Origin of the sequence: Duganella sp. Leaf61, from assembly GCF_001421905.1 — a bacterium.
Classification (GTDB): domain Bacteria; phylum Pseudomonadota; class Gammaproteobacteria; order Burkholderiales; family Burkholderiaceae_D; genus Rugamonas; species Rugamonas zoogloeoides.
This window is the reverse complement of the sequence record NZ_LMLM01000028.1, coordinates 574742-690084: the sequence shown is the minus strand read 5'-3', so window position 1 is coordinate 690084 and position 115343 is coordinate 574742. Positions and strand designations below refer to the sequence as shown.

General features: G+C 63.9%; 92 protein-coding genes and 1 tRNA gene (2 of these 93 running past the window's edge). 37 read left to right on the top strand and 56 right to left on the bottom strand.

Annotated elements, in window-relative coordinates:
- From ASF04_RS28295 to ASF04_RS18155, 4 genes are all read left to right on the top strand, one after another.
- On the top strand, nt 1–389 hold the 3' end of the coding sequence (locus tag ASF04_RS28295) for a hypothetical protein (protein WP_307140915.1). Its footprint begins 427 nt before the window's first position; only the last 389 of its 816 coding nucleotides appear in the window; its start codon lies off the left edge, out of view; it ends in the stop codon at nt 387–389.
- 940 nt (nt 390–1329) lie between these two features.
- On the top strand, nt 1330–2049 hold a 720-nt coding region (locus tag ASF04_RS28290), incomplete at its 5' end, for a DUF3274 domain-containing protein (RefSeq protein WP_229205100.1).
- Nucleotides 2050–2090: 41 nt separating this feature from the next.
- On the top strand, nt 2091–3425 hold the full coding sequence (locus tag ASF04_RS18160; RefSeq protein WP_229205099.1) for a hypothetical protein: 1335 nt from the start codon (nt 2091–2093) through the stop codon (nt 3423–3425).
- Between the two features lie 22 nt (nt 3426–3447).
- On the top strand, nt 3448–3711 hold the full coding sequence (locus tag ASF04_RS18155) for a PAAR domain-containing protein (protein ID WP_056144616.1): 264 nt from the start codon (nt 3448–3450) through the stop codon (nt 3709–3711).
- A gap of 28 nt (nt 3712–3739) precedes the next feature.
- On the opposite strand, the gene ASF04_RS18150 is transcribed toward ASF04_RS18155, so the two are convergent.
- The 11 genes from ASF04_RS18150 to ASF04_RS18100 form a co-directional block, all read right to left on the bottom strand.
- On the bottom strand, nt 3740–5341 hold the full coding sequence (locus ASF04_RS18150; RefSeq protein WP_056144614.1) for a methyl-accepting chemotaxis protein: 1602 nt from the start codon (nt 5339–5341) through the stop codon (nt 3740–3742).
- A 21-nt stretch (nt 5342–5362) separates the two neighbouring features.
- Nucleotides 5363–6736: a cytochrome c gene (locus tag ASF04_RS18145; protein ID WP_056144610.1), complete on the bottom strand. Its 1374-nt coding sequence runs from the start codon at nt 6734–6736 to the stop codon at nt 5363–5365.
- Nucleotides 6729–8333 (bottom strand): GMC family oxidoreductase, encoded by a 1605-nt coding sequence (locus ASF04_RS18140; protein WP_056144607.1) that lies wholly within the window; start codon nt 8331–8333, stop codon nt 6729–6731. Before ASF04_RS18140 ends, ASF04_RS18145 begins: the two co-directional genes overlap by 8 nt.
- A 22-nt stretch (nt 8334–8355) precedes the next feature.
- On the bottom strand, nt 8356–8862 hold the full coding sequence (locus ASF04_RS18135) for a sugar dehydrogenase complex small subunit (protein WP_056144604.1): 507 nt from the start codon (nt 8860–8862) through the stop codon (nt 8356–8358).
- 9 nt (nt 8863–8871) lie between these two features.
- Nucleotides 8872–10305, bottom strand: coding sequence for a cytochrome c (locus ASF04_RS18130; RefSeq protein WP_056144602.1), 1434 nt, complete (start codon nt 10303–10305; stop codon nt 8872–8874).
- On the bottom strand, nt 10305–11951 hold the full coding sequence (locus ASF04_RS18125) for a GMC family oxidoreductase (RefSeq protein WP_056144600.1): 1647 nt from the start codon (nt 11949–11951) through the stop codon (nt 10305–10307). The genes ASF04_RS18130 and ASF04_RS18125 overlap by 1 nt, the downstream gene beginning before the upstream one ends.
- A 15-nt stretch (nt 11952–11966) precedes the next feature.
- The gene (locus ASF04_RS18120; protein ID WP_056144598.1) at nt 11967–12470 is read right to left on the bottom strand and encodes a sugar dehydrogenase complex small subunit; all 504 of its coding nucleotides are present in this window, start codon (nt 12468–12470) and stop codon (nt 11967–11969) included.
- 63 nt (nt 12471–12533) lie between these two features.
- Entirely contained in the window at nt 12534–13712 is a 1179-nt protein-coding gene (locus ASF04_RS18115) for a porin (protein WP_056144596.1), read from the bottom strand.
- 97 nt (nt 13713–13809) lie between these two features.
- Entirely contained in the window at nt 13810–15195 is a 1386-nt protein-coding gene (locus ASF04_RS18110) for a sodium:solute symporter family protein (RefSeq protein WP_056144781.1), read from the bottom strand.
- 18 nt (nt 15196–15213) lie between these two features.
- Entirely contained in the window at nt 15214–16044 is an 831-nt protein-coding gene (locus ASF04_RS18105; protein WP_056144595.1) for an IclR family transcriptional regulator, read from the bottom strand.
- 233 nt (nt 16045–16277) lie between these two features.
- On the bottom strand, nt 16278–19148 hold the full coding sequence (locus ASF04_RS18100) for a PAS domain-containing protein (protein WP_056144589.1): 2871 nt from the start codon (nt 19146–19148) through the stop codon (nt 16278–16280).
- Nucleotides 19149–19293: 145 nt separating this feature from the next.
- Between ASF04_RS18100 and ASF04_RS18095 the strand changes: the two genes are divergently transcribed.
- Nucleotides 19294–19980: a YjjG family noncanonical pyrimidine nucleotidase gene (locus tag ASF04_RS18095; protein WP_056144587.1), complete on the top strand. Its 687-nt coding sequence runs from the start codon at nt 19294–19296 to the stop codon at nt 19978–19980.
- Nucleotides 19981–19982: 2 nt separating this feature from the next.
- Here the strand turns inward: ASF04_RS18095 and ASF04_RS18090 are convergent, their stop codons facing one another.
- Entirely contained in the window at nt 19983–21101 is a 1119-nt protein-coding gene (locus ASF04_RS18090; RefSeq protein ID WP_019922431.1) for a YbdK family carboxylate-amine ligase, read from the bottom strand.
- A 1-nt stretch (nt 21102) separates the two neighbouring features.
- The gene (locus ASF04_RS18085) at nt 21103–22287 is read right to left on the bottom strand and encodes a cation:proton antiporter (RefSeq protein WP_056144583.1); all 1185 of its coding nucleotides are present in this window, start codon (nt 22285–22287) and stop codon (nt 21103–21105) included.
- A gap of 99 nt (nt 22288–22386) precedes the next feature.
- Between ASF04_RS18085 and fghA the strand changes: the two genes are divergently transcribed.
- Nucleotides 22387–23226, top strand: a complete 840-nt coding sequence (fghA, locus tag ASF04_RS18080) for an S-formylglutathione hydrolase (protein ID WP_056144577.1) — start codon at nt 22387–22389, stop codon at nt 23224–23226.
- A gap of 76 nt (nt 23227–23302) precedes the next feature.
- On the opposite strand, the gene ASF04_RS18075 is transcribed toward fghA, so the two are convergent.
- Nucleotides 23303–23884: a DJ-1/PfpI family protein gene (locus tag ASF04_RS18075; RefSeq protein WP_056144574.1), complete on the bottom strand. Its 582-nt coding sequence runs from the start codon at nt 23882–23884 to the stop codon at nt 23303–23305.
- Between the two features lie 77 nt (nt 23885–23961).
- Entirely contained in the window at nt 23962–24924 is a 963-nt protein-coding gene (locus tag ASF04_RS18070; protein WP_056144570.1) for a chemotaxis protein, read from the bottom strand.
- 364 nt (nt 24925–25288) lie between these two features.
- Here ASF04_RS18070 and ASF04_RS28805 point away from each other — a divergent pair, with 364 nt between their 5' ends.
- Both ASF04_RS28805 and ASF04_RS18065 read left to right on the top strand, forming a co-directional pair.
- On the top strand, nt 25289–25537 hold the full coding sequence (locus tag ASF04_RS28805) for a type II toxin-antitoxin system HicA family toxin (RefSeq protein ID WP_082488834.1): 249 nt from the start codon (nt 25289–25291) through the stop codon (nt 25535–25537).
- Between the two features lie 10 nt (nt 25538–25547).
- Nucleotides 25548–25925 carry a type II toxin-antitoxin system HicB family antitoxin gene (locus tag ASF04_RS18065; RefSeq protein ID WP_056144778.1) on the top strand — a complete coding sequence of 126 codons (378 nt, stop codon included), beginning with the start codon at nt 25548–25550 and terminating at the stop codon, nt 25923–25925.
- 3 nt (nt 25926–25928) lie between these two features.
- Here ASF04_RS18065 and ASF04_RS18060 read toward each other — a convergent pair whose 3' ends face one another.
- Nucleotides 25929–27002, bottom strand: a complete 1074-nt coding sequence (locus ASF04_RS18060; RefSeq protein WP_200931107.1) for an alpha/beta fold hydrolase — start codon at nt 27000–27002, stop codon at nt 25929–25931.
- A 137-nt stretch (nt 27003–27139) separates the two neighbouring features.
- Nucleotides 27140–27215: transfer RNA gene (locus tag ASF04_RS18055), tRNA-Gly, on the bottom strand.
- 131 nt (nt 27216–27346) lie between these two features.
- On the opposite strand from ASF04_RS18055, the gene ASF04_RS18050 reads away from it, so the two are divergent.
- Nucleotides 27347–28981 (top strand): Na+/H+ antiporter, encoded by a 1635-nt coding sequence (locus tag ASF04_RS18050; protein ID WP_056144567.1) that lies wholly within the window; start codon nt 27347–27349, stop codon nt 28979–28981.
- Nucleotides 28982–28984: 3 nt separating this feature from the next.
- Here the strand turns inward: ASF04_RS18050 and ASF04_RS18045 are convergent, their stop codons facing one another.
- Together ASF04_RS18045 and ASF04_RS18040 are read right to left on the bottom strand one after the other, a co-directional pair.
- A complete protein-coding gene (locus ASF04_RS18045) occupies nt 28985–31084 on the bottom strand; it encodes a GGDEF and EAL domain-containing protein (RefSeq protein ID WP_056144564.1) in 2100 nt (699 codons plus the stop codon).
- A gap of 86 nt (nt 31085–31170) precedes the next feature.
- A complete protein-coding gene (locus ASF04_RS18040; RefSeq protein WP_229205098.1) occupies nt 31171–32940 on the bottom strand; it encodes a family 43 glycosylhydrolase in 1770 nt (589 codons plus the stop codon).
- A gap of 89 nt (nt 32941–33029) precedes the next feature.
- Between ASF04_RS18040 and ASF04_RS18035 the strand changes: the two genes are divergently transcribed.
- The 3 genes from ASF04_RS18035 to ASF04_RS18025 are packed head-to-tail and all read left to right on the top strand — an operon-like array spanning nt 33030 to nt 36398.
- Complete coding sequence (locus tag ASF04_RS18035; RefSeq protein WP_229205097.1) at nt 33030–34115, top strand: sensor histidine kinase; 1086 nt, start codon at nt 33030–33032, stop codon at nt 34113–34115.
- On the top strand, nt 34103–35044 hold the full coding sequence (locus tag ASF04_RS18030; RefSeq protein WP_056144561.1) for a LytTR family DNA-binding domain-containing protein: 942 nt from the start codon (nt 34103–34105) through the stop codon (nt 35042–35044). Before ASF04_RS18035 ends, ASF04_RS18030 begins: the two co-directional genes overlap by 13 nt.
- Before the next feature lie 55 nt (nt 35045–35099).
- Nucleotides 35100–36398, top strand: a complete 1299-nt coding sequence (locus ASF04_RS18025) for an acyltransferase family protein (protein ID WP_056144558.1) — start codon at nt 35100–35102, stop codon at nt 36396–36398.
- Here the strand turns inward: ASF04_RS18025 and ASF04_RS18020 are convergent.
- Nucleotides 36290–37702, bottom strand: coding sequence for a glycosyltransferase (locus tag ASF04_RS18020; RefSeq protein WP_056144555.1), 1413 nt, complete (start codon nt 37700–37702; stop codon nt 36290–36292). The genes ASF04_RS18025 and ASF04_RS18020 overlap by 109 nt on opposite strands.
- Nucleotides 37703–37781: 79 nt before the next feature.
- Entirely contained in the window at nt 37782–40307 is a 2526-nt protein-coding gene (locus tag ASF04_RS18015; RefSeq protein ID WP_056144552.1) for a penicillin acylase family protein, read from the bottom strand.
- 187 nt (nt 40308–40494) lie between these two features.
- On the opposite strand from ASF04_RS18015, the gene ASF04_RS18010 reads away from it, so the two are divergent.
- Both ASF04_RS18010 and ASF04_RS18005 read left to right on the top strand, forming a co-directional pair.
- Nucleotides 40495–40992, top strand: a complete 498-nt coding sequence (locus tag ASF04_RS18010; protein ID WP_082488846.1) for a GAF domain-containing protein — start codon at nt 40495–40497, stop codon at nt 40990–40992.
- A complete protein-coding gene (locus ASF04_RS18005; protein ID WP_056144767.1) occupies nt 40985–41386 on the top strand; it encodes a response regulator in 402 nt (133 codons plus the stop codon). Before ASF04_RS18010 ends, ASF04_RS18005 begins: the two co-directional genes overlap by 8 nt.
- A gap of 10 nt (nt 41387–41396) precedes the next feature.
- On the opposite strand, the gene ASF04_RS18000 is transcribed toward ASF04_RS18005, so the two are convergent.
- The 16 genes from ASF04_RS18000 to ASF04_RS17925 all read right to left on the bottom strand — a co-directional run bounded on the left by ASF04_RS18000 (nt 41397) and on the right by ASF04_RS17925 (nt 65536).
- Nucleotides 41397–42335 (bottom strand): LysR family transcriptional regulator, encoded by a 939-nt coding sequence (locus tag ASF04_RS18000; protein WP_019922415.1) that lies wholly within the window; start codon nt 42333–42335, stop codon nt 41397–41399.
- A 64-nt stretch (nt 42336–42399) separates the two neighbouring features.
- Nucleotides 42400–43383, bottom strand: coding sequence for a glycoside hydrolase family 43 protein (locus ASF04_RS17995; RefSeq protein WP_056144542.1), 984 nt, complete (start codon nt 43381–43383; stop codon nt 42400–42402).
- 109 nt (nt 43384–43492) lie between these two features.
- Nucleotides 43493–45868 carry a glycoside hydrolase family 127 protein gene (locus ASF04_RS17990; RefSeq protein ID WP_056144539.1) on the bottom strand — a complete coding sequence of 792 codons (2376 nt, stop codon included), beginning with the start codon at nt 45866–45868 and terminating at the stop codon, nt 43493–43495.
- Entirely contained in the window at nt 45865–46887 is a 1023-nt protein-coding gene (locus tag ASF04_RS17985) for an arabinan endo-1,5-alpha-L-arabinosidase (protein ID WP_056144536.1), read from the bottom strand. Before ASF04_RS17985 ends, ASF04_RS17990 begins: the two co-directional genes overlap by 4 nt.
- A gap of 60 nt (nt 46888–46947) precedes the next feature.
- Nucleotides 46948–48510, bottom strand: a complete 1563-nt coding sequence (locus ASF04_RS17980; protein ID WP_056144534.1) for a glycoside hydrolase family 43 protein — start codon at nt 48508–48510, stop codon at nt 46948–46950.
- Between the two features lie 3 nt (nt 48511–48513).
- Nucleotides 48514–50064 (bottom strand): alpha-N-arabinofuranosidase, encoded by a 1551-nt coding sequence (locus ASF04_RS17975; protein ID WP_056144531.1) that lies wholly within the window; start codon nt 50062–50064, stop codon nt 48514–48516.
- Nucleotides 50065–50077: 13 nt separating this feature from the next.
- Nucleotides 50078–52042, bottom strand: coding sequence for a glycoside hydrolase family 97 protein (locus ASF04_RS17970; RefSeq protein WP_056144528.1), 1965 nt, complete (start codon nt 52040–52042; stop codon nt 50078–50080).
- 123 nt (nt 52043–52165) lie between these two features.
- Nucleotides 52166–52933 (bottom strand): SDR family NAD(P)-dependent oxidoreductase, encoded by a 768-nt coding sequence (locus ASF04_RS17965; RefSeq protein ID WP_056144525.1) that lies wholly within the window; start codon nt 52931–52933, stop codon nt 52166–52168.
- A gap of 59 nt (nt 52934–52992) precedes the next feature.
- The gene (locus ASF04_RS17960) at nt 52993–54573 is read right to left on the bottom strand and encodes an aldehyde dehydrogenase (NADP(+)) (protein WP_056144522.1); all 1581 of its coding nucleotides are present in this window, start codon (nt 54571–54573) and stop codon (nt 52993–52995) included.
- A complete protein-coding gene (gene araD1, locus ASF04_RS17955; protein WP_056144519.1) occupies nt 54570–55562 on the bottom strand; it encodes an AraD1 family protein in 993 nt (330 codons plus the stop codon). The genes ASF04_RS17960 and araD1 overlap by 4 nt, the downstream gene beginning before the upstream one ends.
- Before the next feature lie 101 nt (nt 55563–55663).
- Nucleotides 55664–57409, bottom strand: a complete 1746-nt coding sequence (locus ASF04_RS17950) for an IlvD/Edd family dehydratase (RefSeq protein ID WP_056144515.1) — start codon at nt 57407–57409, stop codon at nt 55664–55666.
- A gap of 144 nt (nt 57410–57553) precedes the next feature.
- Complete coding sequence (locus ASF04_RS17945) at nt 57554–58612, bottom strand: aldose epimerase family protein (RefSeq protein WP_056144512.1); 1059 nt, start codon at nt 58610–58612, stop codon at nt 57554–57556.
- A 113-nt stretch (nt 58613–58725) separates the two neighbouring features.
- Entirely contained in the window at nt 58726–59679 is a 954-nt protein-coding gene (locus ASF04_RS17940; protein ID WP_056144510.1) for a family 43 glycosylhydrolase, read from the bottom strand.
- 52 nt (nt 59680–59731) lie between these two features.
- Complete coding sequence (locus tag ASF04_RS17935) at nt 59732–61081, bottom strand: MFS transporter (protein ID WP_019922402.1); 1350 nt, start codon at nt 61079–61081, stop codon at nt 59732–59734.
- 70 nt (nt 61082–61151) lie between these two features.
- On the bottom strand, nt 61152–63839 hold the full coding sequence (locus ASF04_RS17930) for a TonB-dependent receptor (RefSeq protein ID WP_056144507.1): 2688 nt from the start codon (nt 63837–63839) through the stop codon (nt 61152–61154).
- Nucleotides 63840–64030: 191 nt separating this feature from the next.
- The gene (locus ASF04_RS17925) at nt 64031–65536 is read right to left on the bottom strand and encodes an AMP nucleosidase (protein WP_056144505.1); all 1506 of its coding nucleotides are present in this window, start codon (nt 65534–65536) and stop codon (nt 64031–64033) included.
- Between the two features lie 144 nt (nt 65537–65680).
- On the opposite strand from ASF04_RS17925, the gene ASF04_RS17920 reads away from it, so the two are divergent.
- Together ASF04_RS17920 and ASF04_RS17915 are read left to right on the top strand one after the other, a co-directional pair.
- On the top strand, nt 65681–69718 hold the full coding sequence (locus tag ASF04_RS17920; RefSeq protein WP_056144764.1) for a Pls/PosA family non-ribosomal peptide synthetase: 4038 nt from the start codon (nt 65681–65683) through the stop codon (nt 69716–69718).
- 13 nt (nt 69719–69731) lie between these two features.
- A complete protein-coding gene (locus ASF04_RS17915; RefSeq protein ID WP_162241448.1) occupies nt 69732–70319 on the top strand; it encodes a 4'-phosphopantetheinyl transferase superfamily protein in 588 nt (195 codons plus the stop codon).
- Here the strand turns inward: ASF04_RS17915 and bla are convergent.
- Nucleotides 70306–71193 carry a class A beta-lactamase gene (gene bla / locus ASF04_RS17910; protein WP_056144501.1) on the bottom strand — a complete coding sequence of 296 codons (888 nt, stop codon included), beginning with the start codon at nt 71191–71193 and terminating at the stop codon, nt 70306–70308. The two genes, ASF04_RS17915 and bla, sit on opposite strands and share 14 nt — an antisense overlap.
- Nucleotides 71194–71313: 120 nt before the next feature.
- On the opposite strand from bla, the gene ASF04_RS17905 reads away from it, so the two are divergent.
- Nucleotides 71314–72891 (top strand): FAD-dependent monooxygenase, encoded by a 1578-nt coding sequence (locus ASF04_RS17905; protein WP_056144761.1) that lies wholly within the window; start codon nt 71314–71316, stop codon nt 72889–72891.
- A 6-nt stretch (nt 72892–72897) separates the two neighbouring features.
- Here ASF04_RS17905 and ASF04_RS17900 read toward each other — a convergent pair whose 3' ends face one another.
- Nucleotides 72898–73404, bottom strand: a complete 507-nt coding sequence (locus tag ASF04_RS17900) for a DUF6622 family protein (protein WP_056144498.1) — start codon at nt 73402–73404, stop codon at nt 72898–72900.
- Between the two features lie 297 nt (nt 73405–73701).
- Between ASF04_RS17900 and ASF04_RS17895 the strand changes: the two genes are divergently transcribed.
- Genes ASF04_RS17895 through ASF04_RS17885 form a run of 3 tightly spaced genes read left to right on the top strand, consistent with a single transcriptional unit; the run spans nt 73702 to nt 77874 of the window.
- Complete coding sequence (locus tag ASF04_RS17895; protein WP_056144497.1) at nt 73702–75585, top strand: DUF885 family protein; 1884 nt, start codon at nt 73702–73704, stop codon at nt 75583–75585.
- Nucleotides 75586–75602: 17 nt separating this feature from the next.
- Entirely contained in the window at nt 75603–76871 is a 1269-nt protein-coding gene (locus ASF04_RS17890) for a D-amino acid dehydrogenase (protein WP_056144495.1), read from the top strand.
- A gap of 40 nt (nt 76872–76911) precedes the next feature.
- A complete protein-coding gene (locus ASF04_RS17885) occupies nt 76912–77874 on the top strand; it encodes a M48 family metallopeptidase (protein ID WP_056144491.1) in 963 nt (320 codons plus the stop codon).
- Between the two features lie 108 nt (nt 77875–77982).
- Here ASF04_RS17885 and ASF04_RS17880 read toward each other — a convergent pair whose 3' ends face one another.
- Nucleotides 77983–78948: a LysR family transcriptional regulator gene (locus ASF04_RS17880; protein WP_056144759.1), complete on the bottom strand. Its 966-nt coding sequence runs from the start codon at nt 78946–78948 to the stop codon at nt 77983–77985.
- A gap of 145 nt (nt 78949–79093) precedes the next feature.
- Here ASF04_RS17880 and ASF04_RS17875 point away from each other — a divergent pair, with 145 nt between their 5' ends.
- From ASF04_RS17875 to ASF04_RS17860, 4 genes are all read left to right on the top strand, one after another.
- Nucleotides 79094–79723 carry a response regulator transcription factor gene (locus ASF04_RS17875; protein ID WP_056144488.1) on the top strand — a complete coding sequence of 210 codons (630 nt, stop codon included), beginning with the start codon at nt 79094–79096 and terminating at the stop codon, nt 79721–79723.
- Between the two features lie 38 nt (nt 79724–79761).
- On the top strand, nt 79762–80838 hold the full coding sequence (locus tag ASF04_RS17870) for a nitronate monooxygenase family protein (RefSeq protein ID WP_056144485.1): 1077 nt from the start codon (nt 79762–79764) through the stop codon (nt 80836–80838).
- Nucleotides 80839–80910: 72 nt separating this feature from the next.
- Nucleotides 80911–81198, top strand: coding sequence for a helix-turn-helix transcriptional regulator (locus tag ASF04_RS17865; protein WP_056144481.1), 288 nt, complete (start codon nt 80911–80913; stop codon nt 81196–81198).
- Nucleotides 81195–82505 (top strand): type II toxin-antitoxin system HipA family toxin, encoded by a 1311-nt coding sequence (locus tag ASF04_RS17860; protein ID WP_056144478.1) that lies wholly within the window; start codon nt 81195–81197, stop codon nt 82503–82505. Before ASF04_RS17865 ends, ASF04_RS17860 begins: the two co-directional genes overlap by 4 nt.
- A gap of 21 nt (nt 82506–82526) precedes the next feature.
- On the opposite strand, the gene ASF04_RS17855 is transcribed toward ASF04_RS17860, so the two are convergent.
- Nucleotides 82527–83033 carry a hypothetical protein gene (locus tag ASF04_RS17855; protein WP_156368684.1) on the bottom strand — a complete coding sequence of 169 codons (507 nt, stop codon included), beginning with the start codon at nt 83031–83033 and terminating at the stop codon, nt 82527–82529.
- Nucleotides 83034–83153: 120 nt separating this feature from the next.
- Between ASF04_RS17855 and ASF04_RS17850 the strand changes: the two genes are divergently transcribed.
- On the top strand, nt 83154–83564 hold the full coding sequence (locus tag ASF04_RS17850) for a hypothetical protein (protein WP_082488831.1): 411 nt from the start codon (nt 83154–83156) through the stop codon (nt 83562–83564).
- Nucleotides 83561–83959: a GFA family protein gene (locus ASF04_RS17845; RefSeq protein WP_056144472.1), complete on the top strand. Its 399-nt coding sequence runs from the start codon at nt 83561–83563 to the stop codon at nt 83957–83959. The genes ASF04_RS17850 and ASF04_RS17845 overlap by 4 nt, the downstream gene beginning before the upstream one ends.
- 42 nt (nt 83960–84001) lie before the next feature.
- Here ASF04_RS17845 and ASF04_RS17840 read toward each other — a convergent pair whose 3' ends face one another.
- The 5 genes from ASF04_RS17840 to ASF04_RS17820 all read right to left on the bottom strand — a co-directional run bounded on the left by ASF04_RS17840 (nt 84002) and on the right by ASF04_RS17820 (nt 89544).
- A complete protein-coding gene (locus tag ASF04_RS17840) occupies nt 84002–86038 on the bottom strand; it encodes a M13 family metallopeptidase (protein ID WP_056144469.1) in 2037 nt (678 codons plus the stop codon).
- A gap of 249 nt (nt 86039–86287) precedes the next feature.
- Nucleotides 86288–86944 carry a YoaK family protein gene (locus ASF04_RS17835; RefSeq protein ID WP_056144467.1) on the bottom strand — a complete coding sequence of 219 codons (657 nt, stop codon included), beginning with the start codon at nt 86942–86944 and terminating at the stop codon, nt 86288–86290.
- A gap of 1 nt (nt 86945) precedes the next feature.
- Nucleotides 86946–87347 (bottom strand): DoxX family protein, encoded by a 402-nt coding sequence (locus ASF04_RS17830; RefSeq protein ID WP_019922381.1) that lies wholly within the window; start codon nt 87345–87347, stop codon nt 86946–86948.
- A complete protein-coding gene (locus ASF04_RS17825) occupies nt 87347–89278 on the bottom strand; it encodes an amidohydrolase (RefSeq protein WP_056144464.1) in 1932 nt (643 codons plus the stop codon). The genes ASF04_RS17830 and ASF04_RS17825 overlap by 1 nt, the downstream gene beginning before the upstream one ends.
- Complete coding sequence (locus ASF04_RS17820; RefSeq protein ID WP_026637382.1) at nt 89278–89544, bottom strand: XapX domain-containing protein; 267 nt, start codon at nt 89542–89544, stop codon at nt 89278–89280. Before ASF04_RS17820 ends, ASF04_RS17825 begins: the two co-directional genes overlap by 1 nt.
- Nucleotides 89545–89847: 303 nt before the next feature.
- Here ASF04_RS17820 and ASF04_RS17815 point away from each other — a divergent pair, with 303 nt between their 5' ends.
- From ASF04_RS17815 to ASF04_RS17790, 6 genes are all read left to right on the top strand, one after another.
- Nucleotides 89848–90570, top strand: a complete 723-nt coding sequence (locus tag ASF04_RS17815; protein ID WP_056144462.1) for a response regulator transcription factor — start codon at nt 89848–89850, stop codon at nt 90568–90570.
- A gap of 59 nt (nt 90571–90629) precedes the next feature.
- The gene (locus tag ASF04_RS17810) at nt 90630–90962 is read left to right on the top strand and encodes a hypothetical protein (RefSeq protein ID WP_082488830.1); all 333 of its coding nucleotides are present in this window, start codon (nt 90630–90632) and stop codon (nt 90960–90962) included.
- Nucleotides 90963–91079: 117 nt separating this feature from the next.
- The gene (locus tag ASF04_RS17805; RefSeq protein ID WP_056144459.1) at nt 91080–93233 is read left to right on the top strand and encodes a TonB-dependent receptor; all 2154 of its coding nucleotides are present in this window, start codon (nt 91080–91082) and stop codon (nt 93231–93233) included.
- Between the two features lie 112 nt (nt 93234–93345).
- A complete protein-coding gene (gene rhlP / locus ASF04_RS17800) occupies nt 93346–94176 on the top strand; it encodes a rhombotarget lipoprotein (protein ID WP_056144456.1) in 831 nt (276 codons plus the stop codon).
- Nucleotides 94169–94714, top strand: coding sequence for a rhombosortase (rrtA, locus tag ASF04_RS17795; RefSeq protein ID WP_229205096.1), 546 nt, complete (start codon nt 94169–94171; stop codon nt 94712–94714). Before rhlP ends, rrtA begins: the two co-directional genes overlap by 8 nt.
- Nucleotides 94715–94776: 62 nt before the next feature.
- On the top strand, nt 94777–96237 hold the full coding sequence (locus ASF04_RS17790; RefSeq protein ID WP_229205095.1) for a serine hydrolase: 1461 nt from the start codon (nt 94777–94779) through the stop codon (nt 96235–96237).
- 459 nt (nt 96238–96696) lie between these two features.
- On the opposite strand, the gene ASF04_RS17780 is transcribed toward ASF04_RS17790, so the two are convergent.
- The 6 genes from ASF04_RS17780 to ASF04_RS17755 all read right to left on the bottom strand — a co-directional run bounded on the left by ASF04_RS17780 (nt 96697) and on the right by ASF04_RS17755 (nt 104886).
- Nucleotides 96697–97083, bottom strand: coding sequence for a hypothetical protein (locus ASF04_RS17780; protein ID WP_229205094.1), 387 nt, complete (start codon nt 97081–97083; stop codon nt 96697–96699).
- Between the two features lie 83 nt (nt 97084–97166).
- Nucleotides 97167–98204 (bottom strand): GGDEF domain-containing protein, encoded by a 1038-nt coding sequence (locus ASF04_RS17775; RefSeq protein ID WP_056144440.1) that lies wholly within the window; start codon nt 98202–98204, stop codon nt 97167–97169.
- 35 nt (nt 98205–98239) lie between these two features.
- Complete coding sequence (locus ASF04_RS17770; RefSeq protein ID WP_056144437.1) at nt 98240–101314, bottom strand: efflux RND transporter permease subunit; 3075 nt, start codon at nt 101312–101314, stop codon at nt 98240–98242.
- 13 nt (nt 101315–101327) lie between these two features.
- On the bottom strand, nt 101328–102467 hold the full coding sequence (locus ASF04_RS17765; RefSeq protein ID WP_056144434.1) for an efflux RND transporter periplasmic adaptor subunit: 1140 nt from the start codon (nt 102465–102467) through the stop codon (nt 101328–101330).
- A 27-nt stretch (nt 102468–102494) separates the two neighbouring features.
- Entirely contained in the window at nt 102495–104063 is a 1569-nt protein-coding gene (locus tag ASF04_RS17760) for an efflux transporter outer membrane subunit (RefSeq protein WP_156368683.1), read from the bottom strand.
- Between the two features lie 190 nt (nt 104064–104253).
- Nucleotides 104254–104886 (bottom strand): hypothetical protein, encoded by a 633-nt coding sequence (locus ASF04_RS17755; RefSeq protein ID WP_056144428.1) that lies wholly within the window; start codon nt 104884–104886, stop codon nt 104254–104256.
- A gap of 240 nt (nt 104887–105126) precedes the next feature.
- On the opposite strand from ASF04_RS17755, the gene ASF04_RS17750 reads away from it, so the two are divergent.
- The gene (locus ASF04_RS17750; protein ID WP_056144426.1) at nt 105127–106806 is read left to right on the top strand and encodes an alkaline phosphatase family protein; all 1680 of its coding nucleotides are present in this window, start codon (nt 105127–105129) and stop codon (nt 106804–106806) included.
- 58 nt (nt 106807–106864) lie between these two features.
- Here the strand turns inward: ASF04_RS17750 and ASF04_RS17745 are convergent, their stop codons facing one another.
- Nucleotides 106865–107233 (bottom strand): response regulator, encoded by a 369-nt coding sequence (locus ASF04_RS17745; protein ID WP_056144424.1) that lies wholly within the window; start codon nt 107231–107233, stop codon nt 106865–106867.
- Between the two features lie 137 nt (nt 107234–107370).
- On the opposite strand from ASF04_RS17745, the gene ASF04_RS17740 reads away from it, so the two are divergent.
- From ASF04_RS17740 to ASF04_RS17730, 3 genes are all read left to right on the top strand, one after another.
- Nucleotides 107371–108942, top strand: a complete 1572-nt coding sequence (locus ASF04_RS17740) for a carboxylesterase/lipase family protein (RefSeq protein WP_056144422.1) — start codon at nt 107371–107373, stop codon at nt 108940–108942.
- Nucleotides 108943–109213: 271 nt separating this feature from the next.
- A complete protein-coding gene (locus ASF04_RS17735) occupies nt 109214–111580 on the top strand; it encodes a M1 family metallopeptidase (protein ID WP_056144419.1) in 2367 nt (788 codons plus the stop codon).
- The gene (locus ASF04_RS17730; protein ID WP_056144417.1) at nt 111580–112074 is read left to right on the top strand and encodes a DUF6702 family protein; all 495 of its coding nucleotides are present in this window, start codon (nt 111580–111582) and stop codon (nt 112072–112074) included. The genes ASF04_RS17735 and ASF04_RS17730 overlap by 1 nt, the downstream gene beginning before the upstream one ends.
- A 20-nt stretch (nt 112075–112094) precedes the next feature.
- On the opposite strand, the gene ASF04_RS17725 is transcribed toward ASF04_RS17730, so the two are convergent.
- Nucleotides 112095–112589, bottom strand: a complete 495-nt coding sequence (locus ASF04_RS17725; protein ID WP_156368682.1) for a nucleotidyltransferase family protein — start codon at nt 112587–112589, stop codon at nt 112095–112097.
- Nucleotides 112590–112627: 38 nt separating this feature from the next.
- Between ASF04_RS17725 and ASF04_RS17720 the strand changes: the two genes are divergently transcribed.
- Nucleotides 112628–112942: an addiction module antidote protein gene (locus ASF04_RS17720; RefSeq protein WP_056144414.1), complete on the top strand. Its 315-nt coding sequence runs from the start codon at nt 112628–112630 to the stop codon at nt 112940–112942.
- A 26-nt stretch (nt 112943–112968) separates the two neighbouring features.
- Here ASF04_RS17720 and ASF04_RS17715 read toward each other — a convergent pair whose 3' ends face one another.
- Together ASF04_RS17715 and ASF04_RS17710 are read right to left on the bottom strand one after the other, a co-directional pair.
- Nucleotides 112969–114639 carry a methyl-accepting chemotaxis protein gene (locus tag ASF04_RS17715; protein WP_056144411.1) on the bottom strand — a complete coding sequence of 557 codons (1671 nt, stop codon included), beginning with the start codon at nt 114637–114639 and terminating at the stop codon, nt 112969–112971.
- A gap of 115 nt (nt 114640–114754) precedes the next feature.
- Nucleotides 114755–115343, bottom strand: partial view of a rhodanese homology domain-containing protein gene (locus tag ASF04_RS17710; RefSeq protein ID WP_056144409.1) — the end only. It continues 1004 nt past the right edge of the window; the window shows 589 of its 1593 coding nt (coding positions 1005–1593); its start codon lies off the right edge, out of view; it ends in the stop codon at nt 114755–114757.

Here is a 115343-nt window from a genome sequence, read left to right as displayed (position 1 = left end):
AAAACTACTGGGGCGGCGGCCCGTTCGCCAACGGCTGCACCTCGCTGCCCGACCTGTGGAACGAAGGGTTGTCGGAGAAGCTGTTCCTATGGATGCAGGTCCAGCACCTCAATCCGGTGAACGAACGCGAGGTGTACGCGTGCCCGCCACGCGGCTACTTCGTGCTGGCTGCGTATCGCCTGGCCAAGCTGGTCGAAGCGATCCGCAAGGCGCAAGCCGATGTGCCGATCACCATTGTCTGCCACAGCCAGGGGGTACTTCGTGCTGGCTGCGTATCGCCTGGCCAAGCTGGTCGAAGCGATCCGCAAGGCGCAAGCCGATGTGCCGATCACCATTGTCTGCCACAGCCAGGGCAATATGATCGGCATGGCGGCAGCGTTTCTCGGTGAACGGATGCCGCAKGTCACKGACGCCGATGGCAAAAGCGGCCCGTGCGTGGCCGACAAYTACGTCCTGGCCAATCCGCCTTACAGCCTGGTGAAAGACAACCTTTCCGAAGACTGGACCCAGCAAAACCTGGTGGACCCGCACGGYAAWACCSGGCGCCAGACCCATGCAGCGCGCATCGCTACGCTGGCAGCGTTCTTCGACATCATGCGGACCCGCAAAGCGCTCGATGCCTTGCAGACCACCGAGCGCATCGACCGCCGCATGGCCAACCGCGCCGGAGGTTTCGATGCCCAGGCCGACCGCAATAAATACGGTGACGATGGGGGCCTTGTTCTTGATGGCCTGGCGCTGNTCGACATCATGCGGACCCGCAAAGCGCTCGATGCCTTGCAGACCACCGAGCGCATCGACCGCCGCATGGCCAACCGCGCCGGAGGTTTCGATGCCCAGACCGACCGCAATAAATACGGCGTCCAGGGGTCGACTTATGGCCGCGTGACGCTGTATGCCAATCCGCATGACCAGGTCATCTCCGCAGTGACCGTGCGCGGCATCGGCTGGCTCGGGATCACCAATCGCGAAGAGTTCGACGAGATCGAGGCAACCCGGGCGCAGGGCGTGCTGGTGCAGCGCGTGTTCGCCCAGGGCTTTCCGGTGGGAGAACCCGGCAAGTACCACTACTGGCATCACCACTGGCGCAAGCCGAAAATCAAGAGCGACGACTTCTGGCTGCCCCACTCCAAGATCGCCCGTTACTCGATCAAGAAGGGATTGGAGGCCAGCGAATCGTTCATTGGCCGATTTTTCACCGTCGTCCTGGCGCCATTGTCCATGTTGGCGACCGCCCTTTCCAGACCACGGGTCAACGCCGTGCCGGAGGCGGACTGGGAGGTTCCCGTCAATGCGCCTGCGCTCCACCCGCCCTTCCTGCCAGAAAGNACCGCCCTTTCCAGACCACGGGTCAACGCCGTGCCGGAGGCGGACTGGGAGGTTCCCGTCAATGCGCCTGCGCTCCACCCGCCCTTCCTGCCAGAAAGCATGCGCTTCGGCCAGGCAAGCGCAGCGTTCGACCAAGGGTATGACCCGCCCGGCGCTTCGCGAAGCGTTAGCCGGGTGCGAGAGTCTGGAGATGGTTATGCCGGCGTCAATAAAGCACCAGACGGCACGACCGATACCGCACTGGGCAACAACCAGGACGAAGCGTCGCTACGTTACGAGCATCACGCGATGCTGCGACTGCGGGCCAAGCGCGAAAAGCGGTATGCAGCGGATGCCAAGGTGGTCGAGGAGGATGACCCATCAAAGGCAAGCGCAGAGTACACGGCCTGGAGAACGGAGCACATCAAGGTGAGTCTGGCGGAGACCGTGGATGCGGCGGCGACTGATCATTCGACGATTTTTACTAATCCGATGCATTCGGAGAGGGCACTGGCGTTTGATGTGAGTATCGGGGTCAGCAATATAACATCGGATCATCTTCGAAAATTATCGACACTCGCGGACTGGCGTTATTTAGATAAATTAAATTTTAGTCATAGCAAAAAAATGTCTGAGTATTTTGAGCGCAGCACAATTGATGACACAACCTTAAAAGAATGGATTCAAAGGCCCGACAACGAGGTGACAATTCCAGAAAATATTAAAGATTCGCGCGCGTAGACTGCACTGAGGTTTTATTAATTTCAATATATTGGACAAACATGAAATCGTTTATCTCCGTATCTGCGTTGATCACGTCACTGGCCACCCTGACGGGCTGCGTAACTTCCACCCAACATCCACGGTCCACAGAGGTAGAAGAGAAGCTATCCGATGAATTTACCGTGAGCGCCGCACCCGTAAAAGTAGCCGGAGTAATCTGGCTGAATCCATTACATCGCCGAGACTACCCAACAGAATGGCAGATCTTATGGACACTTGGCTTGGCTAAACCCAACGAGAACGACGATGTCAGGAAAAAATCGCCCGATGCTTTCTCCAAGGTTAAAGCTGTAGCATCGATCGCAAACGGGGACCGGGGTGAAACTCTGTTTTCTGAGTACCATGACCAATATCTTCATGAACTGATGAAAAGACTGCACGATAACTATTTTTCAGATCCCAACTATTTCTACAATGTCCATGGACTCGAAAGAAAAAATGAGTGGCGTGAACTGTCTGGAATACGAATAGAATATGCTGTCCCCGCTCAGAATTTTGATGCCATTATTGAAGGAAAGAAGGCCCGGGACTTTATTAGAAAGACGTTCGCGATTGGTAGCGTCCATCGTCCCACGCTATGGACCAAAAACGCCCCACCAGATCTCAGGGTGACAGCAGGCGGTGCCAACGCCGGTTTCAAATCGCTCGACGCAGCGATTCAATATCTCCAGGAAAACCCCGACAAAACCGCCTGGGCCATGAACTGGGATGCTCCCAGCCGTCCACTGGACGAACAAATCAACGAAAATCTGGTCGTGCTGGTGCTGGCAGGGGCCAAATATCAGACCGGCCGAAAAGCACTTGCCTGGGTTGGACGACCTGACATGGGCAACGTCAAGGACTTCGAAGCGAAGGATGGCGAATCGCGGTCGGCACAGTCCTGGAAAAAAACGCTGCACGCCGCCGCAAACAATGCCCAAATCGAGCCTGGGGAAATCGGTTACGTCATCCACGACGCCAACAACACTCACCCCGACTCCTCGACAAGAATCGCAGCCATGGCGCAAACCTTGACCACCGAGATTCCCGATCTGGAACTGCTCAAGCAATCGTTCAACACCCCGGCCCTGCTCGGAGAAATGCGCGCCGGTTCGGCGCTGACCAATGTTGCGCTTGCAATCGGCTACGCCAACCATTTTGGCAAGCACGTGCTGGTGGCGGGAACAACCGATCCTGAGCACCCCACTGCAGTGGTGGTCTCGCCGCCGGCGCAAGTGCGTCCCATCGATCCCGACAAACCCTGGTTCCGCGCCCGCAGCATGAACGACGCCTATTTGCCGTGGTGGGGATTGCGCGACGATGCACCCGCTTATCCACAAGGCTATTCAAAATAACCGAGCAAAAGGGGAACCTGCCATGAAAGGCGTCATCCGTCTCAACGACCCCACCAGCCACGGTGGCAAAGTCATTTCCGCTGCGCCCAACAGCAAGGTGCTGGGCGTCGCGGTCGCGCGGCAAGGAGATCAGTGCATCTGCCCGATCAAGGGACATGACAAATGCAAGATCGCCGAGGGCGATGCGAAAGTGCTGATCGACGGGGTGCCGGTGGCGTTCGAAGGGCACAAGACTACCTGCGGCGCCACGCTGATCTCCACAGTGTCCACGACAGGTCGCGGTTGAACATACCAGGACCTGTCAACTGCAGACGTTATCGAGCATCCAGACGCAGCGTAGGTCGTGCGAACGCAGGTGGCGACGACTGCGTCGCCAGCTTGAACACCCCCATCCGCTCACTGAGTGCCGCTGCCTGCTCCTGCATCGATTCGGCTGCCGCAGCGGCTTCCTCCACCAGTGCCGCGTTCTGCTGGGTGACCTGGTCCATCTGCGTGATGGCCTGGTTGACCTGCTCGATGCCGGCGCTTTGTTCCTGGCTGGCGGCGGTGATTTCGCTGACGATGTCCGCCACCCGCGTGATGCTGGCGACGATGTCGCCCATCGTGGCGCCGGCCTGGTCCACCAGCGCGGTGCCGGCGCCCACGGTCGCCACCGAGTCGTCAATCAGCACCTTGATGTCCTTGGCGGCGGCGGCCGAGCGTTGCGCCAGGTTGCGTACTTCGGAGGCGACTACGGCAAAGCCGCGTCCCTGCTCGCCGGCGCGCGCCGCTTCCACGGCTGCATTCAACGCCAGGATGTTGGTCTGGAAGGCGATACCGTCGATGACCGCGATGATATCGACGATCTTTTTCGACGACGCGTTGATCGACGCCATCGTGCCCACCACCTGCCCCACCACGTCGCCGCCCTTGACTGCGATCTGCGACGCGGACAGCGCCAGCCCCTTGGCCTGGCGCGCGTTGTCGGCGTTCTGCTTGACGGTGGCCGTCAGCTCTTCCATCGACGACGCGGTTTCCTCCAACGAGCTCGCTTGCTGCTCGGTGCGCGAAGACAGGTCCTGGTTGCCGGCCGCGATCTGGCTCGACGCGGTGGCGATAGTGTCGGTGCTGCCGCGCACCTGGCCCACCAGGCGTTGCAGACTGTCGTTCATGTGCTTGAGCGCTGCCATCAACTGGCCGCTCTCGTCGCGCGAGGTCACGCGCACGTCGGCGGTGAGGTCGCCGTCGGCCACCCGGCGCGCCACGTCCACCGCGTGCTGCAGCGGACGCGAAACGATGCGGGCGATCCAGGCCGCCAGCAGCATACCGATCACGATGCTCGCTGCCAGCAGGCCGATGGCCTGGTTGCGCGCGGACAGGTACTGCGCTTCCGCCGCATCGCTGGCAGCATCGCCCTGGTCCTGGGCGCGCTGGGCGATCTTGTCGATCACGTCGGCGGTCTGGTTAATCAATTTGAAGGAGCGGCCTTCGGCAATCGCCAGCACCTCGTCGCGGCGGTCCTGCTTGCGCAACTCGACCATTTTTGCGCGTTCCACCGCGTAGTCTGCACGCACGGCTACCAGTTGCGCCAGCAACTGGCGATCTTCCTCGGTGGTGACGGTGCCCTGGAACTGGCCTTGCAGCTTGTCCACCTTGGCCACCATGCGCGCGATCATGTCGTCGTATTTTTCCACGCGCGCCGGATCGCTCGACAGCAGCTGCTCCATCTCGTAGCGGCGCGTGGTGTTGAGCGCCGCCTTGAGGGCCAAGATGTAGCGCATGCTCGGCAGCGACTGCGACGACAGCAGGTTGGACGCGGTATTGAGCCGGCCCATGCTGGCGATCGTCACCACGCCCAGCACCAGCGTCAGGGCCAGCACCGCGCCGAACGACAGGAATAACTTTTTACTGATTTTAAGATCGTAAAACCATTGCATGATAATGTCCGTTCGATTCGGTTAAGGGGCGGCTTTGCCTTGACGCCGGCGGCGCGCCAGCAGTACCAGCGCGACGATCACCGCCAACACCGCCAGCGCCATGCCAGTACGGGCCAGCAGCAACAGCGACGAGGTTTCACCGCCGGCGCGCAGCGTGCGCACGCGCTGCTCGTCGATGGTCACGCGGCTTCCGCCGAAGGTGGCCATCACGTAGTTGGTCAGTTCGGCCACTTCGCGGTCGGTCAGCTCGTCCTCGAAGCCGGGCATGCCCTGCCGATGCTCGGGCCACACGCCTTCCAGGACCGCCATGCCGACGTTGTCGGCGTTCGGGTGGCGCAGCGACGGGTGGTTGCGCAGCGCCGGCAAACCGCGCACGCCGTCGCCGTTCACCTGGTGGCAGGCGGCGCAGTTGTTGCGGTACAGGCGTTCGCCGGCGCCGATCTTGCCAGCCATCTCGGCGATGTCGCTCGACGGCAGCGCCGGCACGTTGGCCGGCGTGGCGGCCTTGCGTGCAGTACCCGGCAAGTCGGTCAGGTACACCGAGATTGCCTTGATGTCCTGCGCATCCATCTTCGAAAAGCTCTTGTCGATCGCTTCGAGCATCGGGCCGCCGGCTGTGGCGCCGTTCGGCGCATGGCCGGTCGCCAGGTACGCTTGTAGCGCGGCCTGGTCCCAACCGCCATCGGACAAGGCGCCCGGGCTGATATCGGGCGCATACCAGGTGCCGAGCGAGCCGCCGCGCAGGTACTGCGCAGCGTCTTCCGCCATCAGGAAATTGCGCGGCGTATGGCACGTAGCACAATGGGCCAGTCCTTGCGCCAGGTAGGCGCCGCGGTTCCACTCCACCGATTTTGACTTGTCGGCCACGTAGGGCTTGTCGTCCAGATACAGCGCATTCCACACCGCCATCGACAGGCGGATATTGAACGGGAATGGCAGCTTGGTCACCTGCGCCGGCACATCGTTGGCGGCCACGCCGTGCATGAAGTACGCGTACAAGGCGGCGGTATCGTCATCGGTCAGCTTGGCGTACGCGGTGTATGGCATGGCCGGATACAAGTGGCTGCCATCGGCGCGCACGCCGGTGCGCACCGCGCGGCTGAACTGCTCGAGCGTGTATCCGCCGATGCCGGCTTTGACGGACGGCGTGATGTTGGTCGAATAGATGGTTCCAAGCGGGCTGGCGATTGCCAGTCCGCCCGTGTACTCGGGCCGGCCGGCGGCGCTGTGACAGGCGATGCAGTCGCCGGCCACGGCCAGGTTCTTGCCGCGTTCGATCAGCGCCGGAGTGGCGCCGTCGGCGGCATGCGCGTACGACGCACCGGTGGCAGCAAGCACCAGGCCGGCGGCAGCGGCCACGCCGGCACGAAGAACATCACGACAGAGCTTAAGCATGGCGCGCCTCCGACAAGATCTTGTCCGCAGTGCGCAGGGCCAGCGCCACGGCGGTGAGCGTGACGTTACACGTGCCCACCGTGGGCATCACGCCGGTACCAACCATGTACAGGTTGGGATGGTCGTGCGCGCGGCCGAACGGATCGGTCACGCTGTTCTTTTCGTCCTTGCCCATCGAAAGCGTACCGGTGATGTGCTGGCGGTTGCTGAACGCACCCTCTTTGCTATGCTTGATGTTGGTCGCCCCCAGTTGTTTGGCGATTTCGTCATATCGCTTGCGCGTCTCCGCCGTGCCCTTCTTGACGTAGTCGTCGATGTCCCAATAAATGCGTGGCGTAGGCAGGCCCAGCGCGTCCTTTTTGTCGCTCAGGGTCACGCGGTTGTCCGGGTCGGGCAGTTGCTCGAGCGCGTTCTTGATGCTCATGCGGCGCGAGGCGCGGTCGCGGATCGCGCCTTCGAGCTTGACGCCGTAGTAGCCGGCGCCAATCAGCTCCTTGGTCACCGATGCCACCTGCGACGAATTCGAGATATCGATGCGGAACGGCGCATGTTCGCGGCGGAAGTCGCCGTCGCGGAACTGGCCGATCGAGCACGGGCTCACCGGGCCACGGCCAGGCCAGATCGGTTCATCGACATCGAACGTGACGCCGATGGCCGGATGGTCGCACAGGTTGCGGCCCATCTGGTCGCTGCGGTTGGCCAGGCCGTTCGGGAATTTCGGGCTGGCGGACATCAGCAGCAGCTTCACCGATTCGATGGCGTTGGCGGCGATGACGAAGGTCTTGGCCGTGACGCGGTGGCTGGTCTTGTTCCAGTCGTAGTAGTTCACCGCCGTGATGGCGCCCTGGTCGTCGTGTTCGAGCTTGTACACCACCGCTTCGGTGATGGTGTGGACGCTGGCCTTTTCGGCGCTGGTGGCGGCGATGCCGCCGTGGTACTGGGCGTCGATCGGGCACACCGGCATGCAGTTGTTGTTACCGCAGCAGGCCGGGCGGCCGTCGAAGCTGCGGCTGTTGCGCGCGGTGCAGTCGTCGAGCACCTTGAACTCAGGCGCCAGGCGCTCGGTCACGCGCTGCTGGAAGTACGATGCCGGCACCGGCTCCATCGGGAACGGCTTGGAGCGCGGCGAACCGGTATCGAGCGAACCGCCCACGCCGGAAATCACTTCCGCCTCGTAGTAGTACGGTTCCAGTTCCTCGTAGCTGATCGGCCAGTCCTTGCCCACCCCATACAGCGACTGGGTCTTGAAGTCGGACGGCAGGTAGCGCCACATCTGCGCCGCCCAGTGCCAGCTGGTACCGCCCAGCATGCGGATGTACTGGGCCTGGAACGCGTGCGGTCCCACCTGCTCGATGTACTTGTTCGCTTCCGGCGTGAATACCGGGTGCGGCGACATTTCCGAAAATGGATACGGCGCCATGAAGTCGGATTTGAAGGCGGAATGGCGATAGCGCTCCACCAGTTCGCCGCGACCCACGCGCGGACCCGATTCGAGCATCAGCACCGAGCTGCCGGCCAGCGCCAGCTTGCGCGCCAGCAGCGCGCCGCATATACCGCCACCGATCACGCAAATGTCGGCAGAATTGATAGTGTTCATATAGATTATTTAAATGAGGTGATCACGGTTTCGCGGACCAGCTGCCGCAAGGCCCGTACGAATAGCTCGGCGGCACGAGGACGTCGGCCACGGCCCGGTTGGACAAGGTCTCGACGTACGCCACGCACACCGATTTCTTGCCCTTGCCGACCACGCCCAAGTACCAGCCCTGGAGGATGGCCTGCGCCAGTGCCTGTTCGGCCTTTTGCGCTTCCGCGAACGCCGTCTTGTCGTCCTGCGCCAGCGCCTCGCCGGCGCCCAGCGCGGCTTTCAGACTGGCCAGCTCGGTATCGATCTCTGGCGAGTTCCTGGCGAAGGCCTGGTACAAGGCCAGCGCCAGCGTGGGGTTGATCTCGGCCTCGCCGGTCAGCGTGCGCGAGACGGCGATAAAGTCCTTTAGTCCCTGTCCTGCCGGCGCCAGCGCGGCGCTGGCGCGGGTGGACAGCAGCAACTGGCTGGCTACGCCGGACAGCGCCAGCGCGCCCAGCGCCTTGAGCGCGCCGCGCCGCGAAGTGAGAATGCTATGCATATCGGTTCCTTAAACGGAGGCAGCGCGCTTGCGGCGGCGCAGGACAAAGACGATCACCAGTGCCAGGACCAGCACACCCAGCACCGCGCCGGCACGGGCCATCATCAACAGGTGCGATTGCGGCCCCCCCTGGCGGATTTCCGCCACGGCCTTTGGCGTGATGGTGGCGGCAGCCTGGCCGGGACCGAATTGCGCCAGCATGTAGTTGGCCAGCGCTGCCACCTCGGTATCCGACAGGTGGTTGACCGCATTGGCCTGCTCGCCGAACGGCGGCATGAACACGTGGCCCTCAAGCGTTTTGCGGTCCACGCCTAGCAGGATCGTCGCCAGCAGGTTGCTGGTGTTGACAGTGGCCGAGTTGTGGAACAGGCTAGGATAGTAGCGATCCTTGGTGCCCTGGCCGTTGAAGCCGTGGCACGATGCGCAGTTGGCCGAGAAGATCTGTGCGCCCAGGTTGGCGCCCTTGACGTTTTCGGCGTAGCTCACGCCACGGATCTTGTCCAGTGCATTACCCGATTTACCTTGCTCGAAGCGCGACAGGCCGACGGCCTGGTCGGCATCGCCCACAGCGGCCGGCAGCGACTTGATGTACACGGCAATCGCCCGCAGGTCGGCAGGTTCCAGGTGGCTGAAACTGAGGCTGATCGCCTCGGCCATGCTGCCCGCCGCCTGCGCCTTGCCGGCCACGCGGCCCGTTTGCAGGTACTGCACCACTTCGTCCTCGGTCCAGGCGCCGATGCCGGCCACCGGGTGCGAGGTGATGTTCGGTGCATACCACGGCCCCACTTGCGCGCCGGCGAGGTGGCGCGACTTATCCTCCTGCATCAGCATGCCGCGCGGCGTGTGGCAGGTGGTGCAGTGGGCGGCGCCTTCGGCCAGGTACTGGCCGCGCAGCCACTGCGCCGAACGCTCCGGCTCCGCCTTCAACGGCTGGTCGTCGAGGAACAGCGCGTTCCACACCTTCATCGACTGGCGGATATTCATCGGGAACGGCAGACTGGTCTCGGTCGTGGCCTTGTCCACCGCCGGCACGCCCTGCATGAAGTACGCGTACATGGCATTGACATCGGCGTCGGTCATTTTGGCGTATGCGGTGTACGGCATGGCCGGGTATAGCATCTGGCCGTCGGCGCGCACGCCCTTGCGCACCGCGTCGCTGAACTGCTGCGCGGTGTACTTGCCGATGCCGTGCTGTTTCGATGGCGTGATGTTGGTGGAGACGATGTCGCCCACCGGCGACGACATCACCAGGCCGCCGGCCATCGGCTGGCCATGGTGCGCCGTGTGGCATGCCATGCAGTCCGAGGCCGTGGCCAGGTATTTGCCGCGCGCGATGGTGGCCGCGTCGAATTGTGGCGCCGGCGCCTGGGCCAGCGCGGCGGCCGACCACATCGCCGACGTCAGAACCACGGCTGCGCTCAAGGATTTAAACAGTGCTTTCATTACGCCCCCTTCATCTGGCGCACCATCGCGTCGGCGGCCTTGAAGGCCAGCGACACCATGGTGATGGTGCTGTTGCCGCAGGCCGTGCTGGCCATGGCGCCGCCACCGGGCAGGAACAGGTTGTCATGGTCGTACGCGCGGCAATCGGCATCGACCACGGAATCCTTGTGGTCGAGGCCCATGATGGTGCCGCCCATGATGTGCTTGCTCTGGTTGAACTGGGGACTGAGCTTGATGTCGGTCGCGCCCATGGCCTGGGCGATGCGTTTGCCGATCGGAACCGAATACACCTCGGCCGACTTGCGCGTGTAGTCACCGACGTCGTAATGGATCGCCGGTTTCGCCAGACCGAGCCAGTCCTTCTTGTCGGACAGCGTCAGGCGGTTGTTCGGATCGGGCAGCACTTCGTGCGCCAGCACCACGTCGGCCGTGCACGCGGTCATGCGGCGGATTTCGGCGTCGAGCGCTTTACCGACCAGGCCTTTTTTCAGCGCACCGAACGTCACAAAACGGTTGCGCGCAAAGTTATTGAAACGGAAGTACGCGCCCGCGTGCGCGCTGCGGAACGCACCCTGCGAGGTTTCCATGATGCCGCTGTTGACCACCGGTCCCACGCCGGCCCAGTAAGGCTCGGCCAAGGTCAGGGTCATGGTCAGCTGCGGGTGGTCCATCATGTTGCGTCCCACCTGGTCGGAGCTGTTGGCCAGGCCCTTGGGGTTGCGCGCATTGGCCGACATCAGGAGCAGCTTCGGCGTCTCGATGCCGTTACAGGCCAGCACGAACAGCTTGCCCGTCACGCGGTGGCTGGCCTTGTTCTGGTCGAAGTAATTGACCGCGATGACGCGGTTGGCGCCATCGGTTTCCAGGCGATAGGCCACGGCATTCGCGGTGATTTTCGCGCCCTTGGCTTCGATGCGCGACAGCGCGGTGGCGGCGTCGTACTTGGCGCCTACCGGGCATACCGGCACGCAGTTGTTGTTGGCGCAGCAGGCCGGGCGATCGTCGTACGACGTGCCGCTGTTGCGGGCCTGCGCGGTCGGAATATTGCTGTAGCCGAGCGTTTTCACTACTTCGGTAAAGCGCTGCTCGCCGGGGCCGAACGGCAGTGGTGGCATCGGGTAAGGCTTCGAGCGCGCGGCGCCTTCCGACAGCGGCGGCCATTGTTCGGCCGGTTCGGACGGACCGCAGATGCCCAGCGCGTATTCGGTGCGGGTGTAGTACGGTTCCAGCGTCTTGTAGTCGATGGCCCAGTCGCGGCCCACGCCGTACAGGGTTTTCAGGCGCATGTCTTCGGGCGTCAGGCGCCAGCAGGTGCCGGCCCAGTGCCAGGTGGAGCCGCCCGCATAACGGATATAACTTTGCGCGTAACGGTCGGGGCCCGACAGTTGCAGGTACGAGTCTTCCTTGGTTTCGTTGGACGGCATCGGGTGCGGCGCCCAGGCGGCCGGCGGGTAGCACGACGACGGATCGCCTTTCAGGGCCAGTGGCAGGTTGCGGAAGTTTTCGACCACTTCGGCGCGCGAGACGCGCGGGCCGGCTTCGAGCATCAGCACGGTCAGGCCGGCGTCGAGCAGGGTTTCGGCAATCGATACACCGACGACGCCGGTGCCGACGATGACCACGTCGGCGCTAGTTGGGTTGGACATTGTGTGTTCCTTCGATCAGAAGATCGGCATGTTGGACAGCGGCACGATCGGACGGCTCCACAGGTTGGGACCGGAGAAACCGTACGACGGCATCGCCACGGTATCGGCCGTGGTCTTGTAGGTGAGCGCGTGTTCGAACGTGAACAGCTGCGCATCTTTTTTCGGCGACGAGCAGCCCGAGTACCAGGCGAAGATCACCCAGTAGGCGAATTCCTGCAGCGGTCCTTCCGGGATGTCGCCGAAGAAGTCTTCGACCTGCCTGGCCTGTTTCGCCTGCGCCAGCGCGGCGATGGACGTCATTATCTGCGCCGCTTGCGGATACTTGGTTGCGGCGGCGGCGGCAATGCGCGCGCCCACCGCTTCGTCGAGCTGGTGGTTGATCAGCAGCTTCGATATTTCCAGAAACTGGGCCGGAGATGCAGTGGTACCCACGCCCCACGCGGGCAGCGCGCCCCAGGTCACCCATGCGCCGGATACGGCAGTTGCGCCCAGCAGGAATTTGCGTCTAGATAGTGCCATTGTGTTACCTCTATGCGGTCGATGCCCGCGCCACACACAGGCGGCACGGGTCAGGCGGGAGACTTAGAACGAATGACGCAGGCCAATGGAGAACATGGTCTGGTGGGCGCCATCACCAACCAGGCCCGCCTGCGACGTGCCGATCACGGCGTCCGCATCGATCACGGTGCGGCCGTTGGCAGCCAGGGTCTGGCCGCTGGCGCGCTGTACCGCTTCCAGCAAGTACACCGAGGTGCGCTTGGTGAACCAGTACGCCTGTTGCAGCGCGAACTGGCGGTAGCGGGCGCCGTCGGTGATGCCGTTGGCGCGGTTGGCCTGGGTATAGGTGTAGCCCGCGCCCAGCAGCCACGGGGTGGACGTTTGCCATTGCGCCAGCAGCGCGCCGGTGTTGAAGATGGCCTTGTCGCGGAACACCGAAGTCGCATTCGGCGTGTACTGCACATTGCTCACCGAGCCGCCGAGGCTCACTGCGCCCATCTGGTAACGGGTGCCGGCGGCCAGGAACTGGATGTCGCGCGCCGACAGGTAGCCGGCGTTGACCGGCGACTTGCTGAAGCTGCCCGCCGTGGTGGCGTCCCAGTTCAACTGGTTGGGGCCGTTTTTCAGCAGCTGGTAGCCGATCGCGTGGTGCCACTGGCTGCCGTCGAACTTGACCGAGGCGGCCGCCGAACCGCCGCTGCCCGTGTGGCCGGCCTGCTCGCCCGAAGCGACCATCGCACTGCCGGTGAAGCCGTGCATGGTAGGCGACGTGTACTTGATCGAGTTGTTGTGGCGGATCGTGATGTCGAAGCCGTCGATATCGCCCGGGTGGTCGCCGGCCGAACCGGTCACAATCGGCACCGGACCCAGTGCGTTCAGGGCGTCGAAGTACGACGAGTACTGGCGGCCCATGGTCAGCGTACCGAGCTTGTTGTTGGTCAGGCCGATGAACGCGGCGCGGTTGAACAGGCTACCCGCCTGGCCGGCGGTGCCGTCGTCGGTATTGAAACCTGCTTCGAGCTTGAAGATCGCCTTGGTGCCACCACCCAGGTCTTCGCTGCCCTGGAAGCCGACGCGGTTGCCGTCCTTGGGACCGGAGCGCATATAGGTCTTGGCGCCGCCCGGCAGGTGGTCCACGCGGGTCACGGCCACGTCAACGATGCCGTAGATGCTGACGTTGGAGGCGTTCGATTGCGCGGCAGCGGTGCCACAGGCGGCGGACAGCAGCATGCCGCCCAGGATCAGGTTGTGAGTTTGCTTCATATGTCATGGCAACCGCGATTCCTGGCCCGGCTTCCAGGCGGAACAACGGTTGCATCATCTCCAAAAGGGTCGCAGAGCGACAAAAAATAGGCAGCGCCTATTGTTTGACGCCGCCCCCAGGACCGAGCACCCGCTCGACCAGAATCACGATCGCTGGTGTAACCAGCGCGATATACATATTGTCGATACCCCAGGGATCCCCCAGCAGGTACCAGACGGTGGTAGCCACGCTCGATGCCAGCAGCCCCCACATGGCGCCCCGCCTGCCGCCGAACCATGGCAGATACAGGCCGATCACGGCCACCACGGAAATCGACAGGCGCAAGGCGCGCGTAAAAAACGACAACTGCAACAGGCCGGGCGCAAAGAATACGAACACCAGCGGCACCAGCCCGATCGCCAGGGCCATCCACCGCGTGGCGCGGAATTCGCGCTCCGGCGAGGGCTGGCACAACGGCACATAAAAATCACGCACCACCAGCGAGGCGATCGCCAGCGACACGGTGCTCACGCCGGCGAAGATCGCCGCCACCAGCGACACGGCCACAAACCCGGCCAGGTACACATTCATGCCCTGCATGAAGACCGGCAGCGCATATAAACTGGGCAGGTCCGGGTACAGGTACCGCGCGGCAACGCCAATCAGCCCCAGCGCGATTCCGATCGGCAGCGCCAGCCAGCCCGCGATAAACGTCGCGCGGCGTGCCGCGTTGGCGCTCCGGGTCGAGGAAATCGCCTGGATGATGTATTGCGTCGAGAAAATCGCGCCGACATTCCCGATGAAAAACGCCACGATGGTCGGTGCGCCAATGGCACCGTCCCACGTGAAATACCAGGGCGGCAACGTCGCCACCATCGGCGCCACGCCGCCGCTCAATTTCAATGCCACCGCCAGCACCACCAGCACGCCGAGGTACTTGACGCCGCTGTGCAGGAGCGTCACGTACGCCACGCTCTTCATGCCGCCAAAGGCGAAATAGAACGTGCTGACCGCCGCGATCACGAACGCCGCCATCGGCAAACTCACCTGCAACACCGTGGCAATCGCCGCCGCGCCGCTGATGTAGTTGCCCACGTTGACCAGCAGCAGCGCGTAAATCATGATCAGCGAGACGATCATCTGGGTGGCGCGGCCGTAGCGCTGGAAGATCGCACCGGAGATCGTGTACTCGCCCGAGTTGTACAACCTGCGCGCCAGCAGCAGCCCGAATATCGGGAAGCCGATCGCCGCGCTCAGCACCGCCCACGACGCCGCCATTCCTGACTCGAACGCCGCCTGCGCGGTGCCCACGGTGGACTTGGCGCCCACGAACTCGGAGACCATCAACACGCCCACCACCACCGCCGGCATGGTGCGCGCGCCCACCATGAATTCGCTGGCAGTCTTGCTGCGCGTGCGCGCGGTCAGCCATCCCGTCAGGGCGATGTACGCCACCACCATCGCCACGATGATGGTGGTGCCCGTGAATCCGGCGGCGCCCATGATGGCCATCGGCGCAGCCTAGCGGCCCTGGCCGGCGTAACCGCCGGTCGCCTGCAAGGACTTCGATAACTGCCCCGCTGCCACCACCACGCCGGCAATCGTGTTCTCCTCGAACTGGCGCAAGGTGCTGCGGTGCGCCGGCGCGGCCACGCTCAGCGACGCCACCGGCAGGCCGTCGATGTCGAGCACCGGCGCCGCCATCACGTACAGGCCGGCCACGGTTTCCTGGTTCGACACCGCGTAGCCGGTCGCGCGGATCTGCGCCAGGCGCTCGAGCAGGGCGTCGATGTCGGTCAGCGTGGTTTCCGTCAGCTTGACCAGCGGCTGGCCGCGCAGCACCTTCACTTGCTGGTCCTGCGGCAGCCAGGCCAGGATCGCCTGCCCCACCGCGCTCGAATAGGCCGCCACCCGGCTGCCGATCCGTACATCCACGCCCAGTTGCGTGAGCCCCGCCTGCACCCGCTCCACGTACACCACGCTGCTGCCATCGAGCACGCCGATCGACGCCGCCTCGTTCACCTCGCCCACCAGCCCGCGCAGGACGGGCCGCGCCAGCGTGCGCAAGTCCGACCGCGCGATGGCGTGAAAGCCCAGGTCCAGCACATTCAGCGACAGCCGGAACAGCCGGCTGTTGTCCACCTTGTCCACGTAGCCGAGACCGACCAGCGTGTTGAGGAAGCGGAACGCGGTGGCGTTGTCGAGCCCCGCCTTGCGCGCCACCTCGGCCATGGTCAGTTCCGGCTCCTGCGCCGTGAAGGCCTGCAATACCTTGAAACCCTTGGCCAGGGACTGCACCGTGTTTTTCGGATCGGCAGGCGCCGCTTTGGTCGATTCTGTCGGTCGGGTCATGCTGCACTCCATCAAGTTCGGAGTGCGAATTATAGTTTGATTCAGCGGTCGAATGATGGCTCCCTGGCAAAAGACAGGGATAAATATTCGGAATGCGAACTTTTATTCGACAAATTCAGCGAACCAGAGCCGGTGAATGCCGGCCAAGACCATGCTGATATTATTCGGATAGCGAACTTTAATTCGTGAAATAAAATTATAGGCCGCTTTGTTGCAAACCTCAAGTTAAAACGTCAACCTGCCAGCACCCGGCCCAGCTCCGCGTGGTCAACCGGTTTGACAAAATGGTGGTCGAATCCGGCGACCTTCGACATTACCCGGTCATGCGCCTGGCCGTAGCCGGTCAGCGCGATCAGCAGCTTGTTGGCGGTGCCAGCCTGGGCGCGCAGCCGGCGCGCCAGTTCGTAGCCGTCCATGTCGGGCAGGCCGATGTCGAGGATGAACGCATCCACCTCGTGGCTGGCGCTGGCGCGCAGCGCGGTTTCGGCGTCCTCGAAAATCAGTACCTGGTGGCCCTGCGCTTCGAGCAGCGCGCCGAGCGTGCGGCCGGCGTCCTGGTTGTCGTCCACGACCATCAGGCGCAGGCTGCGGCCCTCGGGCACCATGGTTGGCAGCGGCGCCGCGGACGGCGCCTGCGGGGCGACCGCCGCCGGCGGCAACAGCGGCAGCAGGATGGTGAAGGTACTGCCCTTCCCCGCGCCGTCGCTGGCGGCTGCCGCGCTGCCGCCGTGCAGCACGGCGATGCTTTTCACCAGCGCCAGGCCCAGACCGAGGCCGCCCTGGGCCCGGTCCGGGGTACGCTCGGCCTGGGCGAACAGATCAAACACGCGCGGCAGCAGTTCGGCCGACATGCCGATGCCGTTGTCGGTCACGGACATGGCCACTTCGCCACTGTCAGCGCGGGCTTCCAGCGCCAACACCACTTCGCCGCCCTGCGGCGTGTACTTGGCGGCGTTGTTGAGCAGGTTGGCCAGCGCCTGCACCAGCCGCGTCCGGTCGCCGCGCACGTGCAGCTGGCCCGGCGGCAGGCGCAACACCAGCGCGTGGTGGCGCGCTTCGAGCAAGGGGCGCGACTGTTCGACAGCGCCGTTGACGATGGCCATCAGCTCCAGGTCCTGCTGTTCGAGCTGCACCAGCCCGCGCGTTACGCGCGACACATCGAGCAGATCGTCCACCAGGTCGGTCATGTGTTTGACCTGGCGGATGATGATGTCGCTGGCGTGCTGGATCGGTTTCTCGTGGCTGCCGCGCAGCTTGAGCAGCTGGGCGGCGGTGCTGATCGGTGCGAGCGGGTTGCGCAGCTCGTGGGCCAGCATGGCCAGGAATTCATCCTTGCGCTGGCTGGCCTGGCGCCACTCGGTTTCCGCCAGCTTCTGTTCGTGGATGTCGGTACAGGTGCCCATCCAGCGGATGATGTGGTCGGTGTCACCGCGTATCGGCAAGGCGCGCGCCAGCACCCAGTGATAGCGCCCCGAGAAATGGCGCAGCCGGTACTGGATTTCGTAGGTCTCGCCGGTGGCCAGGCACTGCTGCCACAGCGCCCAGGCGCGGGGCTGGTCGTCAGCGTGCAGCAAACCGTTCCAGGCCTCGCCGTGGGTGGAACCGGGCGGCACGCCGGTAAAATCGTACCAGCGCTGGTTGAAGTAGTCGTGCATGCCGTTGGGCAGCGTGGACCACACCATTTGCGGCATGGCGTTGGCGATGGTGCGAAACCGCGCCTCGCTGGCGCGCAGCGCACTCTCGCTGCGCAGCCGTTCGCTGGTGGAGCGGGTGCGTTCGGCCACTTCGCGGATCAGGGCCAAGTCGTCCTCGCTCCAGCAGCGCGGCTGGTCGCTGGTGACAAAGATCATCGCTACCAGCGTGCCGCGCTCGATCACCGGCACATCGACAAAAGCGCCGGCGTGGCGGGCCTTGAGTTTGACGGCCATGTCGCGCGTGCGCGGATCGAAATCGACATCGTCGATGGCAATCAGTTTGCCCTGGCTAAGTTCTTCGAGAAAATTACCGTAGTCGCTGAACCTGAGCGTGGTCGGCGGCGCCTGCAAGCCTGGCGCGGACCAGTCGCGCGCCACGGTAAAGGTCTCCGTGTCGAGATCGACGCTGCCGTACCCCACCCGGCTCGCGCCCAGGGTCTCGCCCAGGATCACACAGGCCCGCATCAGCAGATCGTCGGGCTGGCGTACGCTGCGCGCGGCGTCGCCCAGGCGCACCAATGCATGGCGCCGCAGTTCGCGCAGCACGCGGTCGGTGACGTCGATACCCTGGACCAGGATGCCGGTCACCAAGCCGTCGCCGTCGCGCACCGGCTGGTAGACGAAATCGATGTGGCGCTCGGTGGCGGGACTATTTGCCGTGGCGGGCATCAGGTAGCGGGTGCCATTGGCGGCATACTGTTTGCCGCTGCGGTACACCTCGTCGAGCAGCGTGATGAAGCCCTGGGCCACCGCTTCGGGCAGGCCTTGTGCCACGGTCTGGCCCAGCACCTGGCGCTGGCCGATCAGTTGCAGGAAGCCGGAATTGACGAAGGTGAAGCGGTGCTCCGGGCCTTCGAGCATGGCCATGAACACGGGCGCCTGCTGGAACAGCTCGGCCATCGAATGATGGTCGCGAATGGTCTGCGCCTGGGCCACCAGTTCCGAGCGCATCTGGGCAGCCTGATCGGCCTCGTGCACGCGCTGGGTGACTTCCTCGGCGTGCTGGATCACGTAGCGCACCTCGCCGTCGGCGCCCAGTACCGGCACGTGCACCGGTTTCCAGTAGCGCTCCACGAAGCCCACGCCATCTTCGGCCGGCACGTCGTAGCGCTGGATCGGCAAGGTGTCGGGCGCCTTGGTCTGTATTACGCGCGCAATCGCCGCGCCGATATTGGCCGAGCCATCCGGCTGGTCAAGATCGGGATTATCGGGAAACGCATCGAACAGGTGGCGACCCAGCAACTGCGCGCGCCGGGCACCGGTGGCGCGCAGGTGGGCGTCATTGACTGCCACGATCACCAGATCGGGCGTGACCGCCAGGCATGGCGTGGGCACGGCATCGAACAGCGCCGTGAAATCGGCATCGGGCGCAAACGCGGCGGGCGAAACGGACGGATCGATGTTGCTCACTGGACTGGCCTGGCGGAGGATGGACCGACAGTCTACCGCAAGCAATCGCTTGTCGTCACACCCGAGACCGCTTACAGGCGCCTAATGCGGATCACCGGCCGGGCGTGCTAACATCGCCAATTAGAAACTCTTGCCCTGACCAGACATGAAGCACCGGCTATTTCTGTTTGACCTCGACGACACCCTGCTCGATTTCCGCGCCTCCGAACACCTCTCGTTCCAGCACACCATGCAGGTGCTGGGCCTGGACACCCTCCCCGACGGCCTGTTCAGCCAGTACCAGGCGATCAACGTGGCGCTGTGGCGCAGCCTGGAACTCGGTGAAGTGACCGCCGAGTTTCTCAAGGTCGAGCGCTTCCGCATGACTTTCCTGGCACACCAGATGGACCTCGATCCCAAGGAAGCGAGCGACATCTACCTGGCGTCGCTGGCCAACTCGGTGGTGCTGATCGACGGCGCCAGACAGGTATGCGAAACGCTGGCTGCGATCGGAGAAGTGGGCATCATCACCAACGGCGCGGAACATATCCAGCGGCTGCGCATCGCCAGTTCCGGCCTGCAGGATTACATTTCCTTCGTGGCCACCTCGGAAGGCTCCGGCCACGCCAAGCCCGACGTGCGCTTCTTCGAGTATGCGGCAAAGATGGCCAAGCCGTTCAGCCAGGACCAGGCCATCATCATCGGCGACCGCCTCGACGCCGACATCCTCGGCGCCAACCGCTACGGCATCGACAGCTGCTGGTTCAACCGCGACCGGCTGGCCAATACGTCGCAGGCGGTGCCCACGTTCGAGGTGGCCGCGTTGGACCAGATCGTGCCCATCCTTGCATAAGATTAGCGGCCGCGGAAGCGCTGGATGGCCGCATCGACCATGCCTTCGGCGCTGCCGCTGCGATCGTATTGCTGGCGCAGGTAGTGGGCGTCGCTGCCTTCGTGGGTGGCGCGCACCAGGTGCTGCAACCCTTCGGTGCCGCCCAGTGTGACGCCATACGGTTCCATCTTGCGCAGCGTGGTCAGGATATCCTCGCGCAGCGACAGGCTTTCGTAGGTTTTCGGGTGCACCAGCGTGCCATCAAGGCCAAAGCGGCAGGCCTGGAAACGGTTGTAGTTGTAGACCAGGTAGTCGTCCTCGGCCGGCGCCTCTTCGCGCCGTTCCAGCAGGTAGGCGCACAGCGCCTGCAGGTACGCCGCCAGCGCGGCAGCGCGTTCCACCGTCAATGGCGTATCGCATACGCGCAGTTCGATGGTGCCGAACTCGGGCTTGGGGCGGATGTCCCAGTAAAAGTCCTTCATGCTCTTGATCACGCCCGTGTGTTCCATCTTGGCGAAATACTCGTGCTCGAAACTGTCCCAGCTGAGCGTGAACGGCGCCCGGCCGCTCATCGGGAACGCGAACACCGAGTTCAGCCGCGCCGAATTGAACAGCGTGTCGTTACCCTGCACGAACGGCGACGACGACGACAGCGCGATAAAGTGCGGCACGTAACGGCTCAGCGAGTGCAGCAGGAACAGCGCATCGTCACCGTTGGCGCAGCCGACATGCACGTGCTGGCCGAAAATGGTGAACTGCTTGGCCAGGTAACCGTACAGCTCCGACACTTCCTTGAAACGCGGCTTGGAGAAGATGCGCCGCTCCGACCATTTCTGGAACGGATGGGTGCCGCCGCCGCAAATGCCGATATTGAGTTGCTCGCCGGCCTGCACCAGCGTGTCGCGGATCACCTGCAACTGCGCAACCAGCTCATTGTGGCGGGTGTGGACGTCGCTGTTAATCTCGATCATGCTCTCGGTGATCTCGGGCGTGACGTTGCCGGGAAACGGTTTGCGGCCCAGCAGGTGCAGCAGGTCGGGACTCGAAGCGGTAAGGTCGTAGTCGGACAGGCTGACCAGTTGCAGTTCCAGCTCCACGCCCAGGGTCAGCGGCTCGGAGTTGTTAAATTTTTCCAATGACATCTCAAATCTCCTTCTTGGTCGTTTCGGCAGCCCAGATCAGGGCGCGCTGGGTGAAGATCGGTCCCAGCACTTCCAGCACCAGGGTCATGGCAGCCAGCGCGGCCAGCTCGTCGACCAGCACGATACCCATGTAGCGGGTTTGCTCGAGCAGCAGGGTGACGAACACCGACATCGGCGCCAGCGCCACGCCGGTCAACATGCCCTTGCGCCACGAAATACCACCCACCTTGGCAAACACGGTCACGCTGGCCGTTTTGACCAGGAAGCGCGCCAGCAGCAGCACCATGCCGAGGCCGGCGCCTTCCACCACGCGGCTCCACTCCAGGGTTGACACGGCAAATACGAACAGCAGCACAGTCAGCAGCTCGCCGATGCCGCCGAAGTTGCGCTCGGTACGGCTGAACGCGACGCGACTGTGGCGCGCGGCCAGGCCGAACGTGAGCGTAGCGAGCACCGGTGACACCTCGAACGCGGACGAACCGGCCACCAGCAGCACCACGCCCAAAGCAAACGCGATGGTGCCATCCTGCGCCAGCGCGCCCAGGCGGCGCAGCACGGCCGGCACCAGGAAGCCGAGGATGGCACCCATGGCGGCCGAAATCAGCAACTCGATCAGCGAGTGCGAAACCGCTTGCGTCAGGCTGCCCGAGGTTTCAAATACCCAGAAACCGACCACGACCTTGAAGACAAACACGGCCAGCACGCAGTTGATGGCCACCAGGTGCAGCAAGCGCTCGGTGACCTGCCCCGAACTGTTCTGCTCGTTAATCACGCGCAGCACGCCGGCCGGCGACGTGGACATGGCCAGCGAAGCGAGCAACAGCGACGTCAGCGACGGCATGCCGGACAGCGTGGCGATCAGGTACACCACCCCAAAGGTGGCGGCCGATTCGACCAGCCCGGTGACCAGGATCCAGGGATTGATGCCCAACCAGCGCAAATTGATGCGGTAACCGAATTCGAACAGGATCAGGCCAAAGGCAAAGTTGGCCAGGGTGGTGACGGTGCTGGACGCGCCGCTGGCAAGCGCTTCGGGAAACGCCTGCGATAACAGGAAACCGACGATGCCGTACACGCTGATGCGCGGCAGCTGGGTCCAGCGGTGTATGAATTCGCCCAACAGCCAGGCAAGAGCGATGGCAAGCGGCCAACCAAGGTCGGCCAGGATGACCTGGAATTCCGGCATGTAGTTCTCCTATTTTTGCAAAACACTTAACGTTACTAGTAGTATTATGGCCGATTACGCCACCGACTACTGTTCCATAAGAAACATAAGGAAACTTCTATGCTCGAATTACTGAGTGAACACGCCTGTTTCGGCGGCGTTCAACGCTTTTACCGCCACGACTCGCGCGAGATCGGCCTGCCGATGCGCTTCTCCGTGTTCATCCCCGCCAACCCGGACAATGCGCGCCTGCCGGCGCTGTTCTACCTGGCCGGCCTGACCTGCAACGAAGAAACCTTCATGATCAAGGCAGGCGCCCAGCGCTTTGCCGCCGAGGCCGGCCTGATCCTGATCGCGCCGGACACCAGCCCGCGCGGCGCCAACGTTGAAGGCGAATCGGACAGCTGGGACTTCGGCGTGGGCGCCGGCTTTTACCTGGACGCCACCAAGCCTGAATGGAGCAAGCACTACCGCATGCAAAGCTACATCCACGAACTGCGCGAGCTGGTCATTGCCGAGCTGCCGGTGGACGGCGCGCGGGTCGGCATTTTCGGCCATTCGATGGGCGGCCATGGCGCGCTGACGCTGGCGCTGAAAAATCCGCAGGCGTTCAAGTCGGTGTCGGCCTTCGCGCCGATTGCTGCGCCGATCAAGTCGCCGTGGGGCAAGAAGGCGTTCACCGGCTACCTCGGTGACGACCAGGAAACCTGGGAGCAGTACGACGCCTCGGTCTTGATGTCGCGCCTGCAGACGCCCTTCCCGGCCGGCATCCTGATCGACCAGGGCCTGGGCGACAAGTTTCTCGCCGAGCAGCTCTATCCGGACGTGTTCGAGGCGGCCTGTCGCAACGCATCGCAGCCACTGGAATTGCGGCAGCATGCGCTGTACGACCACGGCTATTACTTCATCGCGACCTTCATCGAAGACCATATCCGCTTCCACGCCAGGAACCTGGCGTAAGCGATGCGATGACAAGCAGCGCCGGCGCCGTTGCCGAGGCGCGCAAGTGGCGCCTCCCTCCCTGCCGGGACAGGTGCTACAGCTTGATCTCGGTACCGAGCGCCTTGAGGAACTGCGCCAGCCACGCCGGATGGGCCGGCCACGCGGGAGCGGTGATGAAGTTGCCGTCGGTAATAGCCTGGTCCACCGCGATGTCGGCATAGGTGGCGCCGGCCAGCTTGACCTCGGGCGCGCAGGCCGGGTAGCAGGCGATGGTCTTGCCGCGTATGACCTCGGCGGCGGCCAGCAACTGGGCGCCGTGGCACACCGCCGCGATCGGCTTTCCGGCTGCGGCAAACTCCTGGACGATGGCAATCACGCGCGGATTGAGGCGCAGGTACTCGGGCGCGCGGCCGCCGGCAATTGCCAGCGCATGGTAGTTGGCGGTATCGACCTCGTCGAAATTGGCGTTCAGCGCAAACAGGTGGCCGGGCTTTTCGGTATAGGTCTGGTCGCCTTCGAAATCGTGGATGGCGGTTTTGATGGTGTCGCCGGCGCGCTTGCCCGGGCAGACGGCGTGGACGACATGACCGACCATTTGCAGCGCCTGGAATGGCACCATGGTCTCGTAATCCTCGGCAAAGTCGCCGGTCAGAAACAGGATGTTTTTGGCTGTCACGATAGATCCTTTCGAGTGAAAGAAAAAAGGCCACGACGTTACCGCCGTGGCCCTCGATACTACCGTGTTTTGCTGCCTTAAGCGGCAACCTTGCCAATCACGTTACGAATGGTGGAAGCCAGATCTTCGGCCGAGAACTTGGCCACGTACGCATCCGCGCCCACGCCCTTGACGTGATCCTCGTTGGTCTTGCCTGACAGCGAAGAGTGGATCACCACCGGGATCTTGGCAAAACGGGCGTCCTGCTTGATCTTGCGCGTCAAGGTAAAACCGTCCATTTCCGGCATTTCCAGGTCGGTCAGCACCATCGCCACGCGGTCGCTGACCGGTACGCCTTCAGCCTTGGCGCCATCGGCAATCGAATTGAGGCGCTCCCAGGCTTCCTTGCCCGACTTGGTCATGATGAAATGCACGCCCATCGCTTCCAGGCCTTTTTCGATCAGGTTGCGCGCCACCACCGAATCGTCGGCAGCGAGCACCACGGAGCCTGGCTTCAACAGCACTTTCGGGCCGATGGTTTCCATGTCCACGTCTTTACCATCGGGCGGCACCAGCTCGCGCAAGATGGTTTCCACGTCCAGCACCTGCGCCAGGCGGGTGTTTTGCACATCGCCATCGACGCGCGCGATACTGGTGACCTTGCCGCCGGCGGTACCTTCGGCCGTCAGCACCTGGCTCCAGTCGAGGCGCACGATTTCTTCCACCGATTCCACAGCGAACGCTTGCGTGGTGCGCGCGAACTCGGTAACCAGCATGATATTGAGACCAGTTTTTGGGGTCACACCGACGATGCCCGGCAAATCGAGCACCGTGATAATTTGACCGCGCAAATTGACGACGCCCAGCATGTGTGGCGGGGATCCGGCCACAGCTGTCACTTCAGGCATCGCCACGATTTCGCGGATTTTGAAGACGTTAATACCGAACAATTCCGAGTGTTCGCCATTGGCGTCAGCGCCGAGGCGGAACAGCAACAGTTCGAATTTGTTGGAATTGGTCAAATTACTGCGTTCATCCACTTCCTGCTGAACTGATTTCATAGATCGTCTCCGTCGGGTGCGCAGAACAGCGAGTCCACCGCGGACCCCTGCTGCCATTGCCTGAGAAGTATAACGTTCGCAACACTGTTACGGAGCACTTTCAGTGGCGTAATCTTGTCCTACAGCACGATAAACAACGGTCTGTGAGGCAACATTGTCAATTCAAGCAGGGATTTGAGGTGAATGTGGATTGAATGATTTTCCCTGGGCCATAGTGGGGAGCTTTTGGCGAAGCTCGATGTCTAATGTGATCAAGGTCTGGAATTATTCAGCAGCTGATGTAGTCATCTTCTCTCTCGCCGTTGGCCACCAGATTCGCAACTAAATTTCAGTTGCACTTCACCGATACGGGTTACATAATCTCATGTCCAAGACCGCAAAGCTCGTTGCACGAATGATATGCATACCCGCTGATTTCACTTGGGATGAGTTGTGCACTGTGCTCGCCGGCTTCAGTTTTACGGAAGGGAAAGCTGGAGGTGGTTCGTATCGCACCTTCACGGATAAGCACGGTCGAAAGATCTTTCTACATGAGCCACATCCCGGAAAAATTATGAGGCGATACGCGGTACGGGAAGTTGTCAGTAAATTGAAGGAATTTGGTCTGCTATGAGGACGTTATCATGAGTGACATCACCTTGAACTACAAGGGCTACTGCGGCTCTATCGAAACCAGCGTCGAAGATGACTGTTTGTTTGGAAAAATACTCTTCATAACAGATCTCGTCACATATGAGGCGACAACACCGGCACAGTTAAAATCGGCGTTCGAAAACGCCGTGGACTTATACGTTGAACAGTGTAGTGCGCAAGGCCTGCAACCTGACAAGCCTTTTAGCGGCACGCTGAACGTTCGACTCACGCAGGAAATGCACCGCGCAGCGGCGATCAAGGCTGCTGGCATGGGGCAGACGCTCAATGAGTTTATCAAACAATGTATATCGCTCGGGATCGCGCTCGACACAAGCAATATTGGCCGAGGCGGCAAGCCCGCAGCCTGAACCTCAATCACAACGATCAAAGTTCTCCCGCAACAGCTTGTACTGCGCCGCCACCATCGGTGGATTCGGATCGTGGCCGGCGGCGGGCACCAGCACGAATTGCTTGCGCGGTGCTTCAATGAAGTCGAAGTAGCGCCGACTCTGGTCGGCCATCGTCAGCAGATCCTCCTGGCCCTGCACCATGTAGAACGGCACGGCAAACTTCGGCCCCAGATGGTAGAGGTCGATCGAATAGCCGATGCCGTCGCCCTTCATGCCGACGAACTGCAGCCAGGAATAATCCTCGCCGGCCATGTAGTCGGCCTTGGCCTTGGGCGTTTCGTACTCGGGCGGCGTTACCCACCACGAGGCGGGTGCTGGTGTGGTCACCAGCCGCTCGTACTTGACGATCACCCGCCGCAAGATGCCGGCGTTGCGCGGGTTGGTCCACGGCGGCGGGCCGATGGCGTCGAGCTTGGCGATCGAATCGGCATCGTTGGCAGCGCGGGCGCGCGCCAGCGTGGCGCTGTAGCTGCCGTTCTGGCCGAATTTGCCCACCAGTTGCGATGAGCTGATGTAGCCGCAGAACATGGCCGGATCGGCCTTGGCCATGTTTACGCCCAATACCGAGCTCCACGAACCACCCATCAGGATCACTTGCTTCCTGCCGAAACGCCTGGCCGCATAGCGCGACACTTCGATGCCGTCATCGCGCAGTTGTTCGATGCGCAGAGGGACGTCGTCGGACAACGGTGTGCGGCCGTACGTCATGCCGGAACCGCGTTGATCCCACTGGACGATGGTGTAATGCTGTTCCCACGGCTGGTACACAGCGTCGGCAAACGGCGTGGTCGGGTTGCCGGGGCCGCCATGAATCAGCACGATGATCGGGTTGGTACAACTACTGCCCTTGATGCGCACCCACTGGTCCATGCCACCGATGCGCACGAAGCCTTTTTCGTCGACGGCCTGATTGGCCTTGGTGCAGACGGTGTCAGCCAGCATGCCGAAATCCGGGGTATCGGCGGCTTCTGCTGCCGGTGACGAGAGCAAGACCAATGATGTTGCAACCAGGGGAGCGATAAAGCGGCGTGCCATGCAGTTTCTCCATTCACAAGAAAATTCATTATGAATAAAAAAACAAGCCTTGTCACTTGCAAATGACGGCTACAAAAAAAGGACCCGCAGGTCCTTTTGAGCGATACACAGATTCAACGACCTGCGCATCTGAATGCTGGAGCGGGAGAAGAGTCTCGAACTCTCGACCTCAACCTTGGCAAGGTTGCGCTCTACCAACTGAGCTACTCCCGCTTAGAGAGGCAAGATTATGACAGAACTTTTTCAAAAACACCAGTGCCCTCTGCTATCCCTTTGCCAAGTTCTTACCGTGCGCCCCATCGGTTAAACTTCATACCATTTAGCAATGGTAATGAAGGACTGGAATGGATTCGATTGAAATTGTGCTGGTCATGCTGTTGGCCGTGGTGGCCAGCGCGTACCTGATGCGGCTGCTGCCAAGTGCGATTCCGCTGCCGCTGGTGCAGATCGCGCTGGGGGCCCTGATCGCTGCCAAGTCCACGCACGGCGTGGAACTGGAGCCCGACCTGTTTTTCCTGATTTTCCTGCCGCCGCTGCTGTTCCTCGACGGCTGGCGCATCCCCAAGAGCGGCCTGCTGCGCGACAAGGGCACCATCCTCGAACTGGCATTCGGGCTGGTGTTCTTTACCGTGATCGGCGCCGGCTTCCTGATCCACTGGCTGATTCCCGCCATGCCGCTGGCCGTGGCTTTTGCGCTGGCGGCCATCGTCTCGCCCACCGATCCGATCGCGGTCAGTTCGATCGCGTCCAACACGCCGATCCCTAAGCGCCTGATGCACATCCTGGAAGGCGAATCGCTGCTCAACGACGCCAGCGGCCTGGTGTGCTTTCGCTTCGCGGTGGCCGCTGCCATGACCGGCGCGTTTTCGATCGGCAGCGCCAGCCTGACGTTTGTGTGGGTGGTGATCGCGGGCCTCGGCTCCGGCGTGGCCGTCACCATGGTCGTGACCTGGGTGCAGCGCTGGCTCACGCGTCACTTCGGCGAACCGGTCGGCTCGCCGATCCTGGTCAACCTGCTGCTGCCGTTCGGCGCCTACCTGGTGGCAGAGCGGCTCAACGCGTCCGGCATTCTGGCGGCGGTAGCGGCCGGCGTGACCATGAGCTACGTGGAGCTGAGCGGCCAGGCCATGGCCAATACCCGCATCCAGCGCTCGGCCGTGTGGGACACGGTGCAGTTTGCGCTCAACGGCATCATGTTCGTGCTGCTGGGCGAACAGCTGCCCGACATCTTCAAGGGCGCCCGCGCCACCATTGAGGAAAGCGGTCACCTCAACCCGTGGTGGCTGGCGGTGTACGCGGTGGCCATTACCGGCGGCCTGCTGGTGCTGCGCTTTGCCTGGGTGTGGGCGTCGCTGCGGCTGACCATTTTCAAGCAGCGCCTGCGCCATGCGCCGGGTCCGCAAATCAAGTGGCGCCTGGTGATGGCCACCACGCTGGCCGGCGCGCGCGGCACCATCACCCTGGCCGGCGTGCTGACGCTGCCGCTGCTGCTGCCCAATGGCGAACCATTCCCCGCCCGTGCGCTGACCATCTTCCTGGCCTGCTCGGTGATCCTGCTGTCCCTGCTGATCGCCAGTATCGGGTTGCCGCGCCTGCTCAAGGGCGTGACCTTCCCTGCCGAGCCGGAAGAGCAGCAGGAGGAAGACCTGGGGCGTCGCGCCGCCGCCACTGCCGCACTCGAAGCGGTCAAGGATGCACAGGTCAAGCTGATGGAGTCGGGCACCTGCGTCGATCCGAATGTGTATCCGGAAGCGGCGGGCCGCGTGATCGCGTTCTACGAGCACCGGCTCAAGGAAGTGGCGCCGGAAAAGGAAGGCGCCTGGCGCCGCACCGATTCGGCCGAACGCGAGCTGCGCCTGGCGGGACTGAAGGCAGAGCGGCGCGTGGTGTTCGACCTGGCGCGGCACGACAAGATCTCGGATTCGATTTCGCGCAAGCTGGTGCGCGAAATCGACCTGATGGAAGAGCGTTACAAGTAAGCGCTAAAAATTCATCGGGGCCGACGCATCTTGCAGCATGTTCTCCGCCGCCTCCGGGCGGCCGAACAGGAAGCCCTGGAAGTGCGAGCAGCCCTCGTTTTTCAGTTGCAGGAACTGCGCCTCGGTTTCCACGCCCTCGGCCGTGGTCTTGATCAGCAGGCTGCTCGACAGGCCGGTGATGGCGCGGATGATGGCCATCGCCTCCTTGCTGGTGCCCATGTCGCGCACGAACGATTTGTCGATCTTGATGCGGTCGAACGGGAACGAGCGCAGATAGCTGAGCGACGAGTAGCCGGTGCCGAAATCGTCGAGCGAAATCGCCACGCCCAAATGCTTGAGCGCGCGCAGCGTGCGGATATTGCCGTCGCTGTTGTCGAGCAGGACCGATTCGGTGATTTCCAGCTCCAGCCGCGCCGGGTCCAGGCCCGAGTCGGCCAACGCCAGCGCCACCACCTTGACAAGGTCGGTGCATTTGAATTGCACCGGCGACAGGTTGACCGCCACCACCGCATTATTTTCCCAGCCCACCGCCTCCTGGCACGCCAGGTTCAGCGCACGCACGCCGATCTCGTGGATCAAGCCGGTTTCCTCGGCAATCGGAATGAACTCCATCGGCGGGACCAGCCCGCGCGTGGGATGCTGCCAGCGCATTAGCGCCTCGTAACCGGAAATGCGGCCGTCCGATTCGATCACCGGCTGGTAATGCATTTCGAGCTGGCCCTGGTGCAGCGCGCGGCGCAGTTCGGTTTCCATCTGGCGCCGGTGGCGCGACGCTTCTTCCAGCTCCGGGCGGAAGACTTCGAAACGATTGCGGCCGTTGCGCTTGGCTTCGTACAGCGCCATGTCGCCGTAGCGCATCAGCTCCTCGCCGCTGGCAGGCTCGGTGGCAGTGGCCTGCGCGATGCCCACCGACAGCCCCACCGAAAAACTGTGACCGTCGATCAGGAACGCCGGCGCCACCGCGTCGATCAGGCGCTGGGCCGCGAGCCGCGCTTCATCGAGCCGTTTCACGCGCGGCAGCACCACGGCAAATTCGTCGCCCCCCAGGCGGGCCAGCGTGTCCTGCTCGCGCAGCGATTTTTTCAGGCGCTTGCCCAGCGCCAGCAGGATCTTGTCACCAAAAGCGTGACCCAGCGCGTCGTTGATGTTCTTGAAGTTGTCGAGGTCCAGGCACAGGATGGCGGTGCCGGTCTCGCTGCCCTCCCCGTCCAAGATGGCTTGCTCCAGGCGGGCATTGAAGAAGGCGCGGTTGGGCAGGTCGGTCAGGCCGTCGTGCTGGGCCATGTGGTGGATTTGCGCGTAGGCGGCCAGTTCCTCGGTGACGTCCTCGGTAATCACCAGCACATAATCGCCGCCCTCGTCGGGCCGGCTGCCGATCGCCACCCGGCTGCGCAGGTGGCGCGGACCGATCGACGTCTGCACCAGGCTTTCGCTGTCCACCCGCTCCGCTTCGGACAGGTCGCCCGAGGTCTGGCGCGCGATGTACGCGGCGATTTCAGATGTCAGGCACTGGCCGGGGGTGCGGCCCACCATGTCGTGGCGCGGCTGGGCGAACAGCAGTTGCGCCTGCTGGTTGGCCAGCAGGATTTCGCCGGTGGCGCGGTCCAGCACCAGCACGCTGGCCGGAATATTGGCGATCACCGAATCGAGGAAGCGCGACATGCCGGCCATCTGCACGCTGTACTGCTCGGCCATCTCTTTCGCTTCGATCAGGCTCAGTTGCTGCTGGCGGCGCTCGGTGACATCGCGCGTGATCTTGGCAAAGCCGAGCAACACGCCGCGCTGGTCGCGGATCGCCTCGATCACCACGCTGGTCCAGAAGCGGCTGCCGTTCTTGCGCAGGCGCCAGCCTTCCGCTTCGAAGCGGCTGTCCTGGCGCGCAATCGACAGCGCGCGCTGCGGCAGGCCCACAGCGCGATCCTCGTCGCTGTAGAACAGGGCGAAATTCTTGCCGATGATTTCGTCCGCCTGATAGCCCTTGGCGCGCTCGGCGCCGGCGTTCCAGTTGATCACATGGCCGTCGGGATCGAGCATGTAAATGGCATAGTCGGAAACGCCTTGCACCAGCAGGCGATACATCAGGTCGGAATTAACGGCAGTCATAGCATCGAGGTGTTACATGGGGAATATCCAACTATACAGCAATTAATTCCACGCAGAAATTTTGTAAATTATCACCTCAAAATTCGTTACTTTTGTGACGCATCAATGGCTTGGAATGTGAAGTCGTTCAGCCGCACCGTGCCGATGCCGGCGCAATACACGCCCAGCTTCAGACTGAGAAAGCCGCCGAACACGTTGTGGTGGATGCCCGATACTTCCATGCGCGTACCATGCAACGTCCAATGGCGTCCGCCATCGTGCGAGTAATGAAAGGTGATCACGTTTTCCACGTTGGTCAGGCGCACCCGCACCGTCGAGGTGGCGCGCTGCACGCGGGCCCATGTGTGCTCTTCGGCGTACTGGAAAGTCTTGATGGTGTCCGGCGCAAAGCTCAGTCCCACAAACGCCTTGCTGTTATAGAACAGCAGCAGGCCGGCCTCCGCCTGCCCGTCCAGGGTGAGTGTGATTTCCGCCTGGTACGAGCGCTCGCCCACCCCGCAGGTGAGCGGCCGGCTGTCGGCCGGCGTAAGGCCGCGCCCGGCAAGTTCCAGCCCATGCTGGGTATAGCGGGCGCGGCGCGACTCGTCGGACGCGGGATCGTGGAACGCCCATTGCACGCCCATGCGGTTGCTGCCGAAGTCGTCGGACAGCGCATGGCCCGAAGGTCCGGCCTTGCCTCCGCGCGGTTTCGGCAACGGCCGCGACAAATCGCCGCCCAGCGCCCGGAACCAGCCGTCGGCAGTCCACTCGATCGGTTCGAGCAGGGTCTGGCGGCCCAGCGTGCGGTAGCCGTTCTCGTAACCGTGATAAATCATCCACCAGTCGCCGGCTGGTCCTTCGACCAGCGTGGCGTGGCCGCGCGACCACCAGGGCTCGGCGGTACTGGTGGTGCGCACCAGCGGATTGTGCGGGCAATGCTCCCACGGTCCGTGGATCGACGCTGACCGCGCGGCAATCACCATGTGGCCGGTGACCGGCCCGGCAGTGCCGCCCACTGCCGTCACCAGGTAGAACCACTTGCCGCGACGTAGCAGCTTCGGGCCTTCCGGCGCGAAGTTTTCCACCACCCAATCGACCGGGTAGCGCCATGGCTCGTAGGCCTTTTCCAGCTGGCCGTCGGTGGCCAGGCCGTCGTCGGTGAGGCGGATCTTGCGGATGCCGTTGACGAACAGGTAGCGCTTGCCGTCCTCGCCCACCACGTGGCCGGGATCGATGCAACCGGCGATCTTGAGATCGACCGGCTCGCTCCACGGACCGGCGATGTCGTCGGCCCAGATCGCGTAGATCGACCAGGCATCGCCGTCGGGCGCGGCGGGAATATAGATGAAGTAGCGGCCGTTGTGCTTGCACAGGTCCACCGCCCACACGGCGCCCAGCGGCTTGGTCAGGGCGGCGGTTATCGGCCGCCAGTTGACCAGGTCGGTCGAATGCCAGATCACCAGGCCGGGGTACGAGTAGAACGAAGAGTACGTCAGGTAGTAGTCGCTGCCGTCCTTGAGCACGGTCGGGTCGGGATGGTCGCCAGCAATGATGGGGTTGCGGTACAAGCCGTTGCCGAGGTCGGCCTGGCGCTGCCCTTCTATGCCTTTGCCCCAGCTTGGTGAGGGTGGTAAGGTGCAGCCAGCCGCGCCTGGGTTGGCAGTGGCGTTGGCGTTGGCATTGGCGTCGGCGGCGCCTGCGCCTGCGCCCGTTCTGGTGACGGTGCTTGCGCCTGTGCCTGTACCTGTGGCGCTGCGGCTGTTGCTGGCGGCATTAACGGCGGCAGCGGTGGCAGCCAGCGCGGGCACGGCCGATAGCGAGGCGGCGCCAGCCAGCATAGTTTTAAAGGCCTTGCGGCGGGCGTCATTGGTCATCATGAATCTCCATCATTATTGTGACCACAGAGTATCTGAAAACGATTTCATCAGCAAGGTGACGTTTGACAATGCGGCAAGAATGACCAATCATGGCCGCCATGTCCGCCAAGTTCCAGAGTCGCACCAGGCTCAACCTCGCCATCGCCTGGCTCCTGTTCTGGAGCCTGATGACCGCCACTGCCATCCAGGAATTCATCCGCGACGGTGGCGGCGCGCTGTGGAAGCCGATCTCGTGGGAAGCGACCTCGTTCCTGGCAGTGACGCTGCTGCTCTACCTGCAACGCCGTTACACCGCCCGCTACGATGACCTGGTCGGTTCGCCGGTGCGGTGGTTTGCGCACCAGCTGGTGTGGCTCCCCGTGTACTGGGTGGCGTTCACGCCGCTTGCTTTCGGCATGCGTCACCTGCTGTACGGCATGGCCGGCGATGTTTATACCCACGAAGCCTGGCCCGAGGTGCTGCTGTACGAGAACGTCAAGATGACGGTGTTCTTTTTCATCTTTGCCACGATTACCTTCGGCATCCTGTCATACCACGCCATGCTCAGCGAAAAGCTCAGACTGGAACGGGTGAACGCCTCGCTGCGCGAAGTGCAATTGCTGCGGCTCACTCAGCAACTGCAGCCGCACTTCCTGTTCAATGCCCTCAACACCGTCTCGTCGCTGATGCACACCGACGTGGACCGCGCCGACGCCATGCTGATCCAGCTGGCCGACGTGCTGCGCGCCACGCTCGACGTGGGCGAGCAGCACCAGGTGCCACTGTCAACCGAACTGCGCCTGCTGCGCGGCTATGCGGCGTTGATGGCCGAACGCTTCTCCGACCGCGTCAGCATCGCCTGGCAAATCGACGAAGTGCTGCTGGACTGCCCGGTACCGGTGATGAGCCTGCAGCCACTGCTGGAAAACATCTTCAAGCACACGGTGGAGCGGCGACGCCAGCCAACCGCCATTGCCATCACCGCGCACCGCGAAGACGGGTTGCTGGTACTGCGGGTGGAGGATGATGGCGGGCGGTTGGCGACGGCGAGTGACGCTGGCGACAACACCGGCATCGGCGTGCGCAATTTGCGCGAGCGCCTGGCGACCGGGTACGGCGCCGGGGCGACGTTCAACCTGATCCAGCTTGCGCCTGCCGGCGTGCGGGCGGAAATGCGGCTGCCATGCGGATCCTGATCGTTGACGACGAGCGCCCGGCGCGTGACAAGCTGCGGCGCCTGCTGGAGCAGGAGCCGGACATTACTGCCATCGGCGAAGCGCGCGATGGCGTCGATGCGCTCGAACAATTGCCCGCTTTCGCGCCCGACCTGCTGCTGCTCGACATCCAGATGCCGGAAATAAACGGCCTGGACGTGGCGGCCTCGCTGCCGGTCCCGGCGCCGCTGGTGGTGTTCGTCACTGCCTACGACGACTACGCCATCCGCGCCTTCGACGCCAACGCCATCGACTACCTGCTCAAACCCTACGACCAGCAGCGGCTGCGGCGCGCCCTGGACCGGGCCCGCGCGCGCTTGCCGCACGGTGCGCTTGCGTCGCCGTCTGCTTCGCCAAGCCCTGCCTTGCCACGCGCTGCTTCGTCGCTCTCTGCCTCGCCACCCTGTACGCCGTCCACGCCTTCAGTACCGATTAATCCGGTCACGCCAGCCGCAACGCCGTCGTCAGCCACATCGCCAACCCTGCCCGCCCCGGTACAACTGCTGGTACCGGAACGCAGCGGGATACGCGTGGTGCGGGTGCAAGACATCCAGTGGATCGAAACGGCCGACAACTACGTGGTGCTGCATACGGCCGATGCCCAGCCGCTGATGCGCCAGACCCTGGCCGGCCTGCTCGACAAGCTCGGCCCGCGCTTCGTGCGCTGCCACCGCCGCGCCGCAGTGCAGTTGGACTGGGTGGCCGGCATTGAGGTACTCGACAAGGGCGACGGCGAACTGCTGTTGCGCGGCGGCGCCCGGGTGCCGTGCTCGCGCCAGTTCCGCAACGAGGTGGTGGCGCGGCTGCAAGCGGGCACGGTGTTAGGCGACGTCCCTGGCGCACCCGGCAGCTCCAATAATTCCAACTCGCCCCACCGGCATCCCGGTTCGCCCCACGACGCTGGACCCTGAGCGGACGGCCGCATAAGCTGGCTCCATCGAACCACGCATCCCCCACGGAGCCAGCATGCACAACCACCAACGCCTGTATTTTCTCGACTGGATCCGCATCATCGCCTTCCTGGTGCTGATCCTGTACCACACCGGCATGTACTATGTCAGCTGGGACTGGCACGTAAAAAGTCCGGATGCCGGCCATGCCATCGAACCGCTGATGATCCTGTCTGCGCCTTGGCGGCTGGGCTTGCTGTTCATGATCTCGGGCGTGGCCACCGCCTTCATGCTGGGCAAACTGCACGTCGGCAAACTGATGGCGCAGCGCAGCTGGCGCCTGCTGGTGCCGCTGGCCTTCGGCATGCTGGTGATCGTGCCGCCGCAAGCGTACTTCGAGGTGGTGGAAAAAGTAGCCTACCAGGGCGGTTACGGCGACTTCCTCAAGCTGTACATGACCAGCTACGACGGCTTTTGCCGGGGCGACGATTGCCTGGCCATGCCGACCTGGAATCACCTGTGGTTCGTGGCCTACCTGTGGGTGTACACGATGGTGTTCGGCGCGCTGGCCTGGTTGGCGGGCAAGCGCCTGGCGGCGCTGTCGAACCTGGCAGGCCGCGTGCTGGCCGGCTGGAAGCTGGTGCTGCTGCCGGTGATTGTACTGGTAGTGGCCCGCTTGACGCTTTCCGCAAGCTACCCCAGCACCCACGCCCTGGCTGGCGACTGTTACAACCATGCGCAGTACTTTTACCTGTTCGTGCTGGGCGCGCTGCTGGCCAGCCAGCGCCGCGTGTGGCAGGAAGCCGACCGCCTGCGCTGGACCTCGCTGGGCATGTGGCTGGGCAGCTGGGCCATCCTGGTGGTGTGCTACACCATGCCGCCCGAACTGATGCGCAGCCCGGCCGTGGCGCCGTGGCGCCCGGTGATGGGCGCAATCTATAGCCTGAACCAGTGGGTGGCAATCCTGACCGTGTGCGGTTACGCCCACCGCCACGTGACCGCCGACAGCGCCCCGCGCCGCTACCTGACCGAAGCCGTCTTCCCCGTGTACATCCTGCACCAGACCCTGATCGTGACCATGGCGCACTGGTTCAAGCCGGTCGGGCTGGCGCCGGCCGTGGAAGGCGCGGTGTTGGTGATCCTGACCGTGACCATCAGCTTTGCCGTGTTCGAGCTGGTGCGGCGGGTGGCGGTGCTGCGGCCCTTGTTCGGGCTGGGCAAGATGCGCCGGGCAGTGCGGGATGCGAGCCATGTCCAAGCCCCCGCTCAGGCCAGCGAGGCGCTGGCGCCCACCTTGCTGGCTACCTTGCCGGCAAGCTCGCTGGCACCGTCAGCGGCCACGTCGGCGGCCACGCCGGCCAGCACCTGCGCATAGACTGCCGTGAGGCGCTGCGCCACGCTGCGCCAGGTGTAGTGGCGATGGGCGCGGCGCCAGCCCTGCACGCCGAGGCTGCGCGCCTGCACCGGGTTGGCGTGCAGGCTAGCCAGCCGGTCGGCCAGCGCTGCCGGATCGTGCGGCGCGACCAGGTAGCCGGTTTCGCCATCGAGCACCATGTCGTCGATGCAGCCGGCCGCCACCCCGACTACCGGCGTGGCGCACGCCATGGCCCCCAGCACCGCCGCACCAAAAGCGTTGTAGCACGACGTGGCGACGCAAACGTCCGCCGCGCTATACCAGTGGCGTAGCGCGGAAGCCGGCTGCGGCCCCAGGAAAGCAACCTCGACATCAAGCCGGCCTGCCAGGTCGCGCAGGCGCTGAAACTCGCCCAGATGCGATAACTGGTGCGACTGGACCGATGGGTGCGACTGATTGGGCGACTGCGACTGGAATGACTGCTGCGACCGGGTTGACCGCGGCGTCTCGCATGGCTGGTGCGACAGCAATGCATCGAGCGGGCGCGCCAAATGGCCACCCTCGTCCGGCATAGCCGCGCCGAGCACCAGCAGCCGCGCCGCCACCGCGTGCCGGTTGGCCAGTTGCGCCATGCCCTCGATGGCGGTATCAATGTCATGCCCGGACCCCAGCCGCCCCACGTACAGCGCCAGAAAGGCATCCGACGGCAATCCCAGCAAGCCCCGCGCGCGCAGCCGCACCGGCCAGAACAGCGCAGGGTCGAAGCCGCAGGGCACAATGTCGATACGGGTGTGAGCCCGGCCCGGCAAGCCTTGCAATGCATCGCGGTGCTGGCGGCACAGCACCAGCACGCTGTCGGCATCTTTCAGTAGTTGCTGTTGCAAGGCGACCGCCGCCGCGCTGCCCTGCTGCGCCGGCGGCGCGTGCAGCGTGACCACATACGGCACGCCCAGCGTGCGCCGCAACTGCTGCGCCGCGCAACCGGACCGCAGGTCGCAGGCGTGGGCGATGTCGTAACCGCCGCGCTGGCGCCGCGCAAAGCCCACCATGAAACGCCCGAACTGCTCGATATAAGGTTGCAGGGGTTCGCGTCCGAACACGCCGGGCGGACCGGCCGGCACGTGGATGATGCGCACATTGGGCCGCCAAAAATGGACCTGGGGCTGTTCGATACGGTAGCGGCGGGTGAAGATATCGACCTGGCAGCCGAGCGCGCCCAGCTCCGAACCGAGTTGGCCGACGTAGAAGCCGAGGCTGTCGCAATCGACGCTGCCACTAACGGCCAGCGGCGATGCGTACGAACTGATGAGTGCAATTTTCAGCATGGGGGAACTCCTGGTTATCATGCTTGGAGTTCCTCCGGGGCGGCGCGGTTCCGCCTGCGTGAGCCTGATTAGATCTGGATCAAGGTCTGCTGAAATGCAGCGTGTGGACAGGCGGCCCCGGCAAAAGCGGCGTGGCCCGTCCCGCCACCCAGTCGTCGCGGCCATCGAGAAAGTATGGCGACAGCGGATGGCCGCTCTGGCCGCCCGGCATGTTGAACAGGCCCTCATCCTCGCGTCCCGGCGCCACCGTCAGCCGCTCGGACGCGCCAAAAGTCGGGCCCGCCACGCGCGGCATGTGCTGGTCGCCGGCCATCATGTCGGGCGCCACTTTCAGATAGCGCCCCAGCACCGGTATCGATGCGGCCATCGGATGCGCGCTGGCGGCGGTGTTGCGCTGGCCCCAGGTGGCGTCGGCCAGGCGCCGGCCGTCCTGCGTCAGATCGGCGATCACGCGGTCCAGCGCCGCCAGTTGCACCGCTTGCCAGCTGGCGTGACCCGGCGGCAGCCAGGCCGGCGGTTGCGCATCGAGCAGGCGCGCCACCACCACCGGCCAGCGCGCGCTGACTGCCGCCATGCCGGCCTTGGGATCGAGGGCGGGCAACTGCTGGTCGGCGCCCCCATACAGGATGTCGTACAGCGCATACATATAGCCGCGCGTGAGACGGTAAGCCACCGAATCGACGCTGGCACGGCCGGTCCAGGTGGACCGCAGCAGCGCCAGCGCCTCGGCGCGCAGCGGCTGGCCGGCCACCGCTCGCGCATCCAGCGCGGCGATAGCCCGGTCGCGCCACGGCGCCAGGAACAGCGCGCGGTCGTCGAGCGCCACCGCGTACACTTGCCTGACGCCGGTGCGCGGTCCCAGCGCGGTCAAGCCGTCGCGCACCTGGCGCGAACGCGCACCGAGGTCGTAACCGCCGTCGCCCAGCAGCGCTGCGCCGGCGCCATTCAACTGGCGGCTGTTGGCGGTAAACAGCTGGCCGCCGGCCGGATCGATCAACTTGGGATAGGCGTCCGCCGCCAGCCAGCCCTGCCAGGCGGCGGCAGGGTCGTCGCCGTGCAGCGGGTAGCTGGCGTCCATTGCATTGATCGCGCGGCGTGGAATGCGGCCGGCGATGGTCCAGCCGATATGGCCGCCGCTGTCGCCGGCCACCATGTTCTGCGCCGGGATGCCGAGCGTGGGCGCCAGCGCCAACGCCTGTTCCACCGTCGCTACGCTTTCGAGCAAATGCGCACGGACATTGACAGCGCCCGGCTGGTGCGCGGTCCAGCGCACCGCGTAAGTTTTGCCGTCGGCCTCGCGCAGCGGCCCGAGCGAGGTATCGCGCACTGTCAGTGTTTGACTTGCCTGCCCCTTGACGATAATGGTCTCGTGGTGAACCACCGGGGTCTCCAGGCCGGCCGGGGTGCGCACCTGCCCCGGATGGGCCGGGTCGGCATCGACTTCGACCAGGTCCAGGTAGTCGCCATAACTGTTGGTAAAGCCCCATGCTACCTGGCCATTGCTGCCGACGACCACCACCGGCGCGCCGGGCAATGTCACGCCCACCACGCGCCGCTGTCCACCCTTGCCATCGGCGAACTGCAAGGCGGCGCGGTACCAGATCACCGGCAGTTGCAGGCCGAGGTGCATATCGTTGGCGACAATGGCCGCGCCGCTGTCGCTGCGACTGCCAGCTACCGCCCAGTTGTTGCTGCCCACGGTGTTGAGCCAGGCCGTGGACGGTTGAGCGAATGGTACGAGCGAGGCGGTGGACGATTCGGCTAACGTCGGGACCAGGGCGATGGAAGGTTCGGCTCGCGGCGCCGTCGCGGAAACGGCCGAAGGAGCGGCCAAAGCAAGGCGGCGCGACGCCTGCAAGCCTGGCGTGCGCGGACGGCCCCACCATGCGGGCGCGGTGGCGGGTATCGGCGCTTCGTCGCCGCTGACGGTGGCAGCGTCTAGGGGCGCATCCCATGGCGTAAATGACGGCGCCAGGAAAGCGCGCTGGGCATCATCGGTGTGGTCGCGCAGCCAGCCGCGCGCCAGCTCACGCGGCAGCTGGTTGCCCTGCAAGTCGAAATACATGGCCCAGATTACCAGCAGCGAATCGGCGGCGCGCCACGGACGCGGTGCGGCGCCCGTGAGCACATACTCGAACGGCCTGGCGCCGAGCGCGCCCAGGCCGGCGTTGACGCCGTCGGTGTAGCGCGCCAGCAGTTGCTGGTCGCCGGCCGGCAGCGCGGCCAGCGCCAGGTCGGCGCGGGCGCGCAGGCGGTGCAGGCGGTGGGCCTGGTCGGTGGGCAGCGCTCGCAGTCCGAACAGCTCCGACAGCTCGCCGGCCGCCACCCGGCGCAGCAGGTCCATCTGGAAGTAGCGCTCCTGGGCGTGCACGAAACCGGTGGCATACGCCACATCGAGCCGGCTCTCACCGCTGATGACAGGCACGCCATGCTGGTCGCGCGCCACGCTGACCGTGTCGTGCAAACCGGTCGCCGTCCGCATGCCGTCCAGCGCGGGCAGGCTGGCGCGCAGGTACAACCAGCCACCGGCCACCGCCAGCAGCATCAGGCACACCACGGCCAGCAGCACCCGCCCCGGCCATTTCCACCACCGCTTGTTGCGCATACGTCCTCGCGACCATGATTGACATGCCGGCCAGTGTGCCAGAGCCGCGCCAGGCGGGCAATCGCGCCGGAGACCGGAAGCGCAGATTTCGCCAGCCATGTGCTTGCCGACGGTGTGTGCCATTTGTATCGTGGTAGTGGTAAAGTTTACCGAACATGACTATCTGGCCGCCGCGCCCCGACCGACCATGCTTGCAGCACCGATACCCGCCAACGACAAGGAACGCCTGGCTGCGCTGCGCGCGCTGCTGATCCTCGATACGCCACCGGAAGAGCGCTACGACAGGATCGTGCGCTTCGCGGCCGAAGAATTCGGCGTGCCGATCGCGCTGCTGTCGCTGGTCGATGAAAACCGCCAGTGGTTCAAGGCCCGCGTGGGGATCGACGCATGCGAGACCCAGCGCGACATCTCGTTCTGCGGCCACGCCATCGTGCAGCCCGATATCTTCGTGATACCCGACGCCCGCCAGGATCCGCGCTTTGCCGACAATCCGGTCGTCACGGGCGAGCCGCGCGTGATTTTCTATGCGGGCGCGCCGCTGCTCGAGCCATCGGGCCACGCCATCGGCACGCTGTGCCTGTTCGACCACGAGCCGCGCACCCTGGATACCACCGAACTGGCGATCCTGGCCAGCCTGCGCGACCTGCTGCAAGAGGAACTATCGGGAGGGAATGACCATGCCTGAACGTCCACGCAATCCGATCGACATGCTGCTGGTGGAAGAACAGCCGTTGCTGCGCAAAACCGTGTCGATGACGGCACGCTCGCTGGGCATGGGTACGGTGCACGAGGCGGCAACCGCCGAAGCGGCCGAAAAGCTGCTGCGCGAACGCAGTTTCCAGGGTGCGGTGATTTCGCTCGAATGCGGCGCCTTTGGCGGCGCCGCCCACAATTTCACGCTGCTCGACCGGGTACGCGGCGGCATGTCGGCCAGCCGCGCGACGATCCCGATCGCGGTGATGGTGGACCATCCAACGGCGGCGCTGCTGCAGGAATTGCGCAGCCGCGATATCAGCCGGGTAATCGTGAAGCCGTTCCGGGCCAAGGTGCTGCTCGATACGTTCGCCAGCTTCGGCTAGGCGGCAGCGCTCAATAAATCTCGCGCGCCACCTCGCGCACGTACCGCAACAACAGCTCCGCCCCCGGCGACATCAGGTGACCATCGACCATGATGATGCCGTAGGCGTCCATCCGGCACGGCAGCTCGATCGGCAGGATGTTCAACACCCCCTGCGATTCGTAGTACTGCGCCACCGCCACCGGCATCACGTTCAGCGCGTCGGTCTGCTGCAACAGCGGCTTGATCATCAGCACCGCCGTGGTGTCGATCACGTTGAACGGCACTTCCAGTCCCGCGCGGCGGAACATCAGTTCGCACCGCGCACGCAGGATGCTGCCTTGCGGCGGCAGGATCCACGGCTGCGACGAGATGTCGCGCAGTTGCAGGTTGCGCGCTGCCAGCAGCGGATGGCCGGGACGCACCACCGCGCATGCCGGCTCGTCGCCCAGCTCTTCGTAACTCAAGCCCTGGGCGCTCTGGCGCTCGGGTATGCGGCCAATCATGAAATCGAGGCGGCCCCGCTGCAACTGCTCGAGCAGCACGTTGGACTGCTCCATCTCCACGCCGATGCGCAGGCGCGGCGCGGCCTGCTTGGTGCGCGTGATCGCCTGCGGCAGCAGCGCGATCCCCGGCGTCATGATGGTGCCGATATCGACCTGGCCGGCCAGGCCGGCCTTGATGGCAACGATATCCTCGTGCGCCAGCGACAGGCTGGTGAGCGCCATGCGGGCGTGACGTATCATCGTCTCGCCGTAGATGGTCGGCTCCATGCCGCGCGGCAGACGGTCGAACAGCTGCACGCCCAGCATCTCTTCGAGATCCTTCAATTGCTTGGAGGCGGCCGGCTGCGTCATGTGCAGCTCTTCCGAGGCGCGATGGATGTTGCGCTGTTCGTCGAGCGCGATCAGGAGCAGCAGCTGCCGCGTCTTGAGCCGTGCACGTAAAAACCAGTTTGGGTTTGTTTCCATAGGAAAATGATATCACAAACGGTATAGATTTTTAGTCAACACCGTTTGTTTCGATATCACTCGTTCACTTGCCGCAAGCAGGGCTGGGGTTGGCTGCAGGGCCTTCCTTGGTCTGCTTGATGTACGGGATGGTGCCGTCAGCATTGTAGGTGAACTCTTCCACCGCCACCGAGCGGCGGAACTCGCCACCGCCGGGCAGCTTGTCGTTGTGGTACACGATGTACGACTTGCCGTTGAATTCGATGAACGCGTGGTGGATGGTCTTGACGATTTTATTCTTCGACATGATCACGCCGCGATAGGTCCACGGGCCGGTGGGGCTCGGGCCGGTCATGTACGCGGTTTCTTCCGGATACTCGCGCGAGTACGACAGGTAGTAGATGCCGTTGCGCTTGTGCAGATACGGCGCCTCGGTGAAGCGGTCCATGCCCACGGTGATGATCGGGCCGTCGAGCTCCATCATGTTCTTTTTCAGCTTGGCGTATTTCAGCACCGTGTTACCCCAGTACAGGTAAGCCTGGCCGTCGTCATCGACGAATACGCCCGGGTCGATATCGTCCCAGAAGATCGGCGACTCCTTGGTCATGTCGTTGGTGACCAGCGCCGAACCGCGCACATCGACAAACGGACCTTCCGGCTTGTCGGCCACGGCCACGCCGATGGCGCGGCCGGGAATGGTGGCGTGATCGACGGTGGAATAGAAGTAGTATTTGCCATCGCGCTTGACGATGTCCGAGGCCCAGGCATCCACCTTACCGATCGCCCACTTGAAGGCAGACGGCTTGAGCGGCACGCCGCGGTCGGTCCAGTTCTTCATGTCGCAGCTCGAGTACAGGCGCCACTCCTTCATCACGTAATCCTTGTCCTTGAGCGTGGCTTCGTCGCGGCCCACGTACAGGTAGGCCACGCCGTCTTCCACGAAGGCGGCCGGATCGGCGGTGAAGATTATAGGGAACAGCGGATTGGCAGCATGCGCCACGGTGGCCACGTTGGCGGCAGCAAAGGCCACGCCGGCAGCAATGATGGCGGCAATTTTCTTCAGTTTCATGTACAACTCCTAAGTCTCCGAATGGCTCGTATGGTTAGCTCGTATTTATCGAGCAAATACTAAGGGCTGGGGAAATATCTATCCAATCACATTTTGCGCTTGTTCGATATCATTTCGGATATAGCCTGAGCAGCCGCAGCCCGTACAAGCCGCCAGCAATCGAGCCCGGCTTGGCCACGAACTTCACCACCAGCTTGCCCTTCGCCGCTGCCACCAGCGCCGGCGGCAACGCATAGTCAACCGTGTAGAACGGCTGCGCGGCCTGGTCGTCCAGCGTTACTTCCGCCAGCAACTGGCCGTTGACGACGATGTCGAACTTGCGGCCGGCATCGCCCCTGGCATAGGTCAGGCGCAGCGCACTTGCTTCTCCCTTCCTGTCGGTGAGGTCGTAGCTGAACCAGCCGGTCGCGTGGCGCCAGTGCTTGCCCTGGTTGATCCCCGCCTCGCCGCCTTCGGACTTGAAGAAGTGGTCGGACTCGGGCTGCTGCTCGCCCGGCGCCACCTGGTCGATGGTGAGCGCATTCAAGGCCAGCCGCTCCTTCTCCCCTTCGGCCGCCCTGGCCTGCATCGCCTGCAGGTTGGCCGGCGTGGAGTACGGCCAGTACATCACATAGCGCGCATCGTGCAGGCGGAAGAACGGCATGAAGACCACGCTGCCCACGTCTTTACCTTGCACCAGTCCTGGCGCGGTAAACGTAAGCGGACGGCCCGGCACCGGCTTGAAGCGATCCATGAAGTCCTTGGTGTCGCTCACCAGCGTGGGCGCCGACTCCAGCGGGCACATCGGACCGGAAGCGATATGGCCCATGCGCGAATCGTCGGCCAGGAAGCTGAGTTTTTCATTGGCGATCGGCGCGGTTTTCGCGGCCAGCACGATGGGGCCGTGCAGCACGGCGTAGTAGTTCGACTTGTCCGGCATCTGTTCGAGCCAGGTGGTCATCGGCAGCCTCACCTCCACCTTGTCGCCGCTCTTCCAGGTGCGCTCGACGCTGACATAGCTGTCCGCACCAGGCTTGGCGGCAATCGCCTTGCCGTTGACCGTCACCTGCATGGCGCCGCGCGCCACCCACGACGGATAGCGGATCTTCATCGCGAATTTGCCGTTGCCGGTCACGGTAATCGTGCTGCTGTCCTGGTCCGGGAACTGGTTGGTCTGGGTGATGGTGAGGTTCTTCTCCTTCCACTTGAGCGTGGACGGGATGAACAGGTTCACGTACAGCGCATCCTTGCCGTGGGCGTAGATGAATTCACCGTACTTGGCGTGGCTCTCGATGCCTGAACCCACGCAGCACCACATGCCCTTGTCCACCTGCGAATACACGCGGTAGTGGTTGGGCCGCATCGGCGTGAAATACACGAAGCCACCGGTATCGGGCCGCTGCGACGACAGGATGTGGTTGTACAATGCACGCTCGTAGTAATCGGTGTACGAACCTTTCGCGTCGCCGAGGAACAGCATCTCGGTGAGCTTGAGCATATTGTACGTATTGCAGGTCTCCGGCCCCTCCACCTCGTCGATCATCGACGTGAAATCGTTGGCGTCGTGGAAGTGCTCCTTGACGCTGTTGCCGCCAATGGCCACCGTGCGGTGATCATGTACCGTCTGCCAGAAGAACTGCGCGGCCTGCTGCCAGTCGCGCCGGCCCGTCATGTCGCCGATGCGCTTGAAGCCGATCACTTTCGGGATTTGCGTGTTGGCGTGCAGGCCGGTCAGCTTGTCCTTTTTTTCTTCGAGCGGGCGCAGGATGGCCTGGTGCGAGAATCGCACTGCCAGGTCCATATATTTTTTCTGCCCCGTCATCTCGGCCACGTCGGCCAGCACTTCGTTCATGCCGCCGTGCTCCGCGCGCAGCATGTTCTGCATCTGCTCATCGGTCAGGTGCGAGCTCAGTGCCAGCGCCCAGTCGGACAGTGCGACCAGCATGGCGCGCGCATCCTCGTTGCCGGCATATTTGTAGGCATCGCGCAGGCCCGCGTACACCTTGTGCAGGTTGTACCACGGCACCCATTTGCCGTTGACCGAGAAGTTATCGGCTTTCATTTCACCACGGGCGATGGCCTGCCACACGGCGCTGCCCTCGGGGATGCCGCCGATATAGCCGTTGCCGTTCTTTTCCTGGCAGCGCTTGAGCTCCGCCACGAAGTAGTCGAGCCGCTGCTTGACTTCCGCATCGCCGGTGGATGCATACATCAGCGCCAGCGCCGACAGGTAATGGCCGCCCATGTGGCCATCGAGGCCGGTGGACTCCCAGTTGCCGTACGTCGGCTTTTTCAATGGCAGACCCGCCTCGCGCAGGAACGGCGCCAGCAGGCGGTCCGGTTCCATCTCCATCATGTAATGGAGGTCGGTCTGCTGCGCTTCCAGGAACGGACTGGCGCCCAGGCGCACGTCCTGCAGCGGGAACAGTTTCAGGGGCGCCGCATGGACAACGCTCGATACCGCGATCAGGGCTGCGGCGGCCAGCAGGCGAAGCTGGTATTTCATTTGGCGGACAGTTGTACGCTGCGGTAGTTGTTCAGGTCAGCCTGGTCCACGGTGGGCCAGCCATTTTTGTCCCATTTCATTTCCATGATCTTCAGCTTTTGCAGGTAGTTATCGGCTGTCTCGTAGGCGTGCAGCACCAGGTAGTCCTTGCCGTCGAAGGTGTAGGCGCTGTTGTGGCCGAGGCCCTTCCAGTCCTTGTCGCCGGCGATCAGGAGCGAGCCGCCGCCCTTGACCATGTCCACGCCCTGCTTGTCCAGGTACGGGCCCTTGACGGACTTGGAGCGCCCCACCACCAGGTGGTAGGTGCTGTCGGCCTTCTTGCAGCACAGGCCGAAGGACGCGAACAGATAGTAATAACCGTTCTTCTTGAAGATGTACGGCGCCTCGATTTCGGCAGGCCCCGCGGACTCGCCGGCCACCTTGTCGCTGCGCGGCCGCGCGGCGATCGCGTGCCACTCCTGCGGCTCGGCCAGGCCGGTCCACTCCCGGTTGAGCTTGACCAGTTTCAGGCCGCTCCAGAACGAACCGAACGACATCCACGCATCACCGTTTTCGTCTTCGATCACGTTCGGGTCGATGGCGTTCCAGTCGTCGCGCACCGGCACCGATTGCAGCACCATGCCCTGGTCTTCCCAGCGGTAGTCGGGCGAACGCGGATCGAGCGTCTTGTTGACGGTAACGCCCATGCCGGACGTGTTCTTGCCAAAACCGGAGACGGAATAATATAAATAGTATTTGCCATTATGGTGCTGGATGTCCGGCGCCCAGATATGGTCGTCGAACGTCGGCGCGGCGCGCTTGGCCCACGTGGGCTGACCGGCGAACACGCGTCCTTCCGGCTTCCAGTTCTTCATGTCCTTCGAACTGTAGAAGGTGATGCCGGGGCCGGTGGAGAACACGTAATACGTGTCCCCTTCCTTGGCCATCACGGGATCGTGAACGCTGACTTCCTTGGCGGTGGACGGGAGTGCCGCCACCGTGACGGCAGCGAGAATGACGGAGGAAATGAGAGACTTCATGTAATGCCTTTGACTGAAAGCCCCCGCCATTGCTGGACAATAGCAATGGCGGGTCTTGATTTAACTGCCAGTGCGCGCACCCCAGATCGACACACCATCGACCGACTGCGCCGTCCACGTCACCACGAACGCGCTGGCGTTGGTATTCCACTGGCGCGACAGCACGCCCTTGAACGTACCGAGCGTACCCAGCACCAGCGTGATGCGGTTGTCGCCATCATGGGTCCAGGTGCCGGTCGCCGCACCGGTTACCGCACCGCCGGACGCCAGCTGGATATTTTGCGACGCCTTGATGACCGCCGAAATATCCTTGCCGTGGTTGATCATCTTGTAGCTGCCGGCAGCATCCGCCGCCGTGACCACCGCCGACAACGGCGTTGCGTTCTTGCTGAGCGGCGCGTAGCGGAACGGCGCCACCACCAGCCAGCCGTCGGCGTTGATGAACATCTGGTGCACGCGGATCTGGTGCAGGTCCCCGGTGCCGGGGAAGCGCGTGTGGAAGATCAGGAAGTACTGGCCGGTGGCAGTGTCGTAATAGGCAGAGTTGTGGCCCGGCGAGACGTAGCCAAGCGCCGGGCCGCTTTCCCCCGCCGCCAGCGCGAACTGGTGGTTACCCATGATCTTCTGGCCGAACGGCGCGATGGTCGCGTCGTCGAACAGAGGCTTGGCCGGATCGGATTTCACCATGGCCATGTCGTTGCCCTTGGCATCGACATACGGACCGTCCGGGTTGAGCGACCGCGCCACCCGCATGTTGTACGCGCCGATGGCATCCAGGCCGCCAAAGGACGTAAACAGGTAGTAGAACTTCGACTCCGGGCTGTAGAGCACATAGGCGCCTTCGATGCGGCTGTGATTACCGCCCATCAGGTGCTTGCCGTACCCCTGGCCTGCCACCGGCTTGCCGGTGATCTTGTCCATTTTCAGGATGAAGATGCCGCCCGAGTACGAGCCGTAGATCATCCACAGGTTGCTGTCCTTGTCGAAGAAGGTCTGCGGGTCCACCACGTTGGGCATGGTCAGCGCGTTATAGATATTGACGCCGTCCTCGCTGACCTGGTCCCACATGCCGGAGCGCAGGAACATGCCCTTGTCCACGTACGGACCTTCCACCTTGTCCGCCACGGCCACGCCCATGGCGGACCGCGGCGAATCGCCCTTGCACGAGTTGTAGTAGAAATAGAACTTGCCGTCGCCCAGGCGCGCCACGTCCGCCGCCCACAGGCCGTTCACCTGCGACCAGGCGAAGGTGGGAGCCAGCGCCGTGAGGACGTTGCCAAACAGCGGGTTGGCCGCGTCCACGCCGTCGGCGATCTTGGTCCAGTTCATCAAGTCGGTGGACTTGGCGGCAGCCAGGTGCGAGCCGAACACGTAGTACGTGCCATCGACCCGGATCACGGACGGATCGTGCACCGATGCTTCCGTGAAGGCGATCGTGGTGGGCGTCGGCGTCGGCGTTGGCGTCGGTGTCGGTGTCGGTGTCGGCGTTGGCGTTGGCGTCGGGGTAGGCGTCGGCGTGGCGGTGACAGGGTTGCTCACCCCGTCGCCCCCACCGCAACCGGCCAGCAGCAGCGCTACGCCGCCGGCGATCGCCTTGCGGCGCGAGAGCATGAAGTCTTCCATGGCTTACTCCACCGCCACCACGATCACCGCTTTCGACGGGATCTTGACCGTCAGTTTGCCGTCCGCGCCGGCGTTGGCGCTAAATGGCGCAGGCTTGATGGTGTCCGGCGCCTGGAAGGTATTGTGGGTGTCGATGGCCGGCGCGGTCAGCACGCGTCCCTTGACCGACTTGATGCTCACGCCCGGCACATCCACCGCCACTTCGGCATCCTTGTTCGGGTTGGTGTTCACCAGTGCCAGGTACAGCTTGCCGTCCTTGGCGCGCGCGGCAGAGGCGCTGATTTCGGGGATGCTGCTGCCGTTGTACGAGTACTGCGGATTGTCCTTGAGCGTGAGTGGCAGCGACGTCGCGTCCTGGAACGGCACGTACATATGGTACGCGTGGTACGTTGGCGTGAGCAGCATCTTGTCCTTGTCGGTCAGGATCATCGCCTGCAACACGTTGACCATCTGCGCGATATTGGTCATGCGCACGCGGTCGGCATGGTCGTGGAAGATGTTGAAGTTCAGTGCCGCCACCACCGCGTCGCGCAGCGTGTTTTGCTGGTACAGGAAGCCGGCGTTGGTACCCTTCTCCACGTCATACCAGGTGCCCCACTCGTCCACCAGGAAGCCGACTTTTTTCTCCGGGTCGTTGCGGTCCAGGACTTCGACGTTCTTCTTGATCATGCCGTCGATTTTGAGCGTGTTCGACAGCGTCGAGAACCATTCGTCTTCCTTGAAGCCGGTGGCCGCGCCCTTCACTTCCCACTTGCCCGTCGGGATGGTGTAGTAGTGGAAGCTGATGCCGTAGGTCTGCTTCTTGGCCTCGCGGCTGATCATGTCGGTCCAGGTGGTGTCGTAATCGTTGCCGCCGCTGGCGATGATTTGCGGACGCAGGTGCTTCGGCGCACGCAGGAAGGTTTCGGTCTGCTTGTACAGGTCGGTGTAGTAGCGCGGCGTCATGTTGCCGCCGCAGCCCCAGGCCTCGTTACCGATGGCGAAAAAGTCGACCTTGAACGGCTTGTCGCGGCCATTCTTGCGGCGCAGTTCGGCCAGCGTCGATTTGCTGTCGGAGGTCATGTACTCCACCCATTCCGACATTTCCTGCGCCGTGCCGGTGCCCAGGTTGCCGTTCACGTAGGTGTCGGCGCCCAGTTGCTCGGCCAGGTCGAAGAACTCGTGGGTGCCCACCGCGTTCGATTCTTCCACGCCGCCCCAGTTGGTGTTGACCTTGACCGGGCGTTTTTCGCGCGCGCCGATGCCGTCGCGCCAGTGGTATTCGTCGGCGAAGCAGCCGCCCGGCCAGCGCACCAGCGGCACGTGCATTTCCTTGAGCGCGCCGATGACGTCGTTGCGCCAGCCACGGGTATTCGGGATCTTCGATTTCGGGCCGACGTACATGCCTTCGTAGATGCCGGTGCCCAGGTGTTCGGCGAACTGGCCGTAGACATTCTTGTTGATTACCGGGCCAGGTTTCGACGTGTCGATGGTGACGGTCACTGGTGCGGCGTACGCATAACCGCCGGCGGCGATCAGGCACAGGGTGGCTACGGCATTCTTGATATGGTTCATTCTGGTCTCCTGGTTACTGTTTTTTTGTTATCACAAAGCCGCCACGCGGCTTGATGGTCACTACTGCTTTCGTGCCGGCGGCAATGCTGCGCTGGCTGAAACTGGCGGGGCTGCCGGTGACGGCTTCGCCGTCGGCGATGATCTGCGCCGCACCGCTGCCGGCAAACGACAGGTCGAGCGTGAGCGTCTTGTCGGACTCGGTGGCGTTGATGCCGGCGATGTACCAGGTGTCGCCGGCACGGCGGGCGATCACCGCATACTGGCCCGGGTAGCCATCGACATAGCGGCTGTCGTCCCAGCTGCGCGGCAGTTCGCGCAGGAAGTCTTTGACGTAAGCAGGCGCGGTGGCCATGCCTTCCGGGCGCTCGGCAAAGTGCTGGATGCCGGAGACCATCAGCACCGACGTCGCCAGCTCAAAACCGTTGCTGCTGGTGCGCTTGATGTTGGGGATGTCGCCGAACACCATCGGCGTGAAATCCATCGGATCGAACAGGTTGCGGGTGAACGGCAGCATGGCCACGTGGGTGGGCATGGCGTCTTCATCCTTCTGCTCGAAGCTGGTGAACTCGAAGCCCTTGACCGATTCCATCGTCATCAGGTTGGGCCAGGTGCGGTGCCAGCCGCGCGGCAGCGTGGAGCCGTGGAAGTTCACCAGCAGACCGGCCGCGGCCGCATCGTTCAGGATGTCGACGTAATACGCCATCATCGCCTGCGAGTCGCCGTTGAAGAAGTCGATCTTCACACCCTTGACGCCCAGGTCGCGGATGCGCTTGAACTCCGCCACGCGCTGCTCGTGGGTGAGCAGCTTGCCCTTGGGCGAATACTTGGTGCCGTTCCACGGGCCGGACGAGTTATACCAAAGCAGCAGGCCCACGTTTTTCGTGGCGGCGTAATCGGCCAGCTGCTTCACCTTCTCGTAGCCGATTTTCTGGTCCCAGTCGGCGTCGATCAGCGTATAGTCCCAGTGCATATCCGCCGCGTAGTCGATGAATTTCTTCTGCACGTCATACACGGTGCCATCGTCCTTGAGCAGCGCCCAGCTCCACGACGCGTGGCCCGGCTTGACCAGCTTCTCGTCGAACCTGATCGCAGGCGCGGCCAGGTCGGTGCCCAGCGTGGAATTGGTGACTGCAGCCAGCGAACCAAGTGCTATCAGCCGCCACGGCGTGGTCAACGTGCCCTCGACGTCGGCCAGCAAGCCTTTGCCGCCGTAAGCCTCGGCCGGCATCGGATTGCCTATGCTGTACACGCCGTTCTTCGACTCCGGCGCCAGGCGCGAAGCCTGGTAGGTGCCGTCCATGCCCGCCTCCGACAGCGCGAGCCAGGTCTCGTCGGTCTTGAACAGCGCCGGGAATACCCAGCCAGCTGGCGATGGCGAGGCAGTGCCCACGGCGATGTCCATCTTGTAGTGTTCTTCGTACGAGGGATTGGTGCGCTCCCACCCGGTCTGCGCGACCGACATCGGTTGCAGCCACGCCCTGGCGGTGCCGGGAAATGCGAACGTGGTCCGCTCCTGGATCAGCTGCTTGCGCGGCAGCGACGGCTCGGCAATGACATAGCGGAATGCCACGCCGTCGTCGGAAACACGGAACACGATGTCCATCTTCTGGTTTTGTGCGTTCTGCACGGTCCAGGTTCTTTCGTTGGCGCGGTAGCTGATGTCGCGCTTCTTGCCGACCGCCATGCGGTAGCTGTCGGTGATGGTCCTGCCACTGGTAGCGCCGACGACGGTCAGCTCGCCGGAGAAGTCGGCGCCCTGCAGTTGCAGGCCGAGCCGGGATGCCAGCAGCACCGGCTTGCCGTCGCGCGAGACGGTGTAGCTCAGTGGCTCGCCGGGAGTGGCGCGGACATTCACCTGAATGCGGGCATCGGGGCCGGACAGAGGCATCTTCGCCGGATTATAGACAGGACTGACTGCCATTGCGCCCGGCGCGGCCATCACGCCGAGCGCGAGTGCAGAAATGAAGTTCTTCACCATTGTTCATACCATTTTTTAGGGTTATGTGGCCCAGGCGCCTCATGCTGGGCGCTGTCTCCGGGGCGGCGAACGGTGCTGCGGTGCTGCGGTGCTGCGGTGCTGCGGTGCTGCGGTACTACGTTTCTAAACCCATCCTCCATCGACAATGAATTCCTGCGCCGTGCACATGGCGCCGTCGTCGGCAGCCAGGAATAGCACCATGGAGGCGATATGTTGCGGCAGCAGCTTGGTGGGTAAACACTGGTTGCGCTTGATATCCTGCTCGCCGGCGTCGTCTAACCACAGGTCGATCTGGCGCTGGGTCATCACCCAGCCCGGCGTGACGGTATTGACGCGGATGCCGTGGGCGCCGAATTCGCGGGCCAGGCCGCGCGTAAGGCCATGGGTGGCCGCCTTGGCGGTGGCATAGACGGGATAGCCGGCGTTCTTGACCTGCCAGGAGATCGAGCCGACATTGATGATGGCGCCGGCCCCCTTCTCCTTCATGCCGTCGAACACGGCCTGGCAGGTGAAGAACATCGGGCGCTGGTTGATGGCGATGCGCTGGTCCCAGTATTCGACCGTGACGTCTTGCGTGTCGTGGCGCTGGTCGTTGGCGGCGTTGTTGACGAGGATGTCGAAGTTGCCGATGGCGCCAGTCAGCTCGGCCATCGTGGCCTTCAGCGCGGCGATGTCGGTGATGTCGCACAGGCGGAACAGCGGCTCGGGATAACCGGCTTCCTTCACGCGCCGGCACAGGGCCAGGCTGGGATCGCGGGCGATATCGACGAAAGCTACCTTGGCGCCCTGCTCGGCAAACGAGATCACCATTGCCTCGCCGATACCGCTGCCACCGCCGGTAATGAATACGCGCTTGCCGCGCAAGCTGGGGAACTTGGCCAACTGGGTCATGCAGTCTCCTGAAGGATCAGCGCGGCCCCGTCTTTGCAGGGCTCACTCCGGACAACGACTTAATTGCGGGTCAGCTCACCGTCGCGGCGGCGCCAGGCTGCGACGCCGGTATCGCGCAATACTTCCGGCAGCAGCGCCTGCGGCAGGTTCTGGTACGACACCGGGCGCAGGAAGCGCACGATGGCGCCGGTGCCCACCGACGTGCTGCGGCCGTCCGAGGTGGACGGGAACGGACCGCCGTGGACCATGGCGCTGGCCACTTCCACGCCGGTCGGGAAACCGTTGGCCAGGATGCGGCCCACTTTGCGCTCCAGTACCGGCAGCAGTGCGCGCGCGGCATCGAGGTCGGCGTCGTCCAGTTGCAGGGTGGCGGTCAGCTGGCCTTCCAGGTTTTCGGTCACCAGCAACAGTTCGGCAACGTCCTTGCACGCCACGACCAGCGATGCCGGTCCGAAGATCTCTTCGCCCAGCGCATGCTGCGCCAGGAAGGCCGCACCGGTGGTAACGAACAGCGCCGGCGCGCCTTTGCCCTCTTCCTGCGGCGCCAGCGCCACGGTCGAGACATTGGGCTGATCCTTCAACTGGGCCACGCCGCGCTGGAAGTTACCCGCAATACCGGGCGACAGCATGGTCACTGCCGCGCCGCCAGCCAGCGCCTGCGAGGCAGCCGTGGTGAAACGATCGAGTTCGGGACCAGCCAACGCCAGCACCAGGCCGGGGTTGGTGCACATCTGGCCCACGCCCAGCGTGAGCGAACCGGCGAAACCGGCCGCGATCTCCTCGGCGCGGTTGGCCAGTGCGGCCGGGAGCAGGAACACCGGATTGATCGAGCTCATTTCCGCATACACGGGAATCGGTACCGGACGGGCGGCAGCCACCGCCATCAACGCCATGCCACCGCCGCGCGAACCGGTAAAGCCCACCGCCTTGATGGCCGGATGGCGCACCAGTTCCTGGCCGATGGCGTTGCCGGCGCCGGTGAGCAGCGAGAATACGCCGCCCGGCAAACCGCAAATTTCAACAGCCTTCGCCACCGCGCGGCCCACCAGTTCCGACGTGCCGGGATGGGCGAAGTGGCCGCGCAACACGACCGGGCAACCGGCGGCAAAGGCGGAGGCGGTATCGCCGCCGGCCACCGAGAACGCCAGCGGGAAATTACTGGCCGAGAAAACCGCCACCGGACCGAGGCCGATCATGCGCAGGCGCAGGTCGGGACGCGGCGGCGCACGGTCGGGCAGCGCGGCATCGATGCGCACATCGTTCCACGAGCCTTCGCGCAGCAGGTTGGCGAACAGTTTCAGCTGGCCGACGGTACGGCCGCGCTCACCTTCCACGCGGGCGCGCGGCAGGCCGGTTTCGGCCATCACGCGTTCGACCAGGGTGTCGCCGAGGGCGACGATCTGCTCGCCCACGGTTTCCAGGAACACGGCGCGCTGCTCGTCGCTGATGGAGCGGAACGTGTCGAATGCGGCTTCCGCCGCGCGGCAGGCCGCGTCGATTTGCTGGTTATCGACCGCGAAGAATTCGGTCTCGAGCAGCTTGCCCGCTGCCGGGTCCCAGGCGCGCAGGGAGGCGCCCGTGCCTTTGACGGGCTGGCCCGCGATCAGTGCTTCGCCGGTGAGAACGCTGGTATCGATCATAAGGCTTTCACTTTCGCGACTTCGGTTTTGTACACGGCCAGCTTGTTGCGCAGTGCCGGGCCAAATTGCGGCGCGTCGATCTCGAAGGTCTCGCCTTCCTTGACCACGATGTTGTCGGCCACGCTCAGGGTGGCGGTGCCGAAGAAGTGGATGTGCACATCGCCCGCGCGGTTGAACAGCGGGTACTTGAAGTGATGGTGCTCCAGGTTGGCGATGGTGTGCGACATATTCTGCTCGCCGCTGAAGAACGCCTTTTCCCAGCGTACCTTGCCGTCAACATCATAGATGCGCGAGGTGCCTTCGATGTGCGCCGGCGCTGCGCCGACCAGCAGGGCCGGACCCAGGCCGCAAACACGCAGCTTGGAGTGGGCCAGGTACAGGTAGTTCTGGCGCTCGGTCACGTGGTCCGAGAACTCGTTGCCGATCGCGAAACCGACGCGATACGGCTGGCCGTCGTCGCCGATCACGTACAGGCCCGCCACTTCGGGCTCTTCGCCGCCGTCGAGCGCGAAGTCCGGCATGGCCAGGTCCTTGCCGCTGGCAGCGACGATGGAGCCGTCGCCCTTGTAGAACCACTCCGGCTGCACGCCAGCCTCGCCGGCCGCAGGTTTGCCGCCTTCCACGCCCATGCGGAACATCTTCATGGAGTCGCTCAGGGTTTCAACGTCGCCGCCGATTTTCTTGTGCATGGCATCGCGGGTGTCGGCGCTGCCCAGATGGGTCAGGCCGGTGCCGGTGACATAGGTGTGGGCGTCGTCGGTGTGATCGAGTGGCGCCAGCAGGCGGCCGTCGGCGGCAATCGCTTTGAAGGACGCGGTGTTGGTGCCGATGGACTTGTCGGCCAGGGCGGCCAGGCCGACCGATTTACGGATCGCGTCCTGCGCCAGGGCGTAGGTGGTGGTGTAGCCGTGGATGATGCGGACGGTGTCCTGTTCCAGCACGCCGATTTGGCGCGCGCCTTGTTCGTTGATGAATTGGATGATCAGCATGGGGTGTCTCCTTGAATCGGGGGGCCGGGGCTCCGTCATCCCGGCGTTGCGGGAGACGGAGCGTGGCCAAGGGTATGGATTGCTGCCTGGATGAAGGCGAATCAGTGCGAGTGGCGCGGCACAGCCGAACCACGGTTCCCGACCAGGAAGTCGAAGTCGCAGCCCTCGTCGGCCTGCAGCACGTGTTCGATGTACAGCTGCTGGTAACCGGTTTTCGGTCCCGGCGCGCTGCCGGCCACGCGTACGGCCTGGCGTTCGGCCATCTCGGCGTCCGAGATTTCCAGGTTCAGTTCACCGCCGGCGCAGTCCAGCGTGATCCAGTCGCCATCCTTGACGATGCCCAGCGGACCGCCGGCCATCGCTTCGGGCGCCACGTGCAGCACCACGGTGCCGTAGGCGGTGCCGCTCATGCGGGCATCCGAGATGCGGACCATGTCTTTCACGCCTGCTGCCAGCAGCTTCGGCGGCAGGCCCATATTGCCTACTTCGGCCATGCCGGGATAACCTTTCGGGCCGCAGTTTTTCATGACCAGGATCGAGTTCGCATCGACTTCCAGGTCCGGATCTAGGATGCGCGACTTGTAGTGCTCGAAGTCCTCGAACACCACGGCCTGACCGCGATGCTGCATCAGCGCCGGGGTGGCAGCCGATGGCTTCAGTACCGCGCCGCGTGGCGCCAGGTTGCCGCGCAGGATGCAGATGCCGCCGTCTTTCAGCAGCGGCTTCTCCAGCGGACGGATTACTTCGTCGTCGTAGATCGGCGCATCCACGCAGTTTTCCCAGATGGTTTTGCCGTTGACGGTAAGCGCGTTCGGGTTGGGCAGCAGGTTACCTTCGCCCATGCGGCGGATCACGCCCGGCAGACCGCCGGCGTAATAGAACTCTTCCATCAGGAAGCGGCCCGATGGCAGCAGGTCGACGATGGTCGGCATGCCACGGCCCACGCGGGTCCAGTCTTCCAGTTCCAGATCTACACCGATACGGCCGGCGATGGCCTTCAGGTGGATCACCGCGTTGGTCGAGCCACCGATGGCGGCGTTCACGCGAATCGCGTTTTCGAAGTTTTCCTTGGTCAGGATCTTCGACAATTTGAGGTCTTCGCGGACCATTTCCACGATGCGGATGCCCGACATGTGCGCCAGCACGTAGCGGCGCGCATCGACGGCCGGAATGGCGGCATTGTGCGGCAGCGAGGTGCCCAGCGATTCGGCCATGCAGGCCATGGTCGATGCGGTGCCCATGGTGTTGCAGGTACCAGCGGAGCGCGAGTGGCCTGCTTCGGCGGCCAGGAATTCGTGCATGCTGATTTCGCCGCCCTTGACCTGCTCGTGCAGCTGCCAGACGGCGGTGCCGGAACCGATATTCTTGCCATTCAGTTTACCGTTCAACATAGGACCTCCGGTGACGACGATGGTCGGGATATCGACCGACGCGGCGCCCATCAGCAGTGCCGGAGTGGTTTTGTCGCAGCCCACCAGCAGGACCACGCCGTCCATCGGATTGCCACGGATCGATTCTTCGACGTCCATCGACGCCAGGTTACGGGTCAGCATGGCGGTCGGACGCAGGTTCGATTCGCCGTTCGAGAAGACCGGGAATTCGACCGGGAAGCCGCCCGCCTCCAGGATGCCGCGCTTGACGTGTTCGGCCAGCTTGCGGAAATGGGCATTACATGGGGTCAGTTCGGACCAGGTGTTGCAGATGCCGATGATCGGTTTGCCCTGGAATTCATGATCGGGAATGCCCTGGTTTTTCATCCAGCTGCGGTACATGAAACCGTTCTTGTCATTGGAGCCGAACCATTCGGCGGAGCGCAGCTTTACCTTCTTGTTGTCGTTCTCGGACATGCAAATCTCCTCAGTTATTCTTGTGCGCCGGCCCGGCCAAACCACGCCAGCACAGCGATGAAAGCAGTCTAAAATGTACTGAGATAACTTTCCAATAAATTGTTAAACGACTTCGATACCGAAATGGATATCGGTCCCTGGCGCTCATTCGGTCGTGAACTTGTAGGCCATGACGGTCGTGTACTCCTCGCCCGGGCGCAAAATCGTCGATGGATACGCGGGCCGGTTGGGCGAATCGGGGAAGTGCTGGGGTTCCAGACAGAAGGCGCTACGATGGCCGTAGATGCGCCCTTTTCCTTTTACCGAATCGCCGAGGAAGTTACCGCTGTAGAACTGCACGCCCGGCTCCTGGGTCCATACCTCCAGCACGCGGCCCGATGCCGGCTCGCGCATGCGCGCGGCCAGTTCCAGGGCGCCCTCCGTCTTTTTGGCGAGGACGAAGTTATGGTCGTAGCCAAAACCATTGCGAATTTGCTCGTCGTCGGCGTCGATGCGCGCGCCGATGGCGTGCGGCGTCTGAAAATCGAACGGCGTGCCGGCCACCGGCGGCAGGTCGCCCAGCGGGATCTGCACGGCGTTGATCGGCGTGTAGCGGTCGGCTTGTATCGTCAGTTCGTGGCCGAGGATGTCGCCGCCGCCGGCCAGGTTGAAGTAGGCGTGGTTGGTGAGATTGACCGGTGTGGCCCGGTCGGTGATGGCGTGGAAGGCGATACGCAACTCGTTATCGGCGCGCAGCTCGTAGATCACCGTGGTTTCCAGGTTGCCCGGGTAGCCCTGCTCGCCGTCGGCGCTCAGGTACGTGAGTATCAGGCCGGCCGACTTGGGAGTGTTGAAGGTTTCGGCGGTCCACAGGCGGCGATGGAAGCCATCGACGCCGCCGTGCAGGTGGTTGGCGCCGTTGTTCACGTCGAGCTGGTACTGCGTGCCGTCGAGCGTGAAGCTGGCGTTGGCGATGCGGTTGCCGTAACGGCCGATCAGCGCGCCGAAGTAATGCGACTCGCCCAGGTAGGCGGCAACGTCGTCGAAGCTGCACACCACATCGGTCACATTGCCGTCGCGGTCGGGCACATGGATCTCGGTGATGATACCGCCCAGGTCGAGGATCTTGACGATCATGCCGTTGGCGTTGGTGAGGGAATATTGGGTGACGGCGCGGCCGTCGGGCAGTTGGCCGAATGGCGATTCGGTAATCGATGGTTGCATGTGGAGGTCTCTCGATGGTACTGCGGCCGGAGAGGTTGATCACCTGCCCGGCCGCGCGCATGTTCTATGGATTCCCGCGTGCGCGGAAATGACGGCTCATCAGCTCACGGTCATCAAGCGATCGATGGCTTGCCGAATACCGGCATGCCCTGCTCGTCCCACTTCAGTGGTTTCACATAGGTGTGACGGTCCGGGTTCCACAGCGGGTCGCCGATGATCTCGGTGTACGTACGTGCATGATAAACCAGCATGACGGTTTCGCCATCGTCGCCGATTGTGAAGCTGTTGTGGCCAGGGCCGTACACGCCGTGCTCGAAGCACGTCTGCAGCACCGGCTGCGGGCTCTTGGTCCATGCGGCAGGATCGAGCACGTCGGCATTTTCGTCCGCCCACAGGATGCCCATCGCGTAGTTTTCGTCGGTGGCGCTGGCCGAGTAGCTGATGAAGATCTTGCCGTTCTTTTTCAGGACCGACGGGCCCTCGTTGACCCAGAAGCCACGGATCTCCCAGTCGAATTCCGGCTTGCTCAGCATGACCGGCGGGCCGCCCAGCTGCCACGGCGTTTTCATCGGCGCGATGTACAGGTTGGAATTGCCTTCGATGGCCACGTCCTTTTGCGCCCACAGGTAGTACAGCTGGCCCTTGTGGGTGAAGGTGGTGGCGTCCAGGCAGAAGGTATCGATGCCGGTGTCGATCTGGCCCATGAACTCCCACTCGCCTTCCAGTGGATTGGCATAGGTGTTACGGATCGCGTACATGCGGTGCTGGAACAGCTTGTGCTTGATCTCGCGGCTCGGCGCGGCGGCAAAATACACATACCAGGCGCCGTCGTTGAAGTGGATCTCGGGCGCCCAAATCAGTTCGCTGTAAGCGCCGGTGTCCGGCTTGTGCCAGACGTCGACCTTTTCGGCGTCCACCAGGCCGGCGATGGTTTTGGCCCGGCGCAGTTCGATGCGGTCGTACTGCGGCACCGACGCGGTGAAGTAATAATAGCCGTCGCTGTGGCGGATGATGAACGGGTCGGCGCGCTGCTCGATCAGCGGCTGCAGGATGTCGGGATTTTGCATTGCTTCGGTTTCCACTCTAAGTTGTTCACTAATTTATTCACTATTTATTCAATCAAGCCGGGGCTTGCACAGCCATCTGCTTCTTCACCTGCGCATAGTACTCGTCGGTCACGCGGTAGCGGAACATCATCAGTCCCATCACGGTGTGGAAGAAGCCGGGAATCAGGGTGACCATCAGCACGATGCCGTGCAGCGCGAACGCGGTCTGCTCGTGGTTGGGCGCGTACTGGAAGTACGTCAGCAACCAGCCCACCAGCACGCCGGCGATGCCCATGCCGGCTTTCTGGCATACCGAAATGCCGCCGTAGGCAAAGCCCGAGACGCGCTTGCCGGTTTTCACCTGGCCATAGTCGATGGTCTCGGCAATGGCCGACCAGAACACCGGTGCATGCAGGTCCACCACGAACGACAGCAGGAAGTACAGCACGAACGCCAGCATCACATCGCCCGGCTTGACCACGAAGTAGATCAGCGCGCTGATCACGCCCACGGCGATTTGCGACCAGCGAAACAGCTTGACCTTGCAATAGAACTTGGTGATCCAGGTGGACGCGATCATCGACAGGATCGCCGCCACCACGCCGATCGACAAAAAGGTCGAGACGGTGGCGGTGTTCCCGCCCAGGTAGTACTTGGCGTAGTAGATGGCGGCCGATGCGCGCACCACGTAGCCGATGGTGCCCACCACGCACACGCCGCACAGGATCAGCCACTGGTCGTTCTTGAGCAGCAGTTTCAACTGGTCCGACAGCGACTGGCGCTGCACCACGTGGCGCACGCGCTCGGTGGTGGTGAACACGCAGAACAGGAACAATGCGATGCCGACGATCGCCATCACCGCCATCGCGGCCTGGTAGCCGACGGCAGGATTGCCGCCGCCCCAGCGCTCGGACAGCACCGGCACCACCACCGTCACCATGAAGGCGCCGATCTTGGCGAAGAACAGGCGGTAGCCGTTGGCCGACAGGCGGTCCTGCGGGTCGTCGGTCAGGCTGCTCGGCAGCGAGATATACGCCACGCCCACGCCCGACGTCATCAGCGTCATGATGATGTAGGTGGAGTATGCCCAGACCAGCTTGGCGCTGTATTCCCAGTCCGGCGTGGTAAATACGAAGAACACGCTGATCCCGTAAGGGACGGCCAGCGCCAGCAGCCACGGACGATAGCGGCCCATGCGCAGGCTGGTGTAGCGGTCGGTGAGCTGGCCGACCACCAGGTCGCCGATGGCGCCCACCACCTTGACGACGAAGAACAGCAGCGCCAGGTCGGAGGTCTTGAGGCCGTAGATGTCGGTGTAGAAGAACGTGATGATCAACATCATCGACGAGATCACCACGTTGAGCGCCATGTCGCCGGCGCCAAAGCCCACTTTTTCCAACAGCGATAATTTTTTATTCGACATCTGCTAGCTACCTCTTATCAATGCAGCCATCCCGCACGCGGCGGGATGGCTTGGGATACTACGGAATTACTTAGTACTTCAAGTTCATCGACAGCCCCACCGTGCGGTCGTAGCGGCGGGTATCGCGCGGGAAGTCGTTCTCGTTATCCCAGTAATCGCGGTATTTGAAGTTGAGCAGGTTGGTGCCGGTCAGGTTGAACGTGACATGTTTGTTGAGCTTGTAGCTGAGGGAACCATCGAGCGACGACACCGGCGCTGCGGTCAGGTCCTTGCCAGCCAGGTTGGCAACATCGGGCGTCTCGCCATAGTTCAAAACGTATTTCGAGCGCCAGTTGTAGGCCAGGCGCGCCGACCAGGCGTCCTTCTCGTACAGCCCCACGATGTTGTACGACAGCCGCGACATGCCCTGGAACGGCTTATTCAGCAGCAAGGGCGTGTCGCCGGAGGTCACGCCGCCTTCGGTGTAGGTGACGTTGGCTTGCAGGCCGAAACCGCTCAACCAGCCGGGCAAGCCATCATAAAACTGTTGGTACGCCAGTTCCACGCCTTGCAGGTGGCCCTTGGCCGAATTCACCGGGCGGGTGACGTTGTACGCCACGCCCTCGAAGTTTTCCGACACCACGCGGTTGACGATGTAACCGTCGAAGTTGTGGCGGAACACGGTGCCGCTGATCGATCCGGTGGGCGCGAAATACCATTCCAGGGTGCCGTCGAGGTTCTGCGCGGTGAACGGCTTCAGGTCCGGATTGCCGCCGCTGGCACTGGCCACATTGGTGGTGCCGTTAGGCCTGATGTAAGCGGTAGCCGGATTCAGATCCGCAAAATTGGGACGGGTCAGCGTCTTGCTATAGCTGGCGCGCGCCAGCAAGTCATTGCGCAGCTCCAGCTTGAAGTTAGCGCTCGGCAGCACGTCGGTACTCGAGGTCTTGCTGGTGGTCGGGGTGTAGACGGTTTTGCCATCGGTACCGACGGTGGCGTTGTTGGCATCGATGGTCGCATCGGTTTTCGACACGCGCACGCCAATCACGCCCTCGACCGGGTACTGGCCCAGGTCGAAGCCCACGCGGGTTTTGACGTAGGCCGCGTAGTTCTTCTCGGTGTTGCTGAAGAACGAGGCCGGGTCGATGGCTTTGGCAGCCGACGATCCGGTGGTCAGCTCGCGTACCGAAGCGGTGTTGTTGACCAGGTAGTCCGCGCACGGTGTCGACCAACCGGCGGTCCCATAGTTTTCCGACATGCCGGGCGTAGTACACGCCAGACCAGGTACGCTAGCCATGGTCACGCCGGGCAGAGCCTGGACGCTGCCTTCGATGGACTTGATCGAACTGGCCTTGCGCTCGTTGGTGCGTACGCCGAAGCTCAGATCCCTCAACCAGCCATCGCGCTCCGGGGTCCAGGTGCCGTCAGCGCGCCAGTCGGTGGACTTGCCGGTATCTTTACCATACCGATCGAAGAACTGCGACAACACGATCTTGGTCGGGTCGTTCAAACCGGCGCCGGTGTACTGCGCGTAAGGGCTCTTGCCTGCATTGGTCTTGATGTACACGCTGGCGGCGGTGGTGCTGGTGTCGAGGATGGGGTTGACCCAATCGAATTTGCTGTCGGTGACGGCCAGCTCGGAGCTCAGGCGCAGGCCCTGCGCGGCGCGCCACTTCGCACCGATGGCGTGCTGCGACGAGGTTGTCTTCGACTCCAGCACCTGGGTCGACAGAATGGTGAAGGTGTTGGTCGCGTTGATGGTCTCGGTCTGGTTGGTGCCGGGGATCTTGGTCACCTTGATCTGGTCCGGGCTGGTAGCCCACGGCAGTCCGACGAAGAAATCGGTCGCGGCGGTCCGGTCCAGGGTCGAATACAGGCCTTCGGCATACACTTCCAGGTCGGCGTTCGGCTTCCATTGCAAGGCGTAGTTGGCAGCCTGGCGCTTGCGCTGGCCGTGGATGTTTTGCAAACCCACCAGGTCGGGACCGGTCAGGTCCGGCGCGGCAAAGCTCTTATTGATCGGGAAGGTCTGGAACACGCGCTCCTCGGCATAGCGGTCCTTCACCGACGACACGCCAAATAACGCGCCCACCTCGCCGATGCCGGTTTTCCAGCGGTTCGAGATCATGCCCGACAGTTCGGGATCGGTGGCGCCGGCTTTGTCCTTGTTCCTCGCACCCACTTGGGCGCTGGCAGTAAATTCCTTGAAGTCGAAAGGACGATTGGTGCGGACGTCGATCACGCCGGCAACGCCGCCCTCCAGCATGTCGGCGCTCTGCGATTTATTGACATCCACGCGCTGCAACATGGTCGATGGAATATCGGCCAACTGGATATAGCGGCCGGTGGTGGTAAACATTTCGCGCCCGTTCAGCAAGGTGGCAATACCCGCCAAACCGCGTATCAGGACGGTGTCGGCTTCGCCGGCGTTGCGACTGACCTGTACACCGGTGACGCGGGCCAGGGTTTGTGCCACATTGGTGTCCGGGAACTTGCCGATATCGTCGGCAACGATGGAGTCCATCACGTTGTCGGCATTCTGCTTGATCTTCTGCGCCGATTCGGCCGCGCGGCGCATGCCGGTCACCGTGATGACGGAGACATTGGGGTCAGCGACGGGAGTTTCAGCTGCCGGCGCCGGTGCGGGGGCCGGAGTTTCTTGTGCCAGTACAGGGAAAGCAGACAGCAGGCCGGCAGCTGCCAGGACTGCAACGCTCGATTTGAGGACGAGGCGATGCTGCGCGCGGGACGATGCCGTCCCGTTGATCGTGGTGTTCATGTGTCTCCAGTGCTCGTTGTTATGTGGCTTTACCCCAGCCTGTATCGGCTGTTGAAATGATCTTATTTGTGAGCGGGAAAACAAACCAATCAATTTTTTGGCGTTTTCGATACCTAAAATGGTATCAACATGGCATTCGGAGCGTAAAAAAACCCGCACATGGCGGGTTTTGGGCCAGGTAGCAGCGGGGATTACTGGAAGGCGACTTCGGTAAAACTGCGTAACTTGCGACTATGAAGCTTATCTACGCCGAGATTGCGCAGCATCTCGAGCGCCTTCATGCCGATGCGCAGGTGCTGGTCCACGCGGTCGCGGTAGAACTGGTTGGCCATACCCGGCAGCTTGATTTCACCGTGCATCGGCTTGTCGCTCACGCACAACAACGTGCCGTACGGGACCCGGAAACGGAAACCGTTGGCGGCAATCGTTGCGCTTTCCATGTCCAGCGCGATGGCGCGGCTCTGGCTGAAGCGGCGCTCCGGCGTGCGTTGCGGCAGCAGTTCCCAGTTGCGGTTATCGGTGCTGGCCACGGTCCCGGTGCGCATCACGCGTTTGAGGTCGTGGCCCGTCAGCTGCGTGACCTCGGCCACGGCGGCTTCGATTGCCACCTGCACCTCGGCCAGCGGCGGGATCGGCACCCACAGCGGCAGGTCTTCGTCGAGCACATGGTCTTCGCGCACGTAGCCGTGGGCCAGCACGTAGTCGCCCAGTTCCTGGGTGTTGCGCAGGCCTGCGCAGTGGCCCAGCATCAGCCAGCAGTGCGGGCGCAGCACGGCGATATGGTCGGTGATGGTCTTGGCATTGGCGGGACCGACGCCGATATTGACCATCGAGATGCCGGAACCGTCGGCGCGGATCAGGTGATAGCCCGGCATTTGCGGCAGCCGTGGCGGCTGGGTGCCGTAGGCGTCGCCCGGCGCCGCCGGCTGGCCCACGCGGCGCGTGACCAGGTTGCCCGGTTCGACAAAGGCGATGTACTCGTTGTCGCCCTCCCCCACCGGTTGGCTCATCAACTCGTGACCGAGCTTGATGAATTCGTCGATATAGAACTGGTAATTGGTAAACAGGACGAACTTCTGGAAGTGCTCGCACGACGTGCCCGTGTAGTGGCGCAGGCGTTGCAGCGAATAGTCCACACGCGGCGCGGTAAACAGCGCCAGCGGCTGGGCCTCGCCCATCGCCGGTTCGTGGGTGCCGTTGGCGATGCCGTCGTCCATGGCCGCCAGGTTGGGCAGGTCGAACACGTCGCGCATCAGCATGCGGCGGTCGGTGGTCAGGCTGCCTTCGATATGTTCGTGTTCGGCGAACGAAAAGTGGATCGGGATCGGCTGGGCGCTGGTACCCACCTCGATGCGCACCTGCTGGCGGTGGCCGTGGTTTTTCAGCAGCAGCTTGAACTGCTGGATGTAATAGCGCTTGAACAGGTCGGGCCGGGTGACGGTGGTTTCGTAGGTGCCGGGGCCGGCGACGAAGCCGAAGGCCAGGCGCGAGTCGGCGCGGGCCACGGTGTCGGTATGGACCCGCACGAACGGGTAGCAGGCGCGCACATGCTCACCCACGTCTTCGCCGGCCACGAAGCGCTTCATGGCGTCGCGCAGGTGGGCGACGTTGGCGTCGTAAATGGCCAGCACCTGGTCGAAAGCGGCTTCAGGATCGTCGAATTGCACGGGGGCGATGAAAGGACGGTTCGGTGACATACGACTCCTTAAAAGATAGCTCTGGATTCCATTGTAAGGGCTGCCAGCGGAAGTTGCATAATTCTCCTTACCGCTAGGAGAGGTAAGCAAAAAAGCCGGTGCGCGTAACGTACAATGGGCACCTCTTTTCCACACTTTTCCAGCATGACCAAGCCAGCACCGCAGGGCCTTACGAACACGCATCCCGACATCCTGTTCGGCCAACCCGACGCCGCGCTGCTGCGCGAGGAAATCCTGGCCGACTTGCTGGAAGCAAGCGCCGTCCGCGCCCCCGATCACCCGGCCCTGGTTTTCGGTGATGTCATCCTCACCTACCGCGAACTCGATGCGCAAGCCGCCCTGGTGGCGGCGCGCCTGCTGGCCGCCGGCGTGCGCCCGGGCCAGATCGTCGGCTTGTGGCTGCCGCGCGGGATCACTCTGCTGGTGGCGCAAGCCGGCATCGCCAAGGCCGGCGCGGCCTGGCTGCCGGTGGACGAAGACACGCCGGTCGAACGCCTGCAGGTATGCCTCGATGACGCCGACGGCGCCGGCGTGGTCACCAGCGCCGCGCTGGCGCCGCGCCTCGAACACATCGCACGCCCGGCCTGGACCATCGAAACCCTGCTGGCCGCGCCCACGGACAGCGAAGTGCTGGCCACGCGCGGCCCGGTTTCGCCCGACGTGCCAGCCTACGTGATCTACACGTCCGGTTCCACCGGCAAGCCGAAAGGCATCCTGATCACCCAGCGCAGCATCTGCCATTTCCTGCGCAGCGAGAACGCGGTGCTGCAGGTGACGGCAGCCGACAAGGTGTACCAGGGCTTCTCGGTGGCCTTCGACATGTCGTTCGAGGAGATCTGGATTTCTTACCTGGCCGGCGCCACGCTGTGGATCGGCCCCAAGGAGATCAGCGGCGACCCCGAAACCTTGCCGCGCATGCTCGATGAAAACCAGGTGACCGTGCTGCACGCAGTACCCACCCTGCTGGCGTTATTCAACCAGGAAGTGCCGTCGCTGCGCCTGATCAACCTGGGCGGCGAGGCGTGCCCGGAAGCGCTGGTCGAGCGCTGGTCGCGCCCGGGCCGGCAGCTGTTCAACACCTACGGTCCCACCGAAGCCACCGTTTCCGCCAGCCTGGCGCGCCTGCGCCCCGGCCACCCGGTCACCATCGGCACGCCGCTGCCGAACTATGGCCTGCTGGTGGTGGACGCCAACGTCGAAGCCGGCAACTTGCGGCTGCTGCCGATCGGCGAAGTCGGAGAACTGTGCATCACCGGACCGGGCCTGGCCGCCGGCTACCTGGGCCGCCCCGACCTGACTGCCGAAAAATTCCTGGCCAATCCGTGGGCCAGCGGCGACCATGACAGCCGCCTGTACCGCACCGGCGACCTGGCGCGCATCGGCCCCGACGGTGAAGTGACGTGCCTGGGCCGCGCCGACGACCAGGTGAAAATCCGTGGTTTCCGCGTGGAGCTCGGCGAGATCGAGGCGCTGCTGGCGCAGCAACCGGGCGTGGGCACGGTGGCGGTCCTGTTGCGCAAGGACGACGGCATCGACCAGCTGGTGGCCTACCTGGTGCCGGAAGCCGGCGTCACGCTCGAACCCAAGGCATTGCGTACCGCGCTGGCGGCCACCCTGCCGCCGTACATGGTGCCGGGCCGTTACGAGATGCAGGCGGCCATGCCGCGCCTCACCTCCGGCAAGATCGACCGCAAGGCATTAAAAGCCATGCCGTTATCGGCACCGCCAGCGGGCAGCACAACGGAATCGGATCTGGCCGAAACGCCGGCCGAAGCGGCGCTGTTCGCGGCGCTGGCCACGCTGTTTCCGGGCCAGGCCATCCTGCGCCAGGCCGACTTTTTCTCCGACCTGGGCGGCCACTCGTTCTTTGCCGCGCGCCTGGCGTCAACCCTGCGCGCCGATCCGCGCTTTGCCCACATGACGGTGCGCGACATCTACCAGCAGCGCCAGGTTGGCAAGATCGCCCAGGCCCTGGCCGACGGCGCCATTGACGCCGGCGCGGCCAGGGCCGAAGTCGAATGGACGCCGCCATCGAACGTCAAGCGCTGGACCTGCGGGCTGGCACAGGCTGCCGCCATGCCGGTGCTGGTTGCCCTGCGCATGGCGCAGTGGCTGGCGCCGTTCTTCACGTACCACTTCTTTACCGGCGACCCCGGCGACTCGGTGCCGCGCGCGATCGCCGCGTCGGTCGGCGTGTTCCTGATCGCCACGGTGCTGGAGTTTGCGATTGCAATTGCCGGCAAATGGCTGATCGCCGGGCGCCTGCAGGCGGGCGAATATCCGCTCTGGAGCCTGGCCTACTACCGCTGGTGGCTGGCCGACCGGCTGGTGGAAGCCGCGCCGGTGTACCTGCTGGCCGGTTCGTCGCTGAACAACTGGTGGCTGCGCGCGCTGGGGGCAAAGATCGGCAAGGATGTCATCATCGGCTCGATGACCTTGCGGGCGCCGGACCTCCTGCGCGTGGGCGACTACGCCAGCATCGGCAACGCCGTCAATTTCGAGAACGCGCGGGTGGAACGCGGCGTGCTCAAACTGGGCCGCATCACCCTCGAGCGCGACGCCTGCGTCAGCTCCTTTGCTGTCATGGAAGGCAATACCCGCATCGAGGCGCAAGGCCACCTGGAAGGCCAGTCGGCGCTGGGCGACGGCGCGCACGTGCCGGCCGGCCGCATCTGGGCCGGTTCGCCGGCTGGCGACGTGGGCGCGTTCGACCCCGCGCGCCTGCCGCCGCGTCCCATGGTATCGGCCGCGCGCAGTCTGACGGAAGCCGTGTTCTTCGTGTTCGGCATCCTGCTGATCGTCACCCTGTTCTTCATGCCGGTGTTCCCGAGTTTTGTGCTGATCGACTGGTTCGACGAGGCAGGCTGGATGCCGTGGTTGCAGGGCGAAGGCATGGGCATCCGCCTGCTGCGCTACTTTGTGCTGGCCTTCCCCGCCAGCGCGGTGCTGATCGTGCTTACCGCGCTGCTGTCGGCCGGCATCCGCTGGACCGTGCTGCCGCGCCTGAAACCGGGCCGCTTCGCGGTGCACAGCAATACCTACTGCGCCAAGTGGCTGGTGAGCCAGATCCAGGAATCGAGCCTGAACGTCCTGCACGGCATCTACGCCACCGTGTTTGCGCCGTACTGGTACCGGCTGCTTGGCGCCAAGGTGGGCAAGGATGCGGAAATCTCCACCGCGCTGGGCGTGGTGCCAGACATGCTGACCCTCGGCGACGAAACCTTCATCGCCGACGCCGTGATGCTGGGCGACGAGGAAATCGACGGCGGCTGGATGACCATGCAGCCCACCGTGATCTCGAACCGCAGTTTCGTCGGCAACGGCGCCTACATCCCGGACGGCACCGTGCTGCCCGAGCAGGTGCTGATCGGCGTGCACTCGCGCGCACCGGGCAACGCCCGCATGAACACCGGCGACACCTGGCTCGGCTCACCGCCATTGAACCTGCCAGCACGCGAGCAGACCAGCGGTTATCCCGAGTCGCTCACGTTCCACCCGTCGCCGCTGCGGCGCCTGGGGCGCGGTTTGATCGAGGCGTTCCGCATCGTCGCGCCGCATGCTCTGGTGATTGCGGTGGGCTACACGGTGGTGCTGGAAGTGATGCCGGCCGCCGGCGCCGGCCGCTGGGCCGAAGTGATCTGGGACCTGACCCTGGCCGGCCTGGTGTACGGCGTGGGCAATTACGTGTTCGTGGTGCTGCTCAAGTGGCTGCTGATCGGCCGCTACCGCAAACAGTCGGAGCCGATGTGGACGCCGTTCGTATGGCTGTCGGAGGGTGTGACCAACCTGTACGAAGGCATCGCCGTGCCCAACTTCATGCGCTACCTGCGCGGCACACCGTGGTTGCCGCTCGCCTTCAACCTGATGGGCGCAAAAATCGGCAAGGGCGTTTATATGGACACCACCGACATCACCGAATTCGACTGCGTGCGCATCGGTGACCACAGCGAGCTCAATGCCCTCACCTGCCCGCAAACCCATTTGTTCGAAGACCGGGTGATGAAGATCGACCGGGTCGATATCGGCGAACGGGTATACCTGGGACCGCGCAGCGCGGTACTATACAGCGCAGTAGTCGGGCGCAATGCGCGCCTGGGCGCCCTCACGCTGGTGATGAAGGGCGAGCATATTCCCGCCAACGGCAACTGGGCCGGCTGTCCCGCCGCGCCAGCAAAGGCATAAGAACATGAATAGCATGCAAAAACTCACTGTCCACACCTGGCCAGGCACCGCGCCCACCATCGACGACGGCGTGTTCGTGATGGGCCTTGCCACCGGCGAGCAGCGCGAAGAAGCGCGCCTGCAGCTGCGCCAGGCCCTGGCCGAAGCGCTCGGTGCGTTGTTCGACCTGCCGCCGCGCGAGATCGAAATCGAAGCCTCGCCGGGCGCCGCGCCGATGGTGGTCATGCCCGACGGCCAGCGCCTGCATTGCTCGTTCGCGCACGATGGCGGCATGTCGCTGGCGGCCGTATGCTTCAACGGCCCGGTGGGGGTGGATCTGATGCTCTCGGAGGAAGTGGCGGGCTGGGAGGCGGTGGCGCGCGACTACCTGGGACCGGAGGCCACGGCGCGCATCGCTGCCACACCCCGGCACGAACGCGCGGCCGTATTCGCGCGGGCCTGGACCGCGCGCGAAGCACATTTGAAGTGGCTGGGCGTGGGGCTCGACGAGTGGCCGGCGCACAGCCAGTCGTCGGGGGCTACCGTGACGCTCGACCTGCCCGAAGGCCTGGTGGGCACGCTGGTGTACGTGGACGGCGCCACGTCGCTCATGCCAGCTTGAACGCCTCCACCACCACGCGCGCAGCGGAAGCCAGGATTTCCGAGTTGGCCTTGTCGTCCTTGCCCGGCTGCGTGAAGTAAAGCGCCATTACCACCGGCGCCTTACCCGCAGGCCACACCACGCCGATATCGATGGTGCTGCCATACGACCCGGTGCCGGTCTTGTCTCCCACCTGCCAGTCGTACGGCACGCCGGCGCGTATGCGCGTGTCGCCGGTGGTATTGCCGATCAGCCATTCGGTCATCAGATTGCGCTTGTCCACCGTGAGCGCGGGGCCCAGCGTAAAGCTTTGCAGCGACTTCATCATCGCCAGCGGCGTGGTGGTGTCGCGCGGGTCGCCCGGAATCGCGGTGTTCAATTCGGTCTCCCAGCGGTCGAGCCGGAATGCCTTGTCGCCGATGGAGCGCGCATAGGCCGTCACGCCGGCCGGGCCCTTGATCTGCTTCATCAGCAGGTTGGCGGCGGCGTTGTCGCTGTACTGGATGGTGGCCGCGCACAATTCGCCCACCGTCATGCCGTCAGCCAGGTTTTGCTCGGTGACCGGTGAGTGGCTCACCAGGTCGGCCGCCGTGTACCGGATGCGCTTGTCGAGCAGCGACGGCTCGTGCTGCAAAATCGCCGCCGCCAGCATGGCCTTGAAGCTGCTGCACAGCGGAAAGCGCTCGTCGCCGCGATGCGACAGGATGCGGCCGTCGGCGGTGTTGATGGCCGCCACGCCGAGGCGCCCCTTGGTATCGGCTTCCAGGCGCGCCAGTTGCGCGGCCGGCGACAGCACGGTGGCTGCCGGCGGCTTGTCCAGGATTTCCGCCATGCCGGCCATGGGCGCGGCGGCCAGCGCCAGCAGCAAGCTGCGGCGGGTAGTAAAACAGGTCATCGAAAATTCGCCCAGATGAAAATTGGTTATGCAATATGCATCGCCATCATACCAGCGCCCGGGCACGCGAAGTAGCCCAATCGCGCGCACCGGCACAGCATGCGGCGCTACACTGTGCCGATGCAACCACAACCACCCCAACCACAAGTACTCGTTGCCGGCGCCGGTCCCACCGGGCTGGCACTCGCTCTTTGCCTGGCGCGGCGCGGCGTGGCCGTGCGCATCTTCGACCAGGCCAGCGGCCCGGGGCAGGCTTCGCGCGCCATGGTGGTCCATGCGCGCACGCTGGAGTTCTACCGCCAGCTCGGCTTCGCGCAGCAGGTGGTGGACCTGGGCATTCCCATCCATGCAGTGCACCTGCGCGAGGACGGCGAAGACGCCGCCGAACTGCCGCTCGGCGATATCGGCGCGGACCTGAGCCCCTACCCTTTTGTACTGTCGTTCCCGCAGGACGAGCACGAACGGCTGCTGGTCGATCAACTGCGCGCGGCCGGCGTGGAAGTGGAATGGAACACGGCGCTGGAACACCTGGAGCAGGACGAATGGGGCGTGCGCGCCGTGCTGCTGCAAGGCGGGCAACGCATCAACACCAGCGCGGCCTACCTGTGCGGCTGCGACGGGGTGCACAGCCGCACGCGCCATGCGCTGGGCCTCGCCTTCGACGGCGGCACCTACGACCACCTGTATTACGTGGCAGACGTCCACACCGCCAGCGCCAACCGCGACATCATGGTTCATCTGGACGCCAACAGCTTCGCGCTGATGCTGCCGGTGCGCACAGCCGGCATGCAGCGGCTGATCGGCATCGTGCCTGAAACTGGCAGCGACAACGTGAACTTCGACGACCTGCGGCCCCGGCTCGAAGCGCTGCTGGGCATCGCCATCGACCAGGTGAACTGGTTTTCCACCTACCGCGTGCACCACCGCGTGGCCGCCAGCTTTCGCGTGGACCGGGTTTTCCTGACCGGCGACGCCGCCCACGTGCACAGCCCGGCCGGCGGCCAGGGCATGAATACCGGCATCGGCGACGCCGTCAACCTGGCCTGGAAACTGGCGCAAGTGCTGCGCGGCGACGCCGATGCAGCGCTGCTCGACACCTACGAACCCGAACGCAGCGCCTTTGCCCGCAAGCTGGTGTCCACCACCGACCGCGCGTTCCAGCTGATCGTGGCGCAAGGCGCGGGCGGCCGCCTGCTGCGCAACTGGCTGGTGCCGCACGTGCTGCCGGCGCTGGCCGGTTTCGATGCCGCGCAGCGGGCGCTGTTCCGCACCATCTCGCAAGTGCGCATCCATTACCACGACAGCGCGCTGTCGGGCGGACGCGCCGGCGAGATCATCGGCGGCGACCGGCTGCCGTGGGTGCCGGGCCCGGACGGCGCCGATGGCCACGACAATTTCGCGCCGCTGCAAACGCTGGACTGGCAACTGCACGTGTACGGCGCAATCGACCCGCAACTGGCGGCGCTGGCCGCCGCCCTGCACCTGCCGCTGCGCGCCTGGCCGTGGAGCGCCGCAGCCGAGCAAGCCGGACTGCTCGAAGACGCCGCCTACCTGCTGCGTCCCGACCTGCACGTGGCGCTGGCCCTGCCGCGCCAGGAAACCGATGTGCTGCAGGAGTTGGTTGCGCAGTGGGGGTTGCGGTTTGCCGACGATGAGCCGGTGGCTATCGATATTCACGCTACAAGGAATGGCAATTAACCTCGTTCAGGCGGCGATGGCAGCCGGCTGGCGCAGCCAGGCCGACAGGTAGCGTGCCAGGCGCCCCACAAAGATGCCGTTGAACAATCCGAAGAAGGCGCACGTGGCGGCAACGATCGTGGCGTCATGGGCGGCGAGTGGAAGCACGGCCATCAGCACCGAAACCGTGTACTTGGTTACAAATATGCCCATCATCAGGGCCAGCGGCGCCCAGCTGCCGCGCTGGATGACCGTACCTTCGGCGCGGTTGACGGCGACCACGCCGCCGGTCATGCGCCAGGCCAGCGCAGATCCGGCTGCTGCGCCGGCCATCCAGCAGGCCCACACGGCGGCGCCACTGCCGAAGTACTGCTGCATGCCGCTGACCGACAGGTACAACATCACGGCCGGAATGATGAACAAGTTACGCAGGCGCACTTCTCGGTCACTGGCGGCCAGGTAGCCGCGGTACACGAGAAAGGCCAGCAGCGCCCAGACGTAGAGGGGGGTGTGGGCGATGATCTGTTGCAGCATGACGGGCTCCGATGGTGTGCGGTTGAGATGGATACACTATGCCCGGCGCCCTCCTGGTCCGGGTGGCAATGCGACGAACTGCCTGACAGCGGTGCCAAGCGCGGCATTGCGGTGCGAATGACACGATGACGGCGGCATTGCCCCTCTTCCAGCATTAATCCCACCTTAACCCGCACGCAATTCCCATTGACATCGATCAGCGCGGCGCGCTATGGTCATCGTCGCGCTGTTTTTTCGCAACTGTTGCATTACCCGCAAGTTACGAAAAATACTTCTAACAAAGAAAAAAAGGATGTCATGAGCCACCAGCCCCAGAATTTCTCCCGTCGCGACCTGTTGTTATCCGCCCTCTCCGCCACCGCTGTCTCGGTCTTGCCGGGTTTTGCACTGGCACAGGGACAAGCGGGGAATGTCGCACCTGCTGCGCCGGGCGACGCCGCGTTCGCCAAGCTGCTCGACACCTTTGCCGATGAAATCCTGCGCCTGTCGCCCACTACCGCTACCTCGCTGGGACTGGACAAGGGCGCGCGCGCCGACCTCAAGTCGAAGCTGGAAAACATCAGCCGCTCCGGCGACGCCGCCTGGGCCAGCCAGGTCAAGTCGATGCTCAAGCGGCTCGATGGGGTGGACCGCCTCAAGCTGGGGCCAGACGCCCAGCTGCGCTACGACACCGTGCGCTACGCCGCCAACGAAGGCATCGAGGGTCTGCGCTTTTCCTACGGCGGCGCGTCGAGCGGTTTCAATGGCTATGCCTCGCCGTTCCCGGTCACGCAGCAGGACGGCGCCATCATCCGGGTGCCGGAGTTCCTGCACTCGCAGCACCAGATCGCCAACGCGGCCGACGCCAATGCCTACCTCGACCGCCTGAGCGGCCTGGCGCGCATGCTCGAGCAGGAAAACACGAGAATTACCAACCAGGCCGGCCGTGGCATCATGCCGCCCGACTTCATCGCCCGCACCGCACTGGCCCAGTTGAAGGAATTCCGCGCCACCCCGGTGGGCCAGCAAAAGCTCGTGCAGTCGCTGGTCGATCGTACCCAGAAGCTGGGCATCGACGGCGACTGGGCCGCGCGCGCGACCAAATTGGTGGAACGCCAGGTGTACCCGGCGCTCGACCGCCAGATCAAGGCGTTTGCCGCCGCCACCGCCAAGGCCACCGATGTCGCCGGCGTGCACCGGCTGCCGGACGGCGAAGCTTATTATGAATGGGCGCTGCGCCTCGGCACCTCCACCCGCCTGTCGGCCAAGGAAATCCATGCGATCGGCATGGAACAGAACCTGGCGCTACAAGCGCGCATCGACACCATCCTGAAAGCGCAGGGCATCACCCAGGGCACGGTGGGCGCGCGCCTGCTGGCGCTGACCAAGGATCCAAAACGCTTCTATGCCGACAACGACAAGGGCCGCGAGGAACTGATCGCCTTCTGCAACGAGCGGGTGGAAGCGATCCGCGACCTGATGCCGAAAATCTCGCGCATGAACCTCAAGGTGCCGCTCGAAATCAAGCGTGTACCTACCGATATCGAGGCGGGCGCACCGCTCGGCTACATGAACTTCGCCTCGCTCGACGGCACCCGCCCGGCGATCTACTACGTCAACCTGAAATCGACCACGCTGTGGCCCAAGCAGGAACTGACCACGCTCACCGCGCACGAGGGCTTGCCGGGCCACGCCTTCCAGGGCGCCTACCTGGCCGAGCACCACGACCGCCTGCCGCTGATTTCGTCGCTGATCGGCTTCAACGCATTCATCGAAGGCTGGGCGCTGTATGCCGAACAGCTGGTCGATGAACTGGGCCTTTACGCCAAAGACCCGTTCAGCCAGATCGGCTACCTGCAGGCGCAGCAGTTCCGCGCCTGCCGCCTGGTGGTCGATACCGGCATCCACGCGATGAAGTGGAACCGCGAACAGGCAATCCGCTTCCTGGTCGAGAACACCGGCCGTGGCGAACAGGCCATGACCAGCGAGATCGACCGCTACAGCGTGTCGCCGGGCCAGGCGTGCGGCTACAAGGTGGGCCACAACGAGATCGTGCGTCAGCGCGAACGCGCGCGCGCCGCGCTGGGCGCCAAATTCGACCTGCCGGGGTTTAACGACGCGCTGGTGCAAAGCTGCGGCGTGCCGCTCACGGTGCTGCCGACCGTGATCGACCGCTACATCGCCGCCGCCCAGCGCACCTGAGGCAAACCGGAGGCGCCATGAAGACCATCGCCGTCATCGGCGCCGGCATTACCGGCGTGACGACCGCCTACGCGCTGGCCAGGCGTGGCGTGCGCGTGACGCTGATCGAGCGCCACCGCTATCCGGCGATGGAAACGTCGTATGCCAACGGCGGCCAGCTCTCGGCATCGAACGCCGAGGTATGGAACCACCGCAGCACCGTCGGCAAAGGTTTGCGCTGGATGCTGCGCAGCGACGCCCCGCTGCTGCTCAACCCCAAACCCAGCTGGCACAAGCTCTCGTGGCTGGCCGAGTTTTTATCGGCCATGCCCGACTACCGCGAGAACACGATCGCGATTGCCAGACTGGCGGTGGCGGCGCGCCAGCACCTGTTCCAGTGGGCCGAAGACGAAAACATCGCCTTCGACCTGGAGCGCCGCGGCATCCTGCACATCTACCGCGACCGCGCCGACTTCGAACATGGCGAGGATGTCTCGCTGCTGCTGGCGCAGGGCGGCGTACAACGGCGCACCGTCACGCCTGAAGAAATGCGCGCCATCGAACCCGCGCTGGCCGGCGACTACTACGCCGGCCACTACACCGAGAGCGACAGCTCCGGCGACATCCATAAATTCACTGCCGGCCTGGCGCTTGCCGCCCAGCGCCTGGGCGTGCACACACGCTACGCGCAGCAAGTGGTGGGCCTGTCGGCCGATGCCCGTGGCGCCTGCGTCACACTGCTGCAGGACGGCGCGCCGGATATCGCCGTGTACGACGGCGTGGTGGTCTGCGCGGGCACCGCCAGCCGCGCGCTGGCCGCCATGGTGGGCGACCGCGTAAACGTCTATCCGGTCAAGGGCTATTCGATCACGGTGCACCTGGACGATGATGAAAGCCGCGCCTGCGCACCGCTGGTGAGCCTGGAAGACGACGCCGCCAAGCTGGTGGCCAGCCGCCTGGGCTGCGACCGCTTCCGCGTGGCCGGCACGGCGGAGTTCAACGGTTTTAATCGCGACATCCGCGCCGACCGCATCGCCCCGCTGGTCGACTGGGTGCAGCGCTGCTTCCCCGGCGTTTCCACCCGCAACATCACGCCGTGGGCCGGCCTGCGGCCGATGATGCCGAACCTGGTGCCGCGCGTGGGGCGCGGCAAGGCGCCGTGCGTGTTTTACAACACCGGCCACGGCCACCTGGGCTGGACCTTGTCCGCCGCCACGGCCGAGACCATTGCGGAGACCGTTGTAGCTTCGGTGGGCGGGCCGCGCTCTGTGGTCCACCGCACCACCCAACCCTTGAAAATGGCCTAGACTGGAATTACTTAGGGATTGTTCCCACAGGAGAAACACCATGAATGCAAAATCCGTCGCCACCCGCCTGGTGCTTGCCGGCGCGCTGGCACTGTCGGCGCCCGTGTTTGCCGCCTCGCCCACCGTGCACGAGGTGTACGTCGCGGCCGAGGCGGGCAAGTTTGCCGAAGCCCAGGCGATGATGGACCAGGTGCTCAAGGAGCATCCGAACAGCTCGCAGGCGCACTTCGTCGAAGCCGAACTGCTGGCCAAGCAGGGCAAGTTTGCCGCCGCCCAGCGGTCGCTGGCCACTGCCGAGCGACTGGCGCCCGGCCTGCCCAAGGTGAACGCCACCTCGGTCGCCAACCTGAAAGCGCTGATCGCCCAGGGCGAGAGCGGCGCGGCGGGCAATGCTGCTCCCAACTACAACCAGCAAGCGCCGGCCAACCGCGCCGGCCGTGAAAGCGGCGGCTACGCCAACCGTGCCGAGTCACCGCAAGCCTCTGCCGGCATCCCCTGGGGCAGCGTGCTGCTGATGGGTGGCGTGCTGGTCGCGTTCATCTTCGTGGCAACACGCTTCATGCGCAACCGCCAGCAGCAAGGTGGCGGCATGGGTGGTAACGGCGGCTTCAACCCCGGCTACAATCCGGGCACCCCGCCGCCTCCGGGCTATCCACCAGGCGGTGGCTATCCGCAGCAGGGTTATCCGCAGCAGGGCTACCCACAACAAGGTTACCCACAGCAAGGTCCGGGCATGGGCTCGCGCATTATGGGCGGCCTGGCCACCGGTGCTGCAGTCGGCGCAGGCTTCATGGCAGCCGAGGCGATTGCCCGCAATATGAGCGGTAACCACGGCGCCACCGACAGCGCTGCCACCGACGGCGGCCGCACCGACATCATTTACGAAGATCCCACCCGCAGCAACATCGTCCAGAACGACGACATGGGCGGCACCGACTTCGGCGTCAGTGGCGGCTGGGACGATGCAGGTGGTGGTTCAGCAGGCGGCGACGACTGGAATTAAAGCTTCTGGCATAAGCTCCATGGCTGCGATACAGCTCCTCGGCGTACATTCGTACTGCCTTCGTCGCTGCGCCTTGCTCTGAAGGCTATGCCAGGGCTCTAACTGAATTTATGGGGCGCGCCGCTTGGCCGCCCCTGCCTTCTCCATCGCTACATCCCAGTACGGCGGATCGCCGAAAAACTCCTTCAAGTGACTGATCAACAGCTGCGCCTTGGCGTGGCTGGAGCGTCCCGGCATGTGCACCGCGTGGATCGCCGATTCGGCGGGATCGTGGCGTGAGGACGTGGCGCGCGCCAGCGGCGCCATCGGGAATACCGGCACCAGGGTACCGGCGACGATGGCGTCGCATACCATCCAGTTGGCCAGGTGGACGATGCCGGCGCCGGCCAGCGCCGCGTGCAGCAGCGTGTCGGTATCGTCGCAGCGGAAGGCAGCTTTAACCGGCAAGGGCTGGTTGTGATTGACACCGTCGAAGCGCCACCAGGCGCGCGGCGACTTGCCCACCATGGTCAGGCACTGGTGCTGTACCAGCTCCGCCGGCGAGGCCGGCCAGCCATGGCATTCCAGGTAGGCCGGGCTGGCGCTCACCACGCGGTGCTGCGGCGCCAGCCGGGTTGCCACCAGTTCGCCGCTGGGCGCCACGCCGGCGCGGATTGCCACATCCACGCGCTGTTCAGCCAGGTCCACCACGTTGTCCCCCACCAGCAGCTCCACTTCCAGCGACGGATACCGGGCCAGGAAGCTGGCGATGGCCGGCGCCGCGTGCAGGCGCGAAAAGCCGGCGGGCGCGGTAACCGTCAACACGCCGCGCGGCTCGCGGTCCAGCTCCTGCACCGCCGCCATGCCTTCGGCCAGTTCGGCCAGCATATTGCGCGCACGCGGCAGAAACCGTTCGCCGGCGTCCGTGAGCGCCACCTGGCGTGCGCCGCGTACCAGCAGCCGCGCGCCCAGTTGCGCCTCAAGCGCGTCGAGCTTGCGCGACACCGACGACACCGACATTTCCAGTTGCGTGGCTGCGCGCGACAGGCTGCGGTGCTCCACCACGGCCAGCAAGCAATGCAAGGTATCGATCAAGATGGTCTCCAAAGTTTGCAGATAGTGCAAAGGTCATTTGCATGTCTGGCTATTGTGCCATTCTTTCGTGCGATGCATACTTTAGTGTTGCAGCGCACACTAAGACCTTAGAAAAGTAAATTTGGAATACAACACTCGTTACACCATGGAAGCTCCACGCCCCATTTCCGTCCTTGTCGTCGATGACCACCCGCTGTTGCGGGCCGGCTTGGGCGAAGCCATTTCCAGCCAGGACGACATGCGCCTGGCGGGCGAGGCAAGCAATGGCCGCGAAGCCATCGAGCGGTACCAGGAGCTGCGTCCCGATGTCACGATCATGGATATCGCCATGCCGGAGCTCGATGGCGTGACCGCCTTGCAGCGCATCCGGGGCGAACACAGCGACGCACGCGTGATCATGCTCACTACCTACAAGGGCGATGCCCAGATCCTGCGCGCGGTGCAGGCCGGCGCGGCCGGTTTCCTGCTAAAAAGTACCCTGCGCCGCGAACTGCTCGACACCGTGCGCGGTGTGCACATCGGCCAGCGCCGCATCCCGCCCGAAATCGCCATGGAGCTGGCGCAGCACATGGGCCAGGGGCCGCTGAGCCCGCGCGAGATGGAAGTGCTGAACCACGCCGCCAGCGGCAACTCCAACCGCCGCATCGCCGAGCACCTGTCGATCTCCGAAGAGACGGTCAAGGCGCACATGAAAAACGTGCTGTCCAAGCTGGCCGCCAACGACCGCACGCACGCGGTGACGATCGCGCTCAAACGTGGGATCATTACGATCTAGGGTAAACATCTCCCCCCCCCTCGTCAGAAGGCGCCACCATGGCAGCAGTCCACCCGTTTTTCACCCAGCTTGGCGTACGTCATCCCCTGATCGCCGCGCCCATGGCGGCCTTCTCCACCCCGGCGATGGCGGCAGCCGTAACCAACGCGGGCGCGCTCGGCTCGCTGGCCATCGGCGCGGCCACCGTGGCGCAGTCGCGCAAGCTGATCGAAGAGACGCAAGCGCTCACCGCCGGCCCGATCAACGTCAACGTGTTCTGCCACCCACCGGCCAGGCGCGACGCGCAGCGCGAAGCAGCGTGGATCGCCTACCTGGCGCCGCTGTTCGCGCAGGCCGGCATCGAGCCGCCCACCGCGCTGGACGAAATCTACAAGACTTTTATCGAGGACGAAGAAGCGTTCCAGTTGCTGCTCGAACTGCGGCCCGCGGTGGTGAGTTTCCACTTCGGCCTGCCGCGCGCCGAGTGGCTGGCGGCGCTGCATGCGGCGGGCATCCGCACCATGGCCACGGCCACCAGCCTCGACGAAGCGCGGCGCATCGAGCAAGCGGGCATCGACGCCATCGTCGCCCAAGGCGTGGAAGCGGGCGGCCACCGTGGCGTGTTCGATACCGAAGCGCCCGACGAACGGCTGAGCACCTCGGTGCTGGTGCGCCTGCTGGCAAAACACACGCAATTGCCCGTGATCGCCGCCGGCGGCATCATGGACGGCGCCGGCATCCAGTCCGCGCTGGACCTGGGCGCCGCTGGCGCCCAGCTGGGCACCGCCTTCCTGCTCTGCCCGGAGTCAGCCGCCAACGCCGGCTACCGCGCCATGCTGCAAAGCGACCGCGCCGGTTCCACCCGGCTTACCGCTGCCATCTCGGGCCGCCTGGCCCGGGGCCTGGTCAACCAGCTGATCCTGCACGGCGAAGCCGCCGGCGCACCACCGGCAGCCGACTACCCGGTCGCGTACGACGCGGGCAAGCAATTGCATGGCACCGCCAGCAAGGCCGGCAACCACGAATTCGCCGCGCACTGGGCCGGGCAAGGCGCTCCGCTGATCAGGGAAATGGCGGCGGCGCAGCTGGTGCGGGTGTTGATGGCTGAAATCGACGAGGTGGTGCGGTCACGCTGAAGACACATCCACATGGTGCCGCGACTTATGTTTTAACGTAAAATCATCTATGCATTTATACGAAAGCATAAGATGACCATCTTTCAACAACTTCAACAGCGCCGCAACGCCCAAGGAAAAACCTTGCAATATCTTGCGACTTTGACGGGCATGAGCGTGCCCCAGGTCAGCAACGTTTTAGGCGGGAAAGTCGATGCGAGGTTTGGCACCGTCGAAGCGCTGGCGAATGCCATGGAGGCCAGCGTTGTCGTGATCCCCAAGCATCTGCTACCTGAGGTGGAACGTCTGTTGTCCGGTAAAGCAATCGGCCCGGACGATGTGCCATCGTCAGTGGACCGGTTCCTTGCGAGCACTCCATGAGCCACCCTTTAAGTCCACGTTACCTGGAAGTGCTGTTACACGGACGGCACGTGGGCTGGTTGTGCGAAGCAGGAAGGGTAACGCGCTTCATCGCTACCGAGCAATACCTGGCAGATAACCGGCGCGCTACGCTCTCGCTGTCCCTGACGATCCCCGGTGCCGAGCAAATTACGCAGGCCATCATGAAGAATTATTTTGACCCGGCCGTGTACCACGAGCGTGGCGAACTACCGCCTTTCTTCGCAGGACTGTTGCCTGAGGGATCGCTGCGTCGCCGCCTGGCCGCCACGCGCAAGAGCAACCGTGACATGGATGATTTCGGCATCCTCGCCGCCGCTGGTGAAGACCTCCCGGGCGCCGTGACCGTCGTGCCCGCCGACCTTGACAAGCTGACGGCTGTGGCGCGCGCATATGGCGTCACCGGCGGCGCAGACAATCTCGAGATCGCGGTGCCCGAGCAGGCTGCCGAGGGTGCAGCATCGTTATCGGGCGTGCAGGACAAGCTGGCGCTCTCGCATGCGCGCGACGGAAAGCGCTACTGCATGCCCGTCAAAGGCAAGTTATCGGACCTGATTGCAAAACTGCCGGCAGCCGGCAACGACTCGCAAGTCATGAATGAATATGCGTGCATGCAGTTGGCTGGCATGGCCGGGGTGAACGTCGCACAATGCAGGCCCGCCCCCATGAGTACGATGACCGATCACCCTGAACTGGTTGCCGCTCTGGGTGCCGAAACGCGTTTCCTGGCGGTGGACCGGTTCGACCGCAGCCCCGGCGGCGCAATACACATGGAAGACGCGTGCCAGTTGCTGACGCTGATGCCCGGCCAAAAATATTCCGGCGCAAAACAGTTCGTCAAATTCCTGCAGGTGCTGGACCAACTCGGTGCGAACGGCATCGACGATGTGCGCCAGTTTTTTATACGGCAAACCGTCAACACGCTGCTCGGCAACTCGGATGCCCACCTGAAAAACTTCAGTGTGCTCTACCGCGATGGCGTACGACCCGCGCTGTCCCCGGCTTACGACATCGTCTGCGTGGCGGCACTGCCGGGCTTCCAGGGCTTCGCCACCAATGTCGCCATCGACAAGTTGCAACGGCAAGAGACGCTCGACACTTACGCCACTATCGCCAGGCAGGCGGGCATATCCGAGCGGATTGCGAAGGCGGCGGTGGCGCACACGGTCATGCTGGCCAGGGACCTTTGGCCGAGTGCAATGTTGAAGATGGACATGCCGGATGCAGTGCGTGCCGCGATCGAGATCAGGCTCAGAACGTTGCCACTCGCTGGCGGGACCGGGGCCTGACCAATGCCTGCCTGCGGGGGTTTACGAAGGCGGTGAGCGGAAGGTACGCGCTGGAGAAAATCCGACGTTGACAAGGCAGACGGGATTAAAGTGCTTATCGATCGTGAATGAGAAACTCATTTGACCTTCTTCGTTCAGATACACGTAGCCCACGGTCGGATTGCTGGAATGAGGTGACGGCGCATTGCCGCGCGAAACCATGTCGGGATAACGATACTTGACCTGCGCAAACGAAACGCAATGTCCCGATAAATCGGCGTACACCACCGGGGCGCCGGTGCCGTCATTTTTTGTCATGAATCCGAACTTTCTGATCTTCGATCCATGCTCGAAAATGTTCCCCGCGCCTTCGTGGTATGTCCAATACCCATTGCCTTTCACCTCGGCAATTTGGGCGTCGAAGAGCGCCTCGACAGCCGCCCGTTCCATCGCTACCTGGCGCATGCCATGGATGACGTCCAGGATACTTTCATTCTCCGTCACCTCTGCGGCCGACAGCGGGCCGGCAACGGTCAACATCAGGATCATGGCGTAGCCTTGAAGCCCAGAGAATTTCAACCTCATACCCTGCCCCGTATTCAATATTTTCTGATAACGTGGGAAGCTTGCGCCACCATGGACGCAGTCAAGCATACAGGGAATTAATTGATGAAGCACGCGCAGCAGATGTCCCGACCGCAAATAATCGGCCTGGCGATCGTCTTCCTCTGGTTTTTCATCGGCGGCATCGCGCACTTTGTCGCCACCGGCCTGGAAGCGACCATCGTGCCGCCATACATTCCATGGCCGGTGGCGGCAGTGCTGGTGAGCGGCGTGTTCGAATTGCTCGGTGCGGCGGGCATCCTGGTACCGTCGCTGCGCAGGGCCGCCGGCGTCGGCCTGTTCCTGCTGACCCTGGCGGTAACGCCCGCCCACATCTATATGCTGCAACAGCCCGAGTTGTTCAACGTGCCGCTATGGGCGCTGTGGCTGCGGTTGCCGGTCCAGGTGGCGTTGCTGGCGTTAATCGTGTGGAGTACGTGGGAGCCGCGCGGCAACCCAATAGTGGAGGCCCATTGAAAACGTACCATGGCAGCTGCCATTGCGGCGCGGTGCGGTTCGAGGCGGATATCGACCTGGGCGCAGGCACCATCAAGTGCAACTGCTCGATCTGTTGGAAGATGCGGTTCTGGCCAGCGATCGTGCAGCCGGCGGCGTTTCGATTGCTCTCCGGTGAAGCAGAGCTGAGCAAATACCAGTTTTTGAGCAAAACCGATCAACACCTGTTTTGCAAGCAATGCGGTGTGCATGCCTTTGGCGTCGGCCGCTCGCCGCGCTGGGGCGAATTTTACGCGGTCAACCTGTCATGCCTCGACGATATCACAGCCGAAGAACTTGCGAACGCGCCGATCACCTACCTGGACGGCAAGAACGACAACTGGGAAACGCCACCGGCGCAGGTACGCCACCTTTAACCGACAGGCGTCGGTCAAAGGTGGCCCTGCCCTATTCCGTCATCACCACATGATCACGCGCTGCTCCGGCGGCAGGTACATCGGATCGCCCGGCTTGATGTCGAACGCTTCGTAGAAGCCCGGCTGGTTCATGACCGTGCCCTTGGCGCGGAATTCGCCTGGCGAGTGCGGGTCGCTCTTGATCTGGGCGATCGCCGCTTCGGGACGCAGCTTGGCGCGCCATTTCTGGGCGAAGCCGATGTACAGGCGCTGCTCGCCGGTCAGGCCGTCGAGTACCGGCGACGGCTTGCCGCCCAGCGAACGCTGGTACGCCTTGTAGGTGAGCGACAGGCCGGAGTTGTCGCCGATGTTTTCACCCAGCGTCAGTTCGCCGTTGATGTGATAGCCCGGCACCGGGCTGTAGGCGCCGTACTGCTTGACCAGGCCGGCGGCGCGGGCCTTGAAGGCGGTGCGGTCTGCCACCGTCCACCAGTTGCGCAGGCGGCCCTTGGCATCGTACTGGCTGCCGGAGTCGTCGAAGGCGTGGCTGATCTCGTGGCCGAAAGTGATGCCCAGCAGGCCGTAGTTCACGGCATCTTCCGCCTTCACATTGAAGAACGGCGGTTGCAGGATGGCGGCCGGAATGGTGATCGAGTTGAGCGCCGGGCTGTAGCTGGCGTTGACGGTTTGCGGCGTCATCGACCATTCGTCGCGGTCCACCGGCTTACCGAGCTTGTCGAGGTTGTACTGGCGGCTCCAGGCCCGCGCGGCGCGCACGTTGGCGACCAGGTCCTTCGGCTGCGTTTTCATGGCGCTGTAGTCGCGCCATTGGTCCGGGTAGGCGATCTTCGGGGTCAAGGCCGCCAGCTTGAGCTGCGCTTCCTTCTTGGTCTCGGCACTCATCCAGTCCAGGTGTTCGATACCATCCTTGAACGACGCGACGAAATTGTCGAACATGGCCATCACGCGCGGACGGGTCTCCGGCGGCAGGTACATCGCCACGTATTTCTTGCCCACCGCGTCGCCCAGTGCGCCGTCGGTGAATTTGAGCGCCAGTTGCCACAGCGGTTCGCTTTGCGGCACGCCGCGCAGGGTCGTGCCCTCGAAAGCGAAGCGCTCCTTCACTGCCGCGCTGTCCAGATACGACGCGTAGCTTTCGATGATGCGCCAGTTCAGGTAGCTCTTCCAGGCGTCGAGCGGCACGGCAGCCAGGGTCTCGGAATAGCCTTTCAGGAAACTCGGCTGGCGCACCACGGCCGAAGTCTCCTTGCCTGCGTAGCCGGCGGCGGCAAAGTAGGCTTTCCAGTCGAAGCCCGGCGCCAGCGCGGCGAACTGGTCGAAGTCCACGCGGTTGTACGATTTGACCGGATCGCGCATCTGCACGCGGGTCCATTGCACGGCGGCCAGGCGGGTCTCGATGTCGAGCACCTGGGCGGCATGGGCGGCGGCCTGCTTGTCGCCGCTCATGGCCAGCATGGTTTCGATATGCTTGAGGTACTTGTCGCGCACGCCCTTGAGCTTGGCGTCGTCGTCCTTCAGGTAATAATCGCGGTCGGGCAGGCCCAGGCCGGACTGGCTGATATTGATGGTGTAGCGCTCGGGATTTTGCGCATCGGGCGCCACGCCGGCCGAAAATGGCGTCTGGATGCCGCTGCGTTGCAGCGCTGCGAACAAGGCCGGTAAATCCTGCTTGTCCTTGAGGGCCGCCACGCTGGCCAGTTCGGCCTTGAGCGGCTTGAAACCGGCCGCGTCGCGCGCTTTTTCGTTCATGTAGCTGGTGTACAGGTCGGCGATTTTATGGGTGTCGCTGCCGGCCTTGCCGGGGTGCTTGACGGCGTCATCCATCAGCGCGCGCAACTGGCGCTGGGCGATTTCGCGCAGTTCGATATACGTGCCCCAGGTCGATTTGTCGGCCGGGATCTCGGTATTGCGGGCCCATACGCCATTGACGTAGCCATAGAAATCGACCTTGGGACTGACGGCCGGGTCGAGGGTGTTCAGGTCGATGCCGGAGACCGGCGCAGCCGTTTCGGCGTGCAACGATGGGGAAGACAAGGCAAGCAAGGCGCAGCAGGCGGCGCTGATCAGCGTACGGTACACGAGATTCCTTCTAGGTATGATCGGAGGCACGCCAGTATTGGTAACACCGGCGGTGTGACAAAAGATTATACCTTTCGGGCAATATCTAAAACAGCGCCGATATGTATCAGTCCATATACAAACGCGTCGAGAACTAAGCGCCAGCCACGGCCGCCGTTATCGTGGCCACGTCGATTTTCTGCATCGTCATCATGGCCTGGAAGGCGCGCTGCGCGACTGTCCCCCCCTGCGCCGCACTTCACAGGAGACTCAGTCTTTCGTGGCCGCCGCCATGAACGCCAGCACCACGCACGGCACCAGCAAGCCGGCAAAGCCGAACCCGATGTACGCATAGGCGCCCAGGATACAGCCGGCCGCAAACGACACCACCGGCCACACCAGCACCTTGCAGCGGCCGATCGCCTGCGGATCGCCGCGCAGCGAGTCGGTCAGCTCGATCACCAGCTGGGTGACGTTACCGGTCATCACAGTGGTGGCGGCCGACTTGCCCAGCAGCAGCTTGCCGTAGGCATTTTGCGTGGCCATGGCGCCGGCGCAGATCATGCCGGTGAGCAGGCTCAACGGTTGATGGGCATTGGCCATCGGCGAGGCGATGTACGCGCAGACAATGGTGGCCAGCAGCAGGAACAGTTGCAGCAGATAGCTGTTGCGCAGCGCCGGGCTGTTGCTGCGCTCCCAGTGCAGGATCAGCATGCGCGATATGGCCACGAACAGGATGAACACCGGGAACACCAGCAGTTTCGGAATCAGCTCGTGCGCCGGCTCCACCAGCGCCCGGCCGATCAGCACGAAGTTGCCCGTGACGTGGGCCGTGAACAGGCCGAACAGCGCAATAAAGCCCAGCGTATCGACATACCCGCCCAAAAACGCCAGCGAGATGCCTTGCTTGATATTTCCTCGTTCCATACTATTCCTTGTTTACATCTTGTAGATCGAGCCACGCCACCAGCAGGAACGCGCCTGCCAGGCCGAGATGCTCGAAGAAGCCGTTGGCGGCTGAAAAACGTTCCGGGCCCGACATTTCCCAGAACCGGTTGGCCATCAGCGTGGCCATGACGGTAAACACCGCCAGGTAGCCCGCGCCCAGCCAGCGATAAAATCCGGCCAGTATCATCAGCGACGCGCCGAGCTCGCCGATGATCACCAGCGCCGCCATCGGCGCCGCCGGCGCCACGCCAAAGTGCTGCATTTCGGCGATGGCCGAGTTGAAGTCGGTGAGCTTGTTGAAGCCGCCCTGCAGATACGCCGAGCACAGCAGCAACAGGCAGACCCAGCGCACCCACGGGGCGCGCAGGAACGCCGGCACCATCACACCGCCCAGCAGGCGCAGCCCAGCGCGCCCCAGAAACTCTTGAGGTCGGTGGTAGGCAGCTTGCTGGCCCACGCCGACGCGTGCTGGTGGCCGTGGACATTGCACTCGTTGGCGCAGCCGCACGATGCCGCCTGGGCGCGCAATTGCGCTTGCTGCTGCTTGCGTTTTTCCAGCTCTTTCAACGCAGCGCGGTTATTGCCGATCTGCTCGCCCCAACCGGCGTAACCACCGAAACGGCGTACCGGCGACCAGTCGGGCATGGCCGGTGGCGGTGGCGTGTCGAGGGCGGCAAAGCGGCCGGCCGCATAGACGATCTTGCCGCCGACCACGGTCAGCTCGGACGTCATGTCGGTAATCTCGCTCTCGGCGCAGGCATAGAAATCCTTGTCCGGCACGATCAGGTCGGCCAGCTGGCCCGCCTCGATGCGGCCCTTCTTGCCTTCTTCGTTCGAGAACCAGGTGGTGTTCTCGGTCCACATGCGCAGTGCCGTTTCGCGGTCCAGGCAATTGGCGCGCGGGTACAGCTGCATGCCGCTCACGGTCTTGCCGGTGATGAGCCACGACAGCGACACCCACGGGTTGTACGACGCGACGCGGGTGGCATCGGTACCGGCCGACGTCTTGACGCCGGCTTCGAGGATTTTCTTGACCGGCGGCGTGGCTTCTGCCGCGCCGTGGCCGTAACGCTCGACAAAATATTCGCCCTGGTAGGCCATGCGGTGCTGCACGGCCACGCCGCCGCCCAGCGCGGCGATACGGTCGATCGAACGGTCGGAGATGGTCTCTGCGTGATCGAAGAACCAGTTCAGGCCCGTCAAGGGAATGTCCTGGTTCACGCGCTCGAACACATCCAGCGCGCGGCTGATGGTTTCGTCGTACGTGGCGTGCATGCGCCATGGCCAGCGGTTTTGCGCCAGGATGCGGACCACGCCTTCCAGGTCGTCTTCCATATTGTCCGGCATGTCGGGACGCGGCTCGCGGAAGTCCTCGAAGTCGGCCGCCGAGAAGGTCAGCATTTCGCCGGCGCCGTTATGACGGAAGTAATCGTCGCCCTGCTGGTACGTCACGCTCTGGGTCCAGTTGAGGAAGTCTTCCTTTTCCTTTTGCGGCTTTTGGGTGAACAGGTTGTAGGCGAGACGAATGGTCAGCTGCTTGGCGTCCGACAGCTGCTGGATCACCTGGTAGTCGTCCGGGTAGTTCTGGAAACCGCCGCCGGCATCGAGCACGCCGGTGATGCCGAGGCGATTGAGTTCGCGCATGAAGTGGCGGGTGGAGTTGACCTGGTATTCGAGCGGCAGCTTGGGGCCCTTGGCCAGCGTGGAATACAGGATCGCCGCATTCGGCTTGGCCAGCAGCAGGCCGGTCGGGTTACCGGAGCCGTCGCGCAGGATCTGGCCGCCCGGTGGTTCCGGGGTGTCCTTGGTGTAGCCTACGGCGCGCAGCGCGGCGCCGTTGAGCAGCGCGCGGTCGTACAGGTGCAGGATGAACACGGGCGTATCAGGCGCCACGGCGTTCAGTTCTTCGATGGTGGGCAGGCGCTTCTCGATGAACTGGTGTTCGGTGAAACCGCCCACCACGCGCACCCATTGCGGCGCGGGGGTGATGTCCACCTGCGCCTTGAGCATGCCCATGGCGTCGGCCAGGCTGCGCACGCCGTCCCAGCGCAGTTCAAGATTGAAGTTCAAGCCGCCGCGAATGATGTGGCAGTGGTTGTCGATCAGGCCTGGCAGCACGCGCTTGCCATGCAGGTCGATCACCTGGGTATTGGGACCGGCCAGCGCCATGATCTCGTTGGCGCGACCCACGTGGGTAAAGCGGCCGTCCTTGATGGCCACCGCTTCGGCGTGCGGGTTGCTGCGGTCGAGGGTGGTGAACAGGCCGCGATGCAGGATCAGGTCAGGCACAGCGTTGGTAGTAGGGTGGGACATCATGCGCTCCTTTTGGTGTCGTCAGATTTTTGGGCGGCTGGCAGTTCGCCGAAGCAGTGTGGCTTGACGTGGTCTTCCACCCACGAGACCTTGGTCGCTTCGGGCTTGAGCCAGGTGCGTACCAGCGGCGGAATCTGTTCGCCGATCAGGATACCGGCCAGGCCGAGCAAGGCGATCACCGGCGGCGCCGGCGAACGTACATTCAACAGCGCGTAGATGACACCGACCAGCAGGCCGGTGGCAATCGATATGACATACATTCTCATGGCGGGCCACTCCTTAAAAGTCAAAACTGTACTATCCGAAGGCCAGCATCACACCTGTCTTTGTGCAGGGGACAGCGCTTCACGGCAAGAGGCACAGTGTAGGGGCGCGGCCCGGCCTTGCCATCACTGGTATTGACCCTTTACTACTACCTCTTTCGGGTGATCGGCGCCCCTCCCACTTTCGTATCACCCTATCTAGGGAGGGAGATCCCCCCGGATCGGGTCGTGGCAATTTGCACAATCAAAGGTACGCTGTCGTCACGCTGGCGAACCACCGCCGGCACGGCAACCAGGAGAAACGACATGCGACTCGATAGCAAAAGCTGGCCCCAGGCGGGCACGACAGGTAGCTCGGGCCAGAACGGATACAACGGCGCCGCGCAACACGGAGAAAAAGTCACGGTACTGGTGGCCCATGCGGACGCCATCGTCAGCGCCGGCCTGGCCGCGCTGCTCGGCGCCAACGTCGATGTGGACGTGCGCGTGGCGTCAGATGGCGCCGACCTGCATGGCGCCGACGTCGTCATCCTCGACCACAAGGCTGGCATGGAGCACATGCGCCACGCCGTCAGCAGCCACCACGGCGACACCCAGCCACGGGTACTGATCGTCACCCAGCTTGACCGCGAATGGGAAGTGCGCACGGCGATGATGGCCGGCGTGCACGGCTACCTGCTGCAAAACAGCCCGGCCGACCAGCTGCTCACCGCCGTGCGCACGCTGGGACGCGGCATGCGCTACCTGAGCGCGGACCTGAGCCGCTGCGTGGCCGACAGCTTCACCCGCATTGGTCTCACCAGCCGCGAGACCGACGTACTGCAACTGCTGGCACAAGGCCAGTGCAACAAGTCGATCGCGCGCGAACTGGGCATCGGCGTGGGCACGGTCAAAACCCATGTCAAAGGCCTGTTCGACAAGCTGGGCGCCACCGCGCGCACGCATGCCGTGGTGCTGGCCACCAGGCGCGGCCTGGTGGGCGACTACTCGAACACTGCCGCTGCCGCCCGCGAAGCCAGCCAACATTGATACCATTGATACGATAGCAAGCGTTGTCGTTATGGGTACATCCCTGTAGAATCGCGCCCATGCAAGCCCTCGCCGCCAGCTTCAACACGTCTCACCGCAACTCGCGCTACCAGCGCCTGGTGATGGTGTTCGTGCTGCTGTTCCTGGCGCTGCAGCTGCTGGGTTCCAATGCGCACGCGCACGCGTACGCCGAAAACCACACCGATTGCGCCGCCTGCCAGGTGGCCGACATGCCGCTGGGCGACCTGCCGCCGCCGGCCACGGTGGCGCCGGTGGCCGCCCTGGTGGCGTTTGTGCCGCCCGCGCCAGCGCATCATGCACCGCACATCCGTACCAGCTATCTCACCCCGCCTTCGCAAGCGCCGCCCGGCGTTGCTGTTTTCTCCCTCTGATCGTTTTTAGTTTCAGCGCTTGCCGCTGAACCGACGCTAATTTGACGCTTAATTGACGCTTTGCGTGACGATTTCGCACGTCCGTGCGCCGTCACGCCCGACATCCAAGGATAGAACATGCAACACGCCCCTCAACTGCGCGCCCTGCCACTGCTGCTGGCCGCCGCTTTCTACACCACCCACTCCCACGCCGAAGATGCGGCAGATGCCGGCGCCGACAAGCCGATGCAGCAAGTGGAAGTGACCGCCGCCCACCTGAAAAGCGCCCGCATCGACCTGTCGCCCAACGTGGGCACCACCATCTACACGATCGACCGCCACATGATCGACCAGCTGGGCCAGGGCGACAACACGCCATTCAACGAAGTGCTGCTGCGCCTGCCCGGCGTGAGCCAGGATTCCAAGGCGTCCGGCTCGATCCACGTGCGCGACGACCACGCCAACGTGCAGTACCGCGTCAATGGCGTGCAGCTGCCGGAGAGTATCAGCGGCTTCGGCCAGTCGATCGACACCCGCTTCGTGCAGCAGACCGACTTCATCACCGGTGCGCTGCCGGCGCAATTCGGCCTGCGCACGGCCGGCATCGTCGATATCCAGACCAAGGAAGGCACGACCAAGCCGGGTGGCCGCATCGGCGTACTGGCCGGCACCAACAACCACTATGAACCGAGCGCCGAATTCTTCGGCACCCAGGGCGCCTTCAACTATTACTTGTCGGGCAGCTACCTGAAAAGCGACATGGGCATCGAAAACCCGCTGCCCACGCGCGACGCCCTGCACAACCAGACCAAACAGGCCAAGTCGTTCGGCGCACTGTCGTACTTCCTCGACGACCAGACCCGCCTGGGTCTGATGTTCGGCACCTATAACGGCCGCTTCCAGATCCCGAACAACCCGGACCAGGCGCCGGCGTTTTCGCTCACCGGCCAGAGCGACGCCGGCGCCGGCACCACCAGCGCGCCGTCGTCGCAGCTGGACCAGAAGCAGCGCGAAGTGAACCGCTTCGTGGTGCTGTCGCTGCAAAAAAGCCTGGGCGACCTCAATTACCAGGTGTCGGCTTTCCACCAGTACTCGGAACTGCACTACACGCCGGACGCGCTGGGCGACCTGATTTACAACGGCGTCGGTTCCAACACCCTGCGCTCCAACTCGGCCAGCGGGGCGCAGTTCGATTCGAGCTACAAGCTCAATCCCGAGCACACGCTGCGCGCCGGCCTGTCGTATGCGCGCCAGAACACCCGCAGCGACAATTCGGTGGCGGTGTTCGACACCAACAGCGACGGCACCCAGGCATCCAACGATCCAAGCACCATCATCGACAATAGCCGCCAGACCGGCAAGCTCTCGAGCGTGTACCTGCAGGACGAATGGCATATCGCCGCGCCGCTCACGCTGAACTACGGCATCCGCTACGACAAGGTGCAGGCCTTCATCAACGAACAGCAATGGAACCCGCGCGTCAATCTCGCCTGGCAGGTGGGCAAGGACACCGCGCTGCACGCCGGCTACTCGCGCTACTTCACGCCGCCGCCGCAGGAACTGGCCGCGCAGGAAAGCATCAACAAGTACGCCGGCACCACCAACGCGCCGGAAGTAGGTGTGTCGGACAATGTGCGCGCCGAGCGCACCAACTACTTCGACGTGGGCGTGAGTCACAAGGTGAACGCCGCGCTGACCGTGACCGCCGACGCCTACTACAAGAAGATCCACAACATGCTCGACGAAGGCCAGTTCGGCCAGGCGCTGATCCTCTCGCCGTTCAACTATGAGCGCGGTTTTGCCAAGGGCCTGGAACTGTCGGCGATCTACAGCCAGGCCCACTGGGGCGGCTTCCTCAACCTGACCACGCAGCAGGCCAAGGCGCAGAACATCGTCTCGGGCCAGTCACTGTTCGGCGCGGACGAACTGGCGTACATCAGCAACCACTACATCCACGTCGATCACGACCAGACCTACACGGTATCGGGCGGCGCCCATTACCACTGGGGCGATTCGCAGATCAGCAGCGACTTCCTGTACGGCAGCGGCCTGCGCACCACGCCTGACGGCGCCGCGCCCAACTCGGGCCACCTGCCGTCGTACACCACGGTCAACCTGGCGCTCACCCACCACTGGAAGCAGACCGGCGCCGGCGACATCGAGGGCCGCCTCGCGGTGATCAACCTGTTCGACAAATCTTACCTGTTGCGCGACGGTTCCGGCGTGGGCGTGGGTGCGCCGCAGTACGGCACGCGGCGTTCGCTGTATGCAGGGCTGTCGACGAGCTTTTAACCGGCTGGTGCCGTCCGATGGTACTTCGCGTACCGTCTGCGGCGACCCGGGGCGCATGTTTTTTCCCGCTCGATACGCGCCACTATAATGGCGCGATCATCAAGGAGACTTCATGCGCCGCATACAATCGATCATCATCCTCATCGCCGCCATTGCCCTCGCCGGCTGCGCCTCCTGGCATAATCCGCGGGGCGTCACCCAATCGGCCAGTCTGGTCGATTACCTGTACCCGGATGCGAAGCAGCCGCCGGCGATGGCGCCGACCGTCGTCAAACTGCGCCCGCCGGTCAGGGTGGGCATTGCCTTCGCTCCCGGTAAAACCGGCACCGACAACCTGTCCGAAGCGCAGCGCCTGCGCCTGCTGGAGCGGGTCAAGGCGTCGTTCTCGCAGCACGAATACATCGGCAAGATCGAAGTCATCCCGTCGCAGTACATGCGCGCCAGGGGCGGCTTCGCCAACCTGGAGCAAGTGGCCCGCATGTTCGATGTGGAAGTGGTGGCCCTGCTCTCTTACGACCAGGTGCAGTTCAACGACGCCAACGCGCTGTCGGTGCTGTACTGGACCATCATCGGCGCGTACGTGATCAATGGCGAAAAGTACGATGTGCAGACCATGGTCGATGCGGCCGTCTTCGACGTGCAAAGCCGCAAGCTGCTGTTCCGCGCACCGGGCACCAGCCAGGTCAAGGGCAGCGCCCCGCTGGCCGGCTTCGGCGACAAGGCCCGCGCCGCGCGCGTGGACGGCTACGACAAGGCGGTGGACCAGCTGATCCCGCAGTTGCAGGCGCAGCTCGACGGCTTCCGTGAAAGCGTCAAGAACGACGCCAGCTACCAGGTCGAGAACAAGTCCGGCTACAAGAGCGCCGGCGCGCTGGGCTGGGTCAGCCTGGCGCTGATCGCGCTGCTGGCCGGCATGGCGTACGCGGTTCGCCGCCGTGCCTGACGTGGCAGATATGGCGGCCTTGCTGGAGTTCGACCGCCACGCCATCCTGGCCGGCCAGTTATGGCGCCTGTGGACCGGGCACCTGGTGCACTACTCGGTGCAGCACGCGCTGATCGACCTCGCCACCGCGCTGGTGGCTGGCCTGATTGCCACGCAGTCGTTCGGTGCGCGCCGGGTATTGTGCGCGCTGGCGCCGGGTGCGCCCTTTATCTCCATCGGCCTGCTGCTCATCGCGCCCGATTGCGCGTACTATCGCGGCGCTTCCGGCCTGGCCGTGCTGTTGGCCGTGATGGCCGGCGCCGGCCTGTGGCAACAAGCGCGCGGTAACCATGTTGCGATGGTCCGCGCTGCATTGGCCCTGCTGGCGGTGGCATTGGCCGCCAAGATCGCCGCCGAGGCGCGCGGCTTCTCGCTGGGCGGGTCGGACCTGCCGCCGGACGTGATGGTGGGCTGGCAGGCGCACCTGTTGGGCACCATGGCCGGCGTGGCGGTCGCGCTGCCGCGCGTGCGTGACCGTTGTGTTCGCAGGATGATGTAGGCATAATCGAGTCGATTTGTGAATGAAAGTCGACTGCATGTTTTCCTATGCCGAATAAGCTGGTGTCCCGCCTGATCATTGCCACCGGCGTCGTGCTGGTGGCCGCCGCCGGGGGCGCGTTATTCCTGATCGGACGTCCGCCCGAACTGCTGCGCGTAGGCGCCAGTTACGGCGCCAAGATCGTCTGCTCCAACGTGTTTATCGCCCATCGCGATCCGCAGGCAGTGCTGGCCGATGATGTGCAGGCGCCCGGCCATCCGCTGCTCAAATACCTGCGCGTGCGGGTGGACCAGCAAAACAAGACCGTACACGCCGACTTCCTCGGCATCCTCGGCAAGGGCCTCGCCGTGTACCGCCCCGGCACCGGCTGCGCCGCCGTGCCGGACGGCGACCTGGCCCAGGCCAACCAGTACCAATACACGCCGATGCGCATCTGGAGCGCCTCCCCCAACGTGCCCTGGCCTACCGGCTCGATGACCGACACCGTGCCGGCGGTGCAGGCGGCCGTCAACGACGACGCACTGGCCGGTCCTGGCATGCGCGGCCTGGTGGTGATCCATCGCGGCCGGCTGGTGGCGCAGCGCTACGGCGCCGGTTTCGGCGTCTCCACCCCGCTATTGGGCTGGTCGATGACCAAGACCGTGACGGCAGCGCTGGTAGGCATCGAGATCGCCAGGGGCAACCTGACGCCGGAACGCAAGGGCTTCTGGCCCGAACACGGCGACCCGCGCGCGCAGGTCACGCTGGCGCATTTGATGTCGATGACGTCCGGTCTGCAATTCAACGAAGCGTATGGCGACGTCTCGGATGTCACGCGCATGCTGTACCTGGAGCCGGACATGGCGGCTTACGCCGCCGCGCAACCGCTGGCGCACGCGCCGGGCACGCACTGGAGTTATTCGAGCGGCAGCACCGTGCTGCTGTCACGCATCTGGCAGCGCGCGGCGGCGGGACCGAATATGCCAGTCAAGCCGATGACCGGGACAACAGCCATCGGCGTGCTGGCCCTGCCGCACGACCAGCTGTTCGCACCGCTGGGCATGAGCAGCGCCCTGATCGAAGCCGACGCGCGCGGCACCGTGGTCGGTTCAAGCTATATGTACGCGAGCACCCAGGACTGGGCGCGCTTCGGCCAATTTCTGCTGCAGGACGGCGTATGGCAAGGCAAGCGCATTTTACCGGCAGGATTCGTGGCATCGATGCAGGCGGTAGCGCCAGCCTCCGTCGGCCAGTACGGCCAGGGCCAGGTGTGGCGCCAGGGACCGTCGTCAGGACAGAATGCGGACGGCCCGTTCGGCCTGCCGGCAGATACCTACTGGATGCAGGGCCACGACGGCCAGTCGATCGCCATCGTGCCATCGCGCCAACTGGTGGTGGTACGCCTGGGACTGACACCGCGCGCGTTGCAGTATCGGCCGCAGGCCTTGCTGGCGGCGGTGGTGAAGCAGGTGGATGCCATGCCGGCGCCTGTGATGAATCCGAAAGGGGCGCCGGACCTGGATCCGGACGATGATGAGGACTGAGGGTGGCTTGCGATCTTGCTGGCGAGCGCTCTTTCCACAGCCTTTTGAGGTATCAGGCAGAAAATTAATGCATATGGGGGATTTTTATTCCATTTTCAATTTCAAAATTTGGCTGCTGGGTGTAATGCGGTGCAGCTTTCGCCCCGAAACGAAGATAACTATCCAGGACAGTTTTTGCGATAAGCCGACAGCCGTCCGAGGAAATACAAGGCACCCATCAATGGCCAACCAAAATTTTGAAAAAATCCTGGTTAAAGCCATTGTAGTTTTCTCATAAATTATCTCGAAGTGCATCTTGGGCCAAAGTTGATGGTTGACGTTCAGCATACCCGCTTGCTTATCCGCAAAACTCAAGAGTTCTCACTTTAGCTGTTGCATAGCCCGATTATCCAGCGCCACCTTCTGAAATCAGCGCGCACAGGATGGACCAGGCGTATCTGCTACGGTTGGGGCGGGGGTTCAATTGCACTTGCCCCTTACCACGGCAGCCACCACCCACGGCAGCGAATAAATACCCACCACGGCAATCGGTCCGATATGCGCCGGCTGGTGTTTCAGGGCGTCGCCATGCAGGCAATCGGGCACCTTGGCCTGGTCGAACGCCGCGTTCAGGCGCGCCTGCGTCACGCCGCCGCTCAACGCTGCCGCGCCCTGCCCCGGCGCCTGCAACGGCTGCGGATCTTCCGCGATGGTGTCGCGCACGGCCTGCCGGATGATCGCGTCGGTCACGCCCGCAGGCTGCGGCGGCGCCTCCAGTTCCGGCATCGGCGGCTCCGCTGCGACCGCTGAATCAACAGGAGACTGCGCCCAGGCCATTACCGGCCCGCCCAGGAGAAGCCCCGCCATGAGCGGCCCTGCCATGAGCGGCCCTGCCAAGAGTGGCCCTGCCAGGAAAGACCGGGCCAACAACGCCAGCCTGCCCAGCCCCCTCACCCGCGCTCCTCCATCGCCCCCGCCACCCGCACCGCATTGCGACCACCTTCCTTGGCCGCATACAGCATCCGGTCCGCCTGCTCCAGCCATTCCGATGCGACGCCGCCGCGCGGCATTGGCGCCACCCCGATCGACGCGGTGATCGGGTGGCCGTCAAGCAGCGGTGCGGCGGCCACCGCGCTGCGCAGGGTCTCGGCCAGCTTGCCGGCTGCGCGCAGGCCGGCGCCGTTGGCAATGATGGCGAATTCTTCGCCGCCGTAGCGGAATATCTCGTCGGTCACGCGGGTGTGGTGGCGCAGCACGTCGCACAGGCGGCGCAGCACTTCGTCGCCGGCCGGATGGCCGTGCTGGTCGTTGACCTGCTTGAAGTGGTCGAGGTCGAGCAGCAGCAGGCAGGCCTCCGGTTGCGGACGGCGCTCGGCTGCGTAGCCGGCCAGCTTGCTGTCGAAGGCACGGCGGTTGCCCACGCCGGTGAGAAAGTCACGCTCGGCCTCGATATGCAGTTCGCGGTTCTGCAAGCCGGTGCGGTGCGAGAAGATGTAGGCGAACAGGTTGACCAGCGAAATCGTCACCACCACCGTGAGCAGGTTGAGCATCTCCATGTGCGGCAGCAGCAAGGCCACCAGCACCAGCAGCGAGACGCTGTTGATGCCCAGCGCTACCTTTGGTCGCAACATGAAAAACGCCGCGATCATGGTGGGATATACCCAGTACACCAGGGACAGCCCGCGCAGGTAGATCGTGGCCAGCATGCCGGCCGAGTAAAACAGCGTCACGCCCAGGCTGGCCAGCTTGTAGCGGCCCGTGTGCCACACGTGCACGATCACCGACAGCATGGCCAGCACCAGCGCCAGGTCCACCGCCGCCGACAGCCAGGCCCCCTGCCACAGCCGGTACAGGCCGAACGGCAGGATGCTGGGGATGCTCAGCGCGCACATGATGATCAGGATGACCTCTTCCTTGCTGCGCTTGCGACGGTCGGACAACCACGCGAACGGGCTGTCCTTGTTGTTTCTCGAATCTGGTATCGGCACTGCTGGTCTCTTCTATTTATTGTTACAACGCCGTGTTATCCCGGCGCGTGTTGAACTGCTCCAGCCGGCTCGGCGCCGCTCTTTTGCGGCGCCGCCTTGTGCTCCCCGGCCAGGAACATATACATCGCCGGCACCACGAACAGCGTAAACAAGGTGCCGATCGACAGCCCGGTAAAGATCACCAGTCCCATCGCATGGCGGCCGGCCGCACCGGCGCCCGATGCAATCACCAGCGGCACCACGCCAAACACCATGGCCGCCGTGGTCATCAGGATGGGCCGCAGCCGGGTGGCGGCAGCTTCCTCGATGGCCTCGCGCTTGGTCTTGCCTGCTTCGCGCAGGTGGTTGGCCACCTCCACGATCAGGATGCCGTGCTTGGAAATGAGTCCCATCAGGGTCACCAGCCCCACTTGCGTATAAATATTGATCGAGGCGAAGCCGAGGAAGATGAACATCATCGCGCCGAACAGTGCCATCGGCACCGAGAACAATATCACGATCGGATCGCGGAAGCTCTCGAACTGTGCGGCCAGCGCCAGGAACACGATCACTACCGCGAAGCCCATGGTCAGACCGAAACCGCCCGACTCGTTCATGAACTGGCGCGACGAGCCGGCGTAGTCGATAGTGTAGCCCGACGGTGCCACCTCGGCCACGGCATTGCGCAGGTACTCGAGAATCTCGCCCTGCGACGCGCCTGACACGCCGGAGATGGTGGCGGAATTGAGCTGCTGGAAGCGGGTGACCGATTCCGGCTGCACGCTGTACGAGATGCTGGCGACGGTACTGGCCGGTATCATCGCACCGGACGGCGTCTTGACGTGGAAATTGAGCACATCGGACGGATTGAGGCGATCCACCTGACGCACCTGCGGGATCACCTTGTACGAACGGCCCGCGATCGAGAAGTAGTTGACATAACCGCCGCCCAGCGCGGCCGCCATGGCGTTGCCGAAGTCCTGTTGCGTCAAGCCCAGCGTGGCCAGCTTGTCGCGGTCCACATCGACCTTGGCCTGCGGCGAATCGATTTTCAGATCGACGTCGGCGAAATAGAATTTCCCTTCCTTGGTGGCCTTGTCGAGCACCGCCTGCGCCACCGTGTTGAGGTTCTCGAACGGTTCGGTGGTGGTGATCACGAACTGCACCGGCAGGCCCGAGCTGCCCGGCAGCGCCGGGAACTGGAATGCCGCCACGCGGCCACCGGCCACATTGCCCCAGCGCTGTTGCAGCTCCTGCTGGATCTCGTGCGCCGAGCGACTGCGTTTATCCCACGGCTTGAACAGCACCCCGCCGATGCCGGCATTGGTGGTCGGTACGCCCGTGATCTGGAACATCTGGTCGTACTCGGGCAGCGATTTCGATATCTCGAAAATCTCCTTGGCATACGCCTGCATCTGGTCCGACGTGGCGGTAGGCGCGCCCACCACCTGCGCCAGCACGATGCCCTGGTCTTCTTCCGGCGCCAGTTCCGACTGCGACATGGCAAACATCACGCCCAGCAGCCCGGTGAGGATCACGCCCAGCACGATCAGCACCGCCCAGGTTTCGAGCAGCTTGTGCAGCACGCGCAGGTAGCCGTCGTGAACTTTCGCGAAGGTGCGGTCGATGAACTTGACGAACCTGCCCTCGTCCTGGTGCTCGTTGAAGAACCGCGCGCACATCATGGGCGAGAGCGTGAGCGCGACAATTCCGGACACCGCCACCGCGCCGGCCAGTGTGAAAGCAAACTCTGTAAACAGCGCGCCGGTCAACCCGCCCTGGAAGCCGATCGGTACATACACGGCGATCAGCACCACCGTCATGGCCAGGATGGGACTACCGAGTTCGCGCGCGGCCTGGATGGCGGCGTCGTACGGCTTCATGCCCTCCTTCATGTGACGATCGACATTTTCCACCACGATGATGGCGTCATCGACCACCAGGCCGATGGCCAGCACGATGGCCAGTAGCGTGAGCAGGTTGATCGAATAGCCGAACATCAGCATCACGAAGAAGGTGCCGATCAGCGACAGCGGCATGGCGATCACCGGCACGATCACCGCGCGCAGGCTGCCCAGGAACAGGTAAATCACCACCGTGACGATAATCAGTGCTTCCACCAGCGTGTGCACCACCTCGACGATGGACGTGTTGATGAACTCCGTGGAGTCGTACACGATTTCGCCGGTGAGTCCCGCCGGCAGCTGCTCGCGGATCGAAGGGAACACCTTGCGCACGCGCTCGGCCACGTCGAGGATGTTGGCGTCAGGCGCCACCTTGATGCCGACGAACACCGACCGCACGCCGCTGAACGCCACATTGAAGTCGTAGTTCTCGGACCCCAGCGTGACGTTGGCGATGTCTTCCAGGCGCACGATGGCGCCGCCGCTCTGGCGCACGGCCAGCGCCTTGAATTCCTCCACCGTGTGCAGGTCGGTGCCGGCCGTGAGTGGCACCGTCACCATCTGCCCCTTGGAAGCACCGAGGCCGGCCAGGTAGTTATTCGCCGCCAGCGCGGCGCTGACCTCGGTGGCGGTGACGCCGTGGGCCGCCATCTTGTCGGCGTCGAGCCAGGCGCGCAGGGCGAACTGGCGCGCGCCCAATAGCTCGGCGGTCTGCACGCCGTCGATCGAATCGAGCTTGGGTTTTACTACGCGGGCCAGGTAGTCGGTGACATTATTGGTGGGCAGCGTGTCGCTGTAAAAGCCCATGTACATGGCGTCGGTGGTTTGCCCCATCTGCACGCTCATCACCGGCTGCTGCGCCTGCTCCGGTAACTGGTTGCGTACCGAGTTCACCTGCGTGGTGATCTCGGTCAGCGCGCGGTTGGAATCGTAGTTCAGCTGCAGCGTGGCGGTAATCGTGGATACGCCGCTGTTGGACGACGACGACAGGTAGTCGATCCCCTGCGCCTGGGCGATGGCCGCTTCCAGCGGCTGGGTGATGAAGCCGGCGACGGTGGCGGCGTCGGCCCCGTAGTACGTGGTGGAGATGGTGACCACCGCGTTTTGCGTCTTCGGATACTGGTTGACCGGAAGGCTGAACAGCGAGCGCAGCCCCAGCACCACGATCAGCAGGCTGACCACGGTGGCCAGCACCGGCCGTTTGATGAAGATGTCGGTAAAGTTCATGGCGCGGGCGTCCTCACTGTTCCTGCGGCGTAGGGTTCGGACTGTTGGCCGGCTGCACGCGGTTGTTGATTACCGCCGGCGTGCCGTTCTTCAGTTTGAGCTGGCCGCTGGTGACCACGGTCTGGCCTTCCTTGACGCCGGTGAGCACGGCCACCTGGTCGCCGCGCGTGGGGCCGGTGGTGACGAACACCTGCTGCGCGATCAGCTGGGGATTGCCCTTGTCGTCTTTCGGTGCATCTTTGCCGGTGCCCTGCGCCAGCACGAACACGGTGGAGCCGTAAGGATTATAGGTAATCGCCGTCTGCGGCAAGGTCAGGTATTTTTTCAGCGCGCCCTGCTCCAGGCTCACGTTGGCGAACATGCCGGGCAGCAGTTGGCGTTTCTGGTTGGGCACCGTGGCCTGCACTTGCACGTTGCGCGTGGCCGCATCGACCTTGGGACTGATGGCCGTCACCTTCGCATCGAACGACACGCCCGGATAACCGTCGCTGGTGAGCTTGAGCTTCTGGCCCACCGACAGTTCGGCCACCTGCTTTTGCGGCACGTAGAAATCGACATACACGGTATCGATGGTTTGCAGCGTGACGAGCGTGTCGCCGGGGTTCAGGTACTGGCCCGGGTTGACGGCGGTGATGCCCAGCTTGCCCGCGAACGGCGCGCGGATGGTTTTCTTGTTGACCAGCGCCTGCTGCTGGGCAGCGAGCGCCTGCCGGCTTTTCAGTTCCGCCTCGCTGTTATCGACTTGCGCCTGGCTGATCGCCTGCGCTCCCAGTTGCAGCTTGTCGCGCTTGAGCGTGGTGGCGGCCAGGTCGGCGGCGGCCTGCAGCGAACGCAGTTGCGCCTGGTCCGATTCGGCATTGAGTTCGAACAGCACCTGGCCGGCTTTGACCTCGTCGCCCGACTTGAAATTGACCTTGCGGACCAGGCCGGCGATTTCGGTGGTGACATCGACCCCGCGCACCGGCGCCAGCGTGCCCACGGCGCTGATCTGCGGCTGCCATTCGGACGCCGTGACCTTGATCGCGGTAACCGTCTGCGCCCCCGGCTTGGGCGAGCTGGCGATCAGTTTTTGGATCTGCAGATATTTACCGAACGCCAGCGCGGCGACCAGCAAGATTACGCATCCAACCATGATGAGCATACGCTTGGTCATGAAACTCTCTCCTGCGGTAGAGGTGTATTAGGGATTCTGGCTGATAGTCGACAAACTCGGCATGGTGGAGACGGGTACAGCGGCCGGCACGCCGTCGGCGCGGTTCCACCAGCCGCCGCCCAGCGCCTGGAACAGCGCGGCGGTATCGGCATAGCGCGCGGCCTGCGCCTGTACCAGGCCGATATGCGCCTGCTGGAACACGCGCTGGGCGTCGAGCAGCGACAGGTAGCTGATCGCCCCGAGCTTGTACTGTTCCTCGGACAGCGCCAGGGTTTCGGCCGCCAGCGCCTCGGACTCGGCTTGCGCGGTGAGCGCGGCGGCGTCCGATTCGAGCGCGCGCAGGCTGTCGGCCACGTTCTGGAACGCGGTGAGCAAGGTGGCGCGGTACTGCGCCGCCGCCACATCGTAGGCTGCTTCGGACGCGCGCTTGCGGGCGCGCAGTGCGCCGCCGTTGAGGATCGGTGCGGTCAGGCCGGCAGTGAGGCTCCAGATGGCGTTGTCGCCCTCGAACAGCTTGCTGAAGGTGGGCGATGCCGAACCGTAACTGCCGCTCAGGGTAAATTGCGGATACAGGGCGGCGGTGGCCACGCCGATGTCGGCACTGGCCTGGCGCAGCAGCTCCTCGCTGGCGCGAATGTCGGGCCGCTGGCGCACCAGCGCCGACGGCAGCGACACCGGCAATGCCTCGGGCAGCGTGAGCGAGGCCAGCGTGAACTCGGGCATGCCGGCCTCCCCCGGCAGCTTGCCCGCCAGCGTGGAGAGCAGATGGCGCGTTTGCGCCAGCGCTTTTTCCAGCGGCGGCACGGTGGCTGCCGTTTGCGCCACCAGGTTGCGCTGGCTGAGCACCTGGGCCCGCGCGATGGCGCCAAACTCGAATTGCTTCTCGATCACGTTCTGCTGGCGGGTGAGCGCCGTCAGCACGTCGCGCGTGGCCTGCAGCTGCGCACGCAGCGAAGCTTCCTGGATGGCGGCCGTGACCACGTTGGCCGACAGCGCCAGGTACGTCGCTTCCACCTGGTAGCGCTGGTAGTCCACCGCCGCCTGCGCACCTTCGAGCGTGCGCCGGGTGGCGCCGAACACGTCGGGCGTGTACGACACGTTGACCGAGGCGTTGTATAGATCGAGCACGGCAGCCTGGGTGCCGCCAGGCGTTGCGACCTGGGTTTTCTGGCGCGACGCGCCCAGCGCGCCGTTGACGGCCGGGTACACCAGCTGCCCCGCCTGGGCATTGTAGTTTTCGCGCACCTGGCGCAGCGCCGCTTCGGCCGCCGCCATATTGGGGTTTTGCGCCAGTGCGCCGCGCAGCAACTGGTCGAGCGCGGGCGACTGGAACACCGACCACCACTGGGCCGGGATGTCCATGCCGGTGACGAAGCGCTGGGCGCCGCCGCCGGTGCCGGGGCTGGACGCGGTCTGCGCGGGTATTGGTTCGGGGGTGTAGCTGGCGCCGTCCGCTACCGGCGCGGCAGGGGTCTGGAAGTTTGGGCCCACCGCACAACCGCCCAGGCTGGCCAACCCGGCCACCACTGCCAGCACGCCAACATGACGTACCTGGCGTACCTGATGTACGTAAGCGCGCAACGTCCGTTTATCCATAGACCGACTCCCGTGTTGCAGGGAGCCGGAGTGTTTACGCTCCGCAGCCTGCTGTCTCGAAAAAAGGTAAACATCAGCTAACATAGTCGCATTTTTTGCGACGGCGGTGTTCAATTGTCACGCAGTCCGGCGAAAAAAAACGGGCTTCGCCCGGCAGGCAAAACCCGTCTCGCGCAGCGATTTCGGCTGGTCAGGCGGCGGCACCAGCGGCGGATACCACGCCATAGGCGCGGTTGGCTTCCACTAGCGAGAAGGCCGACGGGCCATCGGCCAGCGCGTCGAGGCGGCCGGCGCCGGCGGCGATGCGGTAGGTCAGCGGTTCCTGGTAACGGCGCAACTCCTCTTCGCTCACCTTGCCGTCATGGTCGGCGTCGGCTGACAGGCTGTCGCGGCCCGGCATCAGCAGCAGGCCGTTCTCGTCGATGCCTGGCAGAGGCACCGGTGGCGGCAGGCTGTCTTCCGCCAGCGGCTCGCTGCCGAACCTGGCGCGATAAGCCTGGGTTTCCGGACGCTGGGAGAGGTTCTTGAGAGCGGCGTCGAAATCCTTGAGCGCCTGTTTGAGGCCGTCGTCATCGGAATCCGACAAGGCTTGCAGCGCGGCGGCCTGGCCGCCATCGGCCTGGGTATCAGTGGACGTATCGTTGCTGGTATCAACCGCACTGGCGGCGTTAAACCCCGGCAGCGACAGATAGGCGGCGATCGAGGCGCCGGCGTCGTCATCCGTGCGCGCCTGCGCCGGTGCGATGTGCTGGGTGCCCTGCGACTTTTCCGCGACCACTACCGCCGACAAGGTGCCGCCACCAATACTGTTTACCGTAATCATTTTTCCGCTCCCGAAGAGAGATTCCTCACGACATCATTCTAGCAATTTTTTTTCCAAGAGGCACGTAATTTAGCGGCTTGCCGAGCAGATTAGTGTGTTTTTCCCAACGGAAACTTTGTCAGTATGCCAGCTCTCGTGTCACGAGGCGGTCACATGAATCCCTTAATCTGTCGCCCGGCCCATGGTACGCTATGCGCCGTTGCACATTGTTGTTATTCCATCTACTAGAAAACCACCCACATGACGAAATCACTGTCCTTGCCCGCCCTCGTGATCGCCGCGTCCAGCTTTGCGCTGCACGCTTGCGCCTTCGCCGCCCCCGCCAATGTAACCGCTGCGCCGCAACCGAAGCTGGTCGTGGTGCTGGTGGTGGACGGCCTGCCGAACGAGCAGGTGCAGCGCTATCGCGACCAGTTCGGCAAGGATGGCAAGGGCGGCCTGGGACGCATGCTGGCCGAAGGCGCCGCCTTCAGCAACGCGCACCAGGCGCACGGCGTGACGGTGACTGCCATCGGCCACTCGGCAGTGCTTACCGGCGCCTACCCTTACGTGCACGGCATCATCGGCAATAACTGGATCGACCCGACCACCAGGAAATCGGTGTACTGCACCGAAGACACCAACTACACCTATATCGGCGAACATACCGACCCGAGCGACGGCACGGCGCCGACCAGGCTGCGCGTCGATACGCTGGGCGACCAGCTGCGCTACGCCTCCGGCAACCGCAGCAAGGTAATCACCGTATCGGGCAAGGATCGGGGCGCGATCCTGCTGGCCGGTAAAACCGGCACCGCCTATATGTATATGGAACAAACCGGCAACTTCGCCAGCAGCACCTTCTATATGCCGGCGCACCCGGCCTGGGTCACGCAGTACCAGGCCGGCAAGCCGCAGGACCGCTACTACGGCAAGACCTGGAGCGCGCTGCTGCCCGACGCCGCCTACGCCGGCGACGCCCATGACGACCTCACCCCCGCCAAACCGGGCGGCCATAACCGCCTGCCATACACTTATTACAGCGAGAGCGGCCAGATCGACGCCGGCTACTACAACAGCCTGAAAACCGGCCCGTACCTGGACCAGCTGACACTGGACTTCGCGCGCGCGGCGGTGGAAGGCGAAAACCTGGGCCGCAACGATAGCGGCGTGCCAGACCTGCTGGGTGTGAGCCTGTCGGCGCACGATTACGTCAACCACGCCTACGGCCCGGAAAGCAAGCTGTCGCACGACCACTTGCAGCGCGTGGACCGCATGCTCGGTGAATTCTTCAACTACCTCGACAAGCGTATCGGCATGGACAACGTGCTGGTGGTGCTCACCGCCGACCATGGCTTTGCCAACACGGCGGAATTCTCGAACCAGCAGCGCAGCGAATCGAAGCGCATCAACGGCGACCAGTTGATGAAGGACCTGGGCCAGCACCTGTCCGACAAATTCGGCGGCGCCAAGCTGCTGGCCGCCTGGTCGCTGCCCAACATCCACCTCGACTACGCAGCCGCCGACAAGGCCGGTCTGCGCCACGCCGACGTGGAAGACGCTGCCGCCCAGTTCCTGCTGAACCAGCCGGGCGTGAGCGACACCTTCACCCGCACCCAGTTCGAGAGCGGCGCCGTCACCGGCACCCGCATCGCCACCCTGATGCGCCGTGCCTGGAACCGTGCAGCCTCGGGCGACCTGATGGTGATCACGCGTCCATACTGGTACTTCGCCAGCGGCGCCACCGGCACTACCCACGGTTCGCCGTACGCCTACGACACCAACGTGCCGTTGATGATCATGGGTAAACGCTGGATCAAGCCTGGCTACTACGGCCAGTACGCCGAAGTGGTGGACATTGCGCCGACGCTGGCCAACATCCTGCGCGTGCGCCCGCCGGCGGGTTCCGAAGGCCGCGTGCTGGTCGAGACGCTGAAGTAAACGCCAAACCGGATTCCCGCCTGCGCGGCAATCCGGTAATTTGACAGCTCCCGGCTGATCAGTTCAGGGTATTGAGGTAGTGGTTCAGGTGTTCGAAGTTGAGCGGCTTCGAAAAGTGCTGGGTAAACCCGGCCGCCACTGCCTTCTTCGCCGAGTCGTTGTCGGCCGAGCCGCTGAGCGCAATGATCGGCAGCGCTTCGGCGCCCGGCATGCGGCGGATTGCGCGCACCGCGCCAAAGCCGTCCATCCACGGCATGCCCAGGTCCATGATGATCGCGCGCGGCATCCCTTCGCGTACCCAGTCGCACGCCTCGTAGCCGTTATGGGCCGACGCGGTTTCGTAACCGTGGTGCTGCAGCATGGCCGACAGCATTTCCACCATTTCGACATTGTCGTCTACGACCAGGACTTGTTTTGCGCTTGCCATGATGGACCTCGTTGTGATTGTTGATGGGTTGATCGTAGCAACGCGCCAGTGCCCTGTATGTTCGCCAGCGTACTCTTGAGCGACGCTGGAATGATGGCCAGAGTATAGTTGTCGTTTTCCTCATTACTGAACATGACATGACCCATGCCTCCCGCCTGTTGTTCGCCGCCAGCGCCCTGGCGTTTGCCTCCCTGCCCGCCGCCTCGCAGGCGGCGCCTGCCCAGGCGCCGCGCGCGATGACCGCCACTGGTGTTGTCGAAGGCGCGGTGCTGGCCACCGGCGTGGCGTCGTACAAGGGCATCCCGTACGCGGCGCCGCCGGTGGGCGACCTGCGCTGGCAGGCGCCGCAACCGGCGCAGGCGTGGCGCGGTGTGCGCCCGGCCACGCAGTTCGGACCGCGTCCGATGCAGCTGCCGCTGTTTGCCGACATGGTGTTCCGGTCCGACACGGGCAGCGAGGACTGCCTGTATCTGAACGTCTGGACGCCAGTAAAACCCGCCAGGGTCAAGGGCGCCAAGCTGCCGGTACTGGTGTACTTTTACGGCGGCGGCTTCGCGGCTGGCGACAGTTCGGAGCCGCGCTATGACGGCGCGGCCATGGCGGCCAGGGGCATCGTCACTGTGACCGTCAATTATCGCCTCAACGTGTTCGGCTTCCTGGCGCACCCGGAACTGTCGGCCGAATCGCCGCACAAGGCCTCCGGTAACTACGGCCTGATGGACCAGGCAGCGGCGCTGCAATGGGTAAACAGGAATATCGCGGCGTTCGGCGGCGACCCGGCGCGGGTGACCATCGCCGGCGAATCGGCCGGTTCGTTCTCGGTCAGCGCACAAATGATCTCGCCGCTGGCGAAGGGCCTGATCGCCGGCGCCATCGGCGAGAGCGGTTCGCTGCTTGGCCTGCATGCGCCGCAAACGCTGGCCGATGCCGAACGGTCCGGCGCCGCCTTCGCCGCCAAGATCGGCGCGGCCGACCTGGCTGCGCTGCGCGCCCTGCCAGCCCAGCAACTGCTCGATGCCATTCCCGCTACCCGTACCGGCTTCTTCGTGATCGAAGATGGCTACGTGCTGCCACGCTCGCCCGAGATCCTGTACGCGGCCGGCCAGCAAGCCAGGGTGCCGCTGCTGGCAGGCTGGAACTCGCACGAAGGTTCTTTTAAACAGGTGCTGGGCCAGGACGAACCCACCGTGGAAAATTTCACCGCCTCGCTGCAAAAACTCTACGGCGACCAGGCCGATACGGCGCGCCTCGCCTATCTGGGCGCAGGCGCCTCGACCGACGAAGTGACGACGGCCGCCACCAACCTGGCCAGCGACCGCTTCATTTCGTATGGCACCTGGCGGTGGCTCGACAGCCATGCACGCAACAGCGGCAAGCCGGTGTACCGCTACTACTACGCGCGCGCGCGGCCCGGCGACACGGGGGCGGCCCATTCGGCCGAAATCGAATACGCACTTGGCAACCTCGATGGCAACAAGACCTATGCGTGGACACCCGAGGACCGCGCGCTGTCGAAGCAGATGCAAGGCTACTTCGCCAACTTCATCAAGACCGGCAACCCCAATGGCCGCAGCCTGCCGAAGTGGCCGCAGGCGCTCCCCGGCGCCGGCTCGCCGGTGATGCTGCTCGATGTGGAACCGCGCGCCATCGCGGCGCCCGACGACGCCCGCTTCGAGTTCCAGGACGCGGTGGCGGGACGGGTGCGTTAGTCAACTGTAGTACAAGCCCGTGCGCGCCAGACGGCTGACCACCGGCAGCTCGACAATGGTGCAGCGGCTGTGGCAGACCTGCGCCAGGCAGGTTCAAAACAGTGCAATCCGGTCCGGTTTTGCACTGGCTTGGTGACAGCTGTGACTATCCAAATACACTAATCGTATAAACCATATGTTGGTTTGTATATTATTGTATCTACGGGAAATAATTCAGAAGGTTGCTATACACTACTTCCTTTTATTCGGGCAAAGAGCAGGAACACAAACTATGCGCACAACCTTCGGCTTCATGGCCTTATGCTTGACCGTATCCGCGTTTGCGGCGGAACCTTTCGACGACAAATTCCGTCAACTGGACGAAGTTCTCCCTACCGCCAACACCTATCGCACGGCTTCGGGCGCTCCCGGTGCAGCCTACTGGCAGCAGCGCGCCGACTACACCATCCGCGCCACGCTGGACGAATCGAAGCGCTCATTGACCGGCTCGGAGCAAATCCGCTACCACAATAATTCGCCCGACACGCTCACCTACCTGTGGGTGCAGCTGGACCAGAACATCTACAAGAAGGATTCCGACGCACGCATGATGCTCACGCAGCCGTCGCGCGAAGCGTGGACCAAGCCACGCGGTGCCGAAGACGGCTTCAAGTTCGAAGGCTTGCGCGGCGTGCTGGCCGGCCGCGACTTCGATGGCGGCTTCAAGATCAGCGCGGTGACAGCCGGCGGCCAGCCGCTCAAGCACGTCATCAACCGCACCATGATGCGCATCGACCTGCCAACGCCGTTGAAGCCGGGCCAGACCTACAGCTTCAATATCGACTGGTCGTACAACATCAACGAGCAGCTGGTGCTGGGTGGCCGTTCCGGCTACGAGCACTTTCAGGCGGACAAGAACGACCTGTTCGAAATCGCCCAGTGGTTCCCGCGCATGGCGGCCTACTACGACGTGACGGGCTGGCAGCACAAGCAGTTCCTCGGCTCCGGCGAGTTCACGCTGGAATTCGGCGACTACGACGTGAAACTGACAGTGCCGGCCGACCACGTGGTGGCCTCCACCGGCGAACTGCAAAACCCCGGCGATGTTCTGAGCGCAGCGCAGCGCGACCGCCTGGCCAAGGCCAGGACGTCGGACAAGCCGGTGGTGATCGTCACCCAGGCCGAAGCCGAGCAAGCCGAAAAATCGGTGAGCACCGCGTCGAAAACCTGGCACTTCAAGGCCGCCAACGTGCGCGACTTCGCGTGGGCGTCGAGCCGCAAGTTCATCTGGGATGCGCAGGGCTACAAAAAGGGCGGCACCAATGTGCTGGCCATGTCCTACTATCCGAAAGAAGGCAACCCGCTGTGGGAGAAGTACAGCACCCAGTCGATCGTGCACACCATCGAGCAGTACAACAAGTACAGCTTCGACTACCCGTATCCGACCGCGATCTCGGTCAACGGCCCGGTAGGCGGCATGGAGTATCCAATGATCTCGTTCAACGGTCCGCGTCCGACCAAGGACAAGAAGACCGGCGAAATTTCGTATTCGCAGCAGACCAAGTATGGCCTGATCGGCGTGATCATCCACGAGGTAGGCCACAACTACTACCCGATGATCATCAACTCCGATGAGCGCCAGTGGACCTGGATGGACGAGGGCCTCAACACCTTCGTGCAGTACCTGGCCGAGCAGGCATGGGAAGACAACTACCCGTCGCGTCGCGGCGAGCCGCGCAACATCGTCGACTACATGCGCAGCCAGAACCAGGTGCCGATCATGACCAACTCGGAGTCCCTGCTGCAGTTCGGGAACAACGCCTACGCCAAGCCGGCCACCGCGCTCAACATCCTGCGCGAGACCATCCTGGGCCGCGAGCTGTTCGACTACGCGTTCAAGGAGTACGCGCAGCGCTGGAAGTTCAAGCGCCCTACCCCGGCCGACTTCTTCCGCACCATGGAAGATGCGTCGGGCACGGACCTCGACTGGTTCTGGCGCGGCTGGTTCTACACGACCGACGCGGTGGACATCAGCATCGATGGCATCAGCGAATACGGCGTCAACACCAAGGACCCGGAAAAGGAAAAGGCATGGCGCCGCGCGCAGAAGGAAGCGCAACCGATCTCGATTTCGCAGCAGTTGAACAAGTCCCTGCCGAAGCGCACCGACGCGCACCCGGAACTGAAGGACTTCTACAACGAACATGACGAATTCACGGTCACCAACAAGGACCGCAACACGTACGCCGAAGCGGTGGACAAGCTCGAACCGTGGGAAAAGCAGCTGCTGGACCAGGGCAAGCACCTGTACCTGGTGGACTTTTCCAACGTGGGTGGGCTGGTGATGCCGCTGATCCTGGAGATTGAACTCAAGAGCGGCAAGAAGTACGTGGAACGCGTGCCGGCCGAAGTATGGCGCTACTCGCCAAAGAAGATCACCAAGTTGATCGTCACCGACGAGCCGATGGTGGGCCTGACCCAGGACCCGTACTGGGAAACCGCCGACATCGACACCAGCAACAACGCCTGGCCGCGCAAGCCGACCCAGTCGCGCCTGGAGCTGTTCAAGACCGAGCGTGACAAGGTCAACTTGATGCGCGACTACAATACCCCGTTGAAGGCCAAGGACGACAAGTCCAAGGCCGAAGCAGGTAATTGATGGTTCTGCGTTTGCTACGCTGCGGCGCCGCCGCCGCGCTGGTGTTCTCCAGCGCGGCGGCAAGCGCCCATAACTACCACATGGGGATCGCCGACATCAGCTACAACGAACGCACCGGCAGCACCGAAATCGTCCACACCTACACTGCGCACGATGTCGCCACGCTGCTGACCAGACAGGCCGGGCGCGTGGTGGACCTGGGCCAGCCGGGCAGCGAAGCGCTGCTGCGCAAGTACGCCGAAAAGCAGTTCACCGTATCGGGCCGCAAGGGCGAGCGCCTGCCTCTGACCTGGATCGGCATGAAGGCCGATGCGGACAGCGTGGTGATCTTCCAGGAGATCGCGCGCACCCGCCTCGGCGCCGGCTCGCGCATCCATAACGCGGTGCTGACGGACCTGATTCCGGCGCAGAAAAATACCGTCAATGTGCAGGTGGATGGGCCGGTGAAGACGTTGATCTTTGACCAGGGGAGTCTGGACCAGGTGGTGCCGTAGTCCGCAAAAAGACCACTGCCTTACCGCACACGCACCTTCGGCCAGCGTTCCATATAGCGCTTGCTCCTGGTCCGGCTCAAAAACGTCTCCTCGCTCACCCGCACCGGATTGCACCGGACTCGCATCTCGAATAAATCATCGAGGCCCCAAGGCGCGATGATATGCAGTGCGTCATCTTCGTCGAGGCAGATGCCCACCGACGTGGCAAACTCCGGCCATGTCGCCACCGCCTCCGCGAGACTGTGCAGCGGCGTGACAGGATATCCGAAATACTTTTCAAACCACAGGTGGACATGGGCTTGATTCGTCACCTCCCAAGGCAAACCCGGACAGGCATGAGCGATTATTTCCTGGTGCCGCGGCTCTTCTTCCGGTAACTCCTGCTCGTCGAAGTACGCAAGGTCGATATCGGCAAGATCTGATGGCGTTGCGTAGCCATGTAGGTGGTCCCACACCAGGTTACGCACCGCGCCCGCACCAATGCACCAGGCTGACCGGCAGTCTCGCGCTCGCATTCTGCTTACTGGAAAGACTGGAACGGAAGGAATGCAGCATGAACAAATCGTCTCGCCCGCATGACGATGCAGTGGTGGAACTGCTGCGCGAGGATCCGGCATTTATCGACGAATACCTTGCAGCAGCAATGGAAGATGCCTACCAAGAAGGTGGTCGCCAGGCATTCCTGGCAGCATTACGCCACGTCGCCGAAGCCCAAGGCATGGCGAGCGTTGCCGAGCGTGCCGGCATACCCCGACAGAGCCTGTATCGTGCGCTCTCGCCCAACGGCAACCCCACCATTAAAACACTGCTGGCGGTGCTCGATGCCGCGGGACTCAAGCTTGGCGTGCATCGCGTCATGCCAGCTTGATCATCAAGACACTCGATAGACGCTGACTAGAACGCTTCCCACTCATCGGCAGTCGCCGCCGGCGCCGGCGCCTTCAACTTCGGCTGCGCCCTGGCCGCTACGCGTGGTACAGCCTCGGCTGGTGCTGGTTTCGCTGCCGGCTTGGCCCCCTGCCCCGCCGCGATGGTGAATGCGGCCACCGTCTGCTCCAGCATGTCGGCCTGTTCGCGCAGCGTCTCGGCGGCGGCGGCAGTTTCTTCGACCAGCGCGGAGTTTTGCTGGGTGGTGCCGTCCATCTCCGTGATCGCGCGGTGGATCTGGGCGATGCCGTCGTTTTGCTCCTGGGTGGCGGCGCTAATTTCGGCCACGATGTCGGTCACCTGGCGAATGCTCGATACCACTTCGTGCATCGTGGTGCCGGCTTGTTCCACCAGCCTGGTGCCAGAACCTACTTTTTCCACCGAGTCGTCGATCAGCGTCTTGATTTCCTTGGCGGCGGCGGCCGAGCGTTGCGCCAGGTTGCGCACTTCGCTGGCCACCACGGCAAAGCCACGGCCCTGCTCACCGGCGCGCGCTGCTTCCACGGCGGCGTTCAGGGCCAGGATGTTGGTCTGGAAGGCGATGCTGTCGATGACCGAGATGATGTCCACGATCTTGCGCGACGATTCGTTGATCGAACCCATGGTCACCACCACCTGCTCCACCACCGCGCCGCCCTCGGAGGCAACCTGCGAGGCCGAGCGGGCCAGCTGGTTGGCCTGGCGCGCGTTGTCGGCGTTCTGGCCGACGGTGGATGTCAGTTGATGCATGCTGGCGGACGTCTCTTCCAGTGCCGCCGCCTGGCTGGCGGTGCGCTGCGCCAGGTCGCCGGTGCCTGCGGCAATCTGGCTCGAGGCCGAACCTACCGCACCGGTGGACGCGCGCACGGTGTCGATCACGCGGCCGATCTGCGCCAGCAGCTGGTTGAAGGCTACTGCCGTCTGGCCGATTTCGTCCATGCGCGCAACCGGGATCTTGCGCGTGAGGTCCAGCGTCTCGCTCACGTGCACCAGCGTGCTGCGGATCGACTCCAGGCTGCCCTTGATCAGTTTATACAGCTGCCATGCCAGCGCGCCGGTCACCAGCAGCGCCAGCGCCACCACGCTCACCAGCAGGGTAAAGGCGAAGTCATAGGCGTTCACGCTCTCGTCGCGGATGTCGGCAATCAGCTTGTTGTTGTAGGCGATGTGGTCGTCAAAACCCTTGGTCAGCGCGGCGGCGGTGAGCGCCAGCGGCGTGCCCGGCATCAGCGTGGCGCGTACCGCGTCCATGTCGCCGGCATGGGCGCCCGCGATGAACGGCACCAGCGCCTGGCGGTAGGCGGCCATGTGCTGCTTGTCCTCTTCCAGCATCTTGCGGTCGGTGTCATCGAAAATGCGATTTTTCTCGTAGCTGGCCAGCACCTCGTCGAACTTGGCGTGGGCGTCGTTGTAGGCTTTGTCGAGCGCCGTCTTGTCTTCCAGGTTGGAGAACACCGACAGGCGGTAGCCGGCCAGACGCGTGGCGGCGGCATAGCTCTTGGCGGAGTTCAGTCCTTCGATGCTCGGGATCAAGCGGGTTTGCACCATGTCCAGGCGGTGGTGGGCGTTGGACAGCTGGGACAGGCCAGTGACGCCAACGAAAATCAGGGCCAGCAAGGCCACTGACAAGGTCAAGATCAAGCGTTTAGTGATACTCATAGACTTTTCCATGGAGGTGAGGGGGTGGCGACCATCTTGACGCGGCCTCCTGCCACTATACCCGCACCATTTCCAATGGGCAATTATACTAACGGATTAACTATAAAGTTATTGCTTAAACCACGTGGAAGCCATGGGTACCGTCGCGTCCCAGCTGTGCCACCAGGCCGAACTCCCAGTCCAGGTACGCCTGCATGGCCTCCGCGCGGTTGTCCGTGCCTTCGTACGGCCGGCGATAGCGGTCGATCAGCGGCGACGCCAGGCGCTGCTCGCCCGACTCCACCGGCAGCCCTGCGTCGGCCCACGCGGTGGTGCCGCCCGCCAGCACCACCACCGGCAAATCGGTGAGCGCCTGCACGTCGGCCGCCGCGTAGCGCGCCAGCAGGCTGCTGCCGCAGGTCAGTACGTAGCGCTTCGCGCCTGCCGGCACCCGCGCCAGCGCCGCCTGCAAGTCCGAACGCAGCGCGAACCAGGCGCCGGGAATGTGGCGCTTGACGTGGTTGACGCCCGAGGTAAAGTCCAGCACCACGGTGCCGTCGGCATCGTCATCGAGCCAGCGCGCCAGCGTGGCCGGATCGATTTCCTCCACCGGCGCGTGCGGCGGCAGGTCGGCGCTCCACGGCGTGGTCACGTTGAAATGCTGCGCCTGCGTGCCGTCGAGCACATACACCTCGTGGTTCATCTGGCGCAACCAGTGCGCGGTG

Bases quoted from the DNA above. Each gene is read 5' to 3' on its own strand.
- ASF04_RS18110 (WP_056144781.1), bottom strand. From the start codon at position 15,195: ATGGGCGCCGCCGGATTCACGGGCACCACCATCATCGTGGCGATGGTG.
- ASF04_RS17885 (WP_056144491.1), top strand. From the start codon at position 76,912: ATGAATGCAAAATCCGTCGCCACCCGCCTGGTGCTTGCCGGCGCGCTG.
- ASF04_RS18130 (WP_056144602.1), bottom strand. From the start codon at position 10,305: ATGAAAGCACTGTTTAAATCCTTGAGCGCAGCCGTGGTTCTGACGTCG.
- ASF04_RS17895 (WP_056144497.1), top strand. From the start codon at position 73,702: ATGAGCCACCAGCCCCAGAATTTCTCCCGTCGCGACCTGTTGTTATCC.
- ASF04_RS18020 (WP_056144555.1), bottom strand. From the start codon at position 37,702: ATGCTGAAAATTGCACTCATCAGTTCGTACGCATCGCCGCTGGCCGTT.
- ASF04_RS18030 (WP_056144561.1), top strand. From the start codon at position 34,103: ATGCGGATCCTGATCGTTGACGACGAGCGCCCGGCGCGTGACAAGCTG.
- ASF04_RS17715 (WP_056144411.1), bottom strand. From the start codon at position 114,639: ATGAGTATCACTAAACGCTTGATCTTGACCTTGTCAGTGGCCTTGCTG.
- ASF04_RS17735 (WP_056144419.1), top strand. From the start codon at position 109,214: ATGCGCACAACCTTCGGCTTCATGGCCTTATGCTTGACCGTATCCGCG.
- ASF04_RS17950 (WP_056144515.1), bottom strand. From the start codon at position 57,409: ATGTCCGAGAACGACAACAAGAAGGTAAAGCTGCGCTCCGCCGAATGG.
- ASF04_RS18000 (WP_019922415.1), bottom strand. From the start codon at position 42,335: ATGGAAACAAACCCAAACTGGTTTTTACGTGCACGGCTCAAGACGCGG.
- ASF04_RS17900 (WP_056144498.1), bottom strand. From the start codon at position 73,404: ATGCTGCAACAGATCATCGCCCACACCCCCCTCTACGTCTGGGCGCTG.
- ASF04_RS17990 (WP_056144539.1), bottom strand. From the start codon at position 45,868: ATGAAATACCAGCTTCGCCTGCTGGCCGCCGCAGCCCTGATCGCGGTA.
- ASF04_RS28805 (WP_082488834.1), top strand. From the start codon at position 25,289: ATGTCCAAGACCGCAAAGCTCGTTGCACGAATGATATGCATACCCGCT.
- ASF04_RS17835 (WP_056144467.1), bottom strand. From the start codon at position 86,944: ATGGAACGAGGAAATATCAAGCAAGGCATCTCGCTGGCGTTTTTGGGC.
- ASF04_RS17850 (WP_082488831.1), top strand. From the start codon at position 83,154: ATGAAGCACGCGCAGCAGATGTCCCGACCGCAAATAATCGGCCTGGCG.
- ASF04_RS18060 (WP_200931107.1), bottom strand. From the start codon at position 27,002: ATGGCACGCCGCTTTATCGCTCCCCTGGTTGCAACATCATTGGTCTTG.
- ASF04_RS17725 (WP_156368682.1), bottom strand. From the start codon at position 112,589: ATGCGAGCGCGAGACTGCCGGTCAGCCTGGTGCATTGGTGCGGGCGCG.
- ASF04_RS18015 (WP_056144552.1), bottom strand. From the start codon at position 40,307: ATGCGCAACAAGCGGTGGTGGAAATGGCCGGGGCGGGTGCTGCTGGCC.
- fghA (WP_056144577.1), top strand. From the start codon at position 22,387: ATGCTCGAATTACTGAGTGAACACGCCTGTTTCGGCGGCGTTCAACGC.
- ASF04_RS17995 (WP_056144542.1), bottom strand. From the start codon at position 43,383: ATGAAACTGAAGAAAATTGCCGCCATCATTGCTGCCGGCGTGGCCTTT.
- ASF04_RS18160 (WP_229205099.1), top strand. From the start codon at position 2,091: ATGAAATCGTTTATCTCCGTATCTGCGTTGATCACGTCACTGGCCACC.
- ASF04_RS17805 (WP_056144459.1), top strand. From the start codon at position 91,080: ATGCAACACGCCCCTCAACTGCGCGCCCTGCCACTGCTGCTGGCCGCC.
- ASF04_RS17945 (WP_056144512.1), bottom strand. From the start codon at position 58,612: ATGCAACCATCGATTACCGAATCGCCATTCGGCCAACTGCCCGACGGC.
- ASF04_RS18095 (WP_056144587.1), top strand. From the start codon at position 19,294: ATGAAGCACCGGCTATTTCTGTTTGACCTCGACGACACCCTGCTCGAT.
- ASF04_RS17720 (WP_056144414.1), top strand. From the start codon at position 112,628: ATGAACAAATCGTCTCGCCCGCATGACGATGCAGTGGTGGAACTGCTG.
- ASF04_RS17985 (WP_056144536.1), bottom strand. From the start codon at position 46,887: ATGAAGTCTCTCATTTCCTCCGTCATTCTCGCTGCCGTCACGGTGGCG.
- ASF04_RS18070 (WP_056144570.1), bottom strand. From the start codon at position 24,924: ATGAAATCAGTTCAGCAGGAAGTGGATGAACGCAGTAATTTGACCAAT.
- ASF04_RS17930 (WP_056144507.1), bottom strand. From the start codon at position 63,839: ATGAACACCACGATCAACGGGACGGCATCGTCCCGCGCGCAGCATCGC.
- ASF04_RS18010 (WP_082488846.1), top strand. From the start codon at position 40,495: ATGCTTGCAGCACCGATACCCGCCAACGACAAGGAACGCCTGGCTGCG.
- ASF04_RS17960 (WP_056144522.1), bottom strand. From the start codon at position 54,573: ATGATCGATACCAGCGTTCTCACCGGCGAAGCACTGATCGCGGGCCAG.
- ASF04_RS17975 (WP_056144531.1), bottom strand. From the start codon at position 50,064: ATGAACCATATCAAGAATGCCGTAGCCACCCTGTGCCTGATCGCCGCC.
- ASF04_RS18045 (WP_056144564.1), bottom strand. From the start codon at position 31,084: ATGACTGCCGTTAATTCCGACCTGATGTATCGCCTGCTGGTGCAAGGC.
- ASF04_RS17865 (WP_056144481.1), top strand. From the start codon at position 80,911: ATGACCATCTTTCAACAACTTCAACAGCGCCGCAACGCCCAAGGAAAA.
- ASF04_RS18120 (WP_056144598.1), bottom strand. From the start codon at position 12,470: ATGGCACTATCTAGACGCAAATTCCTGCTGGGCGCAACTGCCGTATCC.
- ASF04_RS17730 (WP_056144417.1), top strand. From the start codon at position 111,580: ATGGTTCTGCGTTTGCTACGCTGCGGCGCCGCCGCCGCGCTGGTGTTC.
- ASF04_RS17755 (WP_056144428.1), bottom strand. From the start codon at position 104,886: ATGATTACGGTAAACAGTATTGGTGGCGGCACCTTGTCGGCGGTAGTG.
- ASF04_RS18105 (WP_056144595.1), bottom strand. From the start codon at position 16,044: ATGACCCGACCGACAGAATCGACCAAAGCGGCGCCTGCCGATCCGAAA.
- ASF04_RS17970 (WP_056144528.1), bottom strand. From the start codon at position 52,042: ATGGTGAAGAACTTCATTTCTGCACTCGCGCTCGGCGTGATGGCCGCG.
- ASF04_RS18125 (WP_056144600.1), bottom strand. From the start codon at position 11,951: ATGTCCAACCCAACTAGCGCCGACGTGGTCATCGTCGGCACCGGCGTC.
- ASF04_RS17920 (WP_056144764.1), top strand. From the start codon at position 65,681: ATGACCAAGCCAGCACCGCAGGGCCTTACGAACACGCATCCCGACATC.
- ASF04_RS17780 (WP_229205094.1), bottom strand. From the start codon at position 97,083: ATGGCGGGGCTTCTCCTGGGCGGGCCGGTAATGGCCTGGGCGCAGTCT.
- ASF04_RS17855 (WP_156368684.1), bottom strand. From the start codon at position 83,033: ATGATCCTGATGTTGACCGTTGCCGGCCCGCTGTCGGCCGCAGAGGTG.
- ASF04_RS17860 (WP_056144478.1), top strand. From the start codon at position 81,195: ATGAGCCACCCTTTAAGTCCACGTTACCTGGAAGTGCTGTTACACGGA.
- ASF04_RS18135 (WP_056144604.1), bottom strand. From the start codon at position 8,862: ATGCATAGCATTCTCACTTCGCGGCGCGGCGCGCTCAAGGCGCTGGGC.
- ASF04_RS18005 (WP_056144767.1), top strand. From the start codon at position 40,985: ATGCCTGAACGTCCACGCAATCCGATCGACATGCTGCTGGTGGAAGAA.
- ASF04_RS17980 (WP_056144534.1), bottom strand. From the start codon at position 48,510: ATGGAAGACTTCATGCTCTCGCGCCGCAAGGCGATCGCCGGCGGCGTA.
- ASF04_RS17965 (WP_056144525.1), bottom strand. From the start codon at position 52,933: ATGACCCAGTTGGCCAAGTTCCCCAGCTTGCGCGGCAAGCGCGTATTC.
- ASF04_RS18040 (WP_229205098.1), bottom strand. From the start codon at position 32,940: ATGATGACCAATGACGCCCGCCGCAAGGCCTTTAAAACTATGCTGGCT.
- ASF04_RS18050 (WP_056144567.1), top strand. From the start codon at position 27,347: ATGGATTCGATTGAAATTGTGCTGGTCATGCTGTTGGCCGTGGTGGCC.
- ASF04_RS17935 (WP_019922402.1), bottom strand. From the start codon at position 61,081: ATGTCGAATAAAAAATTATCGCTGTTGGAAAAAGTGGGCTTTGGCGCC.
- ASF04_RS18115 (WP_056144596.1), bottom strand. From the start codon at position 13,712: ATGAAGCAAACTCACAACCTGATCCTGGGCGGCATGCTGCTGTCCGCC.
- ASF04_RS18155 (WP_056144616.1), top strand. From the start codon at position 3,448: ATGAAAGGCGTCATCCGTCTCAACGACCCCACCAGCCACGGTGGCAAA.
- ASF04_RS17905 (WP_056144761.1), top strand. From the start codon at position 71,314: ATGCAACCACAACCACCCCAACCACAAGTACTCGTTGCCGGCGCCGGT.
- ASF04_RS17765 (WP_056144434.1), bottom strand. From the start codon at position 102,467: ATGACCAAGCGTATGCTCATCATGGTTGGATGCGTAATCTTGCTGGTC.
- ASF04_RS17940 (WP_056144510.1), bottom strand. From the start codon at position 59,679: ATGCAAAATCCCGACATCCTGCAGCCGCTGATCGAGCAGCGCGCCGAC.
- ASF04_RS18145 (WP_056144610.1), bottom strand. From the start codon at position 6,736: ATGCTTAAGCTCTGTCGTGATGTTCTTCGTGCCGGCGTGGCCGCTGCC.
- ASF04_RS17890 (WP_056144495.1), top strand. From the start codon at position 75,603: ATGAAGACCATCGCCGTCATCGGCGCCGGCATTACCGGCGTGACGACC.
- ASF04_RS17810 (WP_082488830.1), top strand. From the start codon at position 90,630: ATGCAAGCCCTCGCCGCCAGCTTCAACACGTCTCACCGCAACTCGCGC.
- ASF04_RS17925 (WP_056144505.1), bottom strand. From the start codon at position 65,536: ATGTCACCGAACCGTCCTTTCATCGCCCCCGTGCAATTCGACGATCCT.
- ASF04_RS17915 (WP_162241448.1), top strand. From the start codon at position 69,732: ATGCAAAAACTCACTGTCCACACCTGGCCAGGCACCGCGCCCACCATC.
- ASF04_RS18065 (WP_056144778.1), top strand. From the start codon at position 25,548: ATGAGTGACATCACCTTGAACTACAAGGGCTACTGCGGCTCTATCGAA.
- ASF04_RS18035 (WP_229205097.1), top strand. From the start codon at position 33,030: ATGGCCGCCATGTCCGCCAAGTTCCAGAGTCGCACCAGGCTCAACCTC.
- ASF04_RS17820 (WP_026637382.1), bottom strand. From the start codon at position 89,544: ATGAGAATGTATGTCATATCGATTGCCACCGGCCTGCTGGTCGGTGTC.
- ASF04_RS17770 (WP_056144437.1), bottom strand. From the start codon at position 101,314: ATGAACTTTACCGACATCTTCATCAAACGGCCGGTGCTGGCCACCGTG.
- ASF04_RS17745 (WP_056144424.1), bottom strand. From the start codon at position 107,233: ATGGCAAGCGCAAAACAAGTCCTGGTCGTAGACGACAATGTCGAAATG.
- ASF04_RS17750 (WP_056144426.1), top strand. From the start codon at position 105,127: ATGACGAAATCACTGTCCTTGCCCGCCCTCGTGATCGCCGCGTCCAGC.
- ASF04_RS17870 (WP_056144485.1), top strand. From the start codon at position 79,762: ATGGCAGCAGTCCACCCGTTTTTCACCCAGCTTGGCGTACGTCATCCC.
- ASF04_RS18085 (WP_056144583.1), bottom strand. From the start codon at position 22,287: ATGCCGGAATTCCAGGTCATCCTGGCCGACCTTGGTTGGCCGCTTGCC.
- ASF04_RS18150 (WP_056144614.1), bottom strand. From the start codon at position 5,341: ATGCAATGGTTTTACGATCTTAAAATCAGTAAAAAGTTATTCCTGTCG.
- ASF04_RS17825 (WP_056144464.1), bottom strand. From the start codon at position 89,278: ATGTCCCACCCTACTACCAACGCTGTGCCTGACCTGATCCTGCATCGC.
- ASF04_RS17875 (WP_056144488.1), top strand. From the start codon at position 79,094: ATGGAAGCTCCACGCCCCATTTCCGTCCTTGTCGTCGATGACCACCCG.
- ASF04_RS17760 (WP_156368683.1), bottom strand. From the start codon at position 104,063: ATGGATAAACGGACGTTGCGCGCTTACGTACATCAGGTACGCCAGGTA.
- ASF04_RS17830 (WP_019922381.1), bottom strand. From the start codon at position 87,347: ATGGTGCCGGCGTTCCTGCGCGCCCCGTGGGTGCGCTGGGTCTGCCTG.
- araD1 (WP_056144519.1), bottom strand. From the start codon at position 55,562: ATGCTGATCATCCAATTCATCAACGAACAAGGCGCGCGCCAAATCGGC.
- ASF04_RS18140 (WP_056144607.1), bottom strand. From the start codon at position 8,333: ATGAACACTATCAATTCTGCCGACATTTGCGTGATCGGTGGCGGTATA.
- ASF04_RS17815 (WP_056144462.1), top strand. From the start codon at position 89,848: ATGCGACTCGATAGCAAAAGCTGGCCCCAGGCGGGCACGACAGGTAGC.
- ASF04_RS18090 (WP_019922431.1), bottom strand. From the start codon at position 21,101: ATGTCATTGGAAAAATTTAACAACTCCGAGCCGCTGACCCTGGGCGTG.
- bla (WP_056144501.1), bottom strand. From the start codon at position 71,193: ATGACCTGTTTTACTACCCGCCGCAGCTTGCTGCTGGCGCTGGCCGCC.
- ASF04_RS17740 (WP_056144422.1), top strand. From the start codon at position 107,371: ATGACCCATGCCTCCCGCCTGTTGTTCGCCGCCAGCGCCCTGGCGTTT.
- rhlP (WP_056144456.1), top strand. From the start codon at position 93,346: ATGCGCCGCATACAATCGATCATCATCCTCATCGCCGCCATTGCCCTC.
- ASF04_RS18025 (WP_056144558.1), top strand. From the start codon at position 35,100: ATGCACAACCACCAACGCCTGTATTTTCTCGACTGGATCCGCATCATC.